The organism is Billgrantia sp. C5P2, from assembly GCF_051062895.2.
In genome coordinates, this window is the sequence record NZ_CM128542.1 from 2,953,630 (window position 1) to 3,068,972 (window position 115,343).

95 protein-coding genes, 7 tRNA genes and 1 other RNA gene (1 of these 103 running past the window's edge) are annotated in these 115,343 nt (G+C 63.6%); 40 read left to right on the forward strand and 63 right to left on the reverse strand.

The features are described from left to right. The 4 genes from ACRWQA_RS13640 to ACRWQA_RS13655 form a co-directional block, all read right to left on the reverse strand. A protein-coding gene (locus tag ACRWQA_RS13640; RefSeq protein WP_263583361.1) for an AMP-binding protein crosses the window boundary here: on the reverse strand, positions 1-210 show its beginning. 1,458 nt of this gene lie to the left of the window's left edge; 210 of the gene's 1,668 nt are visible here — the first part of the coding sequence; it begins with the start codon at positions 208-210; the stop codon falls past the left edge of the window. A 215-nt stretch (positions 211-425) separates the two neighbouring features. Continuing rightward, a complete protein-coding gene (locus tag ACRWQA_RS13645) occupies positions 426-1,259 on the reverse strand; it encodes a class II glutamine amidotransferase (protein ID WP_434229084.1) in 834 nt (277 codons plus the stop codon). Beyond that, a complete protein-coding gene (locus tag ACRWQA_RS13650) occupies positions 1,252-3,096 on the reverse strand; it encodes a vWA domain-containing protein (protein ID WP_434229086.1) in 1,845 nt (614 codons plus the stop codon). Before ACRWQA_RS13650 ends, ACRWQA_RS13645 begins: the two co-directional genes overlap by 8 nt. 9 nt (positions 3,097-3,105) lie before the next feature. Beyond that, the gene (locus tag ACRWQA_RS13655) at positions 3,106-3,585 is read right to left on the reverse strand and encodes a hypothetical protein (protein ID WP_434229088.1); all 480 of its coding nucleotides are present in this window, start codon (positions 3,583-3,585) and stop codon (positions 3,106-3,108) included. A gap of 85 nt (positions 3,586-3,670) precedes the next feature. Between ACRWQA_RS13655 and ACRWQA_RS13660 the strand changes: the two genes are divergently transcribed. Then, positions 3,671-5,764 carry a S9 family peptidase gene (locus ACRWQA_RS13660; RefSeq protein WP_434229089.1) on the forward strand — a complete coding sequence of 698 codons (2,094 nt, stop codon included), beginning with the start codon at positions 3,671-3,673 and terminating at the stop codon, positions 5,762-5,764. A gap of 70 nt (positions 5,765-5,834) precedes the next feature. Here the strand turns inward: ACRWQA_RS13660 and ACRWQA_RS13665 are convergent, their stop codons facing one another. Genes ACRWQA_RS13665 through dnaX form a run of 6 tightly spaced genes read right to left on the reverse strand, consistent with a single transcriptional unit; the run spans position 5,835 to position 10,843 of the window. After that, positions 5,835-6,284 (reverse strand): YcgN family cysteine cluster protein, encoded by a 450-nt coding sequence (locus ACRWQA_RS13665; RefSeq protein WP_263583356.1) that lies wholly within the window; start codon positions 6,282-6,284, stop codon positions 5,835-5,837. Between the two features lie 2 nt (positions 6,285-6,286). Continuing rightward, positions 6,287-6,598 carry a YcgL domain-containing protein gene (locus ACRWQA_RS13670; protein WP_263583355.1) on the reverse strand — a complete coding sequence of 104 codons (312 nt, stop codon included), beginning with the start codon at positions 6,596-6,598 and terminating at the stop codon, positions 6,287-6,289. After that, complete coding sequence (rnd, locus tag ACRWQA_RS13675; RefSeq protein ID WP_434229091.1) at positions 6,595-7,725, reverse strand: ribonuclease D; 1,131 nt, start codon at positions 7,723-7,725, stop codon at positions 6,595-6,597. The genes ACRWQA_RS13670 and rnd overlap by 4 nt, the downstream gene beginning before the upstream one ends. Positions 7,726-7,761: 36 nt before the next feature. Beyond that, positions 7,762-8,367, reverse strand: a complete 606-nt coding sequence (recR, locus tag ACRWQA_RS13680) for a recombination mediator RecR (RefSeq protein WP_263583353.1) — start codon at positions 8,365-8,367, stop codon at positions 7,762-7,764. Positions 8,368-8,426: 59 nt separating this feature from the next. Further along, positions 8,427-8,753, reverse strand: a complete 327-nt coding sequence (locus ACRWQA_RS13685) for a YbaB/EbfC family nucleoid-associated protein (RefSeq protein ID WP_263583352.1) — start codon at positions 8,751-8,753, stop codon at positions 8,427-8,429. Between the two features lie 38 nt (positions 8,754-8,791). Further along, positions 8,792-10,843 (reverse strand): DNA polymerase III subunit gamma/tau, encoded by a 2,052-nt coding sequence (gene dnaX / locus ACRWQA_RS13690; RefSeq protein ID WP_434229094.1) that lies wholly within the window; start codon positions 10,841-10,843, stop codon positions 8,792-8,794. Between the two features lie 248 nt (positions 10,844-11,091). Here dnaX and ACRWQA_RS13695 point away from each other — a divergent pair, with 248 nt between their 5' ends. Both ACRWQA_RS13695 and ACRWQA_RS13700 read left to right on the forward strand, forming a co-directional pair. Next, complete coding sequence (locus tag ACRWQA_RS13695) at positions 11,092-12,378, forward strand: NAD(P)/FAD-dependent oxidoreductase (RefSeq protein ID WP_434229096.1); 1,287 nt, start codon at positions 11,092-11,094, stop codon at positions 12,376-12,378. A 101-nt stretch (positions 12,379-12,479) separates the two neighbouring features. After that, on the forward strand, positions 12,480-13,691 hold the full coding sequence (locus tag ACRWQA_RS13700) for an iron-containing alcohol dehydrogenase (protein ID WP_434229098.1): 1,212 nt from the start codon (positions 12,480-12,482) through the stop codon (positions 13,689-13,691). A gap of 4 nt (positions 13,692-13,695) precedes the next feature. Here ACRWQA_RS13700 and ACRWQA_RS13705 read toward each other — a convergent pair whose 3' ends face one another. After that, positions 13,696-14,634, reverse strand: coding sequence for a LysR family transcriptional regulator (locus tag ACRWQA_RS13705; RefSeq protein WP_434229100.1), 939 nt, complete (start codon positions 14,632-14,634; stop codon positions 13,696-13,698). Positions 14,635-14,745: 111 nt separating this feature from the next. On the opposite strand from ACRWQA_RS13705, the gene ACRWQA_RS13710 reads away from it, so the two are divergent. The 9 genes from ACRWQA_RS13710 to ACRWQA_RS13750 all read left to right on the forward strand — a co-directional run bounded on the left by ACRWQA_RS13710 (position 14,746) and on the right by ACRWQA_RS13750 (position 23,219). Next, on the forward strand, positions 14,746-16,098 hold the full coding sequence (locus ACRWQA_RS13710) for an aminotransferase family protein (RefSeq protein ID WP_434229102.1): 1,353 nt from the start codon (positions 14,746-14,748) through the stop codon (positions 16,096-16,098). Between the two features lie 23 nt (positions 16,099-16,121). Then, positions 16,122-16,823, forward strand: coding sequence for a CoA transferase subunit A (locus tag ACRWQA_RS13715; protein ID WP_434229104.1), 702 nt, complete (start codon positions 16,122-16,124; stop codon positions 16,821-16,823). Continuing rightward, complete coding sequence (locus ACRWQA_RS13720) at positions 16,813-17,466, forward strand: 3-oxoacid CoA-transferase subunit B (protein WP_434229106.1); 654 nt, start codon at positions 16,813-16,815, stop codon at positions 17,464-17,466. The genes ACRWQA_RS13715 and ACRWQA_RS13720 overlap by 11 nt, the downstream gene beginning before the upstream one ends. Continuing rightward, entirely contained in the window at positions 17,466-18,749 is a 1,284-nt protein-coding gene (locus tag ACRWQA_RS13725; RefSeq protein WP_434229107.1) for an ArgE/DapE family deacylase, read from the forward strand. Before ACRWQA_RS13720 ends, ACRWQA_RS13725 begins: the two co-directional genes overlap by 1 nt. Then, positions 18,746-19,936 carry an acetyl-CoA C-acyltransferase gene (locus ACRWQA_RS13730; protein ID WP_434229109.1) on the forward strand — a complete coding sequence of 397 codons (1,191 nt, stop codon included), beginning with the start codon at positions 18,746-18,748 and terminating at the stop codon, positions 19,934-19,936. Before ACRWQA_RS13725 ends, ACRWQA_RS13730 begins: the two co-directional genes overlap by 4 nt. Before the next feature lie 164 nt (positions 19,937-20,100). Further along, positions 20,101-20,904, forward strand: a complete 804-nt coding sequence (locus tag ACRWQA_RS13735) for a transporter substrate-binding domain-containing protein (protein WP_434229111.1) — start codon at positions 20,101-20,103, stop codon at positions 20,902-20,904. Positions 20,905-20,977: 73 nt separating this feature from the next. Further along, the gene (locus tag ACRWQA_RS13740; protein WP_263583341.1) at positions 20,978-21,634 is read left to right on the forward strand and encodes an amino acid ABC transporter permease; all 657 of its coding nucleotides are present in this window, start codon (positions 20,978-20,980) and stop codon (positions 21,632-21,634) included. 36 nt (positions 21,635-21,670) lie between these two features. Then, positions 21,671-22,324 carry an amino acid ABC transporter permease gene (locus ACRWQA_RS13745; protein ID WP_263583340.1) on the forward strand — a complete coding sequence of 218 codons (654 nt, stop codon included), beginning with the start codon at positions 21,671-21,673 and terminating at the stop codon, positions 22,322-22,324. A 121-nt stretch (positions 22,325-22,445) separates the two neighbouring features. Further along, on the forward strand, positions 22,446-23,219 hold the full coding sequence (locus ACRWQA_RS13750) for an amino acid ABC transporter ATP-binding protein (protein WP_263583941.1): 774 nt from the start codon (positions 22,446-22,448) through the stop codon (positions 23,217-23,219). 122 nt (positions 23,220-23,341) lie between these two features. Here ACRWQA_RS13750 and ACRWQA_RS13755 read toward each other — a convergent pair whose 3' ends face one another. Together ACRWQA_RS13755 and ffs are read right to left on the reverse strand one after the other, a co-directional pair. Next, positions 23,342-23,647 carry a hypothetical protein gene (locus ACRWQA_RS13755; protein ID WP_263583339.1) on the reverse strand — a complete coding sequence of 102 codons (306 nt, stop codon included), beginning with the start codon at positions 23,645-23,647 and terminating at the stop codon, positions 23,342-23,344. Between the two features lie 224 nt (positions 23,648-23,871). Next, an RNA gene (gene ffs / locus ACRWQA_RS13760) (signal recognition particle sRNA small type) lies at positions 23,872-23,968 on the reverse strand. Positions 23,969-24,181: 213 nt separating this feature from the next. Between ffs and ACRWQA_RS13765 the strand changes: the two genes are divergently transcribed. Both ACRWQA_RS13765 and ACRWQA_RS13770 read left to right on the forward strand, forming a co-directional pair. Then, positions 24,182-25,405: an ATP-grasp domain-containing protein gene (locus tag ACRWQA_RS13765; RefSeq protein WP_263583338.1), complete on the forward strand. Its 1,224-nt coding sequence runs from the start codon at positions 24,182-24,184 to the stop codon at positions 25,403-25,405. 44 nt (positions 25,406-25,449) lie between these two features. Beyond that, complete coding sequence (locus ACRWQA_RS13770) at positions 25,450-27,507, forward strand: transporter permease (RefSeq protein ID WP_434229968.1); 2,058 nt, start codon at positions 25,450-25,452, stop codon at positions 27,505-27,507. Here ACRWQA_RS13770 and ACRWQA_RS13775 read toward each other — a convergent pair. Beyond that, positions 27,504-28,568: an AbrB family transcriptional regulator gene (locus tag ACRWQA_RS13775; protein WP_434229965.1), complete on the reverse strand. Its 1,065-nt coding sequence runs from the start codon at positions 28,566-28,568 to the stop codon at positions 27,504-27,506. The two genes, ACRWQA_RS13770 and ACRWQA_RS13775, sit on opposite strands and share 4 nt — an antisense overlap. A gap of 64 nt (positions 28,569-28,632) precedes the next feature. Here ACRWQA_RS13775 and ACRWQA_RS13780 point away from each other — a divergent pair, with 64 nt between their 5' ends. After that, complete coding sequence (locus ACRWQA_RS13780) at positions 28,633-29,397, forward strand: TlyA family RNA methyltransferase (protein WP_263583335.1); 765 nt, start codon at positions 28,633-28,635, stop codon at positions 29,395-29,397. Positions 29,398-29,402: 5 nt separating this feature from the next. On the opposite strand, the gene mscK is transcribed toward ACRWQA_RS13780, so the two are convergent. Then, a complete protein-coding gene (gene mscK, locus ACRWQA_RS13785; RefSeq protein ID WP_434229969.1) occupies positions 29,403-32,765 on the reverse strand; it encodes a mechanosensitive channel MscK in 3,363 nt (1,120 codons plus the stop codon). 279 nt (positions 32,766-33,044) lie between these two features. Between mscK and ACRWQA_RS13790 the strand changes: the two genes are divergently transcribed. The 4 genes from ACRWQA_RS13790 (at position 33,045) to ACRWQA_RS13805 (ending at position 35,210) form a co-directional block, all read left to right on the forward strand. Further along, a complete protein-coding gene (locus tag ACRWQA_RS13790) occupies positions 33,045-34,100 on the forward strand; it encodes a phospholipase A (RefSeq protein ID WP_434229963.1) in 1,056 nt (351 codons plus the stop codon). A gap of 90 nt (positions 34,101-34,190) precedes the next feature. Further along, on the forward strand, positions 34,191-34,523 hold the full coding sequence (locus ACRWQA_RS13795) for an ElaB/YgaM/YqjD family protein (protein ID WP_434229961.1): 333 nt from the start codon (positions 34,191-34,193) through the stop codon (positions 34,521-34,523). Then, positions 34,523-34,924, forward strand: a complete 402-nt coding sequence (locus ACRWQA_RS13800; protein WP_434229959.1) for a phage holin family protein — start codon at positions 34,523-34,525, stop codon at positions 34,922-34,924. The genes ACRWQA_RS13795 and ACRWQA_RS13800 overlap by 1 nt, the downstream gene beginning before the upstream one ends. Next, entirely contained in the window at positions 34,905-35,210 is a 306-nt protein-coding gene (locus tag ACRWQA_RS13805) for a YqjK-like family protein (protein ID WP_434229957.1), read from the forward strand. Before ACRWQA_RS13800 ends, ACRWQA_RS13805 begins: the two co-directional genes overlap by 20 nt. A gap of 40 nt (positions 35,211-35,250) precedes the next feature. Here the strand turns inward: ACRWQA_RS13805 and ACRWQA_RS13810 are convergent, their stop codons facing one another. From ACRWQA_RS13810 to ACRWQA_RS13825, 4 genes are all read right to left on the reverse strand, one after another. Next, positions 35,251-35,901: a TetR/AcrR family transcriptional regulator gene (locus ACRWQA_RS13810; protein ID WP_434229955.1), complete on the reverse strand. Its 651-nt coding sequence runs from the start codon at positions 35,899-35,901 to the stop codon at positions 35,251-35,253. 73 nt (positions 35,902-35,974) lie between these two features. Beyond that, the gene (gene egtD, locus ACRWQA_RS13815; protein ID WP_434229954.1) at positions 35,975-36,940 is read right to left on the reverse strand and encodes an L-histidine N(alpha)-methyltransferase; all 966 of its coding nucleotides are present in this window, start codon (positions 36,938-36,940) and stop codon (positions 35,975-35,977) included. 1 nt (position 36,941) lies between these two features. Further along, complete coding sequence (gene egtB, locus ACRWQA_RS13820; protein WP_434229952.1) at positions 36,942-38,255, reverse strand: ergothioneine biosynthesis protein EgtB; 1,314 nt, start codon at positions 38,253-38,255, stop codon at positions 36,942-36,944. A gap of 110 nt (positions 38,256-38,365) precedes the next feature. Continuing rightward, positions 38,366-39,580: a BaiN/RdsA family NAD(P)/FAD-dependent oxidoreductase gene (locus ACRWQA_RS13825; protein ID WP_434229949.1), complete on the reverse strand. Its 1,215-nt coding sequence runs from the start codon at positions 39,578-39,580 to the stop codon at positions 38,366-38,368. Between the two features lie 329 nt (positions 39,581-39,909). Here ACRWQA_RS13825 and ACRWQA_RS13830 point away from each other — a divergent pair, with 329 nt between their 5' ends. Continuing rightward, entirely contained in the window at positions 39,910-40,839 is a 930-nt protein-coding gene (locus ACRWQA_RS13830; RefSeq protein WP_434229947.1) for a helix-turn-helix transcriptional regulator, read from the forward strand. Between the two features lie 93 nt (positions 40,840-40,932). On the opposite strand, the gene ACRWQA_RS13835 is transcribed toward ACRWQA_RS13830, so the two are convergent. From ACRWQA_RS13835 to ACRWQA_RS13895, 13 genes are all read right to left on the reverse strand, one after another. After that, on the reverse strand, positions 40,933-42,243 hold the full coding sequence (locus tag ACRWQA_RS13835; protein WP_434229945.1) for a pilus assembly protein TadG-related protein: 1,311 nt from the start codon (positions 42,241-42,243) through the stop codon (positions 40,933-40,935). Position 42,244: 1 nt separating this feature from the next. Continuing rightward, positions 42,245-42,688: a TadE/TadG family type IV pilus assembly protein gene (locus tag ACRWQA_RS13840; RefSeq protein ID WP_434229943.1), complete on the reverse strand. Its 444-nt coding sequence runs from the start codon at positions 42,686-42,688 to the stop codon at positions 42,245-42,247. Between the two features lie 53 nt (positions 42,689-42,741). Continuing rightward, positions 42,742-43,701 carry a tetratricopeptide repeat protein gene (locus ACRWQA_RS13845; protein WP_434229941.1) on the reverse strand — a complete coding sequence of 320 codons (960 nt, stop codon included), beginning with the start codon at positions 43,699-43,701 and terminating at the stop codon, positions 42,742-42,744. Positions 43,702-43,737: 36 nt separating this feature from the next. Beyond that, the gene (locus ACRWQA_RS13850) at positions 43,738-44,718 is read right to left on the reverse strand and encodes a type II secretion system F family protein (RefSeq protein ID WP_434229939.1); all 981 of its coding nucleotides are present in this window, start codon (positions 44,716-44,718) and stop codon (positions 43,738-43,740) included. Between the two features lie 13 nt (positions 44,719-44,731). Then, entirely contained in the window at positions 44,732-45,718 is a 987-nt protein-coding gene (locus ACRWQA_RS13855; protein ID WP_434229936.1) for a type II secretion system F family protein, read from the reverse strand. Further along, positions 45,709-47,070, reverse strand: coding sequence for a TadA family conjugal transfer-associated ATPase (locus ACRWQA_RS13860; RefSeq protein ID WP_263583320.1), 1,362 nt, complete (start codon positions 47,068-47,070; stop codon positions 45,709-45,711). Before ACRWQA_RS13860 ends, ACRWQA_RS13855 begins: the two co-directional genes overlap by 10 nt. 21 nt (positions 47,071-47,091) lie before the next feature. After that, positions 47,092-48,279 carry a CpaE/TadZ family protein gene (locus tag ACRWQA_RS13865; protein ID WP_434229933.1) on the reverse strand — a complete coding sequence of 396 codons (1,188 nt, stop codon included), beginning with the start codon at positions 48,277-48,279 and terminating at the stop codon, positions 47,092-47,094. A 125-nt stretch (positions 48,280-48,404) separates the two neighbouring features. After that, a complete protein-coding gene (locus tag ACRWQA_RS13870; protein WP_434229930.1) occupies positions 48,405-48,701 on the reverse strand; it encodes a hypothetical protein in 297 nt (98 codons plus the stop codon). Between the two features lie 27 nt (positions 48,702-48,728). Next, entirely contained in the window at positions 48,729-50,297 is a 1,569-nt protein-coding gene (locus ACRWQA_RS13875; protein ID WP_434229928.1) for a type II and III secretion system protein family protein, read from the reverse strand. A 76-nt stretch (positions 50,298-50,373) separates the two neighbouring features. Continuing rightward, on the reverse strand, positions 50,374-51,195 hold the full coding sequence (gene cpaB, locus ACRWQA_RS13880; RefSeq protein ID WP_263583316.1) for a Flp pilus assembly protein CpaB: 822 nt from the start codon (positions 51,193-51,195) through the stop codon (positions 50,374-50,376). Further along, positions 51,192-52,583 carry a DUF8689 domain-containing protein gene (locus tag ACRWQA_RS13885; protein ID WP_434229925.1) on the reverse strand — a complete coding sequence of 464 codons (1,392 nt, stop codon included), beginning with the start codon at positions 52,581-52,583 and terminating at the stop codon, positions 51,192-51,194. The genes cpaB and ACRWQA_RS13885 overlap by 4 nt, the downstream gene beginning before the upstream one ends. Positions 52,584-52,610: 27 nt before the next feature. Beyond that, positions 52,611-53,144 (reverse strand): A24 family peptidase, encoded by a 534-nt coding sequence (locus tag ACRWQA_RS13890; RefSeq protein ID WP_434229923.1) that lies wholly within the window; start codon positions 53,142-53,144, stop codon positions 52,611-52,613. Positions 53,145-53,230: 86 nt separating this feature from the next. Then, positions 53,231-53,419, reverse strand: a complete 189-nt coding sequence (locus ACRWQA_RS13895) for a Flp family type IVb pilin (RefSeq protein WP_434229921.1) — start codon at positions 53,417-53,419, stop codon at positions 53,231-53,233. A 338-nt stretch (positions 53,420-53,757) separates the two neighbouring features. Here ACRWQA_RS13895 and ACRWQA_RS13900 point away from each other — a divergent pair, with 338 nt between their 5' ends. Beyond that, positions 53,758-54,906, forward strand: coding sequence for an efflux RND transporter periplasmic adaptor subunit (locus ACRWQA_RS13900; protein WP_434229918.1), 1,149 nt, complete (start codon positions 53,758-53,760; stop codon positions 54,904-54,906). Next, positions 54,906-58,043, forward strand: a complete 3,138-nt coding sequence (locus ACRWQA_RS13905; RefSeq protein WP_434229916.1) for an efflux RND transporter permease subunit — start codon at positions 54,906-54,908, stop codon at positions 58,041-58,043. Before ACRWQA_RS13900 ends, ACRWQA_RS13905 begins: the two co-directional genes overlap by 1 nt. A 68-nt stretch (positions 58,044-58,111) precedes the next feature. On the opposite strand, the gene ACRWQA_RS13910 is transcribed toward ACRWQA_RS13905, so the two are convergent. From ACRWQA_RS13910 to ACRWQA_RS13920, 3 genes are all read right to left on the reverse strand, one after another. Continuing rightward, entirely contained in the window at positions 58,112-59,908 is a 1,797-nt protein-coding gene (locus tag ACRWQA_RS13910; RefSeq protein ID WP_434229914.1) for a thiamine pyrophosphate-requiring protein, read from the reverse strand. Positions 59,909-60,083: 175 nt separating this feature from the next. Then, positions 60,084-60,509 (reverse strand): DUF3617 domain-containing protein, encoded by a 426-nt coding sequence (locus ACRWQA_RS13915; protein WP_263583309.1) that lies wholly within the window; start codon positions 60,507-60,509, stop codon positions 60,084-60,086. 121 nt (positions 60,510-60,630) lie between these two features. After that, positions 60,631-62,541, reverse strand: coding sequence for a putative bifunctional diguanylate cyclase/phosphodiesterase (locus tag ACRWQA_RS13920; protein WP_434229910.1), 1,911 nt, complete (start codon positions 62,539-62,541; stop codon positions 60,631-60,633). An 800-nt stretch (positions 62,542-63,341) separates the two neighbouring features. Between ACRWQA_RS13920 and ACRWQA_RS13925 the strand changes: the two genes are divergently transcribed. The 9 genes from ACRWQA_RS13925 (at position 63,342) to ACRWQA_RS13965 (ending at position 72,652) form a co-directional block, all read left to right on the forward strand. After that, entirely contained in the window at positions 63,342-64,040 is a 699-nt protein-coding gene (locus tag ACRWQA_RS13925; RefSeq protein ID WP_263583307.1) for a GntR family transcriptional regulator, read from the forward strand. A gap of 32 nt (positions 64,041-64,072) precedes the next feature. After that, entirely contained in the window at positions 64,073-65,290 is a 1,218-nt protein-coding gene (locus ACRWQA_RS13930; RefSeq protein WP_434229907.1) for a CaiB/BaiF CoA transferase family protein, read from the forward strand. Positions 65,291-65,300: 10 nt separating this feature from the next. Next, positions 65,301-66,590, forward strand: a complete 1,290-nt coding sequence (locus ACRWQA_RS13935) for a TRAP transporter large permease (protein WP_263583305.1) — start codon at positions 65,301-65,303, stop codon at positions 66,588-66,590. Positions 66,591-66,647: 57 nt separating this feature from the next. Beyond that, on the forward strand, positions 66,648-67,694 hold the full coding sequence (locus ACRWQA_RS13940; RefSeq protein ID WP_263583304.1) for a TRAP transporter substrate-binding protein: 1,047 nt from the start codon (positions 66,648-66,650) through the stop codon (positions 67,692-67,694). 10 nt (positions 67,695-67,704) lie between these two features. Beyond that, positions 67,705-68,226, forward strand: coding sequence for a TRAP transporter small permease subunit (locus ACRWQA_RS13945; RefSeq protein WP_263583303.1), 522 nt, complete (start codon positions 67,705-67,707; stop codon positions 68,224-68,226). Between the two features lie 92 nt (positions 68,227-68,318). Further along, on the forward strand, positions 68,319-68,921 hold the full coding sequence (locus tag ACRWQA_RS13950) for a nucleotidyltransferase family protein (RefSeq protein ID WP_434229902.1): 603 nt from the start codon (positions 68,319-68,321) through the stop codon (positions 68,919-68,921). Between the two features lie 195 nt (positions 68,922-69,116). Further along, entirely contained in the window at positions 69,117-69,749 is a 633-nt protein-coding gene (locus tag ACRWQA_RS13955; protein WP_434229899.1) for a DUF2201 family putative metallopeptidase, read from the forward strand. A 43-nt stretch (positions 69,750-69,792) separates the two neighbouring features. Then, positions 69,793-70,806, forward strand: a complete 1,014-nt coding sequence (locus ACRWQA_RS13960; RefSeq protein WP_434229896.1) for a helix-turn-helix transcriptional regulator — start codon at positions 69,793-69,795, stop codon at positions 70,804-70,806. Between the two features lie 55 nt (positions 70,807-70,861). Next, positions 70,862-72,652, forward strand: a complete 1,791-nt coding sequence (locus ACRWQA_RS13965) for a DUF726 domain-containing protein (RefSeq protein WP_434229893.1) — start codon at positions 70,862-70,864, stop codon at positions 72,650-72,652. A 329-nt stretch (positions 72,653-72,981) separates the two neighbouring features. Here ACRWQA_RS13965 and ACRWQA_RS13970 read toward each other — a convergent pair whose 3' ends face one another. The 17 genes from ACRWQA_RS13970 to ACRWQA_RS14050 form a co-directional block, all read right to left on the reverse strand. Then, positions 72,982-73,692, reverse strand: coding sequence for a M48 family metallopeptidase (locus ACRWQA_RS13970; RefSeq protein WP_434229890.1), 711 nt, complete (start codon positions 73,690-73,692; stop codon positions 72,982-72,984). Continuing rightward, complete coding sequence (locus ACRWQA_RS13975) at positions 73,689-76,805, reverse strand: type I restriction endonuclease subunit R (protein WP_434229887.1); 3,117 nt, start codon at positions 76,803-76,805, stop codon at positions 73,689-73,691. Before ACRWQA_RS13975 ends, ACRWQA_RS13970 begins: the two co-directional genes overlap by 4 nt. Positions 76,806-76,826: 21 nt before the next feature. Then, positions 76,827-77,876, reverse strand: coding sequence for a PDDEXK nuclease domain-containing protein (locus ACRWQA_RS13980; RefSeq protein WP_434229884.1), 1,050 nt, complete (start codon positions 77,874-77,876; stop codon positions 76,827-76,829). Then, positions 77,873-79,186 carry a restriction endonuclease subunit S gene (locus ACRWQA_RS13985; protein ID WP_434229882.1) on the reverse strand — a complete coding sequence of 438 codons (1,314 nt, stop codon included), beginning with the start codon at positions 79,184-79,186 and terminating at the stop codon, positions 77,873-77,875. Before ACRWQA_RS13985 ends, ACRWQA_RS13980 begins: the two co-directional genes overlap by 4 nt. Continuing rightward, positions 79,183-81,951, reverse strand: coding sequence for a type I restriction-modification system subunit M (locus ACRWQA_RS13990; RefSeq protein WP_434229879.1), 2,769 nt, complete (start codon positions 81,949-81,951; stop codon positions 79,183-79,185). Before ACRWQA_RS13990 ends, ACRWQA_RS13985 begins: the two co-directional genes overlap by 4 nt. 146 nt (positions 81,952-82,097) lie before the next feature. Further along, positions 82,098-82,185, reverse strand: a tRNA-Ser gene (locus tag ACRWQA_RS13995). 106 nt (positions 82,186-82,291) lie between these two features. After that, the gene (locus ACRWQA_RS14000) at positions 82,292-82,795 is read right to left on the reverse strand and encodes a YiiD C-terminal domain-containing protein (protein WP_434229876.1); all 504 of its coding nucleotides are present in this window, start codon (positions 82,793-82,795) and stop codon (positions 82,292-82,294) included. Positions 82,796-82,799: 4 nt separating this feature from the next. Beyond that, positions 82,800-83,360, reverse strand: a complete 561-nt coding sequence (locus ACRWQA_RS14005) for a nitroreductase family protein (RefSeq protein WP_263583300.1) — start codon at positions 83,358-83,360, stop codon at positions 82,800-82,802. Positions 83,361-83,430: 70 nt separating this feature from the next. After that, positions 83,431-84,267, reverse strand: coding sequence for an NADPH-dependent 7-cyano-7-deazaguanine reductase QueF (gene queF / locus ACRWQA_RS14010; protein WP_434229872.1), 837 nt, complete (start codon positions 84,265-84,267; stop codon positions 83,431-83,433). Between the two features lie 3 nt (positions 84,268-84,270). Next, positions 84,271-85,044 (reverse strand): ABC transporter permease, encoded by a 774-nt coding sequence (locus tag ACRWQA_RS14015; protein WP_263583298.1) that lies wholly within the window; start codon positions 85,042-85,044, stop codon positions 84,271-84,273. Then, entirely contained in the window at positions 85,041-86,003 is a 963-nt protein-coding gene (locus ACRWQA_RS14020) for an ABC transporter ATP-binding protein (protein WP_434229868.1), read from the reverse strand. Before ACRWQA_RS14020 ends, ACRWQA_RS14015 begins: the two co-directional genes overlap by 4 nt. Positions 86,004-86,303: 300 nt before the next feature. Beyond that, positions 86,304-86,378 (reverse strand) — tRNA-Gly (locus ACRWQA_RS14025). A gap of 45 nt (positions 86,379-86,423) precedes the next feature. After that, positions 86,424-86,499 (reverse strand) — tRNA-Glu (locus ACRWQA_RS14030). A gap of 43 nt (positions 86,500-86,542) precedes the next feature. Then, positions 86,543-86,617 (reverse strand) — tRNA-Gly (locus ACRWQA_RS14035). 40 nt (positions 86,618-86,657) lie between these two features. Then, positions 86,658-86,733: transfer RNA gene (locus ACRWQA_RS14040), tRNA-Glu, on the reverse strand. A gap of 17 nt (positions 86,734-86,750) precedes the next feature. Beyond that, positions 86,751-86,825: transfer RNA gene (locus ACRWQA_RS14045), tRNA-Gly, on the reverse strand. Positions 86,826-86,883: 58 nt separating this feature from the next. After that, a tRNA-Glu gene (locus tag ACRWQA_RS14050) sits at positions 86,884-86,959 on the reverse strand. A gap of 152 nt (positions 86,960-87,111) precedes the next feature. Between ACRWQA_RS14050 and msrB the strand changes: the two genes are divergently transcribed. The 4 genes from msrB to htpX all read left to right on the forward strand — a co-directional run bounded on the left by msrB (position 87,112) and on the right by htpX (position 90,888). Then, positions 87,112-87,513, forward strand: a complete 402-nt coding sequence (gene msrB / locus ACRWQA_RS14055) for a peptide-methionine (R)-S-oxide reductase MsrB (RefSeq protein WP_434229529.1) — start codon at positions 87,112-87,114, stop codon at positions 87,511-87,513. 71 nt (positions 87,514-87,584) lie between these two features. Beyond that, the gene (gene ylqF / locus ACRWQA_RS14060) at positions 87,585-88,565 is read left to right on the forward strand and encodes a ribosome biogenesis GTPase YlqF (RefSeq protein WP_434229528.1); all 981 of its coding nucleotides are present in this window, start codon (positions 87,585-87,587) and stop codon (positions 88,563-88,565) included. Positions 88,566-88,631: 66 nt separating this feature from the next. Beyond that, positions 88,632-89,864 (forward strand): pyridoxal phosphate-dependent aminotransferase, encoded by a 1,233-nt coding sequence (locus ACRWQA_RS14065; RefSeq protein ID WP_434229527.1) that lies wholly within the window; start codon positions 88,632-88,634, stop codon positions 89,862-89,864. A 121-nt stretch (positions 89,865-89,985) separates the two neighbouring features. After that, the gene (htpX, locus tag ACRWQA_RS14070; RefSeq protein WP_263583293.1) at positions 89,986-90,888 is read left to right on the forward strand and encodes a protease HtpX; all 903 of its coding nucleotides are present in this window, start codon (positions 89,986-89,988) and stop codon (positions 90,886-90,888) included. 55 nt (positions 90,889-90,943) lie between these two features. Here the strand turns inward: htpX and pdxB are convergent, their stop codons facing one another. Continuing rightward, the gene (gene pdxB, locus ACRWQA_RS14075; protein ID WP_434229525.1) at positions 90,944-92,098 is read right to left on the reverse strand and encodes a 4-phosphoerythronate dehydrogenase PdxB; all 1,155 of its coding nucleotides are present in this window, start codon (positions 92,096-92,098) and stop codon (positions 90,944-90,946) included. Positions 92,099-92,226: 128 nt separating this feature from the next. Between pdxB and ACRWQA_RS14080 the strand changes: the two genes are divergently transcribed. Further along, on the forward strand, positions 92,227-92,508 hold the full coding sequence (locus ACRWQA_RS14080; RefSeq protein WP_263583291.1) for a hypothetical protein: 282 nt from the start codon (positions 92,227-92,229) through the stop codon (positions 92,506-92,508). Between the two features lie 47 nt (positions 92,509-92,555). Here the strand turns inward: ACRWQA_RS14080 and ACRWQA_RS14085 are convergent, their stop codons facing one another. From ACRWQA_RS14085 to rlmKL, 3 genes are all read right to left on the reverse strand, one after another. Next, a complete protein-coding gene (locus ACRWQA_RS14085; RefSeq protein ID WP_434229524.1) occupies positions 92,556-95,948 on the reverse strand; it encodes an EAL domain-containing protein in 3,393 nt (1,130 codons plus the stop codon). 108 nt (positions 95,949-96,056) lie between these two features. Next, complete coding sequence (locus ACRWQA_RS14090; protein ID WP_434229522.1) at positions 96,057-96,410, reverse strand: glutaredoxin family protein; 354 nt, start codon at positions 96,408-96,410, stop codon at positions 96,057-96,059. Positions 96,411-96,489: 79 nt separating this feature from the next. Then, on the reverse strand, positions 96,490-98,718 hold the full coding sequence (rlmKL, locus tag ACRWQA_RS14095) for a bifunctional 23S rRNA (guanine(2069)-N(7))-methyltransferase RlmK/23S rRNA (guanine(2445)-N(2))-methyltransferase RlmL (protein ID WP_434229520.1): 2,229 nt from the start codon (positions 98,716-98,718) through the stop codon (positions 96,490-96,492). Positions 98,719-98,997: 279 nt separating this feature from the next. Between rlmKL and rmf the strand changes: the two genes are divergently transcribed. Continuing rightward, positions 98,998-99,204: a ribosome modulation factor gene (gene rmf / locus ACRWQA_RS14100; RefSeq protein WP_111412507.1), complete on the forward strand. Its 207-nt coding sequence runs from the start codon at positions 98,998-99,000 to the stop codon at positions 99,202-99,204. Positions 99,205-99,316: 112 nt separating this feature from the next. Here the strand turns inward: rmf and ACRWQA_RS14105 are convergent, their stop codons facing one another. The 5 genes from ACRWQA_RS14105 to ACRWQA_RS14125 form a co-directional block, all read right to left on the reverse strand. After that, positions 99,317-100,333 (reverse strand): quinone-dependent dihydroorotate dehydrogenase, encoded by a 1,017-nt coding sequence (locus ACRWQA_RS14105; RefSeq protein WP_434229519.1) that lies wholly within the window; start codon positions 100,331-100,333, stop codon positions 99,317-99,319. A 125-nt stretch (positions 100,334-100,458) separates the two neighbouring features. Beyond that, on the reverse strand, positions 100,459-105,297 hold the full coding sequence (locus ACRWQA_RS14110; RefSeq protein ID WP_434229517.1) for an NAD-glutamate dehydrogenase: 4,839 nt from the start codon (positions 105,295-105,297) through the stop codon (positions 100,459-100,461). A 199-nt stretch (positions 105,298-105,496) separates the two neighbouring features. Next, a complete protein-coding gene (gene trmA / locus ACRWQA_RS14115) occupies positions 105,497-106,606 on the reverse strand; it encodes a tRNA (uridine(54)-C5)-methyltransferase TrmA (RefSeq protein ID WP_434229515.1) in 1,110 nt (369 codons plus the stop codon). 37 nt (positions 106,607-106,643) lie between these two features. Then, complete coding sequence (gene murI, locus ACRWQA_RS14120) at positions 106,644-107,420, reverse strand: glutamate racemase (RefSeq protein WP_434229513.1); 777 nt, start codon at positions 107,418-107,420, stop codon at positions 106,644-106,646. 113 nt (positions 107,421-107,533) lie between these two features. Continuing rightward, entirely contained in the window at positions 107,534-108,079 is a 546-nt protein-coding gene (locus ACRWQA_RS14125) for a hemerythrin domain-containing protein (RefSeq protein WP_263583939.1), read from the reverse strand. Between the two features lie 244 nt (positions 108,080-108,323). Here ACRWQA_RS14125 and ACRWQA_RS14130 point away from each other — a divergent pair, with 244 nt between their 5' ends. Continuing rightward, positions 108,324-109,667 carry a replication-associated recombination protein A gene (locus ACRWQA_RS14130; RefSeq protein WP_263583283.1) on the forward strand — a complete coding sequence of 448 codons (1,344 nt, stop codon included), beginning with the start codon at positions 108,324-108,326 and terminating at the stop codon, positions 109,665-109,667. Between the two features lie 49 nt (positions 109,668-109,716). On the opposite strand, the gene lolA is transcribed toward ACRWQA_RS14130, so the two are convergent. Together lolA and ACRWQA_RS14140 are read right to left on the reverse strand one after the other, a co-directional pair. Continuing rightward, the gene (lolA, locus tag ACRWQA_RS14135; RefSeq protein WP_434229511.1) at positions 109,717-110,346 is read right to left on the reverse strand and encodes an outer membrane lipoprotein periplasmic chaperone LolA; all 630 of its coding nucleotides are present in this window, start codon (positions 110,344-110,346) and stop codon (positions 109,717-109,719) included. Positions 110,347-110,476: 130 nt separating this feature from the next. Continuing rightward, positions 110,477-113,563, reverse strand: coding sequence for a DNA translocase FtsK (locus ACRWQA_RS14140; RefSeq protein ID WP_434229510.1), 3,087 nt, complete (start codon positions 113,561-113,563; stop codon positions 110,477-110,479). A 200-nt stretch (positions 113,564-113,763) separates the two neighbouring features. On the opposite strand from ACRWQA_RS14140, the gene aat reads away from it, so the two are divergent. After that, positions 113,764-114,507 carry a leucyl/phenylalanyl-tRNA--protein transferase gene (gene aat, locus ACRWQA_RS14145; RefSeq protein ID WP_263583280.1) on the forward strand — a complete coding sequence of 248 codons (744 nt, stop codon included), beginning with the start codon at positions 113,764-113,766 and terminating at the stop codon, positions 114,505-114,507. Between the two features lie 11 nt (positions 114,508-114,518). After that, entirely contained in the window at positions 114,519-115,268 is a 750-nt protein-coding gene (locus ACRWQA_RS14150; protein ID WP_434229507.1) for an arginyltransferase, read from the forward strand. The last annotated feature ends 75 nt before the right edge of the window (positions 115,269-115,343 follow it).

Consider the following 115,343-nt stretch of genomic DNA (forward strand, 5'->3'; position numbering starts at 1 on the left):
CAGCCCGGTTTCGTGCTGCAGCCAGGCCGCAAAGTCGGCCGAGAGACGATCGAGTTCGCTGAAGGTGAGGGTCTGTCCCATGCAGGTGAACGCCGGATTGTCGGCAAAGCGTTTGACCGCTTCGTGGAAGACATCCATCAGCGAACGGTACTTCTCCATGCCTTCCAGCTCGGGACCGTTGAGAATACCGGCGTTGGCTTGCTCACTCATTGGCGCTATCTCCGTAGCATCGTCGCTTCGGTCGCTCACCCTCGACCTCGACGGTTCTTGTTCTGGCTAAACCCTAACGATATACCAGGCATCGCATCGTTGTAAAACAGTCGATTGAAACGACTGTTCAACCATTACCATTCCTGAACGAACGCCCGCCCTGACTACCAAACTGGGCAAAAGAAAGTAGAAAGGCAAGTCAGTCAGCAGAATGACTATTCCTCACCCGAAGAGGAGGATTCGGCAACGAAACGAGCGACGATACGGCCATGCCGCCATACCAACAGCTCACCCGGCGCCATGCGAACCCAGGCCTCGTTGCAGGTCAGCGGCTCGGTCGCAATCACCGAGACGATGTCGTCGGGAGTGGTGTGCTCGGCGAAGTTGACCGTCAGCTCGGCATCGGAGAGTTCCGCGCTGCCGAACGGCGCCCGGCGGGTGATGTGGGCCAGCTTGGTCGAACAATAGGTGTAGAGGAACTCGCCATCGGCCAGCAGCAGGTTGAACACGCCCTTGGCCCGCAGCGTCTCGCACAGGCAGTGCAGCCGCTGCCAGAGCGCCACATGATGGCCATACAGCGTGGCATCGCATGCCGCCAGCGTGGGCGCCTCGGAAAAGCGCTCGCGCAGGGCGGCAAGCAGCCAGCAGAAGGCGTGTTCGCTGTCGGTGTCGCCCACCGGCCGGTAGAAGCTCAGCGGCAACTCTTGCCACTCCTCTAGCTGGCCGTTATGCGCGTAGCACCAGGTTCGGCCCCACATTTCGCGAGTGAACGGATGGGTATTGGCCAGACGCACTTCGCCGACATTGGCCTGGCGGATATGGCTAATGGCGATATGCGACTTGATCGGATAGTCGGTGATCAGCCGTGCAATGGGGGAGCGTACCGAAGGATGCGGGTCGCGAAAGTCACGATAGCCGCCCGCCTCGTAGAACGCGATCCCCCAGCCGTCACGATGCGGACCGGTACCGCCACCGCGATGCAGGAAACCGGTGAAGCTGAAACAAATATCGGTGGGCACGTTGGCGCTCATGCCCATCAGTTCACACATGCGGCTCCTCCCGTGGCGCTGCGCGACGCCGTCTCGTCATTCTCCACAGCAGCAGCAAGAGCACGCAAGCAAGCAAAAGACCACCCAGCAGCCAGCGCCGATGCGGCTCACGCAGGGCTTCTTCGAGCGGCCCTGCCAGCACGGGGCGCCACTCATTCCAGCGCTCCTGGGCGATCCGCGGCAGCTCCTGCATGTGCCTGACGACACGCTCGACCGGTTCCGGCAACGCCGACTCGGACCTCGCGCGAGGCTCGCGCACCGGTGACAGCTCCTCGTGGAAGCGCGCCACCTCCAGGGCAGGACTGGCATCGACCTGGTCGATCGCCGTATCGACCGCAGGGAACAACATCAGGCGCGGCAGGTACAGCTCTCGCGTCTCGCCGTCGAGGGTGACTTCGCCACGCAGGATCAGCGGCACGCTAAGCGCCATGTCGAGTTCGGGCAGGGCAATGCGCCAGCGCCGCTCAGCGATGGGTTCCGCCTCGAGGCGGGCCCCCTGCAACTGGCCGTACAGGCGGGTGTTGTCACGATCGAGTTGAGGATGCTCGGCCGCCAGGAGAACCTGCTGGCCGGCCTCGTCATGCTGAGCGGCAACCGCCGGCAACACATTGATCGCCTGTACCCGCTGGCGACGGAAGCCCTGGCCTTCGGCACGCACGACGAACTGAGCCGTGCCCCCCAGGGCCGGCGCCGGCAACCGGCCGACGAAACGCTCCTCCTGCTGCCTGAGAACCACGGCCGATTGCACCGCACCCGAGGAGTCGTGCAGCTCTGCCGTCAACCGCAAATGCGTCGGCAGCTCCTCGACGCCTACCGCTTCTCCTTCGCGAGCGAGCCAGGCTTCCACCGGCACGTCGAACCCCAGGTAGAACGTACTCGGCACACCGGCCGTCTGCAGGCTGAGTGGGGACTCGATAGTGATGCGGCTTTCCAGCCCCGGCGCACCGTCCAGGCGCCATTGCCCCGGTTGAGGGTTGGGCACATGAACGAGGTCATAGCGAGATTCACTGCGCCACTCGGCGCCCTCGGGAGGGGAATCGGCGGAGTAGCGCCGGCCATCCGGCCCCACCAGCTCAGGCCCCTCTTCGCCGCGAAACAGCAGCGCAGTGAAACCGCGCAGGCCCGGCTCGATGAGAAAACGCTGGTCGGTGATCGGCACCCGATCGCTGGGAAAGATGCGATCGACAATGGCGAGGAATGCCCCCATCAAGGCATCGGGGGCAGCAACTGGCGCCGAAAGCCCCCCGGTCATTTGGGCGAGACGCTCCACCAGGTCCAGGTCGGCCTCCTCGGAAAAGGCGATGGCATGTACCACGATACCCCCCTCGGCCAGCCTCGGGCCGAGCTCATCCAGCAGCGCTTCCCGCGAGGACCGGTCAATGGCCGGCTTGCTGCCACGCCAGTCGGGCAGGTCGATCCTGCCATCAGTGAGCAATACCAGGTGACGCGGGCCCGTGACCTCCCCGGCCGATGCCGCCTGGTAGATGGCGGACTCGATATCGGTGTACTGCTGGTAGTCGACCAACAGGCTGGACAGGGCCCTGGCGCGATCACGCCATTCGAGGTTGGCGGGACTGGGCTGCAATGGGTTTGCCACCCGCTCGCCAAAGGTCCAGACACCAGCCCTGGCACCACTGGGCACCAGCGTTACCAGTAAATCCAGCGCCTCGGCGGCGAGCTGGTCGGGATCGTTGTGACGCATGCTGCCGGAGACATCGATGATGACCCGGACTTCCGGATACTCTTCGAGCGTTGCGGCAGACAGGCAGCTCGACACGACCAGGCACCCGGCCAGACCGACCAGCCAGTGCCATACCTTGTTGCACTCCCTCCCCATCGGGGCTCCCTAGCCGATTTTCGGCTCCCGGCGCTTGAGTGGCTGACGTGACGGCTCGCCACGCTGGCCATTGCGCCTGCTGTTATTTCGCTGCTTGTTATCTTCCCGCTTCTTCTCTTCCTGCGCGTCTTCGCTGGCCATGGCATCCGTGCGGAACCACCACGCCTGCAGAATGCCAACGGCAATACCCAGCAGTGCTCCGGCGACCACCAGCAAGCCGGAAGTCACCAGCACCGAGCCATTGCGCTCGAGAAAGGCAACGGCCGACACCACCACCGCCGGCGCCATGCCGGTGTAGAACTCGCCATCTTCCACCAGCGGCAGCCGAAAGCGGGTGGGCATCCACAGGATACCCGCCACCATCCAGGTAATCGGCAGGCGCAGCAGGCGTGGCAGGAAGGCCAGTGCCAGGTAGCCGGCCACCAGCACGATCAGAGACAAACCCAGATAGGTCAGCCATAGTAGGGACATCGAATCGGATGTCAGCATCGATACCTCATTTTCACGTCACGGCCCGCCCCTTGACGGATCGTACAGGATGGAAAGTCACCTTGAGTATGGTACACGCGACCCAATGAAAGCACAGCCGCCACATCGCCCGAATCCCACCGCCACCAACCGCACTGAGCCACTTCCTTCGCCGGTCGAACGGTTTCGACGCATCGAGGATCCCGAGTGGCATTGGCTGGAAGAGCGCGACGATGCACGCGTCCAGGCCTTTCTCGAGGCCGCCAACGAGGATTCCCAGGCCTGGATGGCACCTCTCGAGGACTTGATCGAGCGGCTCTATCACGGTCACCTTGCACGCCGCGAGCTGGCGGTCCACGGATTGCGCACCGCGCTCGACCACTATACCTACTGGAGCGAGACGGCAACCGACGCCGATTATCCGGTATGGTGGCGTCATCCCAATGGCCGCGCGGAGGAGGCGAGCATCTTTCTCGATCTTCAGGCGCGCGCGCCTGCAGAGCATTACCTGGAGCTGGGCGACATGGCGCTGTCGCCCAATGAATGTTGGCTGGCCTGGACCGAGGACACCAGTGGCGACGAACGTTTTTCACTCTATCTCAAGGCACTACCCAACGGCGAGACACGCCTCTTGCTGGAGGAAATCGGCCCGGAACTGACCTGGGCCGAAGACAATGCCACCCTGCTGTTCACGCGTTACGACGCCACGCAGCGCCCCGACAGCATCTGGCGCCTGCCGCTCGACGAAGGCCAGGCCGGTGAACCCTCTCTGATACTGCGCGAGGATGACCCCGAGTTCTGGCTCGGCCTGGGCAAGACACGCTCACGCCAGTGGCTGGTACTGGAGAGCGCCTCCAAGGACACGAGTGAGTGCCACCTACTGCCGGCCTTGGCGCCAGAGCAGGCGCCGCGCTGCTTTCGGCCGCGAGAGAAAGGTGTGGAGTATGGGCTGGAACACCGCCCAGGACATTTCTACATCCTGCACAACCGCAACGCACCGCACTTTTGCCTGGACGTGGCCGACGAACACGACTTCGACGCCCAATGGCAGCCGCTGCTCGGGCACCGCGACGACACCACGCTCGAAGATGTCGAGGCCTTCGCGTGGGGCCTGGCCATCACCGAGCGCGACCATCATGAGGCCCAGGTTCGCATCCGCATCATCGAACTCGATGTTCGCCATGGTATATGCCGCGACGAGCGCCTACCCCTGCCGGAATCCCCCTGTAGCGTAATGCTGGACGACGTGCCGCACTTCGCCAGCCGCCGCCTGCGCGTGCGCGAGGAGTCCTTCGTCATGCCGGTACGCTGGCTCGAGTACGACCTCGACAGCGAGGAGCGTGTCGTACTGAAGTCACAGCCGATCCACGGCAACCTGCAGCCAGCGGACCTTTGCTGTGAGCGTATCTGGGCGCATGCCCACGACGGCGAACGCATACCGGTATCGGTGGTGATGCGTGCCGACCTGGCCGGCCACCCCTTGCCCACCCTGCTCTACGGCTACGGTGCCTATGGAGAAGTCCTCGACCCCTGGTTCTCGATCGCCAGGCTCGAACTCCTCGCCCGTGGCATGGCCTTTGCAGTCGCCCATGTCCGCGGCGGTGGCGACCGAGGCGAGCCCTGGTACCTGGCCGGCAAGCTCGAGCACAAGGAGAACAGCTTTCGCGACTTCCTCGCAGCACGCAACGCACTGGTCGAAAAGGGTTTCAGCGACGGCGAGCGCATCGCCGCCTATGGCGCCAGTGCAGGAGGCCTATTGGTCGGTGCCAGTCTCAACCTGGCGCCCGAAGCGTTCTGTGCCGCCGTGCTCGACGTGCCCTTCGTCGACGTGCTGCGCACCATGGAGAATCCCGACCTGCCGTTGACCACCGCGGAGTACAGCGAATGGGGTAACCCCGACGAGCTGGACGCGCGCAAACGCATCCATGCCTACTCGCCGCTGGACAACCTCTCCCCCCAGCCCTACCCCACCATGTTTCTCCAGGGTAGCTGGCACGACACCCGGGTTCCCTACTGGGAGCCAGCCAAGCTCTATGCCCGGCTGATCGAGATGGGTACCGCTCGCGGCCCCGTGCTGCTGCGTACGGACATGGCCGCCGGGCATGGTGGCGCCTCGGGGCGATTCAAGGCGTGGCACGACAATGCACGTCAGGACGCCTTCATACTCTGGGCGCTGGGACTCGCCGACAGGGAACCTTGAACACGGGATAGCGAAGACCCGGCCGAGGGCCGGGTCTCGTGCTTGGCTAGGGGCTCATTCTTTGGAGGGATCAGCCGTCGATCGGCAGTATGGCGATAATGTGGTCTTCCAGTTCTTCTTCGGGCACGTCCCGCTGGGAAATGGCAAAGCTGCGCACACTGATCCCTTTGCGATGAACGCGCTCCGGGTCGCCCGAAATCAGCGGATGCCAACCGGCCAGCCGACGCCCTTCTGCGATACGGCGATAGGCGCAGGATTTCGGCAGCCAGCGGAATTCGTCGACGCGCTGCGGAGTGAGCCGGGCACAGTCGGGCACGCGAGCCTGGCGATTGGGATAATCGCTGCAGCGGCAGCTGTGAATATCCAGCAGCTCGCAGGCCACACCGAGCACGGCGAGATCGCCGCTATCCTCGTCCTGGAACTTGAGCAGGCAGCACTGTCCGCAGCCGTCGCACAGCGCTTCCCACTCCTCGGCGGTGAGCTCCTCGAGATCGAAGCGCTCCCAGAAACGTTCGCGCATGGTCAATAACGGGCTTCCGTCGGTGTGCGGTAGAGATCGAGGAGATACTCATCCTTGGCTGGCGGCATCTGAAAATAGAATCCCTTGTCACGAATCGCCGCCATGACTTCGCTCACCTGCGCGCGCGCCAACTTTTTTTCCGGCGTCAGGATCAGCGTCATGGTCAAGACTGGCTTGCCGAAGCGGTCGAGCAACGCCTCGGGCACCTCGGTGAGGCCCTGCCGCTTGTCCACGTAGAGATACATCTCCTCCCTACGCGAACTCTTGTAAATCTCGCACAGCAGCTTGTCGCCTTGCATGCGGTCATCCGTCATTCGGCTTTCACCTCGTCCAGTGCCTGCGCCAGGGGTACCGAGAGGCATTCTCCACGCCAGCCTTGGGGAAGAGGCAGCGGCTCGGCGGCCAGATCGGCTGCGATCATGGCCTCGAGATCGCGCCTGCGCATCAGCACTTCCGGCGCCAGCCCCAGAGTCTCGGCACGTTCGTTCACGACCCGTTTGAGGGCCTTCATGCGTCGTTTGTAGTCCGCTCCCAGCGGCGACGGGTGCGCAGGCGGCAGCTCCGCCTCCTCGCATTGTTGCGCCCGCTTCACCAGCGCCAGCAGGGTATCGCCATCACGCTTGACCTGGCTCGGCTTGACCTCCTCGACTTCGGCGAGCTGATAGCGGTTCTCTGGCATGCGCTCGGCAATGCCGTAGAGCACCCGATCGCTGAACAGCCAACCCCGCGGCAGGTTGCGTCGCCGCGCCTCGCCCTCGCGCCAGGTGGTCAGCAGCCGATACGCCTCGATCTGGCGCGGCGAAAGCCGCCACAGCTGACGATGACGGCGGAACCACTGTTCATCAGCCGCATCGCTGCGTAGCGCCTGGGCCAGCAGTTCACGACAGTCGGCCTCGAGCCATTCGCGCCGCCCCTGTCGTTCCAGTGCTTCGCGCTGGTGTTTCCAGACTTCGAGCAGAAAGACCACGTCGAGCGCCGCATAGAGCCGCTGGGAATCGCTCAGTGGGCGCTTTAGCCAGTCGGAGCGGGTCTCGTCCTTGGGCAGGGTCTCGCCGGTCCAGTGCTGCACCAGGCGCTGGTAGCCCATGGCCGCATCCTCCCCCAGCAGGGCCTGGGCCACCTGGGTGTCCACCAGCGGAGCCACCGTGACACCGGCCCAGTGCGCCAGCACTTCGAGGTCTTCGCTGCTGGCATGCAGCAGCTTCAGCGGCCCCTCGCCCAGCAGGCGGCGAAAGGACTCTGTGCATTCGACCGCCAGCGGATCGACCAGCCAGGCCAGCCCACCGGCGGAGAACTGGATCAGCGCCGGGACCGGGTGAAAGGTCTTTTCACGAAAGAACTCGGTATCCAGCGCGATGACCTCGGCCTGGGCCACCTCGGCGCAGGCGGCATCCAGTGCCTCGGGCGTATCGATCCAGCGTATCTCGGGGGTCAGGGTCATGCGTTCGTCCAGCTGGGTGCAAACAATGTAGCGGCGTCAATCGCCACGAAACGGCAGGCGTCCGTTGAAGGCACGACTGAGGGTGCCACCATCGACATACTCGAGTTCCCCGCCCATGGGCACACCATAGGCCAGACGCGAGAGCGTGACACCGTGGGGCGTGAGCTGAGCGGCAATGTAGTGCGCCGTGGCCTCGCCCTCTACCGTCGGATTGGTGGCCAGGATCACCTCGCTGATGCCGCCTTCGGCGATACGCGCCTCGAGCTGCTCGAGCCCGATGTCCTCGGGGCCGATGCCATCCAACGGCGAGAGATGGCCGTGGAGGACGAAATAGCGACCGCGAAATCCGCCGGCCTCCTCGATGGCCAACTGATCGGCTGGCGACTCTACCACGCACAGCAGGGCATCGTCGCGCCGGCTGCTGGTGCATAGCCCGCAGATATCCTCCTCGGTGAGGGTGCGGCAACGCCGGCAATAGCCCACCTGCTCGATGGCCTGCTCGAGCACGGCGGCCAGGCGACGCCCGCCGTCGCGTTCGCGTTCGAGCAGGTGCATCGCCATGCGCTGCGCGGTCTTGGGGCCCACACCCGGCAGTACCCGCAGCGACTCCATCAACCTCTCGACGAGGGGGGAAAAACTCATTCGGTACCTCTAGAGGATGGTTAACGCCGCATGGTCGAGCGCCGCCGGTTTCAGCCGAGTCAGAAGGGCATCTTGAAGCCGGGTGGCAGATTGAGCCCCGCCGTGGCCTCCTCCATCTTCTCGCGCGAGCTGGCTTCGACCTTGCGCACGGCATCGTTGACAGCCGCAGCCAGCAGGTCCTCGAGCAGCTCCTTGTCCTCCTCCATGACGCTGGGGTCGATGTCGACCTTGCTCACGTCGTGACGGCCGTTCATGGTCACCTTGATCATGCCGGCGCCGGCTTCGCCGGTCACCTCGGCCTTGGCGACTTCCTCCTGAACGCGCTGCATCTTCTGCTGCATCTCCTGGGCCTGTTTCATCAGGTTGCCCATTCCACCTTTCATCATGATCGTTCCTCTCGCTTGGCAAAGTGAAACTGTCGGTATCAGGCCCTTGGCGCCATTTCCGCCGGCTTGACGCTCGATTCGATCAAGCGCGCGCCGAAGGTATCCTGCAACTGCCTGACATGCGGGTCGCGCTGCAGGGCTGCCACGGCTTCGGCATGGCGCTCGGCGGCGATCCGGTCAGCGCGCTGTCGAGGCGTTTCCACCTCCGTCGGCAGTGGTCCCGGCTCGATCGCCAACTGGCGTGGCACGCCGATAGTGGCCAGAGCATCCTGCACTCGGCGCACGTGTATCTCGGCGTTCATGGCCTCCTGCGACGGGTCCAGGCGCAGCGTCAGCCGGTTGCCGTCATCGGCTTCGACCACGCAGTGGGCCGCGAGGTTGCGCGTCAGCCCTCCCAGGCCCAGGCTGTCGAAGCGATCCAGCCAGCGGGCATGGTCAAGCAAGCCGGTGCTGGCAGCGCTGGCTGCAACGGCCTGAGACTCGGACTCCTCAGCGCTCGACTCCTCGACGGCCGGCGCTTCGATGAACTGCTCAGGGGCTTCCAATACGACAGTGTCGCCCTCCTCCGCCTTTTCCGCCATGTCCTGCCTGGTCGCGAATGACTGAGTCGACGGTTGTTCGATCGCTGCCACCGGTGTGCCGTGGTTGTCCCGTGAGACGACGGGAGCCTTTTGCGTGAACTCGGCCGTGGCATGGGAAGCCGCGCCCAGCGGCGGCGTCATGGCCGCATCGGCTGGCTCCTCCCAAGGCGGGGGTGGCTCGGCTCTTTCGCTCTCGACGCCAGGCTCTGGTGTGCTCTGCACTGGAGCCGGCTCGGCCGGCTGCCCGGTGGAATCCAAGGCCGGCCGACTCGGTGGCATGGAGGTCGTACTGCCGGCGTTCTGGGCGTGGGGCGGTGACTCGCCCGTCCCACCCGCGGGTGCGGGAGGCGTGCCGCCAACGTCCGACCCGCGCAGCGGTAGTGGTGTCTTAGCCGGCTGGGGCACACCCTGGGGGCGGAAGGCGAGCATGCGTAGCAGGGTCATCTCCAGCGCCGTACGCAGATCGGGGGCGTGGGCCATGTCGCCACGCCCCTGGATACCGATCTGGTAGTAGAGCTGCACGTCCTCGGCGGTGAAGCGCGAGGCCAGCGCCAGCACCGTTTCCCGATCGCCGTGGCCGTTGTCCACCGCATCCGGCACCATCTGTGCCACGGCCAGGCGGTGCAGCACCGCCGTCATGTCGTCGAGAACCGCGGCGAAATCCGGCCCCTGCTCGGCCAACTGGGCAATCTCGCTCAGCAGCCTGGGAGCGTCGGTGTCGGCCAAGGCCTCGACCAGCGCCAGCACATGGCGGTGATCGAGCGTCCCCAGCATGGCAGCGACGTCGGCATGGCGGACCTGACCCTGGCCGAAGGCGATGGCCTGGTCGGTCAGGCTCATGGCATCGCGCATGGAGCCGTCGGCAGCCCGCCCCAGCAACCACAAGGCGCTCTCCTCGAAGCCGATGCTCTCGGCCTCGAGGACCTTGGCCAGGTGGGTGACGATGCGCTCCGGCGGCATGTTCTTGAGCGTGAACTGCAGGCAGCGCGACAGCACCGTGGCGGGCAGCTTCTGCGGATCGGTAGTGGCGAGCAGGAACTTGACGTGGGGTGGTGGCTCTTCCAGCGTCTTCAGCAGCGCGTTGAAGCTGCTGGTGGAGAGCATGTGCACCTCGTCGATGAGGTAAACCTTGTAGCGCCCCTGGGTAGGGGCGTACTGCACGTTGTCGAGCAGTTCACGCGTGTCCTCGACCTTGGTGCGCGAGGCGGCATCGACCTCGATCAGGTCGACGAAGCGCCCCTCGTCGATGGCACGGCAGCTGTCGCACTCGCCGCAGGGCGTGGAGGTGACGCCGTCGTCGCCATACCCCTTGGCGGTACAGTTGAGACATTTGGCAAGTATTCTTGCCAGAGTCGTCTTGCCGACGCCTCGCGTGCCGGTGAACAGGTAGGCATGGTGCAGACGCCCCTGGTCGAGGGCGTTGACCAGCGCACGCTGGACGTGCTCCTGGCCGACCAGTTCATGGAACGTACGCGGCCGCCACTTGCGGGCCAGAACCTGATAGCTCATTGCAGCACGTATTCCTTGCAGCGGGGCTGGCGGGCAGCCGGTCGGAGCAGGGCCTGCTTTGCCCCGGCGAGAAGTCCGGCCGACGAGCCGAATGTGAAAACCCCCATTCTACCGGCTGATGCCGAAGGCGCAAAGCTCGCCCCTCACGCAGAGCGCCGGCAGCAGGGGGCGACCACCATGCCGAACGTGTCCAATCCGCATGCTGTGCTAGCATGCGTTGAGTATTTTCGACGTCTTGTGGAGTCAACATGGCCGAGCCACGCTGCGCCTCCTATTACACCGCATCGATCCTTCAGGAGTCGGACTACTCACGGCTGCAGGGCGAGGTGGAGGTCGATATCGCCATCGTCGGAGGCGGCTTCACGGGAGTGGCCACGGCGGTAGAGCTGGCCGAGCGCGGCTACAGGGTGGCCATCGTCGAGGCCAACAAGATCGGCTGGGGCGCCAGCGGGCGCAACGGCGGCCAGGTGACCGGCAGCCTCTCCGGCGAAGCGGCCATGCGCAAGCAGATGCGCCGCACCCTGGGCGAGGCCGCCGACGATTATGTCTGGAACCTGCGCTGGCGCGGCCAGCGCATCATCCGCGAGCGGGTGGAAAAATACGCCATTCCCTGCGACCTCAAGCATGGCCACCTGCAGGCAGCCTGGCAGCCTTCGCACATGCAGGCTCTCAGGGCCGATTTCGAGGCCTGTCAGACCCGCGGCATGGGCGAGCACGTCGAGCTGCTTGATGCCCGCCAGGTACGCGAGGTGGTGCGCACCGAACTTTATCACGGCGGGCTGCTCAACCGCTGCAACCTGCACCTGCATCCGCTCAACCTGTGCTTGGGCGAAGTTCGCGTCGCCGAGTCGCTGGGCGCGGAGATCTTCGAGCATTCGCCCGTCGTCCGCATCGAGCACGGGCCTTCTCCCGCCGTTATCACCGAGCACGGCACGGTCCGCGCCGAGCGGGTGCTTCTGGCAGGCAACGCCTACCACCGCCTGGAGCGGCGCCGGCTTGGCGGCAAGCTGTTCCCGGCCTCGCTGGGCATCGTCACCACCGCGCCACTGGGCGGGCTGGCCGAGGCCATCAATCCCCACGACCTTGCCGTCTACGACTGCCGCTTCGTGCTCGACTACTACCGCCTCACCGCCGACGGCCGGTTGCTATTCGGCGGCGGCGCCAACTACTCGGGCAGGGACTCCCCCGATATCGCCGCCGAGCTGCGCCCGCGCCTGGAGGCCACCTTCCCTCAGCTCAGGGGAACCCCGATCGACTATGCCTGGCAGGGCATGGCCGGCATCGTGGTCAATCGCATCCCCATGCTGGGCCGGCTCTCCGACACCGTCTACTACGCCCAGGGCTATTCGGGTCATGGCGTGGCGACCTCGCACATCGTCGGCGAGATCATGGCCAAGGCGATTTCCGGCCATATGGAAGAGTTCGATACCTTCGCCGCCTGTCGCCACGTCAAGGTGCCGTTCGGCGATGCTCTAGGCAACCCGCTGCTGGCCGCGGGGATGTGGTATTACCAACTTCTCCAGCGCTGGCGTTAGGGAAACGCTGTACAACTGCCTGCGCACAGCCCTGCCGTTGGCCAAGCCGCCGGGACGATGCTTATAGTGGACGTCGTTTCCCAAGTTGCGAGTGCCGCCCTATGCCAGCTTCCTTTCCCGAGCGCATCGACGCCTTCCGTATCGCCCGCCTGCCCGATATCCGCTTCGGCGATGGCAGCATCGCACTCTTGCCGACGCTGATCGCCGACTACGGCGAAAGGGCATTGGTCGTGACCGGCAGGCGCTCCTTCGTCGAATCGCCGCGCTGGAGCGAACTGATCACGGCCCTCGAGGCGCAGGGTGCGACCTGGCTGCACGTCACCATCGAGGGCGAACCCTCGCCGCAGCGGGTGGATGCCATCGTAGGCGAGCATCGGCAGAACGATATCGACGTGGTGGTCGCCATCGGCGGCGGCAGCGTGCTGGATGCCGCCAAGGCAGTCGCCGGCCTGCTGCGTCCCGGCAATTCGGTGATGGACCATCTCGAGGGCGTGGGTCGCGACCTTCTCTATTCCGGCCCGGCGGTGCCGTTGATCGCCGTGCCAACCACCGCCGGCACCGGCAGCGAAGCGACCAAGAACGCCGTGCTCAGCATGCAGGGCCCGGAGGGTTTCAAGAAGTCGTTTCGCGACGAGCGGCTGGTCGCCGCCGTGGCGCTGGTCGACCCTGAACTGCTGGCGGGCTGCCCCAAGGCGCAGATCGCCGCCAACGGCATGGACGCCTTCACCCAGCTACTCGAATCCTACGTCTCGCTCAATGCCAGCCCTGCCACCGATGCCCTCGCCTGGTCCGGCATGCAGGCGTTCTGTCGTGGCTTCTGGCCGGCCTGGGAGATGGACCACCCCGAGGCTGGCCGCGGTTACGGCCAGATCGCCTACGCCTCGTTGATGTCGGGAATTACCCTGGCCCAGGCGGGCCTGGGCTCGGTACACGGCCTCGCTTCGCCGCTGGGTGCCTTCTTTCCGATTCCCCACGGCACGGTGTGCGGCACCCTGCTGGCCGAAGCCACAGCCACCAATATCGCTGCGCTGCAAGCGCGCGAGCCGAGCGATCCAGCCTTGGCCAAGTACGCCGAGGTCGGCCGATTGATGACAGGCGTGCGCGAACTGAGCGACGGTGAGGCCCGTGACGCCCTGACGACAACGCTGCGCGACTGGACCCAGCGACTCGACATACCGAGGCTGGGCGCCTATGGCATGAACCAGGACGATATCGAACGCGTGGTCGCAGGGGCTCGGGGCGGCAGCATGAAGACCAACCCGCTGGAGCTTACCGATGACGAGTTGGGTAAGCTGCTGTCGAGCCGGCTGTAGCTCATCACTCGCACAAGAACTCGTCCAGCGCCACGCAGGGATAGCCTGCCAGTTGTGCCTGGCCCCTCTCACGCAGGAAAGCGAGCACCCTGGCCTGCTTCCAGTCGTTGCGATAGACGAGCCCGAAGCTGAACGTCATGGACGGCGAGAAAGGCCGCATCACCACGCTGTCACGCTGGGCGAGCTGATCCTGGGCGGTGATCGGGTTCATCACTGTGATACCGACATGGTTGGCTACCAACGCCGTGATCGTGCCGATATTGGCCTCGGTCTTGCCGGCGATTCGGACGCGGTGACTGGCAACCAGCTCCAGCAGCGGGTTGGTGCTGATACTGGGCTGGTTACTGATCACCAGATGCTGGTCGCGCAGATCCTGCACGTCGATGCACTCCTGCGTGGCGAGTGGATGCGCCTGCGGCATCAGGCACAGCGCCTCGCTGGTGAACCAGGGTTCCACACGCAGCACCCGTGAGGTGATGGGCAGGGTGACGAACCCGATGTCGGCATGACTCGACTCCACCGCCAGTTGCACCTCGTGACTCGACATCATGTCGAGGCTGACGCTGAATTGGCGGTTCTCCTCCAACAGCGCAGCCACCAGCCGGGGCACGAAGCCGAACGATAGTCCGGGCACCGCAGCGATGCGCAACCGCGAGGTGCCAAACTCCTTGAGCGCCAGCACACTGTGGCGCAGCTCTTCGATATTTCCCATCAGGCGCAGGATCTCGTCGTAGAGTTCCCGCGCCTCGGGCGTGGCCAGCAGGCGGTTCTTCTCGCGCAGGAACAGCTGAATACCCAGATTCTCCTCGAGCTGTGCCAGCGAGCGGCTCACGCCAGACTGGGTGATGCCCAGGGTACGCGCCGCCTGGGAGGCGGTGCCGGCCTCGAACAATGTCTTGAAGACCGCCAGCGCCTTGAGCGAGTGGATGTTGACATCTGCCATGAGTAAAACTCATCAATATCGATAAAAAGATCATATATTGAAATACTTGCCATTCGCTACTTAGACTGCTGACAACCGTTCACTAAACCATAACGACAACCGGACGATTAAATGGGCTCATCTCCGCTCTTCTATCAGGCCGGCCCCGCACTGCCCGAAGTCAGCCACGCCAAGGGCGTCTACCTGTGGGACGAAAACGGCAAGCAGTACCTCGATGGCTGCTCAGGAGCCATTGCCTGCAATCTCGGTCACGGTCGCGACGATATTCGCGAAGCCATGCTCACCCAGCTCGATCGCGTCGCCTTCACCTACCGCACCCAATTCGAGAATGCCCCAGCGGTGGCCCTGGGCCGGGCACTGGTCGAGCTCACCGAGGATGAACTGGAGAAAGTGTTCTTCGTCTCCAGCGGCTCGGAGGCGGTGGAGTCGGCGCTCAAGCTGGCGCGCCAGTTCTTCGTCGCCAAGGGCGAGCCCCAGCGCCAGCGTTTCGTCTCGCTGCGCCCCTCTTACCACGGCAGCACGCTGGGTGCGCTGGGTGTCACCGGCTACGAACCGCTCGAAGCGCCCTTCGCCGACATCTTCCTCGGCTCGCTCAAGGTGCCAGGCCCCGATTTCTACCGACATGGCGACGCCGACGATGTCCGTCACGTCGAGCGCGTGCTGGGCGACACCCGCGCCGCCATCGAGGCCGCCGGTCCAGAGACGATCATCGCCTTCGTGCTGGAGCCGGTGGGTGGTGCGAGTACCGGTGCGCGCATGCTAGATCGCCGTTATCTCGAGGGTATTCGCAAGCTGTGCGATGAGTTCGGCTGCCTGCTGATTCTCGATGAGGTACTCACGGGAATCGGCCGCACCGGTGCCTGGTTCGCCTACCAGCACTACGGCGTGACGCCCGATCTGCTGGCCACCGCCAAGGGGCTCGGCGCCGGCTACTACCCGGTGGGGGCGCTTCTCGCCCGGGCCGACATCGTCGATACGGTGATGGCCGCGGGCGGTTTCCAGCACGGCCACACCTATGCCGGCAATCCGCTGGCCTGCGCCACCGGGCTGGCGGTGATCGAGGCCATGCGGCGCGAGCGCGTGCTCGACAACGTGGCGGCGCGCGGCCGCGAGCTGAAGGATGGCCTGCAGGCACTCAAGGCCCGCTTTCCCTGGATCGGCGACGTGCGCGGCCTGGGCCTGTTGTGGGGCGTGGAGCTGGTGGCCGATGCGGCGACCAAGGCCGCCTTCCCCGCTGAGCAGAATCAGTTCGCTCGCATCACGGCCCTGGCCAAGCAGGAAGGGCTCTTGATCTACCCGCGCCGCACGCTGAACGGTGTGGCCGGCGATCACTTCCTGGTCACCCCGCCGCTGACCATCTCTGCCGCCGATACCGCCGAGCTGCTGGCCCGGCTCGAGCGCGCCATGGCGCGCTTCGACCGCGAGATGACGGTCTCGACGCCCACGAATGCGCTGACATCCTGAACGCCGGAGGGAAAGGCACCGACATGACGCTTCTCAACCAGAAATATCGCGCCATCGACGAGGCCGTTGCCGCCATCCCGAACGGCGCCTCGATCATGGTCGGCGGCTTCGGCTCGCCGGGTACGCCCTTCGCCCTGATCGACGAACTGCTGGCCCAGGGGCAAAGCGGGCTCACCCTGATCAAGAACGACGCCAACGAGCCGGGCATCGGTATCGGCAAGCTGATCGAGGCCGGCCGCGTGCGCCGCCTGATCACGTCGCACATCGGTCTCAATCGCGATGCCATCGCGGCGATGAACCGAGGTGAGCTCGAGGTCACCCTCTTCCCACAGGGAATTCTGGCCGAGAAGATCCGCAGCGCCGGCGCAGGGCACCAGGGCTTTATCACCGACATCGGCCAGGGTACCGAAATCGCCGCCGGCCGCCGCGAGATCAAGATGGATGGGCGTACCTGGGGGATCGAGCCGGCGCTCTATGCTGATTTCGCCCTGGTCCATGCCGAACATGCCGACCGTTACGGCAACCTGATCTACCGCGCCACCGCCAGCAACTTCAATCCGCTGATGGCAATGGCCGCCGATACCGTCATCGCCCAGGCCTATCGGGTCGACGAGCCCGGCAGCCTGGCAATCGAGGCGATCCACACCCCTTGCGCCTTCGTCAGCCTGGTGGTCGCGGTCGACCCATTCACCAGCGAACAGGGGAGGCGCGCCCATGTCGGCTGACCAGCAGCGAATCCTCGCCCGTGCCGCCCGCGAGGTGATCCCGGGGCAGATCGTCAACCTGGGGATCGGCCTGCCTACGCGGCTGTCCCATTTCCTGCCGGAGGACATGGAGGTCCTGGTGCACTCCGAGAACGGTGTGTTGGGTTGTCGTCCACGCACCGAAGGCGAAGAACCGGACTGGGACATGATCGACTCCGGCGGCGCCTACATCGCGACTCGTCCTGGCGCCAGCGTGTTCGACAGTGCCATGTCCTTCGCCATGATCCGTCGCAGTCGGGTCGACCTCACCTTCATGGGCGCCTTCGAAGTCGACGAACTGGGTAACCTCGCCAACTGGAAGATCCCCGGCAAGTTCTCGCCAGGCATCGGTGGCGCCATGGAGCTGGCCCAGAAGGTCAAGCGCCTGGTGATCTTGTGCTCGCACAACGATAAGCACGGTAACCCCAAGATCCTCTCACGCTGCCGCCTACCGCTGACCGCCGAGCGCTGCGTGTCGCGCATCATCACCGACAAGGCGGTAATTGACGTGACACCGCAAGGTCTGGTCGTGGTGGACATTGCCGAGGGGCTGAGCGTGGCCGAACTGCGCGACGCCACCGAAACCGAACTGATCGTCGACGAAGCTCGACTGGGGAGGTTCTGATGCTCACCGCTACAGAGAAGCGCATCGTCGAGCGCTGCGAGGCATTGATGGACGACACCCTGGCGCTGACTCGCGACCTGGTGCGCGGCTACAGCGTGCTGGGCCAGGAACATGGTGCGCTGGAGGCCATGGAGCGCTGGTTCGAGCGTCTCGACCTGCCGGCCATCCGGGTATCGCTCGATGCCCCCGGCTTTGCCGACCACCCCCACCGCGCCCCCACCGACTGGCCCTGCGAGGGACGTTACAACCTGGTGGCCCAGCTCAACGCCGGAGCGCCAGGCCCTCACGTGGTGCTCAACGGCCACCTCGACGTGGTACCCGCCGAGCCCACCGACATGTGGTCCCGCCCGCCCTGGGAACCGTGGGAAAAGGATGGCTGGCTCTACGGTCGCGGCGCCGGTGACATGAAGGCCGGCATTGCCGCCATGGTCATGGCCGTGCACGCCGTACGCGAGGCCGGCGTGGCGATCGACTTCCCGCTGACCCTGCAGACGGTGATCGAGGAGGAGTGCACCGGCAACGGCGCCCTGGCCTGCCTGCATCAAGGTTACCGTGGCGACTTCGTGCTGATTCCCGAGCCCTTCGGCGCACAGATCTATGCCGGCCAGGTGGGCGTGCTGTGGTTCCGCATGCGTCTGGACGGCGTGCCGGCCCACGTGCTCGACACCCGCGCCGGCCGCAACGCCATCGAGACCCTGGTCGAGTACCTGCCCGCCTTCAAGGCGCTGGAGGCCGAGATCAACAACCTGCCGCGCCAAGCGCCCTACGATATGCTCGACAGCCCTTTCAACCTCAGCATCGGCAAGATCGAGGGCGGCAACTGGGCCTCCAGCGTACCGGCCCACGCCATCCTCGAGGGTCGCGTCGGCTTCCCGCCGGGCATGGCCCCCGACGAGGTCATGAACCGCGTGCGCCAGTGCATCGCGGCGCACCATGCTGGGCTCGACGACGACAGCCCTGCGCCACGCGTGGAGTTCCACGGCTTCCGCTCAGAAGGCCACCTGGTCGACCTCGAGGCGCCGGGCATCGCGCTGCTCTCGCGCTGCCATCAGGACCTGCTCGGCGGGCCGCCGAAGGCCTATCTCTCGACCTGCACCACCGACCTGCGCGCCTTCCATGTCAGTGGCGAGATCAACGGCACCTGCTACGGCCCGGTGGCGCAGCGCATCCACGGCGTCGACGAGTGCGTGGAGATCGACTCGATCCGCCACGTGCTGACCACCTACGCGCTGTTCCTCCACCGCTGGGGAGAGGAAGCAAGAGCCGGTGGGAGCGCATCATGAAAGACGCCTATCTCGTCGACTACGCGCGCAGCGCCTTCACCCGCGCCCACCCTCGCAAGCCGGAGGTGGACGGCTGGGCCGATACCCGCGGCGACGCCCTGCTGGCGCGAGTGATCGACGAACTTCTAGCGCGCGCCGACCTCCACCCGCAAGCCGTTGAAGATCTCAGTATCGGCTGTGCGCTACCGGTCAAGGAGCAATGGAGCTTCGGAGGTCGTTATCCGTTGTGGTTGTCGCAGCGCCTGGGGCCGCAGGGTCGCGATTGCGCCAGCCGACAGATCGATCAGCAATGCGGCTCGGGGCTGGCCGCCCTGCGCAGCGCCGCCCGCGAGATCCAGGCCGGTGCCGTCGACGTGGCCCTGGCGGGCGGCTATGAAAACATGACTCGGGTGCCCATGGGCCCCGCATTGTTCAAGCAGGGTGTGCTGACCTCTCCCGAGGCTTTGAACGGCGCCGAGTGGCTCCAACTCGAGGCAGCATTGAACATGGGCATCACCGCCGAGCGCCTGGCCCAGGCGACCGGCATCGGGCGCGATGCAATGGACGCGTTCGCGCTGGAGTCTCACCGCCGTGCCGCCCGAGCCGACACCGACAATCACTTCGACGGCGAAAGACTTGCGCTAGCCAATGCTGCCGGGGATGTCATCGAGCGCGACGCCAATATTCGCCCCGATACCAGCCTTGAACGCCTGGCCGGGCTCGATCCGGTATTCATCGATGATGGCCGTGTCACGGCCGGCAACAGCTCGCCGCTGACATCGGGTGCCGCCGCGGCACTGCTCATGTCGCCCGCTGCCGCCGAACGCCACGGTGCTACGCCGCTGGCGCGCATAGCCGCCTTCGCCGACGTGGGCGTGGCCCCTGAGCACATGGGCGCCGGTGCCGCGGCGGCGGCCGAGCAGGCGCTGGCTCGCGCCGGCTTGCGTGCAGATCAGATCGATGCCTGGGAGATCAACGAGGCCTTCGCCGCCGTGCCACTGCATGCGATACGCAAGCTCGGTCTCGATTCGTCCCGGGTCAACGTCTGGGGCGGTGCCCTGGCGCTGGGCCACCCGCTGGGTGCCACCGGCGTTCGTCTGGCCGGCACTTTGGCACGCATCCTGGCCCATCGCGGCGGCCGCTATGGCTGTGCCACCGCTTGTGTGGGCGGCGGCCAGGGAATTGCCGTGATCATCGAACGCATGTGACGCCGCGAGAAACGCTTGGTAGCTTCTATATAAAACATTAACAATATAACTGGAGGAGATAAGACAACAAGACCCGGCTCCGCCTCGATAGTAGAAATGGCAATGAGGCATGTCGCGACGCAGGTCGCAATCCACAGTAAAACTCAAAATAAGCAGGAATCGACATGACAAACCATAAAAAGCTTTTCCGTCACCCTCTAGTCGCCGTCATGACGCTCGGCGCTATTACCCTGGCGAGCTTTTCGGCTCAGGCACGAGACTTGCCCGAAATTCAGAACGATGTCTTTCAGGTCGCCAATTCGGGGGCTTATCCCCCTTTCAGCTATGTCGATACATCCGGCAACCTGGTCGGTTTCGACGTGGATATCGCCGAAGCCCTGGCAGACAGAATGGGCGTCGAAGTCAATATCCAGACCTCACCGTGGAATGGCATCGTCGCCGCCCTGGCCGGGGGGCGTTTCGATGCCTGCATCTGCAGCATGAGCGTGACGGAAGAGCGTAGACAGGCGGTCGACTTCACCGACAGCTACTACAGCTCGGGACTCTCCGTCTGGGTGCAGGAAGGCACCGACGACGTTGCCAGCATCGACGATTTCGAAGGCAAGGCAGTCGGCTCCACCCTCGGCGAGACAGGCAATCAGTGGGCCACCGAGAACGGCGAAGGGAAGTGGCGCAACCAGACCTTCCAGGGCTTGCCCGACATGCTCAACGCACTCACCACGGGGCGCATCGACGTCATGATCGCCGACGACATTCCCGTCTACGTGGCGCTCAACGAGCAGGAGCTCGCCATCAAGCAGGTCGATGTCGGCGAGCTGCCCAGTTGGCCCGCCGCTATCGCCATCCAGAAGAACAAACCGGAGCTCATGGAAGCCCTCGACTCGGCACTGGCCGAGATCAAGGCGGATGGCACCTACCAGAAGATCGTCGACAAGTGGATCGGCGAAGGAGTCGAGTTCGACTCGTAATTCCAAGGCAGCAGGGCGCGAGCCCTGCTGACCCCATCACCACCACAAACACAACAACAGGGCAAAGGAGCTCATGGACATCAACCTGATGATCGAATTAATGCCGCTGCTGGTGAAAGCGGCCTGGGTGACCATCGATATATCGGCTCGTGCCCTGTTTTTCGGCTTCTTCATCGCTTCCGCGCTGGTGGCACTACGAACCTCACGGACTCTTCCCGTTCGCTGGCTGGCTCGCACCTACATCAGCGTCGTTCGCGGTACCCCCTATTTCGTACAGCTGCTGCTGGTCTTTTACGGCGGACCTGCCATCGGCTTGCGCCTGGACCCTTTCACCTGCGGCGTGGTGGTTGGCGCTTTCAATATCGGTGCCTACATGAGCGAGGCCATTCGAGGCGCCATCGAATCGGTCGACAGCGGGCAGAACGAGGCGTCTCGCTCGCTGGGGTTCGGACGCTTTGCGACGCTCCAGCACATCGTCCTGCCGCAGGCGGCCGGCTTGATGATTCGCTCCATCGGCGTTCTGGCCATCATCCTGGTCAAGAACTCATCGCTGGTTTCCATCATCTCTGTGGTCGAGCTGACCTATCAGGCTCAGCGTCTGATCGGTTCCACTTACAAGCCCCTGGAAGTCTTTACGCTGAGCGCCCTGATGTACATCGTCATCATCTATGCGGTCATGGGCATCGTTGAGTTTCTCTATCGGCGCGCCACGCGATACACCTACCTATAGAACCGACAGACAACAGAACAATCAGGGAAAGTTTCCATGGAATTCGATTTCGGCCCCGTCATCACCTACTTTCCGACACTCTTGAAAGGAGTGGGAGCCACACTGCTGATTGGCCTGGTGGTTGCCATCATGTCGATCATCGGCGGTCAGATCGTCGCCGTGATAACTCTCTACACCAGGAAAGCCGTGAACTGGCCGCTGCGCTTCTTCATCTGGCTATTCATGACCACACCGCTGCTACTCCAACTCTACTTCCTGTACTTCGGCATGGGACAGTGGATATTGATTCCAGCCATCGTGGTAGCCGTTCTCGGTCTCGGCTTTCACTACATGGCCTACAATGCCGATATCTTCATTGCCACCATCAAGTCGGTATCGAGCGGACAATATGAAGCTTCGCGATCGCTGGGTTTCGGCCATCTCGCCACCATCTTCTACATCATTCTTCCGCAGGCGTTCTATCGTGCCCTCCCCCAGCTCGGCAACAACATGATCATCATGGTCAAGGACATCTCGGTCCTCTCCGCCATCGGCATCGCCGAGCTGGTCTACATGTCGCAGTATGCGATCAGCGTGACCTTTCGCCCTTTCGAGTTCTACATCACGATCGCCGTCATTTATTACCTGATCAATATCCTGATGGAAACCGGCCAAGCCTGGGTGGAGCGCCGTGCCGCCGCCCGCCGCTGAGGAAGCACCGCACAAATGGCTACGCGAGCGAATCGCTGCGTTGCACCTCATCTCGCTCGCCGATTTGTTCAGCATTTCCTAACAAGGATCTAACATGACAACAGCAACAACAGATACGCCCATGGTCGAGCTCAAGGGCGTCAAGAAACGCTTCGGCGACCTCGAAGTCCTCAAGGGTATCGACCTCAAGGTCGAACGCGGCAAGATAATCTCCATCATCGGCCCGTCGGGTTCGGGAAAAAGCACGCTGCTGCGATCCATCAACAACCTGGAAGTGATCGACGAGGGCTGCATCCTGCTGGATGGCGTCCAGGTCAATCGACCAGACCTGAAGGGCCTGGCCTTCGAACGACATATCAACCATATACGCCAGAACATGGGCATGGTGTTCCAGCACTTCAATCTATTCCCTCATCTTTCGACGCTGGAGAACGTGACGTTGGCGCCAAGAAAGCTGAAAGGGATGGATTCAAGAAGCGCCCGGGAGCTGGGAATGGAGCTGCTGGAGCGGGTGGGACTGGCGGACAAGGCCTCGGCCTATCCCAGTTCCCTGTCGGGTGGGCAGAAACAGCGTGTCGCCATCGCCCGCGCCCTGGCCATGCAGCCCAAGGTCATGCTCTTCGACGAAGCGACCTCGGCACTCGACCCCGAACTGGTGGAAGAAGTGAACCGGGTGATGAAAAGCCTCGCCGAGGAGCACATGACCATGCTCATCGTCACCCACGAGATGGCCTTTGCACGCGACGTGTCCGACTGGGCCATGTTCATGGACGGCGGCGTGGTAGTCGAAGAGAACACCCCCGACCACTTGTTCTCCCACCCCGACCAGGAGCGCACCCGCAATTTTCTGCGCAAGCACCTGGGCTGCCAGGAACAGACACAAGTACATCTTTGATCCGGCAACCAGAGAGTCGCCTTCGACCTGCGCGACGAATCATTTGAGCCGGGGAATGAGACGGAAACGCAGCGGGGAAGCCCAAGGGCCTCCCCGCTTGCTTGCCTCTTTGCTGCTTGGGCTCAGGCGCAATCCGCCGCCCCCTCACCAAACATGTCGAACAGCAGCTCACGGCCCATGGCGCTCAACACGAAGCGGCCCTGCTCGTTGTAGACGGCGGCTTCGCTGCTCTCCAATACGCGCTGGCAAGCCGGCCACTCGTGAGAGGACTCACGCAACTGCTGCAGAGCGCGGCTGTCGAGCCCGCGGAAGGGAATCGTAATGGTTTCCAGCACATGACCCTGCTGGTAGAGCAGGAAGGCAGCGTTCGACAGGCACTGACGCAAACTACGCTGAACAGCGGTGCTGGGCGTGGTGTCGAGCGGCATGCGCGGATCTCCTCAAGGGTTTTGCTGCACTGCATATTAACACCAAAGTCTAACTCGACAAAGGTCTAATAATCCAGGCATCCCAGCCCGCGCCCATCCCTTGCCAGGCATGCCATTTCCGCTTCGGAAGGCGAGTCACGGCCAAGCGACAAAACGCAACGAAACGTTTTGGCCAAAAGGGAGGGAAAAGCGGTCGGATTAAGGAAGGGCCGAAATGGAGGCGGCCCCGACAGCCACATCCCGGCACACGCGGCCACCACTACCGTTGCTCCCTTCCGGGCCTGGCGGGGTTTGCGGTTTAGCGTTGCGGGAGGACCGACGGGGCCACCACGTCACGACGCCTGCCTGGCAGGCTTCGAACCCGGTTTGCATCAATGGCTTGCCGAGTGCGCGTGCACTATACCAGCGGCGCCGGGAGCGGGCAAGGAGCGTTGCTCGGACAGGTCCCGCCCTGTGAGGGCCACCTCAAATCAGCTAGGGTAGAGAGAGCAAGGGAACACGAGGAGAAAGACACTACATCTGAGGAGACGCCCCATGGAAAAGAATCCCGACAAGGGCTATATCGCACTGCTCGGCTGGAGCCTGAACGCTATCGAGGCCGCCGAGAATTTCGACCGTCGCTACCTGGTGGTGGCGCCCGAGTGGGCAGAAGAGTACTGCCAGAAGCACGATATCCCCCACATACCCTGGAATTTCGAGCGACTTAACGACCGCTCCATGGAGATCGCCGAAACGCTGCAGGAGCGCGGCGTGGACGTGGCGATTCCCCTGTTCGAGGAGACCGTTGAGTGGGCAGGCGCCATCAACTCGGTACTGCTCGACAACCCTCGCCTCTATGGCCAATCACTGCTGCTGCGCGACAAGGCCCTGATGAAGCGGCGTGCCCAACTCGGTGGAATCCGTGTGGGCATCTTCGAGGAAGCGCATGACAAGGGCGACGTGATTCGCTTCCTCAAGCGTGTCAACCAGACCCTGCTCAAGCTCGACGGCGACCCCAACGACCCCATTCACCTCAAGGCCTTCGACAAGGCCGGCTGCCTCGGCCACCGGGTGATCCGCACCCCCGACGAGGTCGATACCATCCCCGACGAGGAATTCCCCGTGCTGATGGAGTCGCACCTGGATGGCTGGGAATTCGCCGTCGAGGCATGGATCCACAATGGCAAGATCGCCTTCCTCAATATCTCGGAGTACGTCACCCTGGGTTATTCGGTGTTCGTTCCCGCCTCGCCGGAACTCGAGCAGTATCGTCCTCAGATCACCGCCCAGATCGAGAAGCTGATCAAGGCGTTCGACATCGAGTTCGGGCTGATCCACCCCGAGTACTTCGTCACCAGCGACGGCGAGATGTACTTCGGCGAGGTCGCCTATCGCCCACCGGGCTTCAAGGTATTCGAACTGCTCGAGCGCGTGTACGGGTTCAATGCCTACCAGGCCAGCATGCTGGTGTTCGACCCCAAGACCACCCCGGATGAGGTCAAGGCCTTCTTCCCCCGGGAGGTGGAGGACGCCAAGTGCTATGCTGGCTGCTTCGGCGTCTATCCGCGTCGTCGCGTGGTCAGCCGCCTGGAGATCCCCGAAGAGGTCGAGGACGACCCGTACTTCGAATCGCACGAACTCACGCCGCCCATGGAAGAAACCGTGACCAAACGCACCGCCTTCGGCACCCACTGGGGGCTGATCTACTTCAAGGGCGATGACCCCAATCGGCTCCGGGATATGCTCAAGCATCAGGAAGAGCTTGATTTCTATGTCTGAACAAGGCGTCATGGGCACGACAGGTTGATCAGCAAGGAGTCGGCGTGGCCACCAACCGAGACCCGCAGGATACCGGCCAGTCCCCGACGAGTGACGACAAGCTCCAGGGTCTGCTGGTGCATCTCGATGAAGCGATCGCCCTGCTCGGCGAGGCGCGCGACTTCGCCAAGCCGGGCAAGCTTCCCCGCGTACTGGATACGGCACGCCGGGTACTGCTTCAGCCCGGCGGTGCCGCGGCTATGGAAAACCGCGCCAGGATCCTCGAGGAAGCGGGCGTATTCCTCGGCTCCGACTGGGCCACGCCGCAGTACCTGCTGCCCGCCCTGACCACCCATGCGCTCAAGAATGCCGATGCCAATACCGTAGTGATCGAGGCGCTGAGCGAACTGCGCCTCCTCGCCGTGGCCAAGGGCGACTATCCGCACTCCCTGATATCCGCCGAGCAGGCCCACCACTACCTGACCCAGGTGATGGCACTCAACCTGTGGCTGCTGTTCAACGCGCCCAGCGAGGCAGAGCGAGAGACCCAGGGGCGGCTGGCGCAGATCCCACGCCACCTGTTCCATCACCTGGCCGAGCGCATCGGCTACGAACACATCATCGACAAGCTGATCGAGGAGATCTGGCGCATTCTCCAGCAGCGCCCGATCCAGGTCGAAAGCGTCAAGCAGATGATCACCCAGATCGCCATCTGCCAGGCCGACCCCGATATCGACCTGGGCGCCAGCGGCCAGGGAGCCGACCGCTTGGTCAGCTCGCTGTTCGGCCCCACCCGGGCCAGCCGCGAGGATCCCGGCATCGAGATCTATCGCGAGCGCCTGTCGAGCATGGACAACAGCGCCCTGCAGGGTGAGGCCACCGGCTTCGCACGCGCCATGCATGATACCGGCCTGGTCTCCGCTTATCACCCGGTGCTGCTGCGCCACCTGCTGGAGCACAGCGACCATCTGCTGGCCGAAGCGCTGGGGCTTTCATCGACCGGACGCGACTGCCTGCTCTGCTATCGCGAGCTCGCCCACGCCCTGATTCGAAGCGCAGTGCATCCCGCCACGCCCCAAGCGGTCTATGGCCTGGCTTTGATGCTGGAGCGCGGCATCCTCTACCAACCCCCCGTGGCACCCGCCATGTGGCGGCAACTGGGATTGCCGCTCTCCGAGTGGTCACAGGCACGCCTCAATCTTGCCTTCGGGGAGGCGGTTTCGCCGCGTGCGCGCCTGCTCGAGGGCGTGCTGTGCATGCTGGGTCAACCGCTCGGCGTGGGCCAGGGCAACAACCCCACCTGCCAGTCGGCACGGGCGCTCTCCATGTGGGCCTACAACGATCCCGACTACTTGCTGCAGATGGTGGCCTGGGCCGCCCGCGACGATGACATCATCATGCACTTCGAGGGGATGCCGCTCTCCTCCATGGCAAGCCTATCCGGCGTAGCCGATAGCCTGCCCATGGACCTCGACCCCGTGTCACTGATCGTGGTACCGCATCTCGACCGCATCTATGCAGAGATGGGCCGACGCTGTATCGGCCGCGAGGGCGACCCGCACCGCTGGGTCAACCCCGAGTTTCACGGTTGGTGGTCGGGTCGTGGCTTTCGTATCAATGTCGATGTCGCCACCGGCCGGCTGCAGGAGTTGGATACCTTCCTGCGCCACTTCTACGCCAGCTATCACCCCTACTACAACGGCAACCAGCCGCTGATTCACCCTCAGCCGGCCGGTATCGCCGTCACCGACAGTGCGGCACGCTTCATCGGCTGGCACGCCATCACCATCCTGCGGGTATCGCTGGACCCGTCGGACGTCATGCGGGTCTACTTCTTCAATCCCAACAACGACAGTGGCCAGGACTGGGGCGACGGCGTGCGGGTCAGCACCGATGGCAATGCCGAACGCTTCGGCGAAGCCTCTCTGCCCTTCGAGCAGTTCGCCTCGCGCCTCTACATCTTCCACTACGATCCTCTGGAACGCGGCGAGCTGGCCCAAGTCAGCCAGGAGGAACTCGACCGGGTCACTGCCTATGTCCATCGCAGTTGGGGCGCCGACCGCTTGCCTGCAGCGGAGCTGCAAGCTGACCGTGGCCCTCGACCCGGCAGCGGCGACGCCTAGCCTTGTTCAGATGACTCGTGTAGCGCCTTACGCCGCAACAGCCAGCGCGCCCAGAACGGGGCGAACAGCATGAGTGCCATCATGCGCAGCAGGTGATGGAAGGCAACGAAGACGGGGTCTAGGTCCAGCGCCACTGCCAGTATCGCCATTTCTCCGATGCCGCCAGGGGCCAGTGCCAGCAGAGCCACGTCCCGCGGCACGCCCACCAGGCGATGAATCAGCTCAGCGAAGCCGGCCAGCACTACCAGTGCCACCAGGGTAGCGACGAAGGCCTCGAGGAGATAGCGCCCCAGCCGCGCCGAGGAGAGCCCACGAAAGCGCGAGCCGATGGCGCAGCCCAGTACCCACAGCATCAGGTTCATGCCCCAATCCGGCAGGCTCAGGCTGGCGAAGCCGAAGCCGGAGAGCACGCCGGCGAAGAGCATCGGGGTGAGCAGCGTGGGGGTGGGGAGCCGCAGGCGGCGCCCCAGCGGGATGAGCAGCGGCAGAGCCAGCAACATCCATGCGGATGAAAGTTCACGATCAACGGCGGCAGCCACCTCGGCACCGCTGGCGCCTTCGTAGAACCAGAACAGCGGTGGCAGAATCATCACCACCAGCACCACACGCAACGACTGGGCAATGGCGATACGCCCCGGATCGCCGCCGGCCTTCTCCCCCATCAGGATCATCGCCGTCAAGGCCCCAGGGGCCGAGGCGAACCAGGCACTCACCGCATCGAAGCCACAGCGCCGATACCAGGCGGCCGCCACCGCCGTGGAAGCGGCGACACCGAGCAGCAGTAGCGCCGCGGAAAGCGGCCAGTCCAGTACTCGCTCGGCCAATTGCGGGGTTACCTGGCTGCCCAGCACCAGGCCGAGCACGCCGAGGAAGACTTCGCGCAACGGCTCGGGCACGCGCACGTCTATGCCCTTCGCCGAGACGACAAGGTTGGCCGCCAGCGGCCCCAGCATCCATGCCAGCGGCATGCCGACGAGCTGGAACGCCAGCCCCCCCAGCGCACCGATGGCCAGCGACCTGACCATCGCCCCACCCATGTCTCGGTCCACGCGGCCCTCCATTAACCGGCTAACTAAACGATTATGTCATAATGCCTGTCTCGCTTCCGGCTGTCGGAGTCATGCCATGCCCCGCCTCGATCAACTGCTCGTTTCCCAGGGCCTGGCCCGTTCGCGCACGCGCGCCCAGCGACTGATTCGTCATGGCCGAGTCAGCATTGCCAGCAGCGGCCGGGTGCTCGACAAACCGAGCGAGAAACTGGCCGAGGATTGTCGCCTCACGGTCACCGAAGACCCAGAGGAGCGCTATGTCTCACGGGCGGGGTTGAAACTCGAAGCACTCATCGAAGCATTGAGCATGGCGCTCGAAGGCAAGCTGGTGCTCGACGTGGGCCAGTCCACCGGCGGCTTCACCGATTGCGCGCTGGCCTTCGGCGCGCGCCATGTGATCGGGGTCGAGGTCGGTCACGGCCAGCTCGACCCCGAACTGCGCGGCGACGCTCGCGTGACCTGCCTGGAGGGGCTCAACGCCCGGGCAATGATCGACGATCCTCGCCTCTGCGAGGCATTCGCCGCCCAAAAGGCGACAGGCCCCGATGTGGCGGTGATGGACGTCTCGTTCATTTCACAGACGCTGATCCTGCCGCAAATCGCTGCCTTGCTATGCCCTGGCACCGAGCTGCTGAGCCTGGTCAAGCCGCAGTTCGAGGTGGGGCCGGGTGGGGTCAACTCACGCGGCATCGTGGCCGATCCGATGCGCTACGCAGAAGTGGAAACCGCCATCCGCGCCTGCTGCGCCGAGCTAGGCCTGGCGATCCGCCATTGGCAGGAAAGCCCGATCACCGGGGGAGATGGCAATCGGGAGTTCCTGCTTCATGCCGTGAAGCAATAGCGGCGTCAACGTCCGCCATCACCTCCATCGCTACCGCCATCTCCGATCTCGATATCGCCCGGATCACCACCCGCCCCAGGGGGTGGGAACAGCTCCCCGCCGTCGTCCAACGGTGTCAGCGTCTGCACCTTCTTTTGCGCCCCGCCATCGGCGCGGTGCAGCCAGACATCGAGCTGGTTGAAAGCGATGTCGATGCCATATTCGGCGAACAACTCGCCGACCCGACAGTTGATCTCGTCGGTGGCGAAGAGCCGGTCACCCAGCGAGTTGACGAAAATGCGCAGCTCGAAGGTGAGCGTGCTCTCGCCATAACTCATGAAGAACACCTGCGGCTCGGGGTCGCCCAGTACCCTCGGGTTCTCGTCGGCGACGTGACGCAGCAGCCGGTGCACCAGACGCTGATCCGAGCCGTAGGCGACACCGAAGGTGAGCACGACCCGGGTGATGGTGTCCGACAGCGACCAGTTGATCAGTTGATCGGTGACGAAGGTCTTGTTGGGGATGATGATCTCCTTGCGGTCGAAGTCGGTCACCGTGGTGGCCCGGATACGTATTTTGCTCACCGTGCCGGTGAGGTTGCCCAGGGTGATGGTGTCGCCGATGCGTACCGGCCGCTCGAACAGGATGATCAGGCCCGAGACGAAGTTGGCGAAGATCTCCTGCAAACCGAAGCCCAGGCCCACGCCCAATGCCGCTACCAGCCACTGCAGCTGGCTCCAGGCCACGCCCAGGGTGGCCAGCGCCATCACCAGGCCGGTGCCGACGATGGTGTAGGAGAGTAGCGTCGAGATGGCGTAGGCACTGCCTTGCTTTAGCTCCAGCCGCGACAGGACCATCACCTCGAGCAGACCCGGCAGGTTGCGCGCCATCACCAGGGTCAGCACGACGATCAGTACCGCGGTGAAGATATCGGCCACCGAGAGTGCGCTGGTGACGAGTTCCGCGCCAACCCCCTCTCCCGCTTCCCAGATCGCGACATCGTCCAGATAGCCCAGCACCGTGAGCAGATCGGACCACACCAGGTAGAGCAGCAGGGCAAAGCCGATCAGCAGGAACAGTTTCGAGAGGCGCAGCGACTGCTGGTTGATCTGCTCCATGTCCAGAGGGGGCTCTTCCACCACTTCCAGCCCACCCTCGGCGCCCTCCTGGGCCTGGGCACGACGCCGCATCAGCGCTCGCCTGAACGCCAGACGACGAGCTGCCACGGCCAGGCCGCGAACCATCGAGGCCTCGACCAGGATCCACATTGCCAACAGGTAGAGCGTGATGACGAAGCGGCCAATCAGGCTCATTGCGGTGTACTCGAAGCCTGACACGATCGCGCCTACCAGCACCAGCGGTACGGCGGCCATGATCAACCCCAGTATCAGGCGGAACAGCTTGACGCCGAAGAACGGCGTATGGGCCAGGATCAGCCGCGCGAGCAGAACGCTCATGGCCATCAGCCCCGCCAACAGCAGCGTCAGTGCGATGGGCCGCGTGGTCAGGCTGATTTCGCCATCGCGGGCCAGCGCGGAGATCAACAGCACGGGGACCAGTGTCACGCCGAGCCAGCCGAGCAGCCAACGCAGCCGCGAGGCATAGCCCGAGGGCCAGTAGAAGTGCTTGGTCGCCACTCCGTCGCGTACCAGCAGGCGCCTCGACCAGGCGATGAAGGCCCAGGCCAGGGCCAGATGCAGGAAGGCCTGCCCCAGGCCCGACGCGATGCCGGCTTCGATGGCGAGCAACGAAGCGCCGACGCCCGCCAGCGTCATCGGCCCCGGCAAGGCAAGCAAGGCATTGAGGCCCACCGCAAGCGGGGTATGCGCCTGGGAATCGCTGCGCAGCCGGCCGATCTGCTCGTGCAGCAGGGTCAGCCGACGCTGTATGCGGCGCCGCAGACCCAATAGCAACCCCGCCACCAGCACGAAGGGAGCACCTGCCAGGGCTTCGGCCCCAGGGGTATGCCAGTGCACAGGCAGCACCTCACGCCACTCGCCCTGCTGCCATTCCGAGACGAGGTTGGTGGGAAGGTGGCGGAACCAGGCCAGATCCAGCGGCCGGGTATTGGCGATCCAGAACAGCTGCTCGTCGATGGTGGTGCGCAGCTCGCGCGAGGTGTCCAGCAGTTGCTGCTGATGGAGCTGCAGCTCGATGGCCGCACTCAGCAGGCTGCCGTAGGTCTGCTCGAGCTGGTCGACCAGTTGACGACGCGAATGGTAGAGCCCTTGCAGCGACTCCACCAGCGCCTCGCTGACCTCGATTCCGGCCTCCTCGATGCGCTGATTGGCCAAGCGTTCGCTCTGGCGCAGGGAATCGCGCTGGCGCACCAGGTCGAACTGGCGCAGGCGCAGGTCGGCGATCTCGTCCTGCAGGTTGCGCCTGGCATCGACCTGGGGCAGAGAGCGGCGCTGCTCACGAAGAATGCGCGACAGCAGCAGGCTGCCGCGAATCGCCTCGATCTGCTCGTTGAGGCTGCGCTCGAGCTGGCGCACATGGTCGAGCTGGCTGCGAATCGCCAGACTCTCGCGCACCAGCCCGTTGTGACGATCGTTCGCCCGCAGCAGTTCGAGGCTGAGCTCGCGATTGACCTGCTGGGCGCGTTCGAGCACCGGATGGCCGGCCTCGAGCAGCGGGTCGTCACGCGCGGCATCGGCAATCGCCTGTTCCGTTGCCATGCGGCGCTGCCGGTCGATCACGCTCTGCAGCAGCGAAAGCTCGGCTTCCTGACGCGCGATCTGCTGGGTCAGCAGATCGCGGCGCTGCTGCGCCAGTTCGCGCAGCCGCGTGTTGCTGCCCAACTCGCGCTGGCGCAGGCGCAGGGTCCGCTCGGCCAGGCGTCGTTCGACCCTGAGCTGCCACAGCTGCGGCGAATCCTCATTGGCCCCCTGCCCTTCCAGCACGTCGAGCGAGCGGCGCGTACGCTCGGCGGCCTGCATCGCCTCGGCTATGGCCTGCTGGGCACGCTCCGGCAGGGTCTGGGCGGAAAGCAGCTGGGCATTGACGTCGGCCAGACGGTCCTGCTGCTGTTGCAGCTCGAATACCGCTTCCTGCTGACGGTACTCCAATTCATCCAGCGGGACGTCGTCGAGCTCGGCTATCGTGCGATCGAGTGCCGCCTCTTCCTCTTCAAGCAGCTCACGCTCCAGGCGCAGCAGCTCGGCGGGCGCCTCCTCCAACCTCTTTTCCAGAGCTTCGAGTCTCTCCTCCACTCCCTGCAACTGCTCGAGAGCGCTCAGCGTGGCTTCCAGCGCCTCGATATCACGCTGCTCGGTATCAGAGACACTCGCTCCCTCCTCGGGACGGAGCTCGGCCAGGCGCTCTTCCACCGCCCCACGGTCGGGCAGGTCATCCTGGGCCGCTACACGACCACAGGCAAGCAACAACAACAGCAGGACGAGCCATACGGGAAGGGGCCAGGCCGGCCGGCCTGGCCGGCATCGATGGCGATGCACTAGATACGGCAATTCTTTCACTCTTGCTCCAGTTGCAGGGGCCTTGCGGCTTCGTGCTGATTCTCGGTCCCGCAGCGGCACAAGGCAATGGGAAGCTGTTTCTTCCTTACATTCCCCATTGGCGGGAAGGAAATGGATAGGTACATGGTTGACTTAAGGCCCGGACGTGGTAGAAACGGCGTTCACAGTCACGCTTCCTTCGGTCCCGCCGCCATGATGCTTCGTCGTTCGTCTTCCAAGGCTCTTCTTGCGCTTCTGCTGGTCGGGGCCGCCGGCAGTGCCGTGGCCCAGCAGCTCACCGAGGAGGAGCGCGCGGCGATCGAGTCACGCATCGAGGCACTCGGACAGGAAATGGATTCGCTGCGCCAGCAGTTGACCCAGGATCGTCTGCAGGCCGGAGAAGGACGCCGCGGTCTTGGCGAGGTGATCACCATCGCCTCGGAGCAGGAGCTTCAGCCCGTGGAGGAGCGCCGCCAACTCGAGCGGGAATCTTCGCGCAATCCCTTTGCCATCACCACGCATCGGCGCAACTATCTGTTGCCGCTGAATTACGACCGTCGCCCCAACCAGCAAGTGTTCGGCGACGTCGACGAGGATGGCACCCCCGACCGCGCCGAGGTCAAGTTCCAGTTCAGCGCCAAGTTCAACCTGATCGAGCGGCTCTTCGGCGACCACGGAGGCGACCTTTATTTCGCCTACACCCAGCGCAGCTGGTGGCAGGCCTACAACGCCGACTCCTCGTCGCCCTTCCGCGAGACCAACTACGAGCCGGAGTTCTTCATCGACTTCGAGAATCGCTGGTCGCTGCTGGGCTGGACCAACGTCAACAATCGGGTGAGCTTCAACCACCAGTCCAACGGTCGCTCGGGCGACATGTCGCGCAGCTGGAATCGGGTCATTCTCGAGTCGACCTTCCTCAAGAACGACTGGTTGGTCAGCGTCGCCCCCCACTGGCGGGTGCCGGAATCGGCGGGCGACGACGACAATCCCGATATCGAGCGCTACCTGGGCTATGGTGAGATCACCGTCGCCCATCGCATGGGCGACAATGAGGTGGCCGTCCAGTGGCACGGCAATCCCAGCGCTGGAAACATGGGAACCCGAGTGGATTACTCCTGGCCACTGCACGGCAACATTCGCGGCCATATCCAGTACTTCTACGGCTACGGAGACAGCATGATCGACTACGATCATCGCACCCAGCGCGTCGGCATCGGCGTCAGCCTCAACCCCATCTTCTCGGGCAGCAGCTCCCTGTTTCCAGAGTGATTCCGATCAACGATGTAGTGAAGCGACATTGAAGTCGCAGTCGCTAATGCTATGCTGAGCCTGTGATCTCCACGTCAAAGGAAGACTATCATGGCCTCTCGCACTCCCCACGTCGACGAAACCACCCGGCAGCTCAAGGAGGATCTGCAACATCTCTCCCATACCATCGAGGAACTCGTCAGCGCCACCGCCGACGACTCGCGCAGCAACATCAAGGAACTGAGGGAGCGCGCCGAGAAGCGGCTGAAGGAGACCCGGTCACGCCTGGAGGCTCGCGGTGAGCGACTCTACGGTGAAGCTCGCGACTCCATCACCCATCAGGTCGATGCCTGCGACCGGTACGTGCACGACAACCCCTGGACCAGCATAGGCATCGGCGCCGCGGTGGGCATGGTCATCGGCATGCTGATCGGGCGGCGCTGATGGTGTCCGGCGAAGGCCCGGCGCAACGCCTGTTCGGCGCCGGCCGGCGCCTGCTGTCCAGCTTGGTGGCCACCGGCGAGACGCGCCTGCGTCTCGCCGTGCTGGAACTCGAGGAGGAGCGTGCCCGACTCGCCACCCTGCTGCTGTTGCTGGGCCTCAGCCTGGTGCTGCTGCTACTGGGTCTGGGCATGCTGGCACTTCTGGTGGTGGTACTGTTCTGGGATACCCACCGCCTGGCCGCCATTCTCCTCTGTGCCGCAGTGCTATTGGCGGGCGGCGGCTTGACCGCATTGATGGCTCTGCGCCTGGCCCGACGTCATACCCTGCTGAAGGAGACACTGGCCCAGCTTGCCCTGGACCGCCACCTGATGGAGGAACATCGTGACGCGTCGCGCCGGTGACCCAACGCCACCAGCCAAGCCAACACGCGCCCAGCGCAAGGCGGAACTCCTGTCCAGGATCGAGCAGCAGCGCATCGATATCCTGGTCGAAGCGGAGCGCTGGCAGCTTGCTGCCGCGCCCCTCGATGCGGGCTGGCAGCGCCTCAAGCGCTACCGGGGGCTGGTGTACCTGGCCGGTGGCGCCCTGCTGGTCGGCAGCGCACGCCACCCCAACTCGCTCATTCGCTTGGTCAAGCGGCTCGCCGCCGGGGGCCTTCTGCTCAACCGGGCACGGCGACTCCTGTAGCAGGTTCGCTGATTTCTACCCAGGACAGCCCTGCTGAAACTTACAGCTGCGCCTCCGCAGAATGACGCCGGTGGGCTACTCCCGGCACCCATTTCATCCAGCTCTCGCCGCGCTTGAGGCGCTTCTCGATGAAACGTCGGGTACGGCGCTGGCCTTCGCTGGTATCGGAAGACCACACCGCCAGCGCAGCCAGGAACAGACTGGTCAATGCCATCTCCTCCACCTGGGCGCGGCGGGTACCGTAGCGCGCCTCGAGTCGTGCCGCCTCGCGCAGCCACTGGATGGTACGTGACAGGTCGAAGACCATCGGCACCCAGGTATGCGGATGCGGCAGGTGCGCCTTGGTCCGCAGCATCTCGATGGTCACCCGCCGATGCGCCGCGTAGGTGTCAAACCAGGCCTGCAGGCAGTGTTCGATGCGCACCCGCTCCGGCCAATCGTCGAAGGTATCGGGTTTGGTGGCCAGCATGGCGCGCCAGCCACGCTGGAACCAGGCATTGGCCACGGCATCCATGTCGCGAAAACGCTCGAGCACCACGGACATCGGCAGCTCGAGGCCGTGCGCCACCTCGGAGAGACGCACCCCCTTCCAACCCCGCTCTTCGGCCTGGCGCACGGCTTCATCGACGATACGGTCAGCGAACGGAGACACTTCGTATTCGGAGGAGTCCTGAATCGCAATCATGGTCATGGCGGGCCCTCTGCTTCCAGCATGGTTCTGTCATGCAGCATAGACCGGATTGTCACCAAGGCCACCAAGACCACTAGGCCGCACGCTCCAGATAATGGATACAGAACAGGGCGTCGCGGTCGGTCCAGTGGGCACGCGGTTCGAAGCCGGCGCGGCCGGCCAGCTCGCGGAAGCCTGCGATGCTGTACTTGTAGGAATTCTCGGTATGCAGGCTCTCGCCTTCGTCGAAGTCGACCCGCTCCCCCGCCACGCGAATGGCCTGGTCGCGCAAGCTCACCAGGTGCATCTCGATGCGTGAGTCGGCCTCGTTGTAGAAGGCACTGTGACGGAACCCCCGCGGTTCCACTTCGGCCTCGAACTCGTAGCGCAGTCGTTCCAGCAGGTTGAGATTGAAGGCCGCTGTGACGCCTGCGGCATCGTTGTAGGCGGCATCGAGAATCGCACGATCCTTGATCAGGTCGACACCGACCAGCAGCCCCCCACCGATGGGCAGCAGCGTCGTCAGCCCCTTCAGAAAGCGCTCGGCTTCCTCGGGAGTGAAGTTGCCAATGCTCGAACCGGGAAAGAAAGCCACCGGCCGTTCTCCCTCCAGTCCCTCCGGCCGGGCCATGGGACGCGTGAAGTCGGCGCAGGCGGCATGCACCTCGAGCCAGGGATAGTCACCCGCCAGGCGTTGGGTGCTCTCGAGGAGAAAGTCGCGAGAGATGTCCACGCCCAGGTAGCAGGCCGGATGCAATGCCTCGAGCAGCAGGCGTACCTTGCGGCTGGCACCGCTGCCAAGCTCGATCAGGGTGGCGTCGCGACCGACCACCTCGGCAATGTCGGTGGCAGCGGCACGCAGGATCGCCTCCTCGGTGCGCGTGGGGTAGTACTCGGGCTGCTCGCAGATGGCATCGAACAGTTCGGAGCCACGACGATCGTAGAAGAACTTTGGCGAAGTGAACTTAGGCGTTGCGCTGAGCCCGGCCAGCAACTCCTGACAAAGCGACCCCGTCACCTCGGACGGGTGCTGGTCGTAAAAGCGTACGAGCGAGTCCATGTCATGCCTCCCTGGCAAGCCGAAAACCGGAGAACGCCCAGCGGGCGTGGGGCGGAAAGAAGTTGCGATAGGTCGGGCGGACATGATCGGCCGGCGTGGCACAGCAGCCGCCACGCAGCACCATCTGCCCGGACATGAACTTGCCGTTGTACTCGCCCAGTGTGCCCGGCAGGGTGCGAAACCCCGGGTAGGGCCGGTAGGCACTGCCGGTCCACTCCCAGACGTCGCCGAACAGCTGGCTGGGGGCTTGGGTCAGGGCTGGAGCGGCCACCGGCTGCAGGTGGTCGCTCTCGACAAAGTTGCCGTTCATGGCCACGCCACGAGCGGCAACCTCCCACTCCGCCTCGCTGGGCAGCCGCGCCCCGGCCCAGCGGGCATAGGCGTCGGCCTCGAAGAAGCTCACGTGAACCACCGGCGCATGCGGGTCCACTCGGCGCAGACCGCCCAGGGTGAAGTGGTGCCAGCCGTCGTCGCGCCTCACCCAGTACAACGGCGCCTGCCAGCCTCCCTGGCCGACTTGCTGCCAGCCGTCGGAAAGCCACAGTTCGGGGCGCGCGTAGCCACCGTCCTCGATGAAGGCCAGGAACTCCTCGTTGGTCACCGGGCGGTTGGCCAGTTGGAACGCCTCGAGAAACTGGCGATGCACCGGCCCCTCATTGTCGTAGGCGAAGCCGGTCGTCAGGTCGTGGCCGATGGAGCGGATGCCCGCCGGGGGGTCGAGCCAGGCCAGCTCTCCGGGCGCCTCCTCCACCGGCGGCGACAGGTCGTCGCGATACGCGGGGCACAGGGGGTTCTGGGCCAGGATGTGCTTGATGTCCATGAGCAGCAGCTCCTGGTGCTGTTGCTCATGGTGCAGCCCCAGCTCCACGCGCCGGAATATCTCCTCGGCATGCTCGGCAGGCGGCGATTCGAGCAGCTCCGCCATGGCCGCGTCGACATGGGCACGAAAGCGGTAGACATCGGCGACCGTGGGACGCGACAGCGTTCCGCGCCGGAGCCGCGGAAACGGCACGCCGTGAGTCTCGTAGTAGGAGTTGAAAAGAAAGTCGTAGGCGGGGTCGAGCGTTCGGTAGTGGGGCTGGAAGGGAGCGAGAATGAAGGCTTCGAAGAACCAGGTGACGTGGGCTAGATGCCACTTCGGCGGGCTGACGTCATCCATGCTCTGGATCACGTAGTCCTCCGTGCAGAGCGGCTCGCAGAGCCGTTCGGAGGCCTGGCGAACGCGCTGGTAGCGTCTCAGCCACTCCTTGGTGTGCAGGGTATCGGGCGTTTCCAACTGGTGGGAGCTTTCCCACTGGTGGGCTTGGGGGGGCATGGCGCACTCCTGTGTCGAACCACATCCGGGACGAACCGATTTTCCCAGCGTAGCAATGTCGCAGAAAGCGCCCGGTTACGTTGCGTAAGTTTTTGTCGTTCGTTCCTCGTTTACAGAGAAAGCCCGCACGCCACGCCCGAGGCCCAGGCCCACTGGAAGTTGTAGCCACCGAGCTCACCGGTGACGTCGAGCACCTCGCCGATGAAACGCAGCTGCGGCAAGCCCTCGACACTGAAGTCCTTCGACGAGATCGCCCCGGTGTCGACGCCCCCCAGAGTTACCTCGGCGGTACGCCAGCCCTCGGTGCCGGCAGGCTTGAGGCGCCAGCGGCCGAGGCGCTCCTGCCAGGCCTCGATATGGGCATTGGAGAGCTCTGCCAAGACGGGGTCCTCGCCGTGCCACTCGACCAGTGCCTGGGCCAAACGTCGGGGCAACTGCTCGCCCAGCCAGGTGGAGAGCTGGCGGCGCGGGGACACCCGGCGGGCCTCGGCCAGCGCAGCGGGAATGTCATGCCTCGGAAGCAGATCGATCTCGAGCTCGTCGCCGGGCTGCCAGTAGCTCGAGATCTGTAGCATGCCGGGGCCGGAGAGGCCACGGTGGGTAAACAGCATCGGCTCGCGGTAGCGTCGTTCGCGTCCCGGCCCCAGTCGCTGGCCGGCGCGCACGGTGCTTACCGCCACGTCGCAGGCCACACCGGCCAGGTCGGCTGCTCGTGCCTTCCACTGTGAGGTGAGGGTGAACGGCACCAGAGCCGGTCGCGTCTCGGTTACCTGCAGGCCGAACTGGCGAGCGATGTCATAGCCGAACCCGGTGGCGCCCATGGTGGGAATCGATAGCCCGCCAGTGGCGATCACTACCGCACCGGTCTCGATGCGGCCCGAAGAGGAGACGAGCCGCATGCCCTCGCCTGCCCGCTCGATTCGCTCCACTGAGGTCTTCAGTCGCAGTTCGACTCCTGCCCACTCGCATTCGGTGAGCAGCACGTCGAGCAGCTCCTTGGCCGAATGGGCACAGAACAGCTGGCCCGGCGCCTTCTCGACGTAGTCGACGCCATGTCGTTCCACCAGCTCGACGAAGTGCTCCGGGCGGTAGCGCTTCAGCGCCGAGATGCAGAAACGCGGATTGGACGAGAAGAAGTTGGCCGGCCCGGTGGCCAGGTTGGTGAAATTGCAGCGCCCTCCTCCCGACATCAGGATCTTCTTGCCGGGCTTGTTGGCATGATCGAGCACCAGTACGCGACGCCCCGCATAGCCGGCCGTAAGCGCACACATCAGCCCGGCAGCGCCCGCGCCTACGATCACGACATCGAATCCAGGAGACGGCATGACGATTCCGTTGGCAGAAAGGAGGCCGATTCTAGCAGAACTCGCAGTCGCTCAGGCAAGGGCCTATGCCATCATGGCCTGGCTTTCCTGGTGCGACAGTCTAATTTAACTAAAACTAATGCAGCTTCACAGCATTAGAAGAGCAAGACTAAAGGATGAGAAATATAATACTGTTAATTTGTCACTTTCAATTACATTGGATAAGACACACCCACTACAAAAGGTTACAATGGAATCATTCTTGAAAAGTAACTCTTTTCAAACAGCAAAACCCAACAACTAAAACTTATAAAGCGTCATGACGCAAGGGACTCAGGAGGGACATTCGCATGTCCACTCATGGTTATGTTCTCATTGTGCTACGTACACTCAATAATCCAATAGAAAAAGATTACGTACTCGCCCTACGTAAAAAAGATTACCCGATTGAGTTCGTTACCAACGACCAGGATCCTCTTCCCATCCTGCTCTCTCGTCCTCCAATCGCCGCCTGCTTCGAGTTCGACTATCCGGACCTGAAGGGACTGACCGACCTGAGGCAGGCCAAGCAGCGCGCCGCCTCGGTGCCCCTGCTCATGATCACCCAGGCGCACTCCGAAAGCCTGGCCGTCTGGGCCTTTCGCACCCGAGTCTGGGATTACTTCGTGCAGCCGGTCGACCTTGCCAGGTTCATCGGCGTCATGGAGAGCCTCCATCAACTGCGGTCGGTCAACGCCGGCACACAGGTCAGGAAGCAGGCAGCCGAGGTCAGCAACCAGATTCCCCCCGAGGCACGTCTTCCCTGTCCCACTTCGAGCCATCAACGCGTCCAGCTGGATCGAGCCATCAGCTATATCGAGCAGCACCTGCACCAGAAGATGGCCCAGGCCGAAGTTGCCGAACAGTGCGGTATCACCCCTTTCCAGCTAAGCCGACTGTTTCGCAAGCTCACCGACAATACTTTCCAGGGATTCTTGCTGGAACGGCGCATCGATGAAGCCAAGCGGCTGCTTGCCAACCCCAGGATGTCCGTCACGGATGTCTGCTTCAGTGTCGGTTTTCGCGACCTCTCTTACTTCACGCGGACCTTTCAGAAGCACGCCGGCCAGACGCCGACGCTCTATCGTCAGTCGCTGACGACACGCGAGGCTTTCTCCACCACCGGGGAAGCGGCAAAGGGTCCGGCCAAGTCATGCGACGCCTTGGCACCTGCGGCCAAACCCGCGCTCGGCGCCGGTCATGGCCGGGGTGTTGCCTGGAGCATCAAGGCATCGACCTGAAGGCAGGTCAGTCAGGCCCGAGCAGGGAATAGCAGGTCAAGAGACAAACAAGGGCGCTGGCCGGATGGTGTCGGCCAGCGCCCTTGTCGGCGCCTAATCCACCAGCACGGGTATCTGCGCCAGGATGCCGAAGTTCTCGCCCCCCGTCTGCCCCTTGGGGTCGTGGTAGCTACAGCTGGGCAGGAAGTAGATGCTCTTCTGACGCCAACCCGATTGTTGCGGATCGGAACTCCAATGGGCGGGGTCGCCGTTCTCTTTCTGCAGGTCGAAGGCGTCGACGAAGCTATCCCAGCGCTCCGCACCGCTCGCGCCGTCATGGCTCCAGGTACCCGGTGAATCGCCACCGCTGTCTTCGGGCGGCAGTTCCATCTGGCGTGGCGCCCGGTTGTCGATGTTGTTTGCCTGGTCGATGATCCACACGATATTGACGGTCACGGCGCCCACCAGGCGGTTGCTCGGGGCGACCCCTTCTTCGCAGTCGATCACCGGCAGGGTCAGGGTCCAGACCTCCTCCTTCGCGGTCTTCTCCACCCAGCAGTCGTAGAGCTCACTGAAGGCCGACTGCACCTGGCCGTTGTTGGTGGAGATGTCCTCGCCGAAGCGCATCTCGTCGGGGTTGCCGTCACCGCAGACCAGGTTTCTGAGTTCGTTGGCGTTGGACGCGCCGCTCTGGTCATGCTGGAAGTTGGTCCAACCGCCGGTCTGGTCACCCTCGGGGATGAAGCGGCCAGTGCTGCAGGAGTAGTTGCCGGAAGGGTCCATCAGCGCCTGCCGGCACAGGGCGATGGGCTGGTCGACGTCCTCCGGGCGCAGGTTGCCGGCAAAGCCGATGTAGGCTACCGAACGCGCCGACACGTCGTAGCCCTCGAAACCGAAGATCCTCCCGAAGAAGGCCTCCACCTGAGTCTGCTGGCGGGCCGTGACGACCTCCACGGCATTGATGAAGTTCGGATCGCCGTCGAGGTCTTCGGCAGTGCGCTCGAACAGATCCACCGGATCGATCGAGGGGTTCGGGGTAAAGCTTCGCGTGGCAAAGCTCCAATGGCCCCTTTCAGCACTGAGGACTTCAACCGCCTCGTTCTGGCTCCAATTGTCCATGGCCGCTTCGGTCGCCCAGGCTTCCGCACTCTTGAAGGGAGAGTCCGGATCGCTCGGGTCGTAGGGGCGTGTGCCGTCGTTCACCCAGCTCCCATCCTTGAGATAGAGATGCCTTGCACCCGCCAGTGAGCCGGCATCGGCGGCGTTGTGCAATTCGTTCCTGGCCACATAGAGGTTGCCCCCGTCCACAGCCAGGGCGGTGAAGGCCAGCAGCATGAAGAGGCCGACGGCCAGCAGCACGATGGAGACCCCGCGCTGACGTTGCGGCGAACCGTAGTGGCCACGCCTGGCGATGCTTGCGTTCATGTCATTCGGCCCTCATCACGGTAGTGGCGCTGAGCTCGAGCACATCGCCCAGGGTGCCGATGAAGCCGGGCAGCAGCAGGAACTGATAGGGGTAGTCGACCGTCACAACCAGGCTGTCCCCGGCCTGCAGGGTCCCACCGTTGGGGCGCGCGATCGTGATCTCCATCTCCGCCGGCCCGCCCAGGGAGATAAGGTATTGCTCGGCATAGTCGCGGATCGCCTGCTCGATGGCGGCATCCTCGGCGCCCGTGTCACGCGGTTCCGGGCGGTACAGAATGCCGGTTCTCGCCCCTTCGCGGCTGGCGTTGGTCAGCGTCGCCTTGTCGAAAAGCGCGACGCTGAACTCGATGATGCCGAACAGCAGGATGAACAACAGCGTTGCCGAAATGGCGAACTCCACCACCTCCGAGCCGCGCTGACGACGCGCCGAACGTATCGTTTTCATGCCTCGCCCTCCTCGCTCGTGCTGCCCGCGCGCCCGGCGCCGGGTCGTGCCCGTCAGTTGATGTCCGAAGCGCCCTGACGACGGATCAGTTGATCCAGGCTGCGGGCATTCTCGCTGGCGGTGACGTAGTAGGCCGGCGAGAGGCGCATCGCCTCATCGAAGAAACCCATGGCGTCCTGGTAGCGCCCCTCGAGCATCGAGATATAGCCGATGTCGTTGTAGGCCTTGGCGCGATCGCCGCCACGCGCCACCGCTTCGATGGCGGTTTCGTAGTCGCCCTCGCGGGCATGCACCAGCCCCAGGTTGCGCCAGGCCAGGTCGTAGTCGGGATTGGCACTCACCGCCTGGCGCAACGCTTGGCGGGCACCGGGCAGATCACCGGCCAGGTAGCGCGAATAGCCCTGGTTGTTGAGCACCAGCGGAATCCTCGGGTTCGTCTCCAGGGCTCTCGCATAGTGAGCCTGCGCCGCGGCATGGTCGGTGCGGATGTCGGCAATCACCCCCAGGGCGTTGTGGGCCTGCCAGGGGGCCTCGCGGCGTGCCGCGATGGGCGCCAGGAATTGCTCGGCCTGCTCATAGTCGCGCTGCTGGATCAGGATGATGCCAAGCGCCGTTCCTGCCCCGGGATGGCGTGGGTCGATGTCCAGTGCCCAGCGATAGGCCGTGTCGGCAAGCTCATGGTTGCCGCGACCATGATGAATGATCCCGACCCGATACAGCGGGTCGGCCTGGGGCCGCCGCTCCATGCGCAACCCGCGCAGATACTCGAACAGCGCCCGGTCGGCATCACCGGCACGCAGGGCGGCATCACCATTGCGGTAGGCCTCCTCGGCGGAGCCCACCGGGAAGGCGGTGCCATAGGCCACCGACGACCCACCGTTGTTCAGAGACCCGTAGATATCGCCTTCCTGGGGTGCTCCCCCGGTAGCAGCGCAGCCGCTCAGCGCCAGTGATAGCGCGGCGACGGCCCAAACGGTGCGTAACCCCGTAGCAGCTTTGATGTCGATTCTCATGGCAACCTCTCCCGCTCGTTGATGACGTTGGTTGGCTCAGCGCCCCGCAAAGGCGGCGGCCGCCCCCAGCAACGGCGGCCCCAGGGCCACCACGAAGAAGCTGGGAAAAACACAGAAAATCAGGGGAAACAACATCTTGGTGCTGACCTTGGCAGCCTTCTCCTCCGCCTCCTGGGTGCGTTTGTCGCGCAACTCGACGGCGAACAGGCGCAGGGTCATGGCGATGCTGGTGCCGAAGCGCATGCTCTGCAGCAGGGTGGTGACCAGGCCGCGAATGTCCTCGACGCCGGTGCGCTCCTCGAGGTCGCGTAGGGCGGTCTTGTTGTCCATGCCCGCGCGGGTCTGCATGCCGAACAGGTGCAGTTCGTCGGCCAGCTCCGGGTGGCTCACCTCCAGGTCGCGCGCCACCCGCTGGATCGCCGCCCCCAGCCCCAGGCCGGCCTCGCTGCACACCACCAGCAGATCCAGCGCGTCGGGCAGGCCGCGGCGCAGCTGCGTTGTGCGCCGCTTGATTGCCCGCACCAGCCACAAGCGCGGCAGCAGATAGCCGACGATGGCCGTGACGATGATCAGCAGCATCACGATAGCGGGAGGGATGCGTACGAAAGGAAGGAGCAGCGACAACAATAGCAGCGGCGGCACCACGGTCAGCAATAGCCGAATGCCATAGAACAGGCTGACGGCCGAAGGCGAACGCTTGCCGGCATGACGCAGCTCCTCGGCGATGCGGCTGCGGACTTCCTCTTTCCCGGGCACCAGTTTCTCGCCCATGGGACCCAGCCACTGGACCAAGCCGCCCTCATCCACCTTGCCCTGTCCCGCAGCCATCTCGGCACTGGCTTCCAGGTGCCTGAGCCGGCGCCGCAGGGGATCCGACAGCCCCATGACCAGCAGCGCCAACGCCACCAGCAGAGTAAAGACGGCCATGCCCAGCATGGCGGCGAAGCCGAGCTGCATGGCGTAGGGGTCCTGCATGAAGGTGTCGAACCTGTCGAGCCAAGCTGCCACCATGTCCATCCGCGCGCCCTCCTCAGACGTCGATGCGCACGATGCGGCGCATCCACAGAATGCCGATCACGATCATGACGAACGCCGCGACCACCATTTGCCGGCCCACCGGATCCTGGGTGAGCATGGGCAGGAACTTCGGCGATACCAGGGTGAGGACGCCGGCCAGCGCGAACGGCAGCAGCGAGAGGATCCAGGCCGCCATGCGGCCCTGGGCGGAGAGCGTGCGCACCTTGCGCTGGAAGCGGAAGCGGTCGCGTACCACCGCGGCCAGGCCATCGAGCAGCTCGGCCAGGTTGCCGCCGCTCTCCTTCTGGATCAGCACCGAGGTGGTGAATACCATCACGGTCACGCTCGGCACCCGCTCCAGCATGCCCAGCATGGCGCTGCGCACCTCGCCGCCGTAATTGATCTCCATGAAGGTGGTGCGGAACTCGGCGGCGACGGGGTCGGCCATCTCCTCGGCCACCAGGTGCATGGCATCGCTGAACGGGTGGCCTGCCCGCAGCGCCCGCGCCATGACGATCAGCGCATCGGGCAGCTGCTCCTCGAAGCGTGCCAGGCGTTTGCTGCGCAACCGCTGCAAGCGCATGAACGGCAGTGCCGCCACGCCCAACCCCAGCAGCACGCCCAGCAGCGGCTGCGGCAGCAGGTAGAAGCCGCCTACACCGCTCATGCCCCCCAGACAGAGGCTCTGAAGTACCACCCGATAGGCCGGCGTCTCTCGCCCCGCCTGCTCGATCAACCGCTCGACCCGTGCCATGCCGGGCAACGCCTCGAGCGCCCGCTCCAGCGGTGACAGCTGACGCAGGTACTTGCGTCGCACCAGCGAGGCCTGGCCGCGATCGGCCCCGGCCGAGATGGCATTCAGTCGTTTCTTCAGTCGCTTCTGCGCCTTGCGGTTCTCGCCGAAGGCCGGTACCAGGAAGCTCTGCATCAGCAGGAAGGCGGCAATGAAGATCATGCCGATGAAGATCGCCTCGTCGGAGAGATTGACGTTCATGCCCATGGCCGTTGCCCTCCGCCCGGCTGGAAGACTTCCAGCCCCGGGTCGAGCCCGCGACGCTTGAGATGGTCGTAGAAGCCCGGCACCACGCCGGTGGCCATGTAGTGCCCCACCACACCGCCATGCTCGTCGACGCCCTCGCGCTCGAAGCGGAACAGCTCGGACATGGTGATGATCTCGCCCTCCTGACCGCTGACCTCCTGCACGCTGACCAGCCGCCTCACACCATCCTCCTGACGCTCCACCTGCACTACCACGTCGATGGCCGAGGCGATCTGCGAGCGCAGCGCGCGCGGCGGCAGTTGGTAGCCACTCATGGCCACCATGTTCTCGATCCGCGTCAACGCATCGCGGGGCGTGTTGGCATGAATGGTAGTGAGCGAGCCGTCATGGCCGGTGTTCATCGCCTGCAGCATGTCGAAGGCTTCGCCCCCGCGCACCTCACCGATGATGATGCGGTCGGGGCGCATGCGCAGGCTGTTGCGCACCAGGTCGCGCTGGGTCACCTCGCCGCGCCCCTCGATGTTGGGCGGGCGGGTCTCCAGGCGGCCGACGTGGGGTTGCTGCAGCTGCAGCTCGGCGGAGTCCTCGATGGTGACGATGCGCTCGTCGGCCGGGATGAAGCCCGACAGCACGTTGAGCAGGGTGGTCTTGCCGGCACCGGTGCCGCCCGAGACCAGCACGTTGAGCCGCGCCCTGACCACTTTCTCCAATAATTGGGAGATGACAGGCGAGAGGCTGCCGTGGGCGATCAGGTTCTCCACCGTGAGCCGGTCGACGGCGAAGCGGCGGATCGACAGCATCGGCCCATCAATGGCCAACGGCGGGATCACCGCATTGACCCGCGAGCCATCCTTGAGCCGCGCATCGACCATCGGGGAGGATTCGTCGACACGGCGCCCCACGCTCGACACGATACGATCGATGATGGTCATCAGGTGCTGGTCGCTGTCGAAGCGCAGCAGGGTCCGTTCCAGCTTGCCGCAACGCTCCACGTAGATCGGGTTGGTGCCGTTGACCAGAATGTCCGAGATCGTCTTGTCGGCGAGTAGCGTCTCCAGCGGCCCCAGGCCCAGCACTTCGTCCTGCAGTTCGCTGACGATGCGCTGGCGCACGGCCGCGTTGAACGGCAGCGTCTCCTTGCCGATAAGCGCCTCGCACACCTGCTGCACCTGGCTGCGCGCCTCGCGCTCGTCCAGCGTGCTGAGCAACGCCAGGTCCATCACCTTGACCAGTTGGCGAAACAGGCGCTGCTTGCACTCCTGCTCCGCCGGCGAAAGGCTGCCGCCCGCCAGCCCGCGGCCCCCCCAGATCCGGTCTTCCTCTCCTGCCGTCATGCGTTCACGGAAATTCATCAGCCTGTCTCCCGATCAGCGTCAATGTTGGGTACGACTCCACAGCCTCAGCGACCAGCGCCGTGGCCGCACAGGAGCCTCGCGCGGTGCCGCCAGCGAAGCGGCCAGGACCTTGATCGAGCGCGTCAACGCCGCTTTGCGGGCCAGATCGATCAGCGGGCTGCCGACATTGATGCTCTGGCTGGCGTGGCGATAGTCGTTGGGCAGGGTATGGACCGGCAGTCTCGGCAGCGCGTCGCCGATGGCGCCCAGGGATACGTCGTTGCGCTTGTCGAAGCGATTGACCACCACCGCGATGCGCGACGGCGGCAGGCCCAGCTCGTGGATCAAGATGTCGCGCAGGCGCTGGGCATCGTGGAGGTGGGCCACGCTCTGCTGCATGACCATCAGCACGCGGTCGGCGCGCTCCAGCACGCAGGCAGTTGCCCCGTTGATCCAGCGCGGCAAGTCGACCACCACGTCGTCATGGTCCTGTCCCAGCACGTGGAGCAATTGCTCGACCCGGATCTCCGGCACCTCGGCGAGACTGGCGCGGTCTTCCGGCGACGAGGCCAGCAGGCCGAGGCCGCTCTCGTGGCGCTGCACGTAGGCCGACATGGCCAGGGTATCGAGGCTGTCGGCGGCCTCCAGCGCCTGCACCAGGCCATGGTCCGGAGTCAGGTTGAAATAGAGCGGCAGCGAACCGAACTGCACGTCCAGGTCCACCAGCGCGCACTCCTTGCCCTCCACCACCATGCGATGAGCCAGGTTGGCGGCGACCAGGCTGGCCCCGGAGCCGCCCTTGGCATTGATCACCGCGGTGAGGGTCGCCGCGGGGCGTGCCATCTCTTCGCGCCGATCGCGGACGATCTCGCGCAGGAAGCGGCTGATCTCACCGTCGTCGATGGGCGGCGAGAAGTAGTCACGGGCACCGGCCCGCATGGCCAGCCGAATCAGCTCCACGTTGCCCTTGGGACCCACCACCAGCAGCGGCGGACGCTCGCCGACGGGGCGCTCGCACAGCGCCATCAGCTCCGCTTCCCAGTTGTCGCCCGCCATCAGTATCAGGGCATCGGGCATCGCCTCGACGCCCTCCAGGGGATCGACGCTGCCGTTGTAGAGCAGCCTCGCGATGACGTTGATGTCGCCCTGGCTGCGCAACAGCGCTTCCAGCGCATCCATGTCCGCCCTTGCGCGCCCTACCAGCCGTATCTCGAGCCGTGTCAGCATGGGAATTCACCCGTTGTTCGTCGCTCTGTCGTCGCCGGCGATCCCCGCCGGCCCCGTATTCCTGTCATTACGTGTGCCAGTAGTCCCGCTTGGCACTGCTCCAGCCTCGTTTTCGTTCCTGTCCCTCAGGGCAGCGAGCTGGAGGTCATGGGCACCGCCTGCTGCCCACCCGCTGCAGCGCCGCGGTAGCCACGTATCGCTTCGGCCGCCTTGGCGCCCCCCAGCGTCGGCGCTTCATCGCCGGGCTCGTAGGTCTGCAGCCGCTTGGTGTGATTCACCGTGTCACCGAAGGGCGGCAGGTCGGCCCCCGGTTGGGGCGCCGCGCAACCGGCCAGCCCCAGGGTGACGATGAGCGGCACCCACCAGGTGCGGCGGACAAACGACGGACGAAGGAGACGATGGAAAGCACGTAGTGAGGACATGGTGGCACTCCCGTCATGGTGTTCGGTTCACAGGTCATGGCCGAAGCGGCCCTCGGTGCCGCCCGTACGACGGCTCGACATCAGCTCCAGGTCCAGGCTGCTGGGGCGCGGGCGCGTACCGCCCTCGTCGTCGCGGGACTGGTAACGGCCAAGCAGGTAGAACTCCAGGTCGCTGGGAGCCACGAACGAGCCGGTGGGCAGCCGCACCTGCTCCGGCGCGAAGGATCGCGCCAGCCGCGGCGTGACGAAGATCACCAGTTCGGTCTGCTCCTTGATGAACTCCTGGCTGCGGAACAGCGCCCCCAGCACCGGCAGGTCGCCCAGGCCGGGAAACTTGGAGACGTTCTCGCGCAGGCTCTCGTTGAGCATGCCGGCGATGGCGATGGTCTGCCCCGACGCCAGCTCCAGGCTGGAACTGGCGCTGCGCTTGACCAGCGCCGGCACAAAGAACTGGGCGTTCACCCCGCTTCCCACACCGATTTGAAGGCTGTTGGCCGGGACCAGATCGGAAACGGAGACATCCACCTGGAGATTGATCGAGCCGGAGTCCAGCACCACCGGCAGGAACCTCAGGCCGACGCCGAACTCCTTGTGTTCGATGGCGACCTGGCCATCGCCCTGGGGCACAGGGATGGGAAACTCGCCGCCGGCCAGGAACTGCGCCTGCTGGCCGGTCAAGGTGGTGAGGTTGGGCTCGGCGAGGATCTTGGCCACGCCTTCGCGGCTGGCCGCGTCCAGCACCAGGTTGAGCAGATAGTCGCTGCGCTGGTAGCTGGCGAAGATACCGGTGTCCTCGATGCTGGGCGTGGTGGGAGAGAACTCCCTGACCACTGGGCCAATCGGAGTTCCTGCACCTGCTGGATCGAAGATTGGCAGGCGGAAATCTCCTCCGGCCCCCTTGAAGATGGCATCGGGGAAGGTGGCTCCGCCGGTAACCGCACCGGCGCGGAACGCCGATGAGCCCACGTTGAAGACGTTGAAGTTGGCTTCCAGCCGCTTGATCAGCGAGCGCGAGACCTCCGCCACCTTGACGTCGAGCATCACCTGGTTGGCTCCGCCCACCTGCATCAGGTTGAGCACCGCATCCTCGCCGCCGCCGGCAAAGCGAGTGGCCAACCGCAGCGCGGTATCGAGCCTTTCGGCACTGGAAACCTCACCACTGAGCACGATGCTGTCCTGGGCCGAGCGCACTTGGATGTTCTCGTCAGGCAGCAGGACGTGCAGGTGGCTCTTCAGCGCTTCGAGGTCATGGGTCACGGTCACGTTGAGCGTGCCCTGGATGTTCTCCGACTGGTCCCACAGCACCACGTTGGTGGTCCCGGTGGACTTGCCCAGCACGTAGAGCTGACGCGACCCCATCACCACCAGGTCGGCGATCTCGGGGTTGCCCACCGACACCACCCGCACCGCCCGGGGAAACTGCAACACCTGGGCCTTGTTCAGCTCCACCGCCACCGCGACCGTTCGCCCCTCCACCGGCATGGCCACGCTGCGCGCGCTCTCCTCCTGTGCCTCCAGCGCGCTTGCCCAACCCAGGGCCAGGGCGACGAACCCCACCAGCACCAGCCCCCTCCACTTCTCACCTTGAATGATCATGACGTTCTCCCCTGCCCCTGCTCTGTTCGGCTGAACCGCCTCGGCAGCCAGCCCGGATTCTTGCGTCCCTTCCCTCTCAGTTGCGTACGTTCACGGTGCTGGCCTCGGTGCCGCGTATCACCATCACCTGGCGCGGCGCCTGGACCACGGGAGCGGCACGCGGCGGCGGTGCGCTGCGCTCGCGCGGCGGCTCGACATTGAGCAGCTCACGCTGTGCCACCAACAGGTCGGGCTTCTCCTCATGATCCAGCGGGTTGCGCAGGGTCAGCTGCACCTTGCCCTCCTGGGTGGCCTTGACCAGGGTCTCCGCCTGGGAGGGGTCCACTTCCAGCGTCACCGCCCGCACGATGACCGGGCCATCGCGCTCCTGGGAGGCGATCTGGTCCACCGCCAGCACCTTGAGGTTCTGCAGTACCGTCTTCGATTCCACGCTGTTGCGGTTGCCGTCGTTGCGGGTGGAAACCACGTCCACCCGGTTGCCCGGAAGCAGGAAGCCGGCCACGCCGACCACGTCGTCGACCCGCACGCTCATGGCCCGCTTGCCGGGATCGAGCAGCGCGGCGAGGGCGCTGCCGCCCAGGTGTTCGGCCACTCGGCCCTCGTGGAGGATCTCGCCGGCATAGATCACCTGGTTGCTGACCCGCCCCACCACGTTCTCGATGTCGTTGAAGCTGCCGGGCGGCACCGAATCCGGTGGCAGCCGCAGCGTCTTCAAGTCGCTGGCCTGCACCGTGGTACCGAAGGGGATCTGCAGGGCCGCCACCACTACCTGGCCGGCCTCGACCAAGGAGTCGCGCTCCTGGTTCTGCTCCTGCATCCAGCTCATGCCGATCAGCGCCGCACCGCCGGCCATCAGCAGCGAGACACTGAACATCGTGACAACACCTTTCTTCTTCATGATGCGTTCCTCCCGCTCGTATTGCCGTCACCGCCTGCGCGGTCGCTTTCCGAGAAATCGCCGAAATAGGTCTGCCAGGCCCAGGCGAGCACCTCCCGGTCGGGTGCCTCGCCACCCCAGTAGCGCAGGTGATCCGCCGCCAGGCCCAGCAGATCACGCGGGTGGCAGGCCAGCAGCGGCACACCGAGGCGCGCATGCAATTCAAAGATCACAAAGTCAACCAGGGTCGAATCGAAGGGAATACCGCTCTCACGGCACTGAAGGGCCCAGATCTGCCGGTAGGCGTCCTGATTCAGCGGCGCGAAGCGAATCTTGTAGCCGATGCGGCGCAGGAAGGCGGCATCGGCCAGTGACAGCGGGTCCAGGTTGGTGGAGAACACCAGCGCCACGTCGAAGGGCACGCTGAAGTGGTAGCCGTTGGCCAGCGCCAGGAAGTCGCGGCGCTCCTCCAGCGGCACGATCCAGCGGTTGAACAGCTCCATCGGCGGCATGCGCTGGCGGCCCAGGTCGTCGATGATCAGCATGCCGTTGTTGGCCAGCAGCTGGATCGGGGCCTGGTGAATATGCGTGGCGCTGTCGTACTGGATCTCCAGCCGTGCCATGGTCAACTCGCCGCCGGAGACCACACAGGGCCGGCGGCAGCGCACATAGCGCGGGTCGTGACCCTGGGCCAGCAGCAGCGAGGCGGCTTCGCCCTCTCCTTGCAGAGGCACCAGCGGGCTGTGTACCGCGGGGTCGAAGCAGCGCACGGCCTTGCCGCCCGCCAGGATGGCGTGGGGGATAAGCACTTCGCCGGGCAGCAGCCGTACCAGGCGGCGAGCGATGTAGCTCTTGCCGGTGCCGGGCTCGCCATGGATGAACATCGCCCGCCCCGAGTGCAGCCCCGGGCCGAGCTGGTCGAGCAGTGCCGGGTCGATCACGGTGTCACCGAAAGCCGTCATCACCCTGTCGCGGCTGATACCGGCGTCACTCAGGGCCTGGGCCCGTACCCGGGCGGTATAGGCTTCCAGCGGCACCGGCGCGGGCCCGGCGTAGCCGTCCCGGGCCAGGGCTTCCTGGGCTGCGGCGCGGCCCAGTTCGGTGAGACCGAAGCGCAGCGCGCCGCCTTCGGCCTGGCCGCGAACCTCGGCGCGCCCTTCGCGGCGCAACTGATGGCAGATGGCTTCCACTACGCTGCCGGCCAGGGCCGAGCTGCAGCTAAGTTGGTGCAGGTCGAGCACACCCTGCTCGAACAGCTGCTTCGAGATCAGGTCGGCGAGGTAGAGCGGCGAGAGGCCGGTCTCCTCGACGCTGGTGGGACGCGGCGGAAAGGCCTCGGCGACAGTATCATCCGGTAGGTTAGTCGCCTCGGAATCACTGACATCGATATTGTTATTTTTCGTATCCATGCCGCCACCTCCCAAAGATACGTCGACCTAAGCCACTGGCCACTGCCAGGCGATCCAGGCAGTGGTTCCCAGGGCAATGGAAACGGCAAAGGGGAACTTACGCCCCATGACCTCACCCTCTTCGGGTGGGATATAGAGTGGCCTTCCGGTGGCAACTAGAGTGCGAAACATCAATGAATAGCGCCCCCAAGGAGAAACCGATTGGCGCATCATCAGTGAACTGAAGGCAAACCCCAGGGCAATCAATCCACCGACGAGAATGCTGCATAGTGCCACCTGGAGGATTCCAAGTGGACCAAGAAAGGTACCCACCGCCGCCATCAGCTTGGCGTCTCCGGCGCCGGTAAATCCCATCATGTAACCGGGAAGAAGAATGGCCAACCCGACCAACAGGCCGGAGATGGCGGCCAGGACACCACCGGTTCCAGCTGCCCACATCTGCAGCAGAATACCCACGGCGGCCCCGGCCATAACGAGGGGGTTAGGGATGCGCCATTGTAAAAAATCCCAAATTGTAGCTATGCAGAGCATCCCCATTACCACTATGAAAGTTAACTTCATTTCCCTTAACCCCCATCCAACCTAAAAGAATGTTTAATATTATTATTATGAGGGCGCCTAAAAAGACGCCCTTTATATTTATAAAATCATGCAGGTTCAGCCGCCCCAATAGCCAACCTAAGCTCTTCCATCAGCTCAGCCACTCGTTCACCTATTACGAGATATATGCCTGCTCCTGCGGCAACAATCAGCCCCCCAACCAAGGCCCACTCCACCACCTCGGTACCCTGTTCCTCGCGCCAGAAGCGCTCGATACCCTGCATCAGCTTGCTCATGGTCTTTCTCCCAATCAGGTTTCTTATTCAAGCTTGCTGTTGTCGGGAACCGGTGCCGCTGGCCCCGGCTCACGTGACTCAGCATCGTCGTTACAATGCGGTTACGCTTGGAGAATCTTGCAAAGCAATGGAAGGATCTTGCGGAAGCGAGGAATGAGGTGCGCGTTAGCGCACAAATTGATTTCCCTGTACAAGGGCTATACAGTCGAAAACCCGAAGTAGAACGGATATTGCGAATTTGTTGTCACATTCGATGCCGACAAGATGAGTAGGCTGTCAAGGAAGCGCCCACGGAAGCGGCGTCCTCTCGCGCCTGACGAACCACGACAAGAGCCCCCATGAACACATCGCGCCTTTCTCCTCTTGTACCGGCCCGGCGGCTGGCTTCGCTGCTCGTCCGGGTGTGCCTGGCCGCTACTCTTACCGCCGTTCTGGCTTTTACTGTCGCCCTTGCCGCCAGCCTGCCCGTGGCCGCCCAGGAACGCACCGCCGTGATCGGCGCCCGTGCCGACCTCCAGCCCTGGTCCGACCCCCTTGAGGCGCTCGGTACCCTGCGCGCCGACGAGAGCGTGACGCTATCGGCCACGGTGACCGAGATCGTCGCCGAGCTGAACTTTCACGATGGCGAGATCGTCGAGGCCGGCCAACTTCTGATTCGGCTGGAAGACGGCGAAGAGCGCGCCCAGTTGCGTGTCGCCCAGGCCCTGCGCGACGAGCGTCGCAGTGCAGTGGACCGCCTGAGCCAGCTGCAGAGCCGCAACATGGCGCCACGCGCCGACGTGGAGGACAGTCAGGCGCGACTGCGGCAGGTGGAAGCGGAAATCCAGGCGCTGGAGGCACGGCTGACCAACTACCGCCTGCGCGCTCCCTTCGACGGCGTGGTGGGCTTTCGCAACATCAGCCTGGGCAGCCTGGTCACCCCCGGCACCGAACTGGTCACGCTGGACAAGCTCGACGTGATGAAGCTCGACTTCAGCGTGCCGGAAGTCTACCTGGCGATCCTCGCGCCCGGGCTCCACCTGACGGCACGCAGCGTGGCCTTTCCCGACGAACGCTTCGAAGGCGAAGTGGCCAGCATCGGCTCGCGGGTCGACCCCGTCAGCCGCAGCGTCACGGTACGCGCCGAGATCGACAACCCCGACCTGCGCCTGCGCCCCGGCATGCTGATGGAGGTGGTGCTGCAGCGCAGCCCACGGCAGGCCGTGGTGGTGCCGGAGTCGGCGCTGATTCCCAGCGGCGACCGTCAATACGTGCTGGTGATCGACGAGGCCGACGAGAACCGCCTGGAGCGGCGCGAAGTGCGCGTCGGCGAGCGCCGGATCGGCCAGGCCGAGATACTCGAGGGGCTCGAGGTCGATGAACTGGTGGTCTCCCATGGGGTACAGCGTGCCCGGGAGGGTGATTACGTGCGCCTGCTGGGCATCGCCAGCGAGGAGAACTCCATCCGCGAGATTCTCGAAGCGAATCGCGGCGAGGGTGGCGCCTGATGCGCCTGTCCGATATCTCCGTTCAGCGGCCGGTGCTGGCGACGGTACTGGCGCTGCTGATCGTCGCCTTCGGCCTGCTCTCCCTGCAACGGCTCTCGCTGCAGGAGTATCCCTCCATCGACCCGCCGGTGGTCAGCATCGACACCCGCTACCCCGGCGCGGCGGCCAACGTGGTCGAGTCGCGCATCACCCAGGTGCTGGAGGACCGTATCGCCGGCATCGAAGGCATCGAGGTGGTGACCTCGTCGAGCGAGGACGGCCGCTCGCGGATCGATATCGAATTCAATCTCGAGATGGACATCGACGCCGCGGCCAACGACGTGCGTGACCGAATCAGTGGCGCCCAGCGCAACCTGCCCGACGATGCCGACCCGCCCGAGGTACAGAAGACCGACTCCAGCGAGGATGTCGTACTGTGGCTGAGCCTTTCCGGCGAGGGTTACTCCATACCGGAGCTGACCGACTACGCCAACCGCTACCTCGCCGACCGACTCTCGGTGCAACCCGGCGTGGCCCGGGTACGCGTGGGGGGCGGCAGCGACTATGCCATGCGGGTATGGGTCGACCGCAACGCCCTGGCGGCGCGCAACCTCACCGTCGGCGACGTGGAGAACGCCCTGCGCGCCGAGAACGTCGAATTACCGGCCGGCTCCATCGAATCCCGTGAGCGTCAGTTCATCGTGCGCCTGCCGCGCAGCTTCGCCGCGGCGGAAGACTTCCAGCGCCTGGCCATCGACCAGGGCAGCGACGGCTACCTGATACGCCTGGGCGACGTGGCCCGGGTCGAGGTCGGCTCGGTGGACGACCGTTCGATCTTTCGTGCCAACGGGGTGCCCATGGTGGGGCTCGGCATGATGATGCAGTCCACTGCCAACGTGCTGGAACTCTCCCAGGGCGTCCAGGCGGAGATGGAACGGCTGCAAGCCACCCTGCCCGAGGGCATGCAGTTGAGCCTGAACTTCGACGCCTCGGTATTCGTGGCCGGTGCCATCCAGCAGGTGGTGCTGACGCTGTTCATCGCCATGGGGCTGGTGGTGGTGGTGATCTTCATGTTCCTGGGCAACATCCGCACCACCTTGGTGCCCGCAGTGACGGTACCTATCGCCATCATCGGCTCGTTCAGCGCGCTTGCGGTCATGGGCTTCTCGATCAACCTTCTCACGCTGCTGGCGCTGGTGCTGGCCATCGGCCTGATCGTCGACGACGCCATCGTGGTGTTGGAAAACATCAATCGGCGCATGCACGACTATGGGGAGACGCCACTGGTAGCGGCCTTCCGCGGCACCCGACAGATCGCCTTTGCCGTCATCGCCACCACCCTGGTGCTGATCGCGGTGTTCGTGCCGCTCAGCTTCCTGCAGGGCGACATCGGCCGCCTGTTCTCCGAGTTCGCCCTGACCATGGCGGCGGCCGTGGCCATTTCCACCCTGCTGGCGCTCACCCTCACGCCGATGATGGCCTCGAAGATACTCAAGCCCGGCATGGGCGACAGCGCCACGGCACGTGGCGTGCAGTGGCTGCTCGAATTGTCGCAACGAATCTACCGCGCCCTGCTGGAAGCGGTGTTCAAGGCACGCCTGGCCGTGCTGGCCGTATTCGTCGCCCTGATCGTCGCCACCCTGTGGATGGCCGAACAGATTCCCAATGAGTACACACCTCGCGAGGATCGCGGCAACTTCTTCATTCTGATCAACGGCCCCGAGGGCGCCACCTTCGACTACATGATGGACTACATGGACGAGATCGAGCTGCGCCTGCAGCCGATGGTGGACTCGGGCGAACTCGAGCGTGTGGTGGTGCGCGCCCCGCGCGGCTTCGGCAACATCGAGAATTTCAACGGCGGCTTCGCCATCATCAACATGGCCGAATGGGGAACGCGCCGCAGCGCCTGGGAAATCATGGACGAGGTGCGCCAGCGCCTGGCCGACCTTCCCGGTGTCCAGGCTGTTCCCATCATGCGCCAGGGCTTCGGCCAACGCGTCGAGAAGCCGGTGCAGTTCGTCCTCGGCGGCGGCACCTTTGACCAGCTCGCCGAATGGCGCGATCTGATGCTCGAGCACATTCGTGAGCACAACCCACGCCTGTCAGGCCTGGAGAGCGACTACCGCGAAACCCAGCCGCAGCTGCGCGTGGATATCGACTACGAGCGCGCGGCGTCGCTCGGGGTCACGGTGAGCGAGATCGGGCGCACCCTGGAGGTCATGCTGGGTGGGCGCAACGTGACACGTTACATCGACAACGGCGAGGAGTACGACGTCATCGTCGAGGGCGACCGGGCCAGGCAGAGCAGCCCACGCGCGCTGGACAACATCCAGGTACGCTCGGCCCGTTCGGGCGAGCTGATCCCCCTGGCAAGCCTGGTCACGCTGACCGACTTCGCCGGCGCCAGCACGCTCAATCGCTTCAACCGGGTCCGCTCCATCACCATCGAGGCCAACCTCGTGGATGGCTATCCGCTGGGCGAGGCGCTTGAGTACCTGGAGCAGACGGCCGCCGAGATCCTGCCCCCTGAGGCCCAGACCAACGTCGACGGTCCGTCCCGGGATTACCGCGAGGCCAGCGGCGCCACCACCTTCCTGCTGGTCCTGGGCGCCCTGGTGGTGTTCCTGGTGCTGGCGGCACAGTTCGAGAGCTTCGTGCACCCCTTCGTGATCATGCTCACCGTGCCGCTGGCGATGAGCGGTGCCCTGTTCGGCCTGTTGATCACCGGCCAGTCGCTGAATATCTACAGCCAGGTGGGACTGGTGATGCTGATCGGGCTGGCGGCCAAGAACGGCATCCTGATCGTGGAGTTCGCCAACCAGCTACGCGACCAGGGTTTCGCTTTCCGCGATGCCCTGCTAGAGGCCTCGGTGACGCGCCTGCGCCCGATCCTGATGACTGCCGTCACCACCATGGCCGGCTCCATCCCGCTGATCGTCTCCACCGGGGCCGGGGCCGAATCTCGCATGGTGATCGGCACGGTGATCATGGCCGGCGTGGCAGCCGCCACCTTCTTCACGCTTTTCGTGGTGCCGGTAGCCTATGACCTGCTGGCCCGCCATACCGGCTCGCCCGGTATCGTACGCCGCCGCCTGGAGGAGGAAATGGCGCAGGCGCCCAGCGAGACGACAACGTCCGCAAGAGCCGATCGCTAACGCTGCACCGGCAACCGCGATGTCGCCTGGCGCTGTCGAAAGTGGATGCTTTTCGTCTCTACCCGCTCTCAATGCCGGCGGACCTTGGGCACGAACTCCCGTGCAAACTGCTTGAACGAAGCCTTGACGATACCCAGCGCATCCGGGTCGCCATGCAGCAGCGCCGACATGTAGGCCTGGGCCTGCTCGCGCTTGATGTGCGGCGGAATCGGCGGCACGTCGGGGTCGGAGACGACTTCCAGCACCACAGGACGATCGGCGCTCAACGCCAGATCCCAGGCACCGGCCAGCGCATCCGGCTCGGTGACCCGTATGCCCTTCAGGCCGATCAACTCGGCATACTGGGCATAGGGGAAATCGGGCAGGTCCTGCGACGCCTCATACTTGGGATCGCCCTCCATCACACGCATCTCCCAGGTCACCTGGTTGAGGTCCTGGTTGTTGAGCACCATGACCACGAGCCGCGGGTCGCTCCAGCGCTGCCAGTACTTGGCGACGGTGATCAGCTCCGCGCAACCGTTCATCTGCATCGCGCCGTCGCCGACCAGGGCGATGGCGACACGGTCCGGATAGGCAAACTTGGCGGCAATGGCATAGGGTACGCCGTTGCCCATGGTCGCCAGACCGCCGGATAGCGATGCCATCATGCCGCGACGGAGTTTGAGGTCTCGGGCGTACCAGTTGGTCGCGGAGCCTGAATCGCAGGTCAGGATGCAGTTATCGGGCAGGCGCGGGGAGAGCTCCCAGAAGACACGCTGTGGATTGATCGGGTTGGCTTCGGCCATGGCGCGCTCCTCGAGCACGTCCCACCACTGCGCAACGCTGCTCTCGATGTGCTCGCGCCAGGAGCGATCGCGCTTCTCCTCCAGCAACGGCAACAGGGCCTGCAGCGTATTCGCGCTATCGCCGACCAGATTCACCTCCATCGGATAACGAATGCTGAGCATGCGCGGGTCGATATCGATCTGTACCCCGCGTGCCTGCCCCTCCTCGGGCAGAAATTCGGAATAAGGGAACCCCGAGCCGATCATCAGCAGCGTGTCGCAGTTGGCCATCATCTCCCAGCTCGCATTGGTGCCCAGCAGGCCGATCGAGCCGGTCACGAAAGGCAGGTGGTCGGGCAGCGCCGCACGCCCGAGCAGCGCCTTGGCCACGCCGGCCCCCAGCTTCTCCGCGAGCTGAATCACCTCATCGGTGGCGCCCAGCGCCCCGGCACCAATCAGGATTGCCACACGCTCGCCGTCGTTGAGCACAGCCGCGGCCCGGCGCAGCTCTTCTTCATGGGGCACCACGCGCGGAGGCGTATAGCCGACCCCGGAATGCACCGTGCCATGGGCATGCGGTGGCGTTTCCACGGCCGGCTGCGATTGCAGATCATTGGGTACGATGATGGCGGTGACGGTGCGTTCCGACAGCGCGATACGCATCGCTCGGTCGATCAGATGGCGGACCTGAGCGGGGCTGGTCGCCATATGGACGAATTCGTGCGCGACATCCTTGAACAACGAGACCAGATCCACCTCCTGGTGATACTCGCCCCCCATGGCAGCCCGGGCCTGCTGACCGACGATGGCGACGACGGGCTGGTGGTCCTTCTTGGCATCATAGAGCCCATTGAGCAGGTGGATGGCGCCAGGCCCCGACGTCGCGGTACAGACCCCCACTTCGCCGGTGAACTTGGCATGGGCACAAGCCATGAATGCCGCCATCTCCTCATGACGCGCCTGGATGAACTCGAAGCGTTCGTCCGCACGATTCAGGGCTCCCATGATGCCGTTGCTGCCATCGCCCGGGTAACCGTAGATACGCTTGACGCCCCACTCACCCAAGCGCCTGATAATGAAGTCGCCGACTTGTTCGCTCATGCCTGCCCTCCAATAGCATCGGGTGCCCGCATTCACCTGACGAGCACACGTTTTCCATGGAAATCACTAGAGCTATAGCAGCTGAAGCAGGATGGTCAACCGGACAAGCATCGACGGCTTCAAACGACCAGGGCCACCCCGAAGGGTGGCCCTGTGTTCCTGTTCGGAAATACCCTCAGCAGTCGCCGAGACGCTCGCCCTCGATGGCGGTTTCCAGTTGCATCTGCCCCATCGGCGATTCGGTATCGATGTTCACATTGCCCTCGACGCGCTCACCCAGAAAGCCCATGCGGCCATCGATATTGGCCTCGCCCCCTTCAGCGCGACAGACCATCTTGTAATCGACGCCATCCGCCGAGACGTTGTGCTCCAGCAACTCGCAGCCCTCCTCCACTTCGAGAAACTGGAAGTCGGCATCGTCGAGATCCCCCTGCACGATGCACTCCTGATGGGTCTCCGTCTGGTCGGGAATCGGCACATCACCCTTCACCGAAGTGGTGCTCGTGAACTGCCACTGGCCCGGCACGATGTTGGGCGTTTCGGCCAAGGCTGACAGCGGAAACATCAGCACGGCAGCGGCAAGCAGGGGTCGAAAGGACATGGAACTCTCCGTTTGATGGTAGGCATGGCAGAGAAGCAAGCTCCTCTATGCGACACGACACGCCCAGCTTACCCCAGCAGCGGCAGGAAAAGGAGGAAGGGCGGCAGCCAATTCCCTTTCATCAGGTGGGAAGGGGGCAAGCCCGATCGGTCAAAGCCAGTTCTTCCAGGGCCAACGGACGTCCGAACAGATACCCCTGGAAGGCTTCGCAGCCATGTTCCAGCAGCCAGCGGTGTTGCGCCTCCGTCTCGACGCCTTCGGCCGTCACTTCGAGACCGAGACTGTTCGCCAGGGTGATCGTGGTGGTGACGATGGCGGCATCCACCGGGTCGTCGAGCACGCCATCGATGAACGACTTGTCGATCTTGAGTTCATCCAGGGGTAGCCGCTTCAGGTAGTTCAGCGATGAGTAGCCGGTACCGAAATCGTCCAGGGAAAAACGTATGCCGAGCTTGCTCAGGCGCAGCATGATGTTGCGCACACGCTCCGGCTCTTCCATCAGCAGGCTCTCGGTGACTTCCAGCACCAGCCGACCAGGATTGGCGCCCGTTTCCTCCAGGGTATGCTGAACCCGGGCAACGAAGTCGGGCTGGTGAAACTGCACCGAGCTGACGTTGACGGCGATCGTCAGCTTCTCCTTGCCGTTCTCCTGCGCCCAAGCGGCCAATTGGCGGCAAGCGGTCTCGAGCACCCAGTAGCCGATCGGCAGAATCAACCGATTCTTCTCGGCAAGCGGAATGAAAAGGCCAGGCGGCACCAGGCCACGCCGCGGGTGCTCCCAGCGGATCAATGCCTCGACGCCGGTCACCTCGGTCCGATTATCCACCTGAACCTGATAGTGCAGGCGCAGCTCATCTCGCGCCAGCGCCTGGTGCAGATCGGCCTCGAGATGGACTCGCTCCATCACGTCGGCCTGCATGTCGGCATTGAAGAAGCGCAGGGTGTTGCCACCCGCCGCCTTGGCCTGCTGCAAGGCAATGTCCGCTTGACGCATGGCACTGTCGACGTTCGCCTGGCCGTTGGCAAACAAGGAGATGCCGATACTCGCCGTAATGGGCAGGGTCAGTGCCTGGTCGTCGTCGGTCTGGGCGCTCGCGATCTGCCCCAACAGCTTCTCGGCCACGCGTTCGGCGGCATGGGCCGCCTGCTCCACGTCGAGGCCGAGGTCGTGGATCATCAGTACGAATTCATCGGCCCCCAGCCGCGCCAGGGTATCGCTCTCGCGCACGACCTCTTCCAGCCTCTGCGCCACCTGGCGCAGGAATCGGTCGCCCCGTTGCAGGCCCTGGGTCTCGTTGACGACCTTGAAGTCGTCCAGATCGATGAAAAGCAGGGCCGCGTAGCGCTCAGTGCGCCGAGAGCCCTTGACAACCATTTCCAGCCGGTCGAGCAGCAGGCGCCGGTTGGGCAGCCCCGTCAGCGAATCGTAGAATGTCAGCCGATGCTTGCTCTCCTGGATATCGCGGTACTCGGTAACGTCAGTGGAGAAACCGCAGAGCGCACGAATCGTGCCATCGGCTCTACGCAGCGGCAGCTTGATTGACAGAAAGGTAAAGACGGTTTCGTCCTGGGCCTTCACGTATCCCTCTTCCACCACGACTTTCTCGCCCTGCTCCAGGACTCGTCGGTCGTTGAAGCGCAGCTCCGCTGCCGTGACAGAATCGAAGATGTCACTGTCGGTTTTGCCCAGGACCGCCTCGGCCGGCAGGCCCACGATCTCGCTGCCCTTGCGGTTGACATACAGATAGCGAAAGTCGTTCGATTTGACGTAGATGCAGGCGTCGACGCTGTCGAGGATGGTCGTCAGCTCTTCGTGGCTGGCCCGCAGCCTTTCGACTTCACTCAAAAGCCGACGTCTATAGGCCAGCCCTGCCAGCACCAGAACCGACACCACAACCAGCAACACCACGCCCCAGCCGGCAGTGGGCATGACGACGCCCTCTGCTGAAGCGGAAGCGAACGACGGCAGGCCGGCCCATAGACCGGCAACAGCGAACCGACGAGCCTTGATCAGCCAGTCAGAATTGGACATCCCGTCACCCGTTGGAAGGATACGCTTAGTTATAGCAGAGAAATCTAAAATAAAAGATCGAGAGCAACCACTCGCGCCACGCTTGCGCTGTCACCCGCCTTCAACTCCCTGCTCTATCGGCGCCGCCCCTTCGTTCCCATGGCAGCCGACTCTCCATCATCCCCTCAGTTGCAATGAAGCGAAAGCAAAGAATCCGCCATGCAATGACGGCTTTTCGAAGCTTGGAATTCGGGCCGGGGAACCATCGGCCACAGCAACGGAGGGTGCTATTTATTTTTAAACAACAGGTTGGAGTTAATTGGCTGCCAGATCAAAGGGCAAGAGAGAAAATTGGCTTAGCGCTCCCACAATGAAAGAGCCCGGCCTTGCGGCCGGGCGAACTCTTGCGTCCTTGCGGCCATCCCAGTCATCCTGACCGGGCATCCTTGGTCGTTGCGTCGTCCTGACCCGGCTTCCTTGCGAAGCTTCCTTGCCCTTGAGTACAGCATGGCAGCTGTACCGCAAAATGCAGTTAACCTGGGATATGCCCTTTTGTAGGAAATTTCTGACAAGTGGCGTAGTGAAATTACCTACGTCGACAGCATGAGTTTGCCTAAGTCCATTATCGCAATCCCCCCGGCTCGCCGAGCACTGTATGCAAGCAATAGAACCCCGACCAGCTGTCGAGGGGGTCAGGTACGATGAGACGCCCAGGAGAGATTGCATGCAATTTTCGACCAAGGTCGAGTAATAGGCCGCGTAAACCTGCGTCTATAGTCAATATTGCATGCAATATTGAGGCATTGATGAACCAACCCACCATGTTAGAACTACCCCGGATCGCGAGAACCGCCACCGCGGAAGTCCACAACGTGATCAAGCAGCGGATTCTCGACGGTCACTACCGGGCCCAGGAGTACATTCGCGAGGCGAGTATCGCCCGCGAGCTAGGCGTAAGCCGTACCCCGGTTCGCGAGGCGCTGCGTGAGCTGGTCTCCGAGGGCTGGCTTGAAGCGATCCCGCATCATGGTGCGCGGGTAGTGGCCTGGACGGAGAGGGACGCCCGCGAAGTCTTCGAGTTGCGCCTGGTGCTCGAGCCCATGGCCGTAAGACTTGCCAGCGAGCGGGTGAACCGGACACATCTGGCGCATCTCGAAGAGCTGGCCAGCCGCATGGAAGAGCTCGTCGAACGCATCGAGCGTGAGCCGGAGGTGCGTAACGAAATCGCCCTCCTCAATCATGAGTTTCACCGCGAGCTGATCGCCGCAAGCGATAACCAACGCCTGGCCGCGGTGCTGGACAGCGTGGTGCGGACCTCGGTGATCCGGCGCAACTTCGGCAACTACGATCTCGCCAACCTGCGCCGCAGCATGCGCCACCATCGTGAAATTCTCGAGGCGATCAGTGCCGGCAGTCCCACATGGGCCGAAAACGTGATGCGCTCCCATCTGCTGGCCGCTCAGGCCTTGCATGTACGCTTCCCCGATTTGCCCGACGCCCCACAGGCATCTCCCGGCTGATCCAGGACACCATAAAGAGGCACACAACAACAATGACTGCGCATGACGACACATCCCCGCTACCTCTCGACGACATCAAGGTGCTCGAACTGGGCCAGTTGATCGCCGGCCCGTACTGCGGGCAGGTACTGGCTGACTTCGGCGCCCAGGTGATCAAGGTCGAGCCTCCTGGCAAGGGCGATGCCATGCGCCAGTGGGGCGAGGCGGACCCTGCCAGCGGCGAGCCCTTGTGGTGGAACGTCATCGGCCGCAACAAGAAGTCCGTTACCGTCGACCTTCGCCAACCGCGCGGACAGGAACTCTTGCGCGAATTGGCCAGCCAGGCCGATATCGTCATCGAGAACTTTCGTCCCGGCACCATGGAGCGCTGGGGGCTGGGCTTCGATGAGCTCTCGCGCCGCAATCCCGGCCTGGTGATGGTGCGTGTCACCGGCTTCGGCCAGGACGGCCCCTACGCCTCGCGCGCCGGCTTTGCCTCGGTGTGCGAGGCGATGGGTGGGCTGCGCTATGTAAGCGGCTATCCGGACCGCCCCCCCGTGCGCGTTGGCATCTCCCTGGGCGATACGCTGGCCGGCCTGCACGCCGCACTGGGCGCCATGATGGCGTTGCACCAGCGCGCAAGCAGCGGCCGCGGCCAGGTCGTCGACAGCTCGATCTTCGAGTCGGTGCTGGCGATGATGGAGAGCCTGGTCCCCGAGTATGCCCGCGCCGGCAGGGTGCGCGAGCGCAGCGGCAGCTTCCTGCCCAAGATCGCACCGTCGAACGCCTATCCGGCCCGCGACGGGCGCGACGTGATCATCGGCGCCAACCAGGACACCGTCTTCCGGCGCCTGTGCGAGGCCATGGGCCAGCCACGCCTGGCCGATCACCCCGACTACGCCACCCACCGGGCGCGCGGCGACAATCAACAGGCCATCGACGACCTGATCGCCGCCTGGACCCGGCAGCACGATGCCCAGCAGGTCGTCGACATACTGGCCGAAGCCGGGGTCCCCGCAGGGCTCGTCTTCCGCGCACCCGACATGCTCGACGATCCACATTTCCAGGCCCGCGAATCGATCGTCGAGGTCCCCGATCGCCAAGGCCAACCGCTACCCATGCAGAACGTCTTTCCGCGCCTCTCCGAGACGCCGGGTCGAGTGAAGCAAGTAGGCCCGGCGCTGGGCGAGCACACCGAGGCCGTGCTTTCCGACTGGATCGGGCTCACCGCCGAAGCCATCGACGCACTGCGCGCCGATGGTGTGATCTGAGGAAGGCGCCATGGACCCCGTCATCGTTCTGCTCGTGCTCGTAGGGCTGATCGTGATCGGCTTTCCGATCTTCCTCGCCCTGGGGTTATCGGGCCTGATCGGCCTCTACATGGCCCGCGGCTCGCTGGCGTTCTTCTTCGCCCCGTCGTCGCTGTTCGGTCAGCTCAACGCCTTCGAGTTGATCGCCCTGCCGCTGTTCATCCTGATGGGCAACTTCCTGGGGGCGACACCGGTGGGTTCGAGCCTGTTCACCGCCGCGGTGCGCTGGCTCAACTGGCTACGCGGCAGCCTGGCGATCTCCTCGGTGGGTGCCTCGGCCATGTTCGGTGCCGTCTCGGGAGTGAGCCTCGCCGGTGTCGCCGCCGTGGGCTCCATCGCCGTGCCGCAGATGCTTCAGCGCGGTTACAGCCGCTCGCTGGCCGCTGGCGCCGTGGTCAGTGCCGGCGCGCTCGCCATGCTGATTCCGCCCAGCGTGCCCTTCATCATCTACGGTGCGGTGTCCAGCGTCTCGGTGGCCGACCTCTTCATCGGCGGCATCGTGCCCGGCATCGTGCTGGCGCTGGCCCTGTCTCTGTTCATCTACGTTCGCGTGTGCCTCAACCCGGCCGAGGCGCCGGCCAGCGAGGAGCGCTTCACCTGGGCGCAGCGCTGGGCAAGCCTGGCCAATATCTGGCACGCCGCCCTGCTGGTGGTCGCCGTGCTGGGTTCCATCTACTCGGGCCTGGCCACGCCAAGCGAGGCCGCCGGCATCGGTGCCGCCGGCGCCTTCCTGATCGCTACCCTGGTGTTTCGCAGCCTCAGCTGGGCCAAGTTCCTGGAGATCCTCGGCACCACCGCCCGCATCAGCGGCGCCATTCTGCTGATCATCGGCTGCGCCAAGATCTTCGGCGACTACCTCAACATGGTGCGCGTGCCCCAGTTGCTCACCGAGGCGCTCACCGCTACCGGCCTGCCCGCCTGGGCGATTCTGTTGGCGGTCATGCTGCTGCTGATCCTGCTCGGCATGATCGTCGATGCCGTCTCGCTGATCGTGGTGACGACACCCGTACTGCTGCCGCTGGTCACGGCCCTGGGCTATGACCCGCTGTGGTTCGGCATCGTCATGGTGCTCAACCTGGAGATCGCCGTGGTCACGCCGCCGGTAGGCCTCAACCTCTACGCCCTGCGCGGGGTCTGCCCCGAACTCTCGGTGGAGGAAATCATCAAGAGCGCCCTACCCTTCGTCGCCGTGCAGTTCCTCGTGCTGATGCTGTTCGTCTTCATGCCCAGCCTCAGCCTATGGTTGCCGGGGCTGATGTAGCCCCGGCGCAGCAACGTCAATGAAGTGAACCGCTACAACAACAACGGGAGATTCACCATGACACTGTCCCGCCGCCAAGTCCTCAAGTACGGCACTTTCGCCACCGCCGGCGCCACCCTGTTCGGTACCCAGAGCCTGCTGGCCCCTCACAGCCATGCCGCTACCACCCTCACCGGCGTCACCTACCTGCCCGACTCCTACAAGGCACTGACCTACGGTTCCAACCGCTTCGTGGAAATGCTCCAGGAGAACGGCGGCGACGCGCTGTCGGTGGAATTCTATGACTCCGGCCAACTGCTCAAGGTGGATGAACAGTTGCCGGCGCTGCGCGCGCGCAGCATCGACTTCATGTTCCACACCTTCTCCTATATCACCCGTTCGATTCCCATTCTCGGTGTGACCGGCCTGCCCGGGGTGGTGGGTGAGCTCTATCGGCACCCGGAGCGCTTGCGCCAGGGCAGCCCGCTGATGGAGCTGATCAATGAGGTGCTGGCCGAGGAGAACCTCTACATGCTCACCTCCGGCGGCGGCATCCTCGAGCCGGAATACCTGTGGAGCACCGAGGAGAGTCCCATCCGCAGCCTCGACGAGGTACGCGGCAAGAAGGTGCGCATCGTCGGCTTCGAGGCCACCCAGGCCTTCGAACCCTACAACGTGGGGGCAACCCGTATCCCCTCCTCGGAAACTTACATGGCACTGCAGCGTGGCACCGTGGATGCCGGCATCTTCAACATCTCGACGATCATCGGACGCAGCCTCCAGGAGCAGCTCAAATACTGCTACAAGCTGCCGATCACCGGCTTCTCGGTGGCGCCTTTCATGCTGCGCGATACCTGGGACAACCTCGATGACGACGTGCGCGGCGTCCTGCAACAGGCCGCCGACTGGTACGACGAGAACTTCATCGAGCACTGCAACAACGACATCTATCCCAACGAATACTGGCCGCAAGTCGAGGAAGCCGGGATCGAGATCATCGAGCCCACCGAGGAGGACATCGAGACGTTCAACGCCGGCGTCCAGGCGGTCTGGGACCTCTGGAAGGAGGAAGTCGGCGAAGAGGTCGGCAACCGCGCCATCGCACTGGCCCTGGGCGAGGCATGAGGAGCGCCACATGACTGCTACCGCCACGCGCAGTTGGGACGGCCTTCTGGCCGTCCTGCGCTGGACATCGATGGCGGTGCTGGCGTTCATGATGGTGTCGATCTGCTACGACGCCATCATGCGCTACGCCTTCGCCGCCCCGACCAGTTGGAGCCTGGAGATCAACTCCTTCCTGCTGGTCTACCTGGCCGTGATCGGTGCCGCCGAAGCCCAGCGTCACGACGCGCATATCCGTATCACCTTCTTCAAGGACAAGCTGCCGCCGCGCAGCCGCGCCGCGATCGACGTCGTCACCGGCCTGCTCGGCGCGCTGTTCTGCGCCATCATGGTGTGGCGAGGGGGCATCATGGCACTGCAGGCCTTCGAGTACGGCGAGCGCGTCTCGAGCTCGCTGGGCACACCGATGGTCTTTCCCTATGCCCTTCTGCCCATCGGCTTCACAATGCTCGCCCTGCAGTTCCTGCTGGATGCCGCCCGCGCTCTGCCACGCCTGCGCCACGGTATCGATGACGAGGTCACCTCCCATGGCTGATACTCATAGACACTAGCGACCTGCCGGGCTTAATCGAGTCGATCGCCGCGTCACTCTCAGCTCACCGGCACCAAGTGATGGAGGGTACCCATGTGAAAGACGCGGGGCTTGTCGTTGCCATTGTGCTTGCCGCCGGTTTCTCGCGCCGTTTCGGGGCCGCCGACAAGCGCCTGGCTCCGTTGCCAGACGGACGCCCTTGCCTGGCCGCTTCGGTGGAGCGAGCGGGAGAGGCATTTTCCTTGCTGCGTGTCGTTCTGCGCCAGGGCGAAGAGCCAGTTGCCTTGGCCCTGTCGCGGGAAACGCCCGTCATCAATGTACGCCACGCCCAGCGCGGGTTGGGCACCAGCATCGGCGAAGCGATCACCGCTCTCGACCGCGCCGACGCCCTGACGAACGTAGAGGCCGTGGCCATCTTGCTCGGCGATATGCCCTCGATCCGCCTCGAGACGCTTCACACTCTGCAACGGCATGCGACCCGATCCAGCATCCTGCGCCCCTCTTATCGGGGGCAGCCCGGTCATCCGGTGCTCTTCGGTCGTGACTTCTGGCCGGAGTTGGCGGCCTTGGATGGCGATAGCGGCGCAAACGGCGTCATCCAGCGGCACATCGAGCGCTATCGAGTCATGCCGGTCGATGATGCCGGCGTCTGCCGGGATGTCGATACCCGGGAGGATCTATCAGGTTTATGCACTTAATTCATGATCGGCAATTATGGCTAAGTAGCTACCTGCAGCAGTACCGAGAACAGGCGTACTGAACCGATAGGCATGTCCGTGCTCGCGACATGCGAGCGGAATGGCTTACGGCGCAACCATGCACTCATAAGATGCGACGCGAATCGTCGCTACCCGGTGAGATAGTCAGGCAAGTGTACTTGCCAGGAGGCTATCATGACGCACCCGACTCTCACCGTGGCGACAAGGACACACGGACGCGACGCCTACCAACTGGACAAATGGCTCACCGATCGAGCGCGCTGGCAACAGCACCAACCCCTGACCTGGGCCTTGGCCGGATATCTTCCCCTGGCCGTGGATACTACCCTCGACACGGCCACCACCGATGGCGCCCGCATCCGCTTCAACCCGCTCTGGAGTTGCGGCCTGGACGAAGCCACACGGCACTACATTCATGCCCACCTGGTCTGGCACAGCGTTGCCGGACATTTCCTGTCAGCCCCCGTCGACGATCGCCATCGCTGGCACCTGGCCTGCGACCATGAAGTCAATGCCGTACTGCTGTTGCTGGGTATCGCGCTACCCGGCAAGGCCACCTTCTTTCCCGCCTGCATCGGCAAGCCACTGGTCGAGATACACGAATGGCTAAAGTTTCACCCCCATTTGGCCGAAGAAGAATTAGTGGATCAATTGGAACCCGCTGACACGGACCGAGTGGCACTCGCCCATGAGTGGACGAATCGCCTCGCAGCACTGCTGACGACGCCCGAGGTCGCCTCGGCGGATAGCACCCAAAAGGCGTTTTGGTTGATCCAGTGCATGATGGCGACCGTACGGGACCGTTAGCCTGAGGAAGCCAACGAGTTCCACGCCAACACCAAGGAAAGCCATGTCCGAGAGCCGTGATACTCTGTTTCGCTTTTTGACCATGCTGCAGCTGATACCGCGCTATCCAGGCCGCATCAGCACGCCGGTCTTGCTGGAGAAATTGCACGAGCGCGGCTTCGTCATTGACAACCGCTCCCTGCAACGCGACCTGCGCGGACGGCTATCGCGGTTCTTCCCCCTTGGCTGCGACGACAGCGAAAAGCCCTACCGCTGGTACTTCGATCGCGATTACCACTGCGACCTGCCGGCACTCGACGTACCGAGTGCCCTGACCCTTGTGCTGGCCGAAGAGTACTTGAAGGGGCTGCTCCCACCGGTAGTGATCGGCCAGTTGGCGCCACAATTCCGGAGCGCACGGCAACTACTGGATGAGATGCAGCGCAACGGGCTGAGCCAGTGGGCCAGGCGCGTGCGCGCGATACCCAACGGCAAGGCCCTCATCCCCGCCCAGCTTGAGGAAGCCACCTGGCAGAGCGTTGCCCAGGCGCTGCTGGAGCAGCGGGCGCTGGATGTGACCTACCTCTCGCGCAGTCGGGAGGAGCGCAAGACGTTCACACTACATCCGCAGGGCATGGTGAGCCGCCACAGCGTGACCTACCTGCTCGCGACCGTGAACGACTACAACGATATCCGCCAGTTCGCCCTGCAGCGCATCGAAGCCGCCGCCTTCAGCGAGGCCGCGTGGCAGGAGTCTGAGGACTTCAACCTGGACGACTACATCCGCAGTGGTGCCTTCGGCTACCTGCAAGGTATGGATGACGTCCGACTAGTCGCCCATGTCGAGCCACAGGTCGTCTGGCTGCTGACGGAGACACCGCTGGCCGAAGAGCAGACCTTGACGCCGCTTCCTGACAGCGACTGGCAACGCCTGGAAGCCGTGGTGCGGGACGATCAGCAGACTCTGTGGTGGTTGAGGGGGATGGGTGCCAGCGTAGAGGTGATCGAGCCCAAGGAGTGGCGTGATGATATACGGGCCACCGCAGAGAAGATTCTAGCAAGACTTTACTCAAATTAATCGGAAATTACCGAAATGGTGGTTTTCGTATAAATTTAACCAAAGGAGAAAGAAAGTGATTTATTCAGTACTACAAGAAAGAGAACTACTGGAACGCAAGGCTATTATAAAACTGCTTGGGCTTTTGTTTTTTCAAAGCCCACCTATGAATGAGCAGGAAGTAGCATATATCGAGACCTTATGCGCTTTCGCAGGACTCGACGAAGAAGACGTAAAAAAAACTTTACGACTTGACATGCGAGACAACTGGAACTTCACTAATATTATAGATGAAACTCTTTCAATTGGTTCGCAAAAGCTTTTACTTTTTCTCGCCAAACTATCAGAAATATGCTTTTCTGAATCCAAAGGCTTTTTCTCGCTATCGACAAGCAGCGAACTAAAGAACTTTGTAGAAACCAATATTGCTCCTAATATTCACTTGGGAGAAAAAGCAAAGTCAGAAATTTCCTCACTGAGTGAAAAATTTTTCAAAGCCTCATGCTCCTTATACGACACAATTTATAAGAAATCTTTAAGCGATGAGGAAATAGAGAAAACCCCTCCAGCAGAAAAAATTTTCCTTATCCATCCAACAAAGCTTCGTGAACTGAGCACAATAGAAGCTGCCAACTTTATTTCAGCCTTTAATTATGTTAACAAAGAAATCGCCAACTCAACCGGAAACCCAACCCACTTTTTCTTCAACCATTTGCTAGGGGCGTTTTATCAGCATGCTGGTATTGAGCCAGGCGAAACACCGAACCTTACCTATATCCATGAAGTTGTCATAGACAAAACCTGGCTAAAAAACTTGGTGTTATTGTCGGCCATAGCCCAAATCAAAGAAGATAAAAACACATTAAACCAACCCGTGATTCGTGAGATTATCAGCAACTTTAATATACAAGAAGATGTTATAACGAAAAAACACCACCCTTCTCTGATAGCTTACAAGTCTGCTTGTATCCAAACCTTCGAGCGCTTGCATGATATAAGCCGAGATGATTACGCAGCAGGCTCCACAGGAGTAGATTACGTGAGAAAAGCGCTCTCAGTCGCCGATTTAGCAACTGATTTTGTACCTGCGGTCGCCGGCTTCAAAAGAATGCATAAATGGGGACGGGACGCCGGAAGTTTTGTAGATGATTTAACATCAGATGACTCACGGTCCTCGGAGAAAATTTTCGGATTACGCCAACTGGTCGAAGACCAAGGAACCGGGATACTAAATATCTGCATCGATGGATTTATGTCTGAATCATCGAAAGGACAGTTCACTGATTGGAAAACTCCGTTAATGGCAAGAGGAACCATTGGCGCCATTTCCGGATTTGCTTGGCCTTCAAGAAATTTCATAAAATCAGGAATGACTTGCTGGTACGAAGCGGTAAATAACTCTTTAATTTATGGCACCAGACTTGCAGAGGACATAAAATTTCTAAAATCCTTCAACCCAAATATTAAAATAAGACTCTTTGGACACTCTCTTGGCGGTCGAGTCATACATAACGCCTTGGTCGCACTGGTTGGTTCCTCGTGTAAAATTGATGAAGCATATTTATTTGGAGCCGCGGTTTCACGCACCGACAAGCAGAGATGGGCTGGAGCCCTTCAATCGGTCGACGGCACCCTTTACAATTTTTACTCCCTGAATGATGAAATACTAGACAAGCTTTATCGCACTGCGCAACTGGGAGACGAGCCTGCGGGCCTAGGGGAGATCGAGTACTTTAAGAGCAAAGGTGTAAAGCAAGGACATGTAGTAAACGTTAACGTATCAGAAGCTGTGCGCGGACATACTGAATACAAACAAAATCTAGCTATAATTTTTAACCAAGTCAACCCAAGCACGGAGAAAGCATAATTTCTCTCGCACTCAATCGCAGTGGAAAATAACTATAGAGCTAGAAACCAGTAAAGCGTAAATCAAAAAACTTAAAGTACTCGCCCCAAAGCGAGTACTTTACAAACTGACATGACCACTATGGCTAACCGGTCTAAAAAAACACACTACTATCAAACAACCCATCAGTCGTTAACAAGCTGATCTAGATTGATTTTCTCACAAACTATTCGAAGCCACTCACCCGCACGAAACAGCTAAAAAATTGAAAAGGCGGGAGAATTACGTTGCTGTCATCCTCCCCTTACCAGGTGGGAGAGATACCTCTCGCCAAGGGCTGAAACCATGCTTCACCATGATTCGGCAGCGAGGGGAAGTGCGTTCAGTTCATCGCGGGCCTCTCTCCAGTTCGGGTAGTGGCGATCCAGGATGGCAACGAAACACTCGCTGTGATTCGGCTCTATCAAGTGTGCCATTTCATGCACGACGATGTATTCGAGCAGATCCTTGGGCTTTTTGATCAGCTCGGTATTCAGGCGGATGTTGCCGGCTTCGTGGTTGCAACTGCCCCACTTGGTTTTCATCCGCTGCAGGTAGTAGCCGGCCACTCTGACCTTCAACCTAGCCTCCCACCTGGCGATCAATGGCGGCACGGTTTCATGCAGTAGCCCCTTGTGCCATTCGTGCATCACCTCGGCGCGCCTAGTACGGTCGCTGCCCGGCCGTACGATAAGGGTGATGCGCTTGTGGTCGAGGATGACGTGGGGCCTGGTATCACGTTCAACAATACTGAGCAGGTAGCGCCTCCCCCACAGGTAATGGCTCTCGCGCTCGATAAATTGTCGCTGCGGTTCTCGTGCCTGCTGCTCCAGCTTGGCCTGCTGCGCACGGATCCAGCCCAGCTTCGAGGCGGCATAGGCCCTCGCCACGTCCAGCCGTGTGCCCTTGGGGGCAACCAGCGTTACACGCCCTTCCGGCGGATGGACAGACAAGTGCACGTTCTTGATGGCCTTATGCGTGACCATGATCAAGATATCACCAAGCTCAATCGTTTCGGTCATTGGTAACCCGCCTGGTTCTTGATCAGCTCGAAGACAGCCGACGTCGCCTGCCGGTCGCGCTCCATGATCGGAAACAACGCATTGAGAACCTGACTTTCCTTGGCACTATCACCCTGCCAGTTCGCCGGGGCATGCTCGCGCATGGCGCGGTCAATCGCTAGCGCCATGCCAAGCCGGTGCCTATCGTCATCAGGGGAAGGTTCACGCACCTCGTACGCTGGACGTGAAGCAGAAAGGATAGCCGGCAGGTTATGGTAGATCACCAACGCCTCGCGCTTATCTGCAAGCTCAGGCGGCGCATCACCCGTTTCCTGGCCCTGCGCCATCTTCTTGACTAGCTCTTCGGCCCGCTCGAGGAATTCCTGATAGGACGCCGTTTCATTGCGCCAATCCTCGATCAGGTCATCCAGCAGCTTGGACAGCTGCTCGTAGAAGCGCGGATCGGTGAGCTGGTCACGGATGATGGTCTTGCGCACGTTGTTGATGATGCCCTCGGCGACCGAGTTCTTCGGCAGCTTGCCCTTCTGGTTTAGCTTCCTGGCGATGGCATCATGAATTCCGGTTTCGACGATCAGTTCCACCAGCGAGTAGCTGTCCACCGCCCCCAGTTCATCCGCCGGATCGGCCTGAATATAGGTATTGATCAGGTGGCGCATGTCCGCCTCGTAAGGCTTGATGTCCAGCTCCTCGCCGGAATGCCGCTTGATCGCATCCCGCACTTCGCTGAAAAAGACCACTTCCTCGTTCAGCGCCGTTACCTGGGCTGGGGTATAGCCGGCCGATTCCAGATCCTGAGTGATGGCCGCATAAGCTCGCACAAAGCTGGCCGTAGCCTTGTAGAAGGAGATACGCAGCACCTCGGTGTCACCGAGAGCATCAGGGTCGCTCGCGGCACCACAGAAATAGTACAAGTACTGCTCGATGCCTCGGGGCGGCGGCACCGGTTCGCACAGGTATTTCAACGCCTCACGGGCCGTATCTAGCCGCTTCTTGCCCTCATCCAGCCAGTTCTTCAGCTCGACGTTGTTGTCAGCCACCCCACCATCATCCAGATCCAGTTCATCGGAGCTGTAGACGGCAATGGCCTGCTGAACATCGCCGAACAACTGCTTGAAGTCGACGATGTGGCCATACTCCTTGTCGTCGCCATCCAGCCGGTTGGTGCGACAGATGGCCTGGAACAGGTTATGGTCGCGGATCTCGTTGTCGAGATAAACGTAGGTACAGGACGGCGCATCGAAGCCGGTCAGCAGCTTGCTCACCACAATCAGCAGCTTGCATTGGGCCGGCTCCTCCTTGAAGCGGCGTTTCATCTCCTCTTCGTACTGCTTGGTGCTCTGCCCCTCCGCCAGCACGTACTGGGTATAAGTATCGAACTTGTATCGCTCATCGCTGTTGGCCGGCTCGCGGGAAATGGCACCAGGGTTCGGTTCGTAGGAGGTGATGACGGCGCAGTATTCGCCAAAAGAGGTGTTCTTGAACAATCGGTAGTAGTGGCAGGCATCATAGATGGAGGCCGCCACCAGAATCGCCGTGCCGCGGCCGCTGTTGAGTCGCGGCCGAGCATCGAAGTCCTCGATAATATCGGCGATGATACGTTGCTTGCGCTCGGCAGAACTCATCAACTCTTCCAGGTTCGCCCAACGCTTGCGCAACACCGCCTTCTGGAAATTGTTCAGGTTCCAGGTCTTGCGCTCGAACCAGTCGTCGATCTTCTTGCGCGACGTTAGCCGCTGCGGCACGTCGCGGGCCTCGTACTTGAGATCCAGCACCACCTTGTCGGCTACTGCCTCGGGGAACTTGTAGGTGTGGATATAGGTACCGAAGACCTCGCGGGTGGTCTGCTTGTCCTTGCGCAGCAGCGGCGTACCGGTGAAGCCGATGAATATGGCATCTTCCAACCAGCGCTTCATCTGCCGGTTCATTTTGCCACCCTGTGTGCGATGGCACTCATCCACGAACACATAGAACCGCCCGTGCACCGAAGGAGGCGGCCCCTTGAGATCGCCGGGATCGAACTTGTGAAGCAGGGCGCAGAGCAGCCGCGGCGTGGTGGCACCGAGCTTCTCGATGAGCTGGGCCCGCTTGGTGATACGCGGTGAAGGAGCGTTTTCGCCCACTACACCAGCGTTACGCATCACGCCGACGATCTGCTCGTCGAGTTCGTCGCGGTCGGTGACGACCAGAATACGCCCCTCGGGGTCGTGTTCCATTAGCCACTTGGCCAGCAACACCATGAGGATGCTCTTGCCGCTGCCCTGGGTATGCCAGATCACGCCGCCCTCGCGCCTGGCGATGCGTGCCTGGGCGGCCTTGATGCCGTGATACTGGTGAGGGCGCGGCACCTTCTTCTGCCCCGCGTCGAAGATCACGAAGTTGCGGACCAGATCCAGCAGCCGCTCCTTTCGACATATCTGCGCTAGCGGCCTGTCCAACAGTGTGCCGGGAGCCAAGGGGCTGCCACCCTCCTCGTCCTTCCACTGCACGAAGAACTGCTCCGGCGTGCCGGTGGTACCGTAGTACAGCCCCTGGGAGTCGCTGCCGGCCAGCACCAGCTGTACGCTGCCGAAGAAGCGCTGGTTGAATAGGGGTTCCTGGTTGGTGATGAGCTGGCGTACGCCATCGGCAACTTCCACCGAGCTGCGCTTGAGCTCGATCACCGCCACCGCGATGCCGTTGAGGTAGAGCACGAGATCGGGCCGGCGCTCATGCCCGCCCTTGAGCGTCACCTCCTCGGCCAGGGCGAAGTCGTTGCGCTCCGACTGCTCCCAGTCGATCAGGTGGACATCATCATGGGGCTGGCCCGGCGACATCAGCACCTTCACCGGATAGCGCAGCAGGTTATAGGTACGCAGGTTGGCCTGGTAGAGGGTAACGCCGGTTACATCGGCCGCCGCTTCCAGCTTGTGCAGTGCCGCAGCGATATGGGCCTCGGAATAACCGCGCCTTTGCAAGTTGGCCCGCAGCAGCTCCGGCTCGATGGCACGGTTGTTTTTGCGCCGGCTCCAGTTACCCAGGTTGCGATAACCCAGGCCACCCTCTTCCGCGTCCCTGGTAAATAGACCTACCACACGGTTCTGGGTCAGGCGCTCGGGGCGCGGTGTGTAGCTCATGCGGCAGGCTCCTTATAGCGATTATTCCCCTGAGTCGCCTCGATCCCTCAGCAGTCTGGCCCGCGCCACGGCAATGGATTGATGCAGCTTGGCCTGCAGGATCTCCCTAGGCGGCAATACTGCCAGATATTCGGCAACATGGATGCCGCTCTTGTCCAGCTCCAACAGCTCGATCTGCTCCCGCTGATTGCTGGCACAGAGGATGATGCCCAGCGGAGGGCTTTCGCCGGCTTCCTGCTCGTGCCGGGCCAGCCAGCGCAGATAGAGCTCCATCCGCCCCTTGTACTCGGCCTTGAAGCGGCCGAGCTTCAGGTCGATGGCCACCAGCCGCTTGAGCTTGCGGTTGTAGAACAGCAGGTCGATATAGAAGTCGTCATCGTCGACCTGGATGCGCTTCTGTCGACCCACGAAGGTGAAGCCCGCTCCCAGCTCCAGCAGGAACTGCTCGATCTCGCGCAGAATGGCGTCTTCCAGGTCGCGTTCCAGATAGCGGTCGTTAAGGCCGAGAAAATCCAGCAGATAGGGATCTTTCAGCAGCAGCGCCGGCGAGGGCTGACCGGCCTGGCGCAGGGTCGTGAGCTCGTGCCGAATGGTCTCGTCGGGCTTCTTCGAGATGGCGGTACGCTCGAACAGCTGCGACTGGATGCGCTTCTGTAGCAGGCGCGATGACCAGCCCTCCAGCCTACACAGCTCGATGTAGAAGTCGCGCTTGAGCGGGTCGTCGAGGTAGATCAGCGCCTTGAGATGGGTCCAGCTCAACTCTCTCCGCAGTGAGGAGACTGTCTTCTCGTCGGGAAACACCTCGGTAAACCGGATCATATGGTGCAGGTTCTTGGCCGAGAAGCCGCGCCCGTACTCCGCCGTCAACTGTCTCGCCAGTACGGAGACTATCTTCTCGCCATAGCCCGCGCGCCGATGGCCCAAGATCTCCCGCTGGATGCGCGACCCCAGCTGCCAGTAGAGCAGGGTCAGCTCGGCGTTGACCGCCACCGCGGCGCGCTGGCGGGCGCTGTCGATCAGCTGGCGCAGCTCGGCCACCAGCGCCGGATCGGTGGCGGGCGTCGTGCTCATACCAGTCGCGTCCTCCCGGTCAGCAGTTCCTGCATCATCGCCTGTTTCAGCTCGGCCGTCTTGGCGCGGCACTGTTCCATGGCGTCGATTTCGGCGTCCATGTCGGACAGGACATTTGCAATAGTAGCTTGCTCGTCTAGTGTAGGCAGCTTGACTGTCACATTGGAAAGAGCCGAAGCACTAATATGGACAACTGCGTCACCTTGACCAAAACGAGATTTTTGGCGATTGACTTCAGGAAGGTTGAGGGCATACCCCATAAACACGGGGTCGACACTGGCAGGCCTGAGGATCACAACATCTCCTCCTGCATAAGCTTCAGTCTCACTAACCAAAGCCACGCATTTTCCAATATCCTCCTTGGTTTCGCCTGAGCCTGCAAACAACAAATCACCATACTGGATACGCGTAGCGTTCAGTGCCACTTCTTCGGAAATCCACGAGCGGAATTCTCGAACCACATCATGATGAGTCGTATAAATTTCACCATAGCGTATGCAAGGAATGTGGCCCGACTGGGCATCATCCCGCTTAACACCTGAACCTTTTATAAAACTTCCTAGCTCACCAAGCATCTTTGTCCCCCACTCCCCCTCGAACCCTGGCAGGCGGGTCTGGCCGGTAAGGAGTTGCTGCATGGCGGCCTGTTTGAGGTCACGCTTCTTGGCGATCAGCCGGTTCAGCTCCTCCATTAGGGCATCTATATCACTTAGGGCTGTAGCGATAGCGCGCTGTTCTTCCTTCGCCGGTGGTAGTGGTATCTGAAATTTTCTTATTCGCGTAAGCGCAAGCTTTGGTTGGGCACCTACCGTCCTGATGGACTCGATAACTCCCTGAACATGGCCCGAGAGAAGAACATACAACAAGTAATCACGGTCGCATCCGATATCACTTATACGATTTGCATTTTCTGTCAGGTTTGCACCATCCAGCCACTCTGGAATTGTTCCAACCAGACCAAGAGTACCTGCGACCGATATAAAAATATCTTCCTTGAAGATGCGATACTGACTGATTGTCTGGGCCGCCTCTGCTGGAACATATCTAATATCATTGACAGCCACCCCACCCTGATACATGTCGCTTACGCGAATATAGGGATAAGGTGTTTCCTTTTCAGTCACGTAATATCCGGCCGGTAAGCGCTTGCCACTTGTCACGCGCGAGATCACACCAAGCTGAGCGACCTCCCAATCCTCCGGAATCACCCCCACCTCGGTCTGCTTGTACCCCTCGGGAACAGCCGGCTCTACGGCTCGAAAGTCATACCCCGCCGCGGCATCGCGCACTTCCGTCGCCTCCCTGTTCATGCCCAGTGCACCCCCATCTTCTTGAGGTGCTCGTCCACCCGGGACGAGAGTGTCTCCACCCGCTGGGTAAGCTGCGGCAACGGCGTGGCATAGCGCTCGGCCAGTTGGCGCACTCGGCCGCTCAGGGTCTGGGAGACGCGCTCCAGCTCGCCCTGTACGGCGGTTTCCAGGGCGGTGAGCCACTTGTCGTCCACCACCAGGGTCTTGATCTCCTCCTCACTGAGCTGGGGGTATTTCTCGTAGGCGAGCCGGTCGAGGGCTGCGTCCGCCTCCTTGACCCGACTCTTCAGGGCGCTCTGCCGGTCGAGCAGCTCCAGGTAGCACGAGGTGGCATACAGGTCGGCGAGGGCCTCCGGCAAGGGCTCGACCTGCAGGCGCTCGCGATAGGTCGCCTCGGTCTCGGCGAGCAGGTCGGCGGCCTCCTTCTCGGTGGCCTTCTGTCTCTTTTCCAAGGAGAGGTAACGCTGCAGGGTCTTGTATTCGGCCGTGTCGCTGGTGGCACTCAAGCGGTCCTTGACCGCCTTCTGGGTTAGCTTGCCCTTGGGGTTCTTCAGCGCCGACAGATGGCCGTCATCGGCGAGGGCACGCAGCTCGGCGGCCTGTTCCTCGGCCTGTTCGAGCAGCTCGCAGTAACGACTACAGGCCGACGGGTCTTCCTCGTTCCAGGAATTCGCCAAGGCCTGGATAAAGGCCTCCTGAGCGTCGGCCTTCGAGGAAACCTCCTTGAGGGGACCCTCTTCTCCGCCATGTTCCTCGGCCAGTTCGGTGAGCTGGCTGCCGATAGTATCGAATTCGGCCTGCAGCGCGTCGAGCGCCGCCTGCTCCTTGGCGAAGTAGCGAGCAACAATGTAGGGCTTGGGGATAAGGTCGCAGGTCCAACCCTTGTCCTTCATCTCCCCCTTCTTCTTGCCGCTTTTCACCTCTTCGAGCACGCGGCGGGGTTCAGCCACCCAGCCGTCGGCAGCGATCTCGTAGCAGTCGTCCTGCAAGGTCTCGGCCCAGTAGTCCATCAGATGCTGATAGATATCGTAGGGGTCGAGCAGCGGTGCGGTGCGGAAGGTATCGAGCAGGTCCTCACCGACGTCGGTAATCAACGCCTTGGGCTGGCCATCCACGCCGAAGCCTTTTAGCCGAGGCGTGTTGCGCTCGCGCCACTGATCGAACAATAACGTAATGCTTGTGCGGAAGGCGGCGAACTCGTCGTGTTCCAGGATGATAGCCTTGATGGCCTGGGGCTCCACCGCCAGGTCGACGTAGCCTGGGTGGCGATTCGGCTGGAACAGCGACTGGCGCAGGGCGGGGAAAACGGCCCAGTAGGCGGATAGTCCCAGCAGCGGCGGCTGGGCGGCCTCGTCGCCGTCGATATCGCGCTCGGGGATGCCGCCGTTGAGGTGTGCATGGATGTCGTGCAGGTCTTCCGGCTCGCTAGTGTCGATGTAACGTGGCAGATTGAGGTTGTAGTCGTTCTTCGAATCGGCGATCTCCTCGAAGGGCACCATGCGTGCGTAGCGTGGCACGTCTACCTGCTTGCGGAAGGTATCGACGATGCGGTGGATATCCTGCTCGCGCAATCGGTTCTTGTTGCCGTCCTTGAGGAAGCTCTTGGCAGCATCGATCATGAAGATGCCGCGGCGTGCCTGGGCGTTGTCCTTGTCGAGCACCAGGATGCAGGCGGGAATGCCGGTGCCGTAGAAGAGGTTGGCAGGCAGGCCGATGATGCCCTTGAGATAACCGGAGCGCACCAGTTGCTTGCGAATGACGGCCTCGGCGTTACCTCGGAACAACACGCCGTGGGGTAGGATCACCGCGCCCTTGCCGGTACTCTTGAGCGAACGAATGACGTGCAGCAAGTAAGCATAGTCGCCCTGCTTGGCCGGCGGCACGCCCCAGGCGAAGCGCTGGTAGGGATCGCTGGTTGGGGAAAGGCCCGAACTCCAGCCCTTGTCAGAAAACGGCGGATTGGCGACCACATAGTCGTAGGTGCGCAGGCTCTCACCATCCCTGAACTTGGGGTTGGCCAGGGTGTTGCCCTGCATGACATTGGCGGTGGGGAAGTCATGCAGGATCATGTTCATTCGGGCCAAGCCGGCGGTGGTGACGTCCTTCTCCTGACCTTCCAGGGTGATGTGCTTGCCGGCCTCGGCGGCGACTTTCAACAGCAGTGAGCCCGAGCCGCACGTCGGGTCATAGGCGGTGGTGCGCGCGGTGGTGTTGCTCGGTTCGATGCCAATCACCTGGGCGATCACCCGGCTGACCTCGGAGGGCGTATAGAATTGGCCCTTGCTCTTGCCACTCTCGGTGGCGAAGTGGCGCATCAGGTATTCGTAGGCGTCCCCGAGGATATCGTCATGCTCGGCGCGGTTCTTGGCGAAATCCAGCTCAGGTTTCTGGAAGATACTGATCAGGTTGGTGAGGCGATCGACCATCGCCTTGCCTTCGCCGAGCTTGTTGGGATCGTTGAAGTCAGGGAAGTCGCTGCGCGCCAGGCGCTGGTTGGCGTCGATCAGCGGCTGGATGATCTGGGTGTTGATCTTGTCGCCGATGTCGCTCTTGCCCTTGAGCTTGACCATATCCGCGAAGCTTGCGCCTGCGGGGATGATGACTGGCGGCTCGAAGCCGTCATAGTCCGCGTATTTGTCGGAGATGTACTTGATGAACAGCATGAACAGGACATAGTCCTTGTACTGGGACGCGTCCATGCCACCACGCAGTTCATCACAGGAGGCCCATAGGGAGGAGTACAGCTCGGATTTCTTGATTGCCATGGGGTGGGTCCCTGTCCGTTTCTTTACGCTTCCGGTCGTGTATCGTCGGAGTGCACGACGCGACCGCACTCTAGGCACTTCGCTTAAGCCAGGAATGCAGAAGGGGAGCCCCGCTGATGCGGAGCTCCCCTTCTATCATGATTCTGTGGCGGAGGGGGAGGGATTCGAACCCTCGAAGCCTTTCGACTTACACACTTTCCAGGCGTGCTCCTTCGACCACTCGGACACCCCTCCGCATTGTGGTCCTCACGCCCGTTGGCTGTGCCTTGTGCGTCAGAACGGCGCAAAGTCTAACGGCTTAAGTGCGCGTTTGCAAGCCGGTTTTCGGCTTTCGGGGCCGTCAGCCAGCGGGCAGCACGGCGTAGTCGCCGCGGGCTTCGAGGCACAGTGTGTCGCCGCACCAGAGCTGTTGCACCAAGGCGATCCGGCCACGCCCGCGGCTCGCCAAGCGCTCCGCCAGCGTCTCGGGAGCCTGCTCGCTCTCGGGCTCGCAGATCAGACAGTAGTCGCCGGTAACCGGCGCCAGGAAACGCTGGCGGGCTTCGGCCACGACGACATCGCGGGCATGGCCGCGCTGGCGCAACCACAGCGTGGTCCAGCACCAGCCCAACAGGGTGGTCTGGGCGGTGAGCCCGCCACCGAAGCCGGTGCCCTTGTCGTTGAGGTTGGGCACGAGCGAGAGATCCCACACCAGGCGCTCTCCCTCCCAGCGCATCTCGCGAATGCCCAGATGCCTCACCATGGGGATGGCGTCACTCAGCCAGGCGAGAAAGGCCTGCGGATCGTCCCGTTCACCGAGCGCGGGCAGCGGCAGGCGCGGGTGGGGTACGCCGACTTCTCGCATGATGTCAGGTCCAGCGCTCGACGAAGTCACTGATACGATGCTCGGCGATGGGCTTGTGGCGCCCACCGAGCTGGCCGAGGTAGAGGAAGGCGATCAGTTCGTCCTCCTCCTCCAGGCCGAGCCCCTTGCGCACGGTGGGATCGAAGGCGTACTTGCCGCTGCGCCACATGGCCCCCAGCCCAAGAGCGTGGGCAGCCAGCAGGATGCCATGGCCGGCGCAGCCGGCGGAGATCACCTGCTCGATCTTCGGCACCTTCTCCACATCGGGCGTGACCTTGGCGATAACGGCGATGACCATGGGGGCGCGCAGCGGCTTCTTGCGCGCGGCATCCAGGGCGGCGTCCTCGATGCTGGGGTCCTCGCGATACTCCGCCTCGGCGAAGAGTTCACCCAGCCGCTCGAGCCCCTCACCGGAGAACTCGATGAAGCGCCACGGGCGCAGCTCCTTATGGTCCGGTGCCCGCAGGGCGGCGCGATAGATCGCTTCCATCTGCTCAGGGCTCGGTGCTGGGCCCATCAACTTGCCCATCGAACTGCGCTCGTGCAACAGAGTGAGTGCGTCCATACGGTCTCCCAGGTCATCGAGAATAGTTGACCGAACTTTACCAGCTGTCCCTATACCTGTCGTGCCAGGCCTACTGTCTCGCCAGGCGCAGGGGCTCCGGCGGGCGCTCGCCCGGGGTGGCACGCCAGGGGCTGATGTCGAGCCCGCCGCGACGCACGTAGCGCGCCAGCACCAGCAGCCGCTCGGGCTTCGCGCGGGCCATCAGGTCCATGAAGATGTGCTCGACGCAGTGCTCGTGGAAGTCCTGATGCTGGCGATAACCGATCAGGTAGCGCAGCAGGTCCTCGCGCTCGAGCCTGGGGCCGCGATAGCGAATCAGCACGCTGCCCCAGTCGGGCTGGCCGGTGACCGGGCAGTTGGACTTGAGCAGGTGCGAGTAGAGCGTCTCCTCGACGATCTCCTCGCCCACCCGCAAGTGCTCGGCGCTGGGCGTGTAGTCGTCGACCTCGATGTCGAGTTCGTCAAGGCATTCACCGGGCAGACGACTGACGGCGAGAGCATCGTCGTCGACGTCGAACAGCTCCACCGTGACCGGCGCCCCGGCGGCCTGCGCCAGGTCGCGCTCGAGCATCTCGATCACCTGCTCGCGGCTGTCGAAGCGGGTCTGGTTGAAGCTGTTGAGATAGAGCTTCCACGACTTCGACTCGATCAGGTTGGGCGACTCGGCCGGCAAGCGGAAGCGCGCCACGGCCACCAGCGGTTTGCCGCGGCCGTTGAGCCAGCTCACCTCGAAGGCGTGCCACTCATCCTCGCCGACGAAGGGTAGCCTGCCCTCAACGATACCCAGCGGCGCGCGATTGGCGGCGCGGGGAATGGGATAGAGCAGCCCGGCATCGTAGTGTTCCGGGTAGGCGGACTCGCGCCCCAAGGGGGCATGTTCAAGCGTTTCAGGACGATCGTGATTCATGATTTAGCTTCTAATACCCTTGCCCTGCTCCAGCATCCACAGCGCGACAGTGAAGAGCACGACGATGAAAGCGACGATGGCGGCCAGCGCCCAACCCACCGGGATGTCGGAGACACCGAGGAAACCGTGGCGAAACACGTTGACCATATAAAGGATCGGGTTGAGCAGCGAGGCGTTCTGCCAGAAGGTCGGCAGCAGCGAGATCGAGTAGAACACCCCGCCCAGGTAGGTCAGCGGCGTGAGCACGAAGGTCGGCACGATGGAAACGTCATCGAACTTGTTGGCTAGCAGCGCGTTGATGAAACCACCGATGGAGAACAGCGCCGCGGTGAGCACCACCACGCCAATGGTCAGCAGCGGGTGCGCCACGCTGATGCGGGTGAAGAACAACGACACCAGGGTCACGATCAGGCCCACACCCAACCCGCGCGCCATCCCACCGAGCACGAAGCCGGCAAGGATTACCCAGTTGGGCATGGGCGAGACCATCATCTCCTCCACGCTGCGCTGGAACTTGTTGGAGAAAAAGCTCGAGGCCACGTTGGAATAGCTGTTGGTGATCACCGCCATCATGATCAGCCCGGGAACGATGAAGTCCATGTAGCTGAAGCCGTCCATCTCGCCGATGCGCGAGCCGATCAGGCTGCCGAAGATGATGAAGTACATGGCCATGGTGATCGAGGGCGGCAGCAGGGTCTGCGGCCAGATCCGCGTGAAGCGCTTGACCTCCTTGAATACCAGGGTCCAGAGGGCAATGGCTATCTGGCCGGCGCTCATTTGCCCACCTCCGCCTGTTCGGCCGCGCGACGCTCGTCGTTGCCCTGCTCCACCATCGACACGAACATCTCCTCCAACCGGTTGGCGCGGTTACGCATCGAGACCACCTCGATGCCCTGCTCACCCAGGGCGCTGAATACATCGTTCAAACGCTGGCCGCGATGCACCACCACGGCGAGCTGGGCCCCTTCCACCTTGTGCACCTCGAAGCCCTCGACATGAGGAGCCTGGGTTATCGGACGGGCCAGGTCGAACAGGAAGGTCTCGGTGTCGAGTTCGGCCAGCAGGCCGCGCACGCTGGTGTTCCGCACGATCTCGCCGTGGTTGATGATCGCCACGTTGCGACAGAGGCTTTCGGCCTCCTCGAGATAGTGGGTCGTGAGGATGATGGTAGTGCCCTCCTCGCGGTTGATGCGGCGCATGTACTCCCACATGCTGCGACGTAGTTCGATGTCGACGCCGGCAGTGGGTTCGTCGAGAATCAATAGCTTGGGCCGATGCATCAGCGCACGGGCGATCATCAGGCGACGCTTCATGCCGCCGGAGAGCATGCGCGCGCTACCGTTGCGCTTGTCCCACAGGCCGAGATCCTTGAGCAGGCTTTCGGCGCGGGGCAACGCCTCGCGGCGCGGCATGCCGTAGTAGCCGGCCTGGGCCAGCACGATGTCGAGCACCTTCTCGAACTGGTTGAAGTTGAATTCCTGGGGCACCACGCCCAGGTGATACTTGGCGCGCGCGAAGTCACGGTCGATGTCGATACCGAAGATCGAGACCTGTCCGGCTGTCTTCTGCACCAGCGAGCACACCACCCCCAGGGTAGTGGACTTGCCGGCACCGTTGGGGCCCAGCAAGGCGAAGAAGTCGCCCTGCGCCACATCGAGGTCGATGCCCTTCAGGGCGTGAAAGCCGTTGCCGTAGACCTTGGTCAGGCCACGGATCGACAGCGCCGGTTCGGCCATGGGACATCCTTGCGTTGGGATGGAAAACGAGTTCAGAACATTAGGGCGCGAAGGGATTTTTCAAGCCTGGCCCGGGAAAAACGCAGCATGCCTCGCCCATGGGCAAGGTAATCGAATTCTATCTTGGGGGGAGAAAACTGGAGCGGGAAAGGAGATTCGACGGTCCGGCGCCCCGGCTCCCGGCCCGAGCCTTGGCAACTTGAAGTTTGAGAAGAAAACTGGAGCGGGAAAGGAGATTCGACGGTCCGGCGCCCCGGCTCCCGGCCCGAGCCTTGGCAACTTGAAGTTTGAGAAGAAAACTGGAGCGGGAAAGGAGATTCGAACTCCCGACCCTCGCCTTGGCAAGGCGATGCTCTACCACTGAGCTATTCCCGCTTGATCGGTATCGGTTGTGCCTGCCCATGCAGTATAACCGAAAGGTGGCGTCCCATAGGGGGTTCGAACCCCTGTTCCCGCCGTGAAAGGGCGGTGTCCTAGGCCACTAGACGAATGGGACGCAGCAGCCAGACAGTGCGCTCACTCCAAATCTCTGGACATGATGGAGCGGGAAAGGAGATTCGAACTCCCGACCCTCGCCTTGGCAAGGCGATGCTCTACCACTGAGCTATTCCCGCACACACGCAAGTCTATGCAATCAGCGATGCAACCGGAAGATGGCGTCCCATAGGGGGTTCGAACCCCTGTTCCCGCCGTGAAAGGGCGGTGTCCTGGACCACTAGACGAATGGGACGCAACTGGCGCTGAAGCTGGAGCGGGAAAGGAGATTCGAACTCCCGACCCTCGCCTTGGCAAGGCGATGCTCTACCACTGAGCTATTCCCGCACTCATACCGCACTTCAGTCCCGTACTCCGGCACCTGCTGAACCAGCGATGAAACGAGTGGCGTCCCATAGGGGGTTCGAACCCCTGTTCCCGCCGTGAAAGGGCGGTGTCCTGGACCACTAGACGAATGGGACGCAGCCGTCTCGCTCTCTGCCTCAACGAGGTGGCGCGAATCTTACTCAAGCCCCCGGAAGCTGTCAACTGTCGGCCTGGGTTGGCCGAAGCAGTGGAAAGCAGCCAAGCTATGGGTGTCTGATGAAGACGTCGCACCAGCAGGAGAGAGGCCATGCGCAAGAAGATCGAGAAGAGCGATGCCGAATGGCAAGCCCAGCTCACGCCGGAGCAATACCGGGTGACTCGTCAACAGGGTACCGAGCGCCCCTTCAGTGGCGATTATCAGGTCACCGACGAGCACGGTATCTACCACTGTGTCTGCTGCAACGCGCCGCTATTCGAGAACGAGCACAAGTTCGAAGCTCACTGTGGCTGGCCCAGTTTCGACCGCCCGCTCGGCCAGGCATGCGTCGAAGAGCGCCACGATGATTCCCATGGCATGCGTCGCACCGAAGTCGTATGCGCCCACTGCGATGCTCATCTGGGGCATGTCTTTCCCGATGGCCCGCCTGAAACCACCGGGCTGCGCTACTGCATCAACTCGGTGGCCATCGCCTTTCACCCCGGCGAATAGCCCGCCCGCTGCCCTGGCGAGGCCGCCCTTCTGCTATGATGGGCGGCCTCGTACGTTTGCAGGAGTGGCACATGCTCGGCTGGTATCCGGGACACATGAACAAGGCGCGCCGTCAGATCCAGGAGGCGCTGCCGGAGATCGACGTGGCGATCGAAGTACTCGACGCTCGCCTACCCTACTCCAGCGCCAATCCCATGCTCGCCGGGCTGACGCGCCACAAGCCGGTGCTCAAGATTCTCTCGCGGGCCGACCTGGCAGACCCGGAGCGTACCCGCGAATGGGTGGCACACTTCGACTCGCTGCCCGACACCCGGGCACTGGCCGTGACCACCACCAATGTCCGTGAACTCAAGCGCATCCCCAAGCTATGCCACGAGCTGGCCGGGCAGGTGCGCGCCGACCGCGACGTGCGGGTGATGGTCATGGGCATTCCCAACGTGGGCAAGTCGACCCTGATCAACGGCCTGGCCGGCAAGGCCATCGCCAAGACCGGCAACGAGCCCGCAGTGACCAAGCGCCAGCAGAAGGTGCGCATCGCCGGTCGCGTCGCACTGATCGACACGCCAGGGGTGCTGTGGCCGAAGATCGAGAACCAGGCCAGCGCCTATCGCCTGGCGGCCACCGGCGCCATTCGCGACACCGCCATCGATTACGTCGACGTGGCAGTAGTCACCGCCGCCGAGCTGGCCCGACGCTACCCCGAGGCGCTCCAGGCCCGCTACAAGCTGACCGAGCTGCCGCCCTACGCCGCCAATCCCCAAGCGGAACAAGTCGAGGCCGACGGCCCGGTGCGCGTCGACCTACTGGCGCTGGCGGGTTTCGACGGCCATACGATCCTGGCCGAGATCGCCAGCCGCCGCGGCGGCCTGCGCCCCGGCGGAGAGATTGACCTGCACCGCGGCGCCGAAGTGCTACTGCACGAGCTGCGCGACGGCAAGCTGGGCCGTCTGACGCTGGAAACGCCGGCCGACATCCCGGCCCCGGCGGAGGACGAGGAAGCACTCGCCGAGGCTGCGAACAACGATAGCGACGATGACGATACTTCAGCATAATCACTGAGTTCCGGCAGCACGCGCCTGACCGGAACCACCGGACACCACTGGAACCTCGGACACCTCATGGACACGCCCCCCCTATTCAGGAAATCGCACAAGCTCGACAACGTCTGCTACGACATCCGCGGCCCCGTGCTCGAGCACGCCAAGCGGCTGGAAGACGAAGGCCAGCGCATCCTCAAGCTCAATATCGGCAACCCTGCGCCGTTCGGCTTCGAGGCGCCGGAGGAGATCCTCCAGGACGTGATGCGCAACCTGCCCACCGCCCAGGGCTACTGCGATTCCAAGGGGCTGTACTCGGCACGCAAGGCGATCATGCAGGAGTGTCAGCGCAAGCTGATACCCAATGTCGGCATCGAGGACATCTTCATCGGCAACGGCGTGTCCGAGCTGATCGTGATGGCGCTGCAGGCGCTGCTCAACGACGGCGACGAGGTCCTGATCCCCGCGCCCGACTACCCGCTGTGGACCGCTGCCGCCAACCTCGCCGGCGGCCACGCCGTGCACTACCGCTGCGACGAGCAGGCCGACTGGGCACCGGACATCGCCGACGTGCGCGCCAAGGTGACCGGCCACACCCGTGCCATCGTGATCATCAACCCCAACAACCCCACCGGCGCGGTCTACCCGCCGGAGGTGGTGCGGGAGCTGCTGGCCATTGCCCGCGAACACGACCTGGTGGTGTTCTCCGACGAGATCTACGACAAGATCCTCTACGACGATGCCGAGCACGTCTCCACCGGCGCGCTGGCCGACGAGGATCAACTGGTGGTGACCATGAACGGGCTGTCCAAGAGCTACCGCTGCGCTGGGTTTCGCTCCGGCTGGATGATCCTTTCCGGCAGCGTCGCCATGCAGCGGGCCAGGGATTACATCCAGGGCCTCAACATGCTCGCCTCGATGCGCCTGTGCGCCAACGTGCCCGCCCAGCATGCCATCCAGACGGCACTGGGCGGCTACCAGTCGATCAACGACCTGGTCCTGCCCGGTGGGCGGCTGCTGGCCCAGCGCGACATCACCTTCGAAAAACTCAACGCCATACCCGGCGTGTCGTGCACCAAGGCCAAGGGCGCGCTCTACGCCTTCCCGCGGCTCGACCCCAAGGTCTACCCCATCCAGGATGACCAGAAGCTGGTGCTCGACCTGCTGCTTCAGGAGAAGATCCTGCTGGTGCAGGGTACCGCCTTCAACTGGCCGGAGCCCGATCACGTGCGCATCGTCACCCTGCCCTGGGCCGACCAGCTCGGTGACGCCCTGGACCGCTTCGCCCGCTTTCTGTCGCGCTATCGCCAGTAGCCGCCGTATCGCTTCGATTCTCGGCCCGACTTGAAACCTGCAGCAACGGGCCGTATCTAATTCAGCAGATTTTGTCAGGGGCGCATCGGCGACCCGACCCTACGATCGGAGATTCCAGACGATGATGAGAATACTGCTCTTCCTGGGCACCAACCTGGCGGTGATCGTCGTGGCCAGCATCACGCTGCGCCTGCTCGGCGTGGAGGGCTACCTGACCGAGCAGGGCATGAACTTCAATGCCCTGCTGATCTTCTGCTTCATCTTCGGCATGGCCGGTTCGATGGTCTCGCTGTTCATCTCCAAATGGATGGCCAAGCGCTCCACCGGCACGATGGTCATCACGCAGCCGAGCAATGCCACCGAGAAGTGGCTGCTCGACACCGTAGCCGAGCTCTCGCAGCAGGCCGGGATCAAGATGCCCGAGGTCGGCATCTTCCCAGCGCAGCAGTCCAACGCCTTCGCCACCGGCTGGAACAAGGACGACGCCCTGGTGGCCGTCTCCGCCGGGCTGCTCAATCGAATGCGACCCGAGGAGGTACGCGCGGTACTGGCCCACGAGATCGGCCACGTGGCCAATGGCGACATGGTGACCCTGGCGCTGATCCAGGGCGTGGTAAACACCTTCGTGATGTTCTTCGCCCGGGTCGTAGCGCACCTGGTGGACAACTTCCTGCGCTCGCGCAGCGACGGCCAGGGCGGCCTCGGCTTCATGGGCTACTTCGCCGTGGTGATCGTCGCCGAGATCGTGTTCGGCCTGATCGCTTCGGCCATCGTCGCCTGGTTCTCACGCTTCCGTGAGTACCGTGCCGATGCCGCCGGCGCCCAGCTCGCTGGCGCCGGCGCCATGATCAACGCCCTGGCCCGCCTCAAGGCCGAGAGCGAGATGCCCAACGAGATGCCGGAAACCCTGACCGCCTTCGGCATAAACGCCGGCCAGACGCGCAAGATCATGGAGCGCCTGTTCGCCAGCCACCCGCCGCTGGACGACCGGATTCGGGCCTTGAAGGAAGCCGCCTATCGTTAAGGCTGCGTCTCTCCCCCAGAAGCAGCAGGGCCCGTCCAAGGACGGGCCCTTCGCGTCAGTTTACGTTCAGCCCAGCCCCCTGCAGCCAGGGCGTCAGGCTCTCCGCCCCCGCACCTAGCTCGACCGTGAGCGTCGAGAGCTCCCGACGCAACGGATAGTTGGCACGACAGGCATCGAAGCCCTTGGCCATGCCCTGCCGCCGACTCTCGCGTTGCAGGCTGTCATGGTCGCGGCGCACGTCATACACCGCACGCAAGCACAGACGCAGCGCCTCGTCGGCCTCGAGCCCGCCCTCTAGCCTGAGTTGCGACAGGGGCGGCTGTGGCAGCAGATCGTCCAGGCCGAGCCGGGCCGGCAGCCCCAGGTGGCGATAGAGCGCTGTGTAGACTTGATGCGTGCCGCGCAACTTGCCGTCGAGGCTGTGACCAGCAATGTGCGGCGTAGCCAGCGAGGCCAGATCGCGCAGGGCCGGATCGATGCCCGGCTCCCCTTCCCAGACGTCCAGCACCGCGCTGATATCGCCCTGGCCCGACAGACGCTGACGCAGTGCAGCGCCGTCTATGCAGTCGCCGCGCCCGGCGTTGAGCAGCAGCGTGCCAGGCGCCAGCTCGGCGATGCGCTGGGCATCAAGCAGGTGGCGGGTCGCATGCGGCCCTTCGCGTACCAGCGGGGTATGCAGGCACAGCACGTCGCACTCGTCGATGAGGGTCTTGAGGTCGTGAAAGCCGTCACTGCCCTCGCGCTGCGCGCGAGGCGGATCGCAGGCCAGGCATTCGAGGCCCATGGCAGCGAGACGGGTGCGTAACCGCCCGCCCACGTTGCCCACGCCGACGATACCCACACGACGCTCGCTGAACCGCCAACCCTCTCGCTCGGCCAGGGTAAGCAGGCTGCCCAGCACGTAGTCGACCACCGCCTCGGCGTTACAGCCCGGGGCACTGGCAAAGGCGATGCCGTGGCGCGTCATCGCCGCCTGATCGACATGGTCGGTGCCGATGGTGCAGGTGCCGACGAAGCGCAGCCGCGATCCCTGTGCCTTGGCCGCGTCGATGATCGCCGCATCGAGTCGGGTGATGGAACGAATCACCAGCGCATCGACATCGCGCAGGGCCGCGGCATCGATTTCGCGCCCCGGCCGCCTCACCAGTTCGCCCAGCGGGCCGAAGCATGCTTCTGCACCGGGTATGTTGGCATCGACGAGAATCCTCACGCTTTCTCTCCTTGGTGTGGCAGGGGGCAAGGCCAGACGCGACTTGTGCCGTCGGCATTAAACCTTACAATACCGCACGAACCTTTCGCACTGCCTCCCGGCAGTGCCTCGATGCTGTGGGAGCCTTCGTGATCGTCCGCTGGGAAAGTGAACACGACTACGTGCTGGTGCACATTCACCAGGACATGTTCGGCGACTGGATCTTCAGCCGTGCCTGGGGGCAGATCGGCACCCAGTTCGGCGGACTGAAGCACATGCTGGCCGACGATCACGACCAGGCCATGATGTGGCTCGGCGATGAAGCCACCATCCAGTCGTCGCGGGGGTTGCGCAAGGTGCTCGAAGTGGATGCCGGGAGCGCCGAGGGCCAAGCCGCGGTACGACAGCTCTCGCTGCTGGACTCGCTATAGGGGTCTTCCTGAACGACAGGGCTTCGTGAACGGCAGGGTTTCGCGGACTACGTATCCTCTCGCACGGCCTCGCTGGCATCGATCCAGTACTGCAACAGACCAAGCAGTTCCTCACTCACGCCCTCCACCCGTCGGGCGCACTGCTTCACCTGCTCGTCATCCTCATGTTCCTTGAGCTCCAGCGCCTCCTCGGCAAGCCGGTCGTAGACAGTGCAAAGCGCGGCGATTCGCGACGCATGTTCGCCCCCCTTGACCGGCGACTCATTGAGGGCTGACAGCCACTGCTCCAGCCGACTCTTGCGACAGCTCACCGCTGGCGGGTCGACCCGCTCGCCCTTCAGGTAGCACAGCAGACCGACTGCACAGGCACGATGGTCGACCATGGCGTAAATGGCCTGCAGCTCTTCCGGCCGGGCGCGCTGACGATGGCGCCAGGACGGATCGGGGCGCCACGAGGCTAGCCAGGCCGGGATCGCCTTTGCCGGCATGGGCCGGGCGATGGCGTAGCCCTGGCCCAACTGATAGCCCATCGCCAACAGCATGCGTCCGTGCAGCAGTGTCTCCACTCCCTCGGCAATGATGCCGCGGCGAAACGCGACGGCCAGCCCCAGCACGCCTTCGAGAATCGTCAAGTCCTCTGGATCGTCGAGCATGTCGCGTACGAAGCTGCGGTCGATCTTCAGCATGCTGGCGGGGAAATGGCGAAGATACGTCAGCGAGGAATACCCGGTGCCGAAGTCGTCCAGTGCGAATTCGACGCCAAAGGAACGACAGGCCTTCATCACGCTTGCCACATGCACGATATCCTCCAGCGCATTGGTCTCGAGCACCTCGAGCATGAGGTCGCCATGTCTCACACTGGGGTGGCGCTCGATCTCGGCGCGCAGGCGCTCTACGAAGTCGGCCTGCTGGAGATGGATGGCATCGATATTGACACTGACCGGCAGCCTGATACCAACGCTGGCCCAGGCCTCGAACTGGCCAAGTGCCTGAGCCAGTACCCACTCTCCCAGGTCGATGGCCAGGGGATGCTGTTGTATCGCCGGAAGGAAGGAAGCCGGTGCCAGCAGCCCACGCTCCGGATGCTGCCAACGAATCAGCGCCTCGACACCGACGACTTCGCCGGTGGACATGTTGACCTTGGGCTGGTAGTGCAACACGAACTCGTCATGGGCCAGGGCCTCACGCATGCGTTCGACGCTTTCGTAATGCCCCCGCACCGCACGGTCGTGCTCGGTATCGAAGATATGGTAGCGGTTCTTGCCTGCCTGCTTGGCCTGGTACATGGCCTGATCCGCCTGGCGGATGAGCTGCTCGGGCTCGATCTCGTCCTCGGGAGAAAAATGGACCACGCCGATGCTGCCTGAAACGTAGAGCTGGGTTCCCTCGATGTCGATCGGCTCCGCGATGCGGCGCAGTAGCCGAGCGATGAGGCCGCTCACGGTCGCCACATCGCTCTGCTCCGGCAATACGATGATGAACTCGTCCCCGCCGAGGCGGGCCACCGTATCGGCCTCGCGGAGGGCCGACGTCAGGCGTTCGGCAATCGTCACCAAAACCAGGTCGCCAACGGCGTGACCCAGGCGGTCATTGATTTCCTTGAAGCCGTCCAGATCGAGGTAGGCCAGCGATACCTTGCAACCACTGCGCCGAGCCGCCAGCATGGCCTGGCGCAGCCTGTCGGCCAGCAGGATTCGATTCGGCAGCTCGGTCAGGCTGTCGAAGAAGGCCATGCTCTGGAGCTGGCGCTCGTGTTCCTTCTGTCGACTGATGTCGGTGAACACGGCTACGAAGTGCGAAACTCGGCCCTGCTTGTCACAGACTTTGGAAATGGTGAGCAGCTCTGGGTAGGTCTCACCGTTCTTGCGCCGGTTCCAGAGCTCACCCTCCCAGGCGCCTTTCTCCAGCAACTCTTCCCACAACGCCTGATAGAAGCTCTTCTCCTGCTGACCCGACTGCAAAAAACGCGGGTTCCGACCCAGGACCTCGTCGCGGCGGTAACCGGTGATACGCGTGAAGGCCTCGTTGACTTCGAGGATATCGCCCTTGGCATCGGTAATCACGATGCCCTCCCGCGCATGCTGAAACACGCTGGCAGCGAGTTCGAGTTTCTCTTCGGCACGCTTCTGCGCCGAGATATCGATCCGCGTTCCCGACATGGTCAGCGCCTGGCCCGTGTCGTCTCGCTCCAATACCTGCCCCCGATCCAGCAGCCAGACCCAATGACCGAGGCGGTGGTGCATACGAAATTCGCAAGAGTAGTCTTCACTCTCACCCGCCAGGTGCTGCGCCAGCATCGCCTCGGTCTTGCCGAGGTCATCGGGATGCACCATCTTGCGCCAGCGCTCGAGAGTGATCGGCTGCAGCTCTTCCAGCCGATATCCGAGCGCTTCCGCCCAGCAGTGGTTGACCTGCAATTCGCCGCTGCGCAGGTCAATCACCCAGGTAGCGGTACGAGTGGCGTCGAGAATGTCGTAGAGCCGCTGCTCGTTACGCCTCAGCTCCGCCGTCTTGCGCCTAACCACTTGGCGCAGCCTGACGTTCCAAGCCACGATCAGTACGGCCACCAGCGCCAGCCCGGCCCCGTAAAGCCAGTAATCACGCCAGTCGAAGCCGGGGCCGGGCAGCTCGGCGCCGATCCACTTCTCTTGCAACCGGTCGAGCGTTCCGCTGGCGCGGGCATGTTCGATCCCCTTGTTGAGGATCGACTGCAACAGGTGATTGCCATCCACCACCGCCATGGCATTGAGGCCCACGTACAGCGGCTCGCCGACCCGCTTCATGGATTCGTGCAAACCGCTACTGTAGAGGTAATAGAGGACGATCTGGTCGTCGCCCACCATGGCATCGGCATCGCCATCCATCACGGCTCGCGCCGCGCTGGCAAAGTCATCGGTCTGGATCAGGTCGACCTCGATATCCAACGAGGCCAGGTACTCTTTCGCGTAATCGCCGCGTTGCGTTGCCACACGCTTGCCATCGAGGTCGGTCGCCAGGGCGATGTCGGGGCGCTCAACGGAGACGAATATGGCGGCGGGCACCTCGAACACCGTATGCGTGAAATCGAACTGACGGTCCCGAACCGCACTGTAGAAAAAACTCGTCAGAACATCGGCTTCACCGTTCAGCACGCGTTCCTGTGCCTGCTGGAAGACGGTATCGGTCAACTGCGCGTGGAAGCCGGCCTCGGTGGCGATCCACTGAGCCAGCTCCACCATGATGCCGCGCCGCTCAGCGCTGGCATCGATGAATTCGAAGGGGGGGTAGCGGCTCTGGCTGACGAACACGATCGGCTCGTTCCGCTCCAGAAAGCGGCGCTCTTCCTCGGTCAGCTCTATCCCGCCAGGCTCCGCAGCACTCTGCACCGTGTCCGCAAGCGCCAGCAGCAACGTGCAGCCCAAGGCGAGGCACTGCCACCGTCTTCGCTGCAGTGCACTCATCTCCACCCCCTGTGCTTACGAATCCATGCTTCGTGATTGTTGTCAAAACGCGGATAACTCACCACCATGGCGCTGCGTCCTGGCCTACGTTGGGTCAACGTATCCGGTTCAGCCGAGGTAGCGCCGCCCAGTGGACCGCTGAACTGACGGCTTCCACTCCCCTCGTTCTTCTTCCCCCGATACCATCTCGCCCGACTGGCACCGCCAGGCGGTCTCGTCGAGACAGTGACGGTCAGCCAGCCAGGCCGCTAGCCTTGACGGCTCGAAGCCCATGTCGAGCTCATCGCCCGCTTCGTCCACCAGCACGGGGATACGCACGCCGTAGCGCTCCATCAGCGCCTCGTCCTCGCTGATCTCGACTTTCTCCAGCCGATACTCGCCATGATGCAGCCTGGCCAGCAGGGTCTCGAGCCGTTCGCACAGATGGCAGCCCAGGGTGGTGTACAGGGTCAGACGATTCATGCGACCTCTCCTGGGCAAGCAGGAGCCTTAGAAGGGATATCGGCCGGGCGTCGCGGAAATGAAGCGTGGAGCGAGAGTTTCATGCCGCCTCCCGATGGCGAATCCGGAACACGTGATGGATGTCGGGCCGGCGTTGGAAGTCAGGGTCGAAGGTACGCGCCGAAATGTCTTCCACGGCGAAGCGTTCGGCCAACCCTTCGTCTAGCTGGAAACGACGCTGGTTATTGGAGAACACCAGGGTCCCGCCCGGTGCCAGCCTTGCCATGGCCAGCTCCACCAGTTGAGCGTGGTCGCGCTGCACGTCGAGGGTGCCCTCCATCTTCTTGGAGTTGGAGAAGGTCGGCGGGTCGAGGAAGATCAGGTCGAACTGCGCCTTGGCAGTCTGCAGCCAACGCAGGCAGTCATCGCGTACTACCCGATGACGTGACGGGTCGAGACCATTGAGAGCAAAGTTATCGCGTGCCCACTCCAGGTAGGTATTGGAGAGATCGACACTTACGCTGTCGCTGGCCCCGCCCTTCTCCTCGGTGCCGAGGGCAGCCTGCACCGTGGCCACGGCGGTGTAGCAGAACAGGTTGAGGAAGCGCTTGCCCGCCGCCATCTCGCCCAGCATGCGCCGCACCGGCCGGTGATCGAGGAACAGCCCGGTGTCGAGATAGTCGCGCAGGTTGACCCACAGACGCGCACGTCCCTCGCGCACCTGGAAGCGTTCCCCGCTGCTTGCCTGCTTACGGTACTGCGCCTTGCCGCTCTGCTTCTCACGGCGCTTGATCACCACTTGACCAGGGTCCACGCCGAGCACCTCGGGGATCACCTCCAACGCGTCGAACAGCCGCCTCTGTGCCTGGGCGGCATTCACCGTGCGTGGCGGCGCGTACTCCTGCACGTGGACCCGTCCGTCGTAGACATCCACCGCCAGCGCATACTCGGGCATGTCGGCATCATAGAGCCGATAGCAGGTCTCTCCCGACTGCTTGAGCCACTTCTTGAGCCGCTTGCGGTTCTTCTCCAAGCGGTTGGCGAACATCTGAGCGCCCTCGCTGCGGGACGCAGAGTTGGCATTGGCATTGGCATTGGCATGGGCATTGGCGACAGCAGCCTCTCCCTCGCCCTTTCCAGTGGGTACGTTCATCAGCAGCAGCTTGGCCTCCAGCGGGCCGTTCTTCAGCGAATACTGCTTGTCGGCGCGCAGCCCGATGCGGTGGCCCAGGTCCGGGTTGGCGGTGAATACCGCCAGGCGCCAGCCCGGAAAGGTACGACGCACGCCTTCGCCCAGCGCGCCGTAGAGCGTGACGAGCTCGGGCAGCTCACCCAGGCGCTCACCGTAGGGTGGGTTGGTAATGATCAGCCCCCGCATCTCCTCACCCAGGCCATCGGGGCGCTGCAGTTGATTGAGCGAGGCTCCGGTGAATTCGATCAGCGCGGGAATGCCGGCACGCATGGCGTTGGACTTCGCCGCCGCCAGCGCCGGAGGGCTCTCGTCGAAACCGTAGAGCCGGTTCCGGCATCGCTTGCGGCCGATGCTGGCACGCGCTTCGGCCTCGCGCTTGAGTTCGGCCCACACCGCCTCGTCGTGATATGCCCAGCCATGGAAGCCGAAGCGTTCCCGATTCAGGTTGGGTGCCATGTCGGCGGCCATCAGGGCCGCCTCGATCAGCAGAGTGCCGGCACCGCACAGCGGATCGACCAGCGCCTCACCCTGGCGCAGACGCTGCGGCCAATCGGCACGGATCAGCAGTGCCGCCGCCAGGTTCTCCTTGAGCGGAGCATGCCCGACGTCGCGTCGATAGCCACGCCGGTGCAGGCTCTCCCCCGACAGGTCCACGCCCAGTGTCAGCCGTCCTCGGTGAAGATGGGCATACAGGCGCAAGTCGGGGCGCTGCAGATCAACACTCGGGCGCGGCTGGCCGGCCGCTTGCAGGGCATCGACCACCCCGTCCTTGACGGTCTGAGCCCCGAAACGGGTATGACGAATCTGCTCGCTGCGTCCATGAAAATCCACCGCCAGGGTGGCACCGGGGCGCAGATGCCGGGACCAGTCGACGCCGGAGACTACTCGATGCAACGCCTCGGGGTGCTCGATGCCCTCCTCGCGCAGCAGGCATAGCACGATGCGATTGGCCAGCCGCGACCACAGGCAGGCGCGATAGGCGGCTTCGAGATCGGCGTGGAAATGGACGCCGGCCACTGTCGTCTTTTGCGGCTCGGCGCCCAACGTGCGCAGTTCGTCGGCGAGCAGCTCTTCGAGCCCCTTGGGGCAGGTGGCCAGGAAAGGCCGCCGTGTTTCGCGTTGGGATGACTCACTCATGCAGCGTTCCCGCCCCCTTCGGCCGGGCATATTCCTTTCGTTACAAAAATGTCTCGATCTTATGACGAAACATAGGTCGACAATGGGCCCCATGATGGGCTAAGAGTAGTCATGGTAGCTACTGTAAAGACGCATGCGTTCCTTCTGGCGGGTCACGATTGACTCGCAGACTCCGCTCTGCCGTCGTTAAGGGATCGAATAACGGCTAAGCGTACGGTTAGGACGCCGGGGCGCGCATGTCGTGCGTCCCAAATTGGTACCTTGACAAGAGGTCATCCGATGAAAAGACAGAAACGTGATCGCTTCCAACGCGCCTATCTCCATGGCTACAAGGCCGGTATCTCCGGGCGCTCCCGCGACGACTGTCCCAGTCAGGATGTCAATATACGTGAATACTGGATGAGTGGTTGGCGTGAAGGCCGAGGAGACCAGTGGGCCGGCATGACCGGCGTCTCCGGGATTCACAAGAACCCGATGGTAATGTAACGACTCTCCCACCCAACCGATCGTCCCCTTGCCACCGCCAGGGTGGCATGGAATGAGCTAAGCCCGTGCCTTGCACGGGCTTTCTTGTCGTGCCACTCCACATCTTTCCCGTTCAACGCGCATCCTTCAGCGCCCGGGCACACTCGCCGATCAACGCCGGGCCGCGATAGATGAAACCCGAATAGAGCTGCACCAGATCGGCCCCGGCCTCGACCTTGGCCAGCGCCGCTTCACCGCTGTCGATACCTCCCACCCCGATGATTGGCAGCTCGGGGAGGCAGTGCCGCAGTTCGCGAATCACACGATTGGAAGGCTCGAAAACCGGCCGCCCCGAGAGCCCGCCCTGCTCCTCGGCATGAGGCAGCCCGGCCACCGCCTCGCGCGAAACCGTGGTGTTGGTGGCAATTACCGCATCGATGCCGCTTGCGGCAATGCTCTCGGCCACCAGCCCCACCTCCTCGGCGCTCATGTCCGGGGCGATCTTGACCGCCAGCGGCACCCGCCGGCCGCTTGCCTGATCCAACCGAGCTCCCGCCTCGCGCAGGGTGCCCAACAGCGCCTCGAGGTGTTCACCGAACTGCAGGTTGCGCAGCCCCGGCGTGTTCGGCGAGGAGATGTTCACGGCCACGTAATCGGCATGGGCGTGGACCTTCTCCAGGCAGATCAAGTAATCGTCGACGGCACGCTCCACCGGCGTGGTGAGGTTCTTGCCGATGTTGATGCCGATCACACCGTCGAAACGGGCAGCCTTGACCCGCGCCACCAGGTGGTCCACTCCGGCGTTGTTGAAACCCATGCGGTTGATGATCGCGCCGCGCTCCGGCAGGCGGAACAGGCGCGGCCTGGGGTTGCCGCCCTGCGGCTTGGGCGTGACGGTGCCGACTTCGACGAAGCCGAAACCGAGGGCCCCCAGCGAATCGAGATGCTCTGCATTCTTGTCCAACCCCGCTGCCAGGCCTACCCGATTGGGGAAGCGCAGCCCCATCAGTTGTACCGGATCGTCGACACGTGCGCCTCCGAGGCGCCCCGCCAGCTTCAATCGATGGGCCAGGTCCAGGGCGGTGAGCGCATGGCCGTGGGCGGTTTCGGCATCGAAGCGAAACAGGATCGAACGGGCAAGCGCGTACATGGCATCTCCTGGCAGTCTGCGGTTGGCGAGGCGGGCGGATTATAGCAGCGCCGTGGGCACAAGACGACGCACCCCGCCAGAAGGCGGGGTGCGGTGTTACGTGACCGACAGCATGCCGGACTGGATCAGGTCTCGCCGTTGCTCTCGGCCAGATCGACCAGTTCGCGTACTGCCACGGCGAACAGCGGGAAAGTCGCCTGGCTGCCACCACGTACCTCGGCGATCAGACGGCACCAGCGTTCGTGCAGCGAGGCATGCATGAACAGCCAGTTGTCGACGCGCTCGTCGGGCTCGCGTCCATCCTCGGTCTTGAGCACGCTGGTGGTGAGTGCCAATTGCTGTCGATCGATGTCGTCGCGGAAGGTCTCGCGGGCCTGGGCCTGCCAGCTGTCGCGCACGTCGAGGTTACTCACCTGCTGGATCATCCAGGGCAACTCGAGTCGGTCGCCGATCTCGAAGAAGACCTCGGCGACACGCTGCGGCTTCTCGTCGGTCTGGCGCGCCGCCTGGATGATACCGAGCGCGCCATACAGGCTGCCCGAGGCGGCCACCGTGGCGGCCAGCTCCTCGGGCACGCCAGCTTCGAGCAGCTCGCCGCGCTTTTGCTCCCAACGGCTGCGCTCCTCACCGCGCAGCAGCTCGCCGATGCCTTCCTGCAGTTGGGCCACACGCGGTGCGAAGTATTCGATGGCATCGCGCGTGGAGAGACCCAGGCGCTGGCGCAGGAACCAGCGAGTGGTACGCCGGATCAGCCGCATCAGATCGAGCATCATCGAATACTGGACCTCACTTGGCACCTGGTTGTCCAGCGCCTCGATCCGCTCCCACAGATCGGAAAGCTGGAAGCTGTCGCGGGCGATGATATAGGCGCGAGCGACATCGGCAGAGCTGGCCCCGGTGGAGTCGATGAGGCGACGCACGAAGACGATGCCCATGTGATCGACCAGATCGTTGGCCACCTGCGTGGTGACGATCTCGCGCTTGAGGCGGTGCGCGTACATCTCATCGTGGAAACGCTCGACCAGAATGCTCGGGAAGATCCGCTCGACGTATTGCTGAATGTAGGGGTCGTCGGGCACATCGGAAGCCAGCACGTCGCCCTTGAGCACGCTCTTGGCGTAGGAGATCAGCACCGAGAGTTCCGGATGGGTCATGCCCTGCTCGGTGTTGGCCCGCTCCTGCAGCTCCTCGTCGGAGGGCAGGAATTCGAGCTCGCGGTCGAGCTGGCCGGCGGCTTCCAGCTCGCCGATGAAGCGCCGGTAGGGGCCGATGCCATAGCGCGAAAGAATCGACGAGAGATCCAACGCCTGGGTCTGGCGGTAATTGTCGAGGATGACCAGTTCGGCCACCTCCTCGGTCATGTCGGCCAGCAGCTGGTTGCGCTGCTTCTCCGTCATGTCACCACGCTTGACCACCTCGTCGATCAGGATCTTGATGTTGACCTCGTGGTCGGAGCAGTTGACCCCGCCGGCATTGTCGATGAAGTCGGTATTCACCAACACGCCCTTGGCGGCGGCCTCCATGCGGCCGCGCTGGGTCAGGCCCAGGTTGCCGCCTTCGCCGACCACCCGGCAGTTGAGCTCGCTGCCGTTGATGCGCAGCGCATCGTTGGCCTTGTCACCGACCATGGCATCGGTTTCCAGGCTGCCCTTGACGTAGGTGCCAATGCCGCCGTTCCACAGCAAGTCAAACTGGGACTTGAGCATCGCGCGGATCAGATCGTTGGGCGACAGGCGATCCTCCTCGATGCCGAACACCTCCTGCATCTGCGGTGAGATCGGAATCGACTTGGCGCTGCGCTTGAACACGCCGCCGCCTTCGGAGATCAGCGACGCGTCGAAGTCTTCCCAACTGGAGCGCGGCATGTTGAACATGCGCTGTCGCTCGGCAAAGCTCGCAGCCGCATCGGGATGCGGATCGACGAAGATGTGCAGGTGATTGAAGGCACCCAGCAGGCGGATCTTGTCGGAGAGCAGCATGCCGTTGCCGAACACGTCGCCGGCCATGTCGCCGATACCGAGCACGGTGAACTCTTCCTGCTGGGTATTCAGGCCGAGGTTGCGGAAATGGCGCTTCACCGACTCCCAGGCGCCGCGGGCGGTGATGCCCATTTTCTTGTGATCGTAGCCATTGGCCCCGCCGGAGGCGAAGGCGTCGCCCAGCCAGTGGCCGTACTCGGCTGAGATCTCGTTGGCGATGTCGGAGAAGGTCGCGGTGCCCTTGTCGGCCGCCACCACCAGGTAGGCATCGTCGTCGTCATGGCGCACCACATCCCTGGGCGGCACCACGTCGCTGCCCACCCGGTTGTCGGTGACATCGAGCAGGGCACGAATGAAGGTCTTGTAGCAGGCGATACCCTCCTGCTGGATGGTGTCGCGATCGGCTCCCTCGGGCATGCGCTTGCAGACGAAACCGCCCTTGGCCCCCACCGGCACGATCACGGCATTCTTGACCTGCTGGGCCTTGACCAGGCCCAGTACCTCGGTGCGGTAGTCCTCATGCCGGTCGGACCAGCGCAGCCCACCACGGGCAACCTTGCCGCCACGCAGGTGCACCCCTTCCACTCTTGGCGAGCAGACAAATATCTCGAAGGCGGGGCACGGCTTGGGTATGCCGGTGATCCGCCGGGGATCGAGCTTGTAGGCGATATAATCCTTGGCGCGACCCAGATCATTGTTTTGATAGTAGTTGGTCCGCAGCGTCGCCTGGATCAGCTCCATGTAGCGCCGCAGCAGCTGATCGTCGTTGAGGCTGGCCACACCGTCGAGATGACGGTTGATGCGTTCGATGCAGGCTTGCACCTCGCTCTCGTCAGGACGCCGCTCGGGATCGAAGCGCAGCTTGAACAGGGTGACCAGCTCCTGAGTGATCTCCGGGTAGCTTGTCAACGTGGTGGCAATGTAATCCTGTGACATGCCGAAGCGAATCTGCTTCAGGTAGCGAGCGTAGGCGCGCAGCATGGCCACCTCGCGCCAGTCCAGGTTGGCGGCGATCACCAAACGGTTGAAGGCGTCGTTCTCCGCCTCGCCTGCCCAGATGCGCTTGAACGCCTCGATGAAGGGCTCGCGCATCTTCTGCAGGCTGACTTCGGTGGCGGTATGGTGTTCGAGGTCGAAGTCGTGCAGCCAGTAACGCATCTCGGGCGTGACGAACTCGTAGGGGCGCTCGCCGATCACACGCAGCCCCAGGTTTTCCATCACCGGCAGCACATCGGAGAGCGGAATGGGGCGGTCGCGCTGGAACAGCTTGAGGTTGACACCGCTGCCCTCCTCTTCCACCAGGCGGTAGAGGGTGAGCGCCAGCGGCTCGCCGGCATCGAGGTCGGCCAGGTGCTGCAGATCGAATACCGCGGTACGCGAGCCGAAGTCGTCACGATAGCTGGCCGGGAAGGCATCGCGGAAGCGGTCCATCAGCCGGTTGGCCTGCTCTTCGCCGAAGCCTTCCACCAGCGCCTCGTGCAGCTCGTCGCGCCAGCTGCGGGCCAACTGGGCCACCTTGGCTTCCAGGCGCTTCAGGTTGACCTCGCGAGGGACATCGCCGCGGAAGCGCAGGATGAACTGGATGCGGGCGAGTATCGACTCTGAGAGATACGTATTGAAGTCGCCGAAGGTGGCGTCGAGCTCCTCGCACAGCAGGTTCTGGATGCGCACGCGCAGGTCGGTGGAAAAGACGTCGCGCGGCACGAACACCAGGCAGGAGTGGAAGCGCCCGGAGCGGTCGGTGCGGATGAACAGGCGCACCCGCCGACGCTCGCGTATGTCGAGAATGCCCAGTGCCGTGTCGGCAAGCTCCTGGGTATCGATCTGGAACAGGTCGTCGCGCGGGTAGACCTCGAGGATTTGCAGCAGCTGCTTGCCGTTGTGTCCCTTGGGGTTGAAGCCGGCGATCTCCATCACCGCCTTGAGCTTGTGCCGCAGTAGCGGAATGTTGCGCGGCGATTCGTTGTAGACGCTGGAGGTGAACAGGCCGAGGAAGCGGTGTTCACCGATGACCCGGCCCTGCTCATCGTAGCGATCGATCGAAATGTAGTCCGGATAGGTAGGACGATGCACTCGGGCATGGTGCGAACTCTTGGCAAAGGAGAGCAGTTGGGGCACCAGCACGAAGCGATTACCCTCGATGCCAAGCTCGGTGCGGATTCGCTCCTGATAGCGAGGCAGGTCCAGGCGGAATACACCGAGTTCACTGCCTTCGGTCTTGACCAGCCGGTCTCCGTCGGCATCGGACTCGATGGTATAGGCGTCGTAGCCGAGGAAGGTGAAATTGTCGCGCACCAGCCACTCGAGAAAGGCGATCGCCTCTTCGTGGTCACTCGGCTCGATCTGCTCGGGTCGGCCGGCCTTGAGTTCGGCGATGGCCGCGCGGGCGCGTTCGCCCATCGCCTCGTAGTCGCCTACGGCGATGCGGACGTCACGCAGCACCTCTTGCAACGACTGCTCGATATCGGCCAGCACTCCGGGGTTGGAGTGACGATCTATCTCGATGGCGATCAACGATTCGCGAGGCGCCGGGGCATTGGCGTCGCGCGGCGAACCGACCTGCAGCAGGTCGTGGCTGCGGTTGCGCTCCACCGCCAGCACGGCATTGTGGATCGCATGGACGGTCAGGCCACGCCGATTCAGCTCGATGCGCACCGAGTCGACCAGGAACGGCATGTCCTCGTGCAACACGGCCACGAAGGTGTGCGAGGACTGCCAGCCGTGCTCCTCGAAGTCAGGATTGAAGACGCGCACCTTGGGCGAGGCGTGATCGAAGTTCTGGATGAAGTGCCATACCGACAGGGTGGCCCCATAGAGGTCGTCCAGCCGTCGGTCGGCCAGGTCCTCCAGCGGAACCGTGGCATAGAAATGGCGAGCAAAGGCCTCCACTTCTTCGGCCCTCGCCTTCTCGAGTCGGCTATCCAGGCGTTCGCGCAGTTGCTTGAGAATTTCCTGCCGGCCAACTTCGATCGTCTCGTATTGCATCCCTCACCTCGGCTGCCTGGGGCCTGTCTCGGCCCTGGGGAAAAATCGGCGTGACCCCTCGGTCACGTGTCAGGAAGCTTACTGCAGCCCTGCGCCACACCCTATCGACTTGCCAGTCTTCTCATGGTGCATGTTGCTTGTGCATCGAGACGGGACGTTTCGCTACTTGACAACGCCGATTCTTTCCGAGCCGAGCGAGTTAAGCGGGGTTCCTTTCCAGCAACACCCCGCATTCACAGTGATGGGTCCAGGGAAACTGGTCGAACAGCGCGAAACGGGTAATCCGATGAGTGCGGCTCAGCGACTCCAGGTTGCGTTCCAATGTATCCGGGTTGCATGAAATATAGACGATCCGCGAATAATCGCTCAGTTGACGGCAGCTCTCCTCGTCGAGGCCGGCACGGGGCGGGTCCACCAGCACGGTGGAGAAATCGTACGCCGCCAGCGCCATCTCCGTGACTCGCCGGCCGCCCTTTTCACCCTTGAGCGCGGCGCTGAACTCCTCCGCCGACATGCGCCCCACTACCGCGTTGCCGATGCCGTTGGCCGCCAGGTTCTGCTGGGCACTGGCCACCGAAGTGCGCGAGATCTCGGTCGCCAGTACGCGGCGGAAGTTCTCGGCCAGTGCCACGGTGAAGTTGCCGTTGCCGCAGTAGAGTTCCACCAGGTCGCCGTCCTGGCTGCCCCGGGTCACGTCCCGCGCCCAGGCCAGCATGGCGCGGCTGATCTCGGCATTGGGCTGGGTGAAGCTGTTCTCCACCTGCTGGTAATGCAGGGAGCGGCCATCCACCTCCAGCCGCTCCCAGACGTGGTCGCGCTCGAGCACCAGCCGCTGCTTGCGCGAGCGGCCGATGATCAGGATGTCGAGCCGCTGCTGCAGCCGCTTTGCCTCCTCCTCCCATGCCTCGTCCAGCGGGCGGTGATAGATCAAGGTGACCAAGGCCTCCCCGGAGAGCGTGGTCAGGAATTCGACCTGAAACAGGCGTCGGCGCAGCACGTCGCTTGCCAGCAGCGCCTCGCGCAGACGTGGCATCAGTGCGTTGATGCGCCGGCTGGCCACCGGGTAATCGTCGAGGCGAACCACTCGCTTCTGCTTGGGGTCGTCGGGGTCGACGTCGAACATGGCATAGAAAAGATCCTCACCTTCGTGCCACACACGAAACTCGCAGCGCTGCCGATGATGGCTCGGCGGCGAGGGGAAGACCTCCAACTCAGGCGGAGCGAAGCGTTCGAACTGTCTGTCGATGCGCTCGCGCTTGGCCTCGAGCTGATGGTCGTAGCGTGCGGGGTCGACAATGGGAATGGACACGGCATCTCCAGTCGTGTGCAGAGAGTATGAGAGGAAATCAGCCGACGATCAGCAGGCGCGGTTCGTCGAAGTCGAAGCCGGCCAGTGCCCGGGCAAGCCCTGCATCGGGTGCCGTGGCCAGGCTGCGGTCACGCCCCGCCCTTGGCGCCGGGTCGCTCGCCACCTGTACCGTGCGGCGAGCGATGGCGTCGCTGGAGTCGACCAGGCGAACCGGTCGCGGGAATGCGGCGACCAACCGTTCGCCGAACAGCGGAAAGTGGGTGCAGCCGAGCACCACGGTATCGAGATCGGGCTCCCTGATCAGGGGCTCCATGACGGCGCGGATGACGGCCTGGTCCGGCTCCTCACCGGCGAGCAGGCGTTCGGCTTCCTTGACCAAGGGGTCGGCAGCCACGCGCGCGACCCGGCAATCAGGGGCAAACGCCTCGATCAGTCGGTCGGTGTAAGGCCGCACCACGGTGGCGCTGGTCGCCAGCAGACCGATATGGCGGCTAGCGCTCATGGCGGCGGCCGGCTTGATCGCCGGTACCGTTCCCACCACCGGCACCGCCAAGTGGGCGCGCAGGGCATCCAGCGCCAGGGTGCTGGCGGTGTTGCAGGCCACCACCAGCACACAACAGCCGCTGGCGGCCACCGCGGCATCGCACACCGCGACGATGCGCGCCACCAGCCAATCATCCGGGCGTGTGCCGTAGGGCAGCATGGCATTGTCGCAGGCGTAGACCAGCGCGGCATCGGGCAGTCGACGCCTGAGCGGCGGTACGACCGACAGGCCGCCGACTCCGGAATCGAAGATCAGGATCGGACCGGGCATGGCGAAACGAAGCTCATGGAAATCGCTCGGCTGCTACTAGAGAGGGCCTATTCTAGCAGCATGCCGAGCGAGCAGAAGCCTCCGTTCGCCGGTAAGTATCGCGCCAATTGCCGTCAGGCAGCCGGCTCCGCGGTTTCGCACAGCTCGGCGTAGAGCTCCGGATAGGCTTCCTGCAGCCGCTCCAGCTTGGCCGCCGCATCCTCGGGCAGGGCCTGGGCCAGGCTTTCCAGGTCGCGGTCGTCGAAGTGATCGCGAATCAGCGGGAAGAGCAGTTCACGCTCGTCGCGCAGGTAGGCGCGATGCGCATCGAGATAGGCCTTGAGATCCGCGGCGAAGCGGTCCATCGGGATCACGGCATCCATCAGGATCATGTCGATGTCATTGGATAGGCGCATCAGGCGCGGCTTCAAGGCCTGGTAGTCGCTCGACAAACGTTCGGTGAGCCCCCTGCACTCGGGCACCACGGCCCGCAGCCTCTCCGAGCAGATGCGTTCCAGCGGGATGGTGAACCCCTCCATGTAATCGAGGATGTAATCGACAACCTCACGAACCAGCTGGAAATTAGGGCGTTCACCAGCGACCAGGGCCTTCTGCTTGAGCTGAAGAACGTGCAACATGCGCGCCATATTGGCATGATCCTGACGCAACTGGGTCAGCATGGGCATGTCGAGGCCTCCTCTAACGATGAGCGGGTATAGGGATTGGATTCACGGGACGGGAGCAGGTTCAGTCCTGTCGCTATCGAGCTACGACCTCGTCGCAATCAAGACACGCAATGGCAGGATGCAATCTCAACCGTAGACCCTTTGGCTCGATCCCGCACATCGCCTAAGGTCGTATTGCCAGTCCCGAATAACTGCGCCCCATTGCCCGGCACTGCCGGCAGCACAAGGAGAACTCCTCATGGATCTTTTCGGCCAGGCACCCGACGCTTCCGCACCGCTGGCCTTTCGCATGCGCCCGCGCCACTTCGACGACTACGTGGGCCAGCAGGCCCTGGTAGGGCCGGGCAAGCCGCTGCGGCGCATGGCCGAAACCGGCAGCGTGCGCTCGATGATCCTGTGGGGGCCGCCCGGCACCGGCAAGACCACGCTGGCCGAGATCCTCGCCGAGCACTCCGGCGCCCATCTGGAGCGGTTGTCGGCGGTGATGGCCGGCGTGAAGGAGATCCGTGCCGCGGTGGATCGAGCCCGCGCCATGCAGGGCCAGGGGCGTCTCACCCTGCTTTTCCTCGACGAGATCCACCGACTCAACAAGAGCCAGCAGGACGCCCTGCTGCCCCACGTGGAGTCGGGCCTGCTGACACTGATCGGCGCCACCACGGAAAACCCTTCCTTCGAGGTCAACTCCGCCCTGCTTTCGCGTGCCCGCGTGTACGTACTCACTGCGCTCGACGATGATGAACTCATCGAGGTGATGCGGCGCGCCCTGAGCGACGCCGAGCGGGGGCTGGGCGAGCGCCGTATCGTCGTCGATGACGAAGTACTGGGCATGCTGGCCCGCGCCGCCGCCGGCGACGCGCGCCGCGCCCTGGGCATGCTGGAGACCGCCTGCGACTTCACCGTGCCCGAGGGCAATGGCGAGCGCCTCCCCCGCGAAGCGCTGGATGCGGCGCTCGGCCACCAGGCCAGCGCCTTCGACAAGCAGGGCGATTATTACTACGACCTGCTCTCGGCGATCCACAAGTCGGTGCGCTCGTCGCGTCAGGACGCCGCCCTGCTCTATATCGCCCGCTTCATCCAGGGCGGCGGCGATCCGCTCGACGTGGTGCGTCGGTTGGCGGCGATCGCTTCGGAGGACGTCGGCAACGCCGACCCGCGCGCCCTGCCGCTGGTCATGGCGGCCTGGGACGCCTACCTGCGCCTGGGCGACTACGAGGGCCAGCGCGCCATCGCCCACGCCGCCATCCACCTCTCCATCGCGCCCAAGAGCAACGCCATCGACCAGGCGTGGAAGCGGGCCAAGGCGTTCGTGGCCGCCCAGCCACGCCTGGAGGTCCCCACCTACCTGCGCAACGCCCCGACCAAGCTGATGGAGTCGCTGGGCCACGGTCACGGCTATCGCTACGCCCATAACGAAGCGGAAGGCTACCCGGCGGGCAGCGCGCACGACTGCTGGCCGGAAGACCTGCCCCACGAGTCCTTCTACCAGCCCAGCGAGCATGGCCAGGAGAAGCGCTACGCCCAGTTGATGGCCTGGCGCGCCGAGCTGGACGCGCGAGCCGACCGCGGCGAGGAAGGCGAATAGCAACGAAAGCGCCGCCTCGAGGGCGGCGCTGACGGGCTTCGTGCAGGTCTCAGTGTGTATCGCGGATCACATCGACCCCGTCGGGGATCTGGAACGCGAAGCGACGGTCCTCGATGGCGTGGTTGGTACGCACGTCGCTGAATTCGATGACGGTCTCCTGACCGGTGCTGTCGATCATCTGCAGGGCAGCCAGCCGTTCGTCGTTGAAGGTCATCTGCAGCTCTTCGAACAGGGTGTCGGGCGACTTCGGCACCAGGCGGAAGGTTTCGCTGCTGCCTTGCTGCTGGCGCGACACCTCGTAGCTCTCGGTGAGCTCCCGGGCGCTGCCGGAAAGCAGCAGGGCCGGGGTATGGGTCACGCGCTGGTCGAGCGCCTGCACGGTGACCTGCTCCAGATCGGGATCGTAGAGATAGACCTCGCTGCCGTCGGAGATCACCTCCTGCTGATAGGGGGCATCCACCTCCCAGCGGAACTTGCCGGGACGCGACAGCCACATGTGGCCGTTGGCCTGCTGCAGGCGCTCGCCGCTGCCATCGAGGATCAGTTGCTCGAAGCGCGCCTCGACGGTCTCCAGCGGCTCCAGCATGCGGGTCAGGCGCTCGGCGCCTTCGCTGGCCAAGGCGGCTGCAGGCACGGCGAGGGTCAGGGCCAGTGCAGCTAGGGTCTTCTTCATGCTCATCGTGTCTCTCCCTGGGCGGGTCCTGAGTGGATCCTGTCTCTCGGACTCGCTGCGTGCCGGCGGGTTGCATGGCCGCCGACGCTTTCATGATTAATGCATGGTTGAGTTGTGCCCGGCACCGACGTCGGCATCAGTTACCCACCGGCGGCGGCGCCAGTACTTCGCGGCCGCCGTTGGTGCCCATCGAGGAGACCACGCCGGCAGCTTCCATGGCCTCTACCAGGCGTGCGGCCCGGTTGTAGCCGATCTTGAAGCGGCGCTGCACCGCCGAAATGGAGGCGCGGCGGCTCTCGGTGACGAACTGTACCGCCTCGTCGTAGAGCGCATCCTGCTCGGCATCGCCGCCGCCCTCGCCAGCATCGGCCTCGAGGCCGGTCAGGGCCTCGGCCGAAACACCGCCGGCGAGGATCTCGTCGATGTATTCCGGCTCGCCGCGGCGCTTCCAGTCCTCGACGACCCGGTGTACCTCGTCGTCATCGACGAAGGCGCCATGAACACGGGTCGGCAGCCCGGAACCGGCCGGCAGGTAGAGCATGTCGCCGTGGCCCAGCAGGTTCTCTGCGCCGCCCTGGTCGAGGATGGTGCGCGAGTCGACCTTGGACGACACCTGGAACGCCATGCGCGTGGGGATGTTGGCCTTGATCAGGCCGGTGACCACGTCCACCGAAGGCCGCTGGGTCGCCAGGATCAGATGGATGCCGGCGGCACGGGCCTTCTGTGCCAGGCGGGCGATCAGCTCCTCGACCTTCTTGCCGACGATCATGAACATGTCGGCGAATTCGTCGATCACCACCACGATGTAGGGCAGCTTTTCGAGTACCGGCGGCGACTCGTGCATCTCCCACGGCTGCGGCTCCCACAGCGGGTCGGCAACCTGGGCGCCGGCTCGCCCGGCCTCGTCGAGCTTGCCATTGAAGCCGGCGATGTTGCGCACGCCCATGGCGGCCATCAGCTTGTAGCGCCGCTCCATCTCGGCCACGCACCAGCGCAACGCGTTGGCGGCCTCCTTCATGTCGGTGACCACCGGTGCCAGCAAGTGCGGGATGCCGTCGTAGACCGAAAGCTCCAGCATCTTGGGATCCACCATGATCAGGCGCAGCTCCTCGGGCGTGGCCTTGAGCAGCATCGAAATGAGCATGGCATTGACCCCCACCGATTTACCCGAGCCGGTGGTACCGGCCACCAGCAGGTGAGGCATCTTGCCCAGGTTGGCCACTACCGGGCCGCCGCCGATGTCCTGGCCCAGCGCCATGGTCAGCGCCGAGGCCTCCTGCTGATAGCGGTCGGAGTCGATCACCTCGCGCAGCCGGATCATCGCCCGATGCGGGTTGGGAATCTCGATGCCCACCGTGGGGCGGCCGGGAATCACCTCGACCACACGCACGCTCTTGACCATCAGCGAGCGCGCCAGGTCCTTGGCCAGGTTGCTGATCTTCGACACCTTCACCCCGGCAGCGGGCTTGATCTCGAAGCGGGTGATCACAGGACCCGGCCAGGTGTTGACCACTTCGGCCTTGACCCCATATTCGCGCAGGCGCGTCTCGAGCAGCTCGGCCATGTCGGTCAGTTGCTGCTCGGTGTAGTTCTGCTGATGCGGCTCGGGCGGCGTCAGCAGGCGCAGGCTGGGCAGCTCGCCGTCCGGCTCCGGCATGTCGTCGAGCACGGGACGCTGGCTCTGCAGATGCTCCACCGTCCACAGAGTGGGGCCGTCCGGCTCCGCCGCCGCTTCGCGCGCCTGCTCCGCAGTCGCTACGCGTCCTTCCTCGGCATCGTCGTCAGCCGGTGCGTCCAACGGTCGGGAAGTCGACTCACGCCACGCACGCAGCCCTTCGGCCTGGTCGGCGTATTGGCTCGATGCTTCTTGCCGTTCCTCGTACCGCTCATCGTCACTGACCGCGACCGACGAAACATGCTCGACGCCGGCAGCATCGTCGTCCCGTTCATCGTCCTCGAGTCCGATGTCGCCCCAACTCAGGCGCGGTTCGAACGCATCGACCGGTTCTTCCGGTTGCAAGTCGCCGAGCCCCGGTTCGCGCCGCCCGCCCGGCTTGGACTCGCCAGCCTCCTTCGTCGGCGCCGGCGCTTCGGACGCCGCCATGCGGGAGCTGGCCGCCCCTCCGTCAGGTCCGGTAGCCGTCTCGTCGCCCTCCGTTGCCCGCAGCGGCATGCTGGAAGCCGGGGCAGGTTCATCGTTGCGGCTGGCCTTGAGCACCGTGGATGCAGCCAGCGACTCAGCGGCTCGCGAACCGCCTAGGCCCGGTGCCGACGGCGTCATCGAGGCGGTGGCAGGCCGAGACGGGGTTGCCGCCTCGACCTGGCGTGCACTGTAAGCGGCCTCCGGACGCTTGGCCGAGGGCGTGCGCTCGGGTACGTCCCAGGGGATGTCGGTTTCACCATCGTTACCGAAGGACGGCTCCAGGCCCGGTTCGCGTTGTGCCGCCGGGTCCAGGGCCGGTGCCATGCCACGGCGTCGCCAGAAACGCCAACGACTGCGCGGCTCCTCGGCTGGCTCGGCTTCCGGCTCACCCTCTGCCTGGCTGTCGTCATCGTCCCAGTGCGGTTCTTGCCGGTCCCGGGACAGACCGAAAGGCGTCGCCGCCCAGCGCCACAAGCGCAGGAAGCGGTGGCCAAGCTCATCCATCACCGTCAGCCAGGAAACACCACTGAAGAGAGGAAAACCACACAGCATGGCGGCCACCGCCAGCAGGCCGGTACCGCCCGAGTCAACCAGCGGCACCAGGGCACCGACCAGCCCCTCACCGAGGATGCCCCCCGAGGCGTAGGGCAGCATGCTGTCGGGGCTGTAGAAATGCAGCGCCCCCAGCGTCGTCGTGCCCAGCAGCAACAGCACCAGGCCACCCAGGCGCACGGCCACGGCGGTCGCATCCCATTCGATGCTTACCTTGCGCGTACGAATCAGCCACCAACCGGCAAAGCCCAGCATGCCGGGCCACCACAGGGCGCTGGCGCCGAACAGGGAATAAAGCACGTCGGCCAACCAGGCGCCAAAAGGCCCCATCCAGTTGGCGACGTCGGTTTCCGGCCCGCGACGGGACCAGCCTGGGTCCGACGACTGATAGCTGAACAAGGCCAGCAGCAGGAACACGCACGCTGCCAGCAGAATGATGGTCGCCCCTTCCCGGGCCACGCCATGCAGATGAAGCGCCAGGCGCGTGGTCGGCTGCTGGGAGTTCTCCTCCGCTGCGCGCCGAGGCACGCCCTTTTCCTTTACACTCAACTCGCCAACCCCCTGGCACCGTACCCGGACGGTGCCTTTCCAACTTACATGAAGCAGAATGAATCAGCCGCCATCATACCGGGACTATGGCCCTCGGCACAGTGGCCATACAGCCGCTTGAGCCAAATCGGCTCCAGCGTCAGACTAGTGATACCAACGCTGACGAGGAGCGCCGCCGCATGCTGTCCTGGCTTCCCGAACGCCCTGTGCGTTTTCCTCCCGTTTCGCGCGCCCTGCGTGATCCGGAAGGCCTGCTGGCAGCTGGTGGCGAACTGACGCCCGAGTGGCTGCTGGCGGCCTATCGACGTGGCATCTTTCCCTGGTACAGCGACGACCAGCCGATCCTGTGGTGGTGCCCGAATCCTCGTATGGTGCTGTTCCCCGATGAACTACACGTTTCCCGCAGCCTGGCCAAACGGCTACGCAACGGCAGTTTCACGGTAACGTTCAATCGTGAGTTCGGCAGTGTGGTCCACGCCTGTGCGGCCCCCCGCCAGGGGCAACCCGGCACCTGGATCACCGAGGAGATGCATGCCGCCTACGTGACGTTGCACCGGCTCGGCTATGCTCGCTCCGTGGAGGTTTGGCAAGAGGGCGAGCTGGTCGGCGGACTCTATGGTGTAGCCATGGGGCCGGTGTTCTTCGGCGAGTCGATGTTTTCACGTACCAGCGATGCTTCCAAGGTCGCCCTGGTGCATCTCGTGCGCGCCATGCGTGCCGGTGGTGGTCGCCTCATCGATTGCCAGATGCGCACCCCACATCTCGCTCGCCTGGGCGCGCGGGACATCGCCCGCACCGAGTTCATCAACTATCTTGAAACATGCCTGGCGACGCCGGGGGCCACGGACACTCAGCACCCGCTGCCCTGCTGGTCGCTGCCCGATGGTTCACCATGCGTCGAGACCTTGACCGCTCTCACTTAGGAGGCGATAACGTGAGCAGCAATACGCCTCGCCACCCGATAAGGGATCTTCGCTTCTTCCTGACGGTGCCCCATGCCTGCAGCTACCTGGAGGGGCACGAGGCCACGACCCTGTTTCTCGACCCCCAGGAATCCCATGGACTGGGCATCTACGACTCGCTCGCCCTGCTGGGGTTTCGTCGCAGCGGGCATCATCTCTACCGACCGCACTGTGAAGGCTGCAATGCCTGCGTTTCGGTGCGCATTCCCGTCGGCGACTTCCAGCCCAGCCGCAACCAGCGGCGGGTGGCCAGGCGCAATGCCGACCTGCGCCTGATCGAGCGCCCGGCGCTGTTCGACCCCGAGCACTATGCCCTCTATGAACGCTACATCAAGATGCGGCACTGGGACGGCGACATGTATCCGCCGAGCCGGGAGCAGTACCGCACCTTCCTGACCCTGGACGAGCCCTATTCGCGGCTGCTCGAGTTCCGTCTCGGCGAATCCCTGCTCGCCGTCTCCGCCTTCGACCGCCTGGAACACGGTCTCTCCGCCATCTATACCTTCTTCGACCCTGCCCTCGAATGGGAACGCCGCTCGCTGGGCACCTTCGCCGTTCTCAGCCTGGTCAACGAGGCCCATCGCGAGGGGCTGCCCCACGTCTACCTGGGCTACTGGATTCGCGAATGCCGCAAGATGGCCTACAAGGAAGCCTACCGCCCACTGGAAGTGCTCGAGGGGCGCCACTGGAGGCGCCTGTTGCCCACTGCGGCATCGACATGACTCGGTCTGCTTTGCCTTGACGCCCGGCTTGCGGCACAATATCGCGCTATCCTTGGCACGGACGCGACATTCAGC

Coding starts and splice junctions, on each gene's coding strand:
- ACRWQA_RS13740 (WP_263583341.1), top strand. CDS start 20,978: ATGGACATCAACCTGATGATCGAATTAATGCCGCTGCTGGTGAAAGCG.
- ACRWQA_RS13915 (WP_263583309.1), bottom strand. CDS start 60,509: ATGTCCTTTCGACCCCTGCTTGCCGCTGCCGTGCTGATGTTTCCGCTG.
- msrB (WP_434229529.1), top strand. CDS start 87,112: ATGCGCAAGAAGATCGAGAAGAGCGATGCCGAATGGCAAGCCCAGCTC.
- ACRWQA_RS13720 (WP_434229106.1), top strand. CDS start 16,813: ATGTCGGCTGACCAGCAGCGAATCCTCGCCCGTGCCGCCCGCGAGGTG.
- ACRWQA_RS13750 (WP_263583941.1), top strand. CDS start 22,446: ATGGTCGAGCTCAAGGGCGTCAAGAAACGCTTCGGCGACCTCGAAGTC.
- ACRWQA_RS13655 (WP_434229088.1), bottom strand. CDS start 3,585: ATGCTGACATCCGATTCGATGTCCCTACTATGGCTGACCTATCTGGGT.
- ACRWQA_RS13775 (WP_434229965.1), bottom strand. CDS start 28,568: ATGGAGGGCCGCGTGGACCGAGACATGGGTGGGGCGATGGTCAGGTCG.
- ACRWQA_RS13835 (WP_434229945.1), bottom strand. CDS start 42,243: ATGAACGCAAGCATCGCCAGGCGTGGCCACTACGGTTCGCCGCAACGT.
- ACRWQA_RS13895 (WP_434229921.1), bottom strand. CDS start 53,419: ATGAGCAAGCTGATGCAGGGTATCGAGCGCTTCTGGCGCGAGGAACAG.
- recR (WP_263583353.1), bottom strand. CDS start 8,367: ATGAGTTTTTCCCCCCTCGTCGAGAGGTTGATGGAGTCGCTGCGGGTA.
- ACRWQA_RS14130 (WP_263583283.1), top strand. CDS start 108,324: ATGGATCTTTTCGGCCAGGCACCCGACGCTTCCGCACCGCTGGCCTTT.
- ACRWQA_RS13925 (WP_263583307.1), top strand. CDS start 63,342: ATGTTAGAACTACCCCGGATCGCGAGAACCGCCACCGCGGAAGTCCAC.
- ACRWQA_RS14020 (WP_434229868.1), bottom strand. CDS start 86,003: ATGGCCGAACCGGCGCTGTCGATCCGTGGCCTGACCAAGGTCTACGGC.
- ACRWQA_RS14000 (WP_434229876.1), bottom strand. CDS start 82,795: ATGCGAGAAGTCGGCGTACCCCACCCGCGCCTGCCGCTGCCCGCGCTC.
- htpX (WP_263583293.1), top strand. CDS start 89,986: ATGATGAGAATACTGCTCTTCCTGGGCACCAACCTGGCGGTGATCGTC.
- aat (WP_263583280.1), top strand. CDS start 113,764: ATGCTGTCCTGGCTTCCCGAACGCCCTGTGCGTTTTCCTCCCGTTTCG.
- ACRWQA_RS13980 (WP_434229884.1), bottom strand. CDS start 77,876: ATGAGCACGACGCCCGCCACCGATCCGGCGCTGGTGGCCGAGCTGCGC.
- cpaB (WP_263583316.1), bottom strand. CDS start 51,195: ATGAAGAAGAAAGGTGTTGTCACGATGTTCAGTGTCTCGCTGCTGATG.
- ACRWQA_RS13860 (WP_263583320.1), bottom strand. CDS start 47,070: ATGAATTTCCGTGAACGCATGACGGCAGGAGAGGAAGACCGGATCTGG.
- ACRWQA_RS13855 (WP_434229936.1), bottom strand. CDS start 45,718: ATGGGCATGAACGTCAATCTCTCCGACGAGGCGATCTTCATCGGCATG.
- murI (WP_434229513.1), bottom strand. CDS start 107,420: ATGCCCGGTCCGATCCTGATCTTCGATTCCGGAGTCGGCGGCCTGTCG.
- ACRWQA_RS14090 (WP_434229522.1), bottom strand. CDS start 96,410: ATGAATCGTCTGACCCTGTACACCACCCTGGGCTGCCATCTGTGCGAA.
- ACRWQA_RS13885 (WP_434229925.1), bottom strand. CDS start 52,583: ATGGATACGAAAAATAACAATATCGATGTCAGTGATTCCGAGGCGACT.
- ACRWQA_RS13900 (WP_434229918.1), top strand. CDS start 53,758: ATGAACACATCGCGCCTTTCTCCTCTTGTACCGGCCCGGCGGCTGGCT.
- ACRWQA_RS13670 (WP_263583355.1), bottom strand. CDS start 6,598: ATGACGGATGACCGCATGCAAGGCGACAAGCTGCTGTGCGAGATTTAC.
- ACRWQA_RS13710 (WP_434229102.1), top strand. CDS start 14,746: ATGGGCTCATCTCCGCTCTTCTATCAGGCCGGCCCCGCACTGCCCGAA.
- ACRWQA_RS13745 (WP_263583340.1), top strand. CDS start 21,671: ATGGAATTCGATTTCGGCCCCGTCATCACCTACTTTCCGACACTCTTG.
- ACRWQA_RS13955 (WP_434229899.1), top strand. CDS start 69,117: ATGACGCACCCGACTCTCACCGTGGCGACAAGGACACACGGACGCGAC.
- ACRWQA_RS13825 (WP_434229949.1), bottom strand. CDS start 39,580: ATGCCGTCTCCTGGATTCGATGTCGTGATCGTAGGCGCGGGCGCTGCC.
- ACRWQA_RS13840 (WP_434229943.1), bottom strand. CDS start 42,688: ATGAAAACGATACGTTCGGCGCGTCGTCAGCGCGGCTCGGAGGTGGTG.
- ACRWQA_RS14110 (WP_434229517.1), bottom strand. CDS start 105,297: ATGCAATACGAGACGATCGAAGTTGGCCGGCAGGAAATTCTCAAGCAA.
- ACRWQA_RS13685 (WP_263583352.1), bottom strand. CDS start 8,753: ATGATGAAAGGTGGAATGGGCAACCTGATGAAACAGGCCCAGGAGATG.
- ACRWQA_RS13665 (WP_263583356.1), bottom strand. CDS start 6,284: ATGCGCGAACGTTTCTGGGAGCGCTTCGATCTCGAGGAGCTCACCGCC.
- egtD (WP_434229954.1), bottom strand. CDS start 36,940: ATGGACTCGCTCGTACGCTTTTACGACCAGCACCCGTCCGAGGTGACG.
- ACRWQA_RS13975 (WP_434229887.1), bottom strand. CDS start 76,805: ATGAGCTACACACCGCGCCCCGAGCGCCTGACCCAGAACCGTGTGGTA.
- ACRWQA_RS13985 (WP_434229882.1), bottom strand. CDS start 79,186: ATGAACAGGGAGGCGACGGAAGTGCGCGATGCCGCGGCGGGGTATGAC.
- ACRWQA_RS13735 (WP_434229111.1), top strand. CDS start 20,101: ATGACAAACCATAAAAAGCTTTTCCGTCACCCTCTAGTCGCCGTCATG.
- ACRWQA_RS13645 (WP_434229084.1), bottom strand. CDS start 1,259: ATGTGTGAACTGATGGGCATGAGCGCCAACGTGCCCACCGATATTTGT.
- ACRWQA_RS13875 (WP_434229928.1), bottom strand. CDS start 50,297: ATGATCATTCAAGGTGAGAAGTGGAGGGGGCTGGTGCTGGTGGGGTTC.
- lolA (WP_434229511.1), bottom strand. CDS start 110,346: ATGAGCATGAAGAAGACCCTAGCTGCACTGGCCCTGACCCTCGCCGTG.
- ylqF (WP_434229528.1), top strand. CDS start 87,585: ATGCTCGGCTGGTATCCGGGACACATGAACAAGGCGCGCCGTCAGATC.
- ACRWQA_RS13725 (WP_434229107.1), top strand. CDS start 17,466: ATGCTCACCGCTACAGAGAAGCGCATCGTCGAGCGCTGCGAGGCATTG.
- ACRWQA_RS13705 (WP_434229100.1), bottom strand. CDS start 14,634: ATGGCAGATGTCAACATCCACTCGCTCAAGGCGCTGGCGGTCTTCAAG.
- ACRWQA_RS13930 (WP_434229907.1), top strand. CDS start 64,073: ATGACTGCGCATGACGACACATCCCCGCTACCTCTCGACGACATCAAG.
- rlmKL (WP_434229520.1), bottom strand. CDS start 98,718: ATGAGTGAGTCATCCCAACGCGAAACACGGCGGCCTTTCCTGGCCACC.
- ACRWQA_RS13650 (WP_434229086.1), bottom strand. CDS start 3,096: ATGGGGAGGGAGTGCAACAAGGTATGGCACTGGCTGGTCGGTCTGGCC.
- ACRWQA_RS14015 (WP_263583298.1), bottom strand. CDS start 85,044: ATGAGCGCCGGCCAGATAGCCATTGCCCTCTGGACCCTGGTATTCAAG.
- ACRWQA_RS13715 (WP_434229104.1), top strand. CDS start 16,122: ATGACGCTTCTCAACCAGAAATATCGCGCCATCGACGAGGCCGTTGCC.
- ACRWQA_RS13790 (WP_434229963.1), top strand. CDS start 33,045: ATGATGCTTCGTCGTTCGTCTTCCAAGGCTCTTCTTGCGCTTCTGCTG.
- ACRWQA_RS13910 (WP_434229914.1), bottom strand. CDS start 59,908: ATGAGCGAACAAGTCGGCGACTTCATTATCAGGCGCTTGGGTGAGTGG.
- ACRWQA_RS13935 (WP_263583305.1), top strand. CDS start 65,301: ATGGACCCCGTCATCGTTCTGCTCGTGCTCGTAGGGCTGATCGTGATC.
- rmf (WP_111412507.1), top strand. CDS start 98,998: ATGAAAAGACAGAAACGTGATCGCTTCCAACGCGCCTATCTCCATGGC.
- ACRWQA_RS13940 (WP_263583304.1), top strand. CDS start 66,648: ATGACACTGTCCCGCCGCCAAGTCCTCAAGTACGGCACTTTCGCCACC.
- ACRWQA_RS13990 (WP_434229879.1), bottom strand. CDS start 81,951: ATGGCAATCAAGAAATCCGAGCTGTACTCCTCCCTATGGGCCTCCTGT.
- ACRWQA_RS14005 (WP_263583300.1), bottom strand. CDS start 83,360: ATGGACGCACTCACTCTGTTGCACGAGCGCAGTTCGATGGGCAAGTTG.
- ACRWQA_RS13920 (WP_434229910.1), bottom strand. CDS start 62,541: ATGTCCAATTCTGACTGGCTGATCAAGGCTCGTCGGTTCGCTGTTGCC.
- ACRWQA_RS13780 (WP_263583335.1), top strand. CDS start 28,633: ATGCCCCGCCTCGATCAACTGCTCGTTTCCCAGGGCCTGGCCCGTTCG.
- ACRWQA_RS13730 (WP_434229109.1), top strand. CDS start 18,746: ATGAAAGACGCCTATCTCGTCGACTACGCGCGCAGCGCCTTCACCCGC.
- ACRWQA_RS13870 (WP_434229930.1), bottom strand. CDS start 48,701: ATGTCCTCACTACGTGCTTTCCATCGTCTCCTTCGTCCGTCGTTTGTC.
- ACRWQA_RS13695 (WP_434229096.1), top strand. CDS start 11,092: ATGGCCGAGCCACGCTGCGCCTCCTATTACACCGCATCGATCCTTCAG.
- ACRWQA_RS14065 (WP_434229527.1), top strand. CDS start 88,632: ATGGACACGCCCCCCCTATTCAGGAAATCGCACAAGCTCGACAACGTC.
- ACRWQA_RS13945 (WP_263583303.1), top strand. CDS start 67,705: ATGACTGCTACCGCCACGCGCAGTTGGGACGGCCTTCTGGCCGTCCTG.
- ACRWQA_RS13765 (WP_263583338.1), top strand. CDS start 24,182: ATGGAAAAGAATCCCGACAAGGGCTATATCGCACTGCTCGGCTGGAGC.
- ACRWQA_RS13830 (WP_434229947.1), top strand. CDS start 39,910: ATGTCCACTCATGGTTATGTTCTCATTGTGCTACGTACACTCAATAAT.
- ACRWQA_RS13850 (WP_434229939.1), bottom strand. CDS start 44,718: ATGGACATGGTGGCAGCTTGGCTCGACAGGTTCGACACCTTCATGCAG.
- ACRWQA_RS13845 (WP_434229941.1), bottom strand. CDS start 43,701: ATGAGAATCGACATCAAAGCTGCTACGGGGTTACGCACCGTTTGGGCC.
- ACRWQA_RS13970 (WP_434229890.1), bottom strand. CDS start 73,692: ATGACCGAAACGATTGAGCTTGGTGATATCTTGATCATGGTCACGCAT.
- ACRWQA_RS13810 (WP_434229955.1), bottom strand. CDS start 35,901: ATGACCATGATTGCGATTCAGGACTCCTCCGAATACGAAGTGTCTCCG.
- ACRWQA_RS13905 (WP_434229916.1), top strand. CDS start 54,906: ATGCGCCTGTCCGATATCTCCGTTCAGCGGCCGGTGCTGGCGACGGTA.
- rnd (WP_434229091.1), bottom strand. CDS start 7,725: ATGACCCTGACCCCCGAGATACGCTGGATCGATACGCCCGAGGCACTG.
- ACRWQA_RS14125 (WP_263583939.1), bottom strand. CDS start 108,079: ATGCTGACCCAGTTGCGTCAGGATCATGCCAATATGGCGCGCATGTTG.
- egtB (WP_434229952.1), bottom strand. CDS start 38,255: ATGCCCCCCCAAGCCCACCAGTGGGAAAGCTCCCACCAGTTGGAAACG.
- ACRWQA_RS13660 (WP_434229089.1), top strand. CDS start 3,671: ATGAAAGCACAGCCGCCACATCGCCCGAATCCCACCGCCACCAACCGC.
- ACRWQA_RS14085 (WP_434229524.1), bottom strand. CDS start 95,948: ATGAGTGCACTGCAGCGAAGACGGTGGCAGTGCCTCGCCTTGGGCTGC.
- ACRWQA_RS13700 (WP_434229098.1), top strand. CDS start 12,480: ATGCCAGCTTCCTTTCCCGAGCGCATCGACGCCTTCCGTATCGCCCGC.
- queF (WP_434229872.1), bottom strand. CDS start 84,267: ATGAATCACGATCGTCCTGAAACGCTTGAACATGCCCCCTTGGGGCGC.
- ACRWQA_RS13865 (WP_434229933.1), bottom strand. CDS start 48,279: ATGCTGACACGGCTCGAGATACGGCTGGTAGGGCGCGCAAGGGCGGAC.
- ACRWQA_RS13800 (WP_434229959.1), top strand. CDS start 34,523: ATGGTGTCCGGCGAAGGCCCGGCGCAACGCCTGTTCGGCGCCGGCCGG.
- ACRWQA_RS13795 (WP_434229961.1), top strand. CDS start 34,191: ATGGCCTCTCGCACTCCCCACGTCGACGAAACCACCCGGCAGCTCAAG.
- ACRWQA_RS14105 (WP_434229519.1), bottom strand. CDS start 100,333: ATGTACGCGCTTGCCCGTTCGATCCTGTTTCGCTTCGATGCCGAAACC.
- ACRWQA_RS13755 (WP_263583339.1), bottom strand. CDS start 23,647: ATGCCGCTCGACACCACGCCCAGCACCGCTGTTCAGCGTAGTTTGCGT.
- ACRWQA_RS13960 (WP_434229896.1), top strand. CDS start 69,793: ATGTCCGAGAGCCGTGATACTCTGTTTCGCTTTTTGACCATGCTGCAG.
- ACRWQA_RS13890 (WP_434229923.1), bottom strand. CDS start 53,144: ATGAAGTTAACTTTCATAGTGGTAATGGGGATGCTCTGCATAGCTACA.
- dnaX (WP_434229094.1), bottom strand. CDS start 10,843: ATGAGCTATCAGGTTCTGGCCCGCAAGTGGCGGCCGCGTACGTTCCAT.